Here is a 112313-nt window from a genome sequence, read left to right on the forward strand (position 1 = left end):
GCCCGGACGATCGCCGCGACCGGCCCTATGGCCAGCGCGATGAGCGTCCGCGTGATGGTCAACGCGATGCCCAACGTGACGGCCAGCGCGACGGTCCCCGTGACGGCCCGCGTGAAGGTGGTTTCCGCGACCGTCCCCGTGACGACGCCCGCGGCCCCCGCCGTGACGATGCGCGCGGACCGCGCCGCGACGACGCCCGTGGTCCCCGCCGTGATGACGCCCGTGGCCCGCGGCGCGACGAGGCGCCCCAGGCCGAGCCCGCCTACCGTCCGCTCAGCGGCATCCGCACCTACCGTCCCGCCGACGGTGGCGCCAGCCGCGAAATCCCCGTCAAGCGTGCTCCCGAGCCGCTGCAGGAGCAGGTTCCCGGTGGCGTGCGCATCAACAAGCGCCTGGCCGACATGGGCCTGTGCTCGCGCCGCGAGGCCGACGAGTGGGTGGACAAGGGTTGGGTCCGCGTCAATGGCGAACTCGCCGTGATGGGTCAGAACGTGGTGGCGGCCGACCGCATCACCGTCGAGCGCGAGGCGCGCGAGCGCCAGGACCAGCAGGTCACCATCCTGATCCACAAGCCCATGGGCTATGTCAGCGGACAGGCCGAGGACGGCCACGAGCCCGCCGTGGTCCTGGTCACGCCCCAGAACCACTGGAACCAGGACACCAGCCGCACGCGCTTCAACTTCGCGCAGCTCAAGGGCCTGGCGCCCTGCGGCCGGCTGGACATCGACTCCGTGGGCCTGCTGGTCATGACCCAGGACGGCCGTGTGGCGCGCCAGATCATTGGCGAAGACTCGGAGATGGACAAGGAGTACCTGGTGCGCGTGACCTACGGCGACCGCGACATCGACGTGCAATCCGTGTTCCCGGCCGAGCAGCTGGCACGCCTGTGCCATGGCCTGTCGCTGGACGGCGAGGCACTCAAGCCCGCCAAGGTGGACTGGCAGAACCCCGAGCAGCTGCGCTTTGTGCTGACCGAAGGCAAGAAGCGCCAGATCCGCCGCATGTGCGAACTGGTGGGCCTGCGCGTGGTGGGTCTCAAGCGCATCCGCATCGGCCGAGTGACGCTGGGCAACCTGCCTGTGGGCCAGTGGCGCTACCTGGGTGCACATGAAGGCTTTTAGCACCCCCTGAGCGGCTTGCGCCGCTTCCCCCTCTCTACCCGCTTCGCGGGGGAGGGGGACGACACCCTCGCGGCGGGGCGGCCCTTGCTTGGTGTCCCTGGTCTTGGGCCGCGCCGGTTTCAGTGAGCGCACAGCTCGTGTTTAGAATGCGAACCATTCTCAAACGAGCTTCAGCGCTGCGGCACGCCAGTCCGGGGCGCGTCCGTCTTTTCATGCGCGCACCGGCCGATCCCGTACACACCCTCTATGTCGAACACCATGGCTGGCTGCAAGGCTGGCTGCGCCGCAAGCTGGGCAATGTGTTCGAGGCTTCCGATATCGCGCACGACACTTTCGTCAACGTGATCACCTCGGGCATGGCCGGCCGCATCGAGCAGCCGCGCCCCTTTCTGGCCACCGTGGCCCGCCATCTTGTGATCCGCCAGCACCGGCGCCGGCTGCTGGAGCGCGCCTATCTCGACACCCTGGCCCTGTTGCCCGTTGAACTTGCCCCTTCGCCCGAAGAGCGGCTGATCGCCCTCGAATCGCTGCAGGCCGTGGACCAGGCGCTGGACGCGCTGGCGCCCAAGGTGCGCGAGGCTTTCCTGCTGGCCCACCTCGAAGGCCTGAGCTATGCGGACATCGCCACGCGCCTGGGCGTGTCCATGACCAGCGTCAAGCGCTACCTGGCCCAGGGCTATGAGCGCTGCTTCGTGCTGGCGCTGTCCTGATGGCGCCGGTGCCTCCTTCCGATCCTCGGCGCCTGTCCAGCGCCGCGCCGCTACCCGGCAGCAGTATCCAGGCGCCCCAGGCGCTGGGCCGGCCCTTGCCGGCCGGCGTGGCGCGGGCGGCTGCCGGCTGGTTTGCGCTGCTGCAATCGGGCCAGGCCTCGGCCGCCGACCGCGCGCGCTGGCAGCGCTGGCTCGATGAAGACGCCGACCATGGCCGCGCCTGGGCCCATCTGCAGGCCGTGACGGGCGCGCTGACGGGGCTCAACGCCGGTGGCGCGGGCTATCGCGGCCTGTCCGCCGCTCCCCGGGCTGCGCGGCGGCGCCTGCTGGGCCTGTTTGCGGGCCTGGGCACGGCGGCCGGCGCGGGCTGGCTGGCCAGCCGCACGCCGCAGTGGCAGCAGATGGCGGCCGACTACGCCACGGGCACCCAGCGCCGCCGCTGGACCCTGCCCGACGACACGGACATGCTGCTGGGCCCCGGCAGCGCCGTGGCCTTGCAGTTCGACGGCAGCGAACGCCGGCTGCGCCTGCTGGCCGGCGAGGCGCTGTTCACCACCGGCCATCCCGCAGGTGCGCTGGGCGATCTGCCCTTTGTGGTGGAGACCGCCCACGGCCGCGTGCGCGCCCTGGGCACGCGCTTCGTGGTGCGCAGCGCCGATGCAGGTGCGCGCGTGGCGGTGTTCGAGGGCGCCGTGGAGCTGCGCCCGGCCGGCACAGGCGCATCCGCACGGCGTCTGCAGGCGGGCGAGGCCATGGACTTCACGCGCACGGGCTGGAGCACGGTGCAGCCGGCCGGCCCTGCGGACGACGCCTGGAGCCGGGGCCAATTGTGGGTGGACAACCAGCGCCTCGACGACTTCCTGGCCGAGCTCAACCGCTACCGCCCCGGCTGGCTGCACGCCGATCCGGCCGTGGCCGGGCTGCGGTTCTCAGGCGTGTTCCCGCTGGACGAAGGCGGCATCGATGGCACGGACGCCGTGCTGGCCATGCTGCCCGGTGCGCTGCCCGTGCAGCTGCGCTGGCGCACGCGCTGGTGGGTGGTGGTGGAGCCTGCGCAGGTGAGTGGCTGAGATTTTTTTTCTTCCTTTTCGTTTTTTTTGCGCCAGGGGTGACCCGATTTCCCGCGCCGCGCTTCCTTGTTTCCGAGAGCTTTGATTTTCGACATCGGAACATAGGGAGAACCCAGGACCATGCAACCCCTTTTCATGCCCCGCCCCGCGCTGGCGCTGGCCATCGCGCTCATGCCCGCCGCCGTGCTGGCCCAGGCCCAGCGCAGCTATGACGTCGCTGCCGGCCCGCTGGATGCCGCCTTGCGCAGCACGGCCGCCCAGGCCGGCGTGGCCCTGATCTTCACGGCCGAGCAGACGGCCGGACAGCGCAGCGCGGGCCTGCGCGGAAGCTACACGGTGGAGGGCGCCTTCGAGGCCCTGCTGGCCGGCACCGCCTGGCAGGCCGTGCGCCAGCCCGGCGGCGGCTATGCGCTGCGGCGCGTGGAGCAGGTGGCGCCCGCGGCGGCAGCCGGCGCCACGCTGGCCACGGTGAATGTCACGGCCGCGGCGCCGGGCGCGGCCTCCGACGGCTCGGGCAGCTACGCGGCAAACGGCCCCAGCGCCACGGCCACCCGGCTGGCCCTGTCGCTGCGTGAGACCCCGCAGTCGGTCAGCGTGATCACGCGCCAGCGCATGGATGACCAGGGCATGGACAGCATGTCCGAGGTGCTGGAGCAGACGCCCGGCCTGTCGGTGCAGAACATAGGCGCCAGCCGCTACACCGTCTACTCGCGCGGATATGCGATAGACAACTACCAGTTCGACGGCATCGCCACCTCCATCGACGTGGTGACGCAGAACATTCCCCAGGCAGAAACCGATCTGGTGATCTATGACCGCGTGGAGGTGCTGCGCGGCGCGGCGGGGCTGCTGGTGGGCGCGGGCGATCCTTCCGGCACCATCAACCTGGTGCGCAAGAAGCCCACGCGCGAGTTCCAGGGTCAGGCGGGCCTGGGTCTGGGGTCCTGGGGCCGGCGCCGTGCCGAGATCGATGTCTCCGGCCCGCTGGCGCAGGACGGCCGCGTGCGCGGCCGCTTCGTGGCCGCTGCGGAGCAGGGCGGCACGCATGTGGACTTCTACGAGGAAAAAAAGCGCACGCTCTACGGCGTGGCCGAGGTCGATCTGCCCGATGGCTCCCTGCTGACGGCGGGCCTGCACTACCAGAGCAGCAATCCGCGCGGCAGCTCGGGCAGCGGCCTGCCGCTGTTCCACAGCGACGGATCGCCCACGGATTTCGGGCCGCACACCAATGCCGGCGCCCGCTGGAACACCAACCGCATCGAGGCCTACAACCTGTTCGCCACGCTGGAAAAGCCCTTGCCTGAAGGCTGGATGCTCAAGCTGTCCGCCAACCATTTGCGCGGCAAGCGCAGCGGCTCGTCGGCCGATGCGAGCTGGGGCTTCCCCGACCGGGACACCGGCGAAGGCGTGATGCTCTACGGCGGCTACAGCCGCGCCTGGCAGCGCCAGACCGGCGTGGATGCCTCCGTGCAGGGACCGCTGCAGCTATGGGGCCGGCGCCATGAGATGGTGCTGGGCTTCAATTGGGCCGAGTACGACAACCAGCACGAACCGGCCGATGACGACATAGAAGGCCGCGCAATCAACATCTACCACTGGGACAACCAGACCGGGCTGCCCGTGATTGCCGCAGACAAGCTCATGGACTATGACACCTGGCAAAAGCAGTACGGCGCCTATGGCGTGCTGCGCCTGAAGCCGCGCGACGACCTGTCGGTGATCGTAGGTGCCCGCCTGAGCAATTACCGCTACGCGCTGTCCACGCTCTACACCTCGGCCGCGCTGGCGCCGCGCAGCAGCGTGGTCGGCATGCGGGAGAACGCGGCCTTCACACCCTACGGCGGCATCGTCTATGACCTGAACGACAACCACTCCCTCTACGCCAGCTACACCAGCATCTTCAAGCCGCAAAGCCAGCGCGACCGCAACGGCGCCGTGCTCGATCCCCGCGAAGGCGACAACTACGAGCTGGGCATCAAGAGCGAATTCCTGGGTGGGCGGCTGGCCAGCTCGGCCGCGCTGTACTGGGTGCGCCAGGACAACCTGGCCGAGGTCGATGCGGGCCAGACCGTGCCGGGCACCTTGCCGGCCGTGGCCGCCTACCGTGCCGTCAAGGGCGCCAGGACCCAGGGCGTGGACTTCGAGATCAATGGCGAGATCGCGCGGGGCTGGCAGGTCGGTGCCAGCTACAACTACAACACCACCGAGGATGCCGCAGGCCAGCGCATACGCACGGTGTTCCCGCGCCAGATGGCGAAGCTGTGGACCAGCTACCGCTTCGGCGGCGCATTGCGCGGCCTGACGCTGGGCGGCGGCGTGAACTGGCAGGACCGCATCCATTTCACGGCCACGCCCTGGCAACTGGGCAAGGCCGTCACGGCCGAGCAAAAGGCATTTGCCGTGGTGAATCTGATGGCGCGCTACGAGTTCGACAGGCAGTGGTCGGCCACGCTGAACCTCAACAACCTCTTCGACAAGCACTACCTGCAAGGCCTGGACACCACGTTCTATACGGGCTACTACGCGGCCACGCGCAATGTGACGCTCAACCTCAAGTACCGGTTCTGAGGCGGCTCTGGCGTCAGGCCTGCGACCACATCCGCAACAGGTTGTGGTACGTGCCGGACAGCGCGGAAAGAGCGGGCTCGCCCGGGTGGCGCACCGTCAGTTGCTGGATCTGCTGGTCCAGGTCGAACAGGATGCGTCGCTTCTCGTCCGAGGCCACGAGGCTGTGGGTCCAGAAGAAGCTGGCGTAGCGCGTGCCGCGCGTGACGGGGTTGACGCGGTGCAGGCTGGTGCCGGGGTAGACGATGGCGTCGCCCGCGGCCAGCTTCACGCTCTGGTGGCCGAAGGTGTCTTCCACGATCAGCTCGCCGCCTTCGTATTCATCGGGCTCGCTGAAGAACACGGTGGTGGAGACATCGCTGCGCACCTTGATGGCCGTGCCGGGGATGGTGAAGATGGCGTTGTCTATATGGTTGCCATAGGTGCCGCCGCCCTCGTAGCGGTTGAAGCGCGGCGGCAGCACCTTCAGCGGCAGGGTGGCCGACATGAACAGCGCGCTGGCTCCCAGCTTGTCGAGGATGAGGTTGCCGATCGCCTGGCCTGCCTGGCTGTCCAGCGGCAGCTGCAGGTTGGCCTTGACCTGGGCAGCCAGGTGGCCGGCCGTGGCGCGGCCGTCCTGCCACGGGGCCTGCTCCAGCGCCTGGCGGCACTGGCGCACTTCTTCGGGGCTGAGCAGGGCGGGTATGCGGAGCATCATGGCAGGCGGTCCTCGGGAGCGGAATCAGGGAGTGTCCCGCAAAAAAGCCCCGCAGCCGGCGATGGCCTGCGGGGCTTTGCGGTGAATCTGCGCAGCGTCAAGCCGCTGCGCGGTCGCCCGGGGCGATCAGCAGATCAGTACGTCCACTTGAGCGAGGCCACGGCCGAGCGGCCTGCGGCCATGGTCGCGTAGTGGGGCGAGCGGATGCCGCTGTAGTAGACCTTGTCGCCCAGGTTGTACAGGTTCAGCTGCACGGTCAGGTTGCGGTCGATCTGGTAGGCCACCATGGCGTCGTAGCGCGCATAGCCGCTGGCACCCTTGGTGACGATGCCGCCATCCACCGTGGACAGGATGTAGCTCTGGTTCACGCTGCTCTGGGCGTAGATGCCCAGGCCCACGGTCAGCTTTGCCATGGGCTTGTAGCTGGTCCACAGGCTGAAGCTGTGCTTGGGCGTGTTGGGGAAGGGCTGGCCGTTGGCCACGCTGCCCGCGCCTGCGTTCTTCTGCTCGCTGTCCATGTAGGTGTAGCCGCCGAAGACGCTCAGGCCCGGCAGCACGCTGCCCGTGAAGCCCAGCTCCACGCCGTTGACCACCTTGTTGCCGCCCATGTAGGTGACGCCGTTTTCGGTGATGCGCGCATTGGTCACGTCGTTGCGGAACAGCGCGGCCGTCAGCGCCAGGCGCTTTTCCATCAGGTCCCACTTGGTGCCCAGCTCGAGCGAGCGGGTCTTCTCGGGGGCGAGGTTGGCCAGCTGGTCGGTGGAGATGCCCAGGTCCTCGTTGCCGTTGCCCAGCATGGAGCCGCCGGGGCGCGAGGAGGTGCCGATGCTGGCGTAGATGCTGCCGTTGGTGGCCGGCTTGTAGACCAGGCCCAGCTGGTAGTTGAACAATGTGTCCGAACGGCTCAGGTCATAGGCCGGCGTGTTGCGGCCGGCAGGGCCGGAGGAGCTGATCTTGTAGTGGTCCATGCGCAGGCCGGCATTGAGCAACCACTGGTCGTTGAACTTCAGCGTGTCGAAGCCGTACAGCGCCACGGTGTCGATCTGGTTGTGGCTGGGGTCGCCCAGCGTCACGGGCAGGTTCCACAGCGGGCTGCTGTCGGGGTTGTTCAGCGAGGCGCACCACAGGCTGGCGGCCGTGCAGGTGGTGTTGGTGGTCTGTACGGCAGCCGTGCGGGATTCGGCCTTTTCCTTGGACAGTTCCAGGCCGAAGGCGTAGCTGTGGCCCACGCTGCCGGTCTGGGCCTTGCCCGTGAATTCCGAGAGGTTCTGCAGCGTCTTGATGTCGGCCACGCGTGCATTGCCACGGCGGAACACATAGCCATTGACGACATTGCCCTTGCTGTCGTCGGGCTGGGTCCACAGGTAGTCCTGTTCGGTCTTGCTGTAGCGCAGGCTGTTGCGGAACTTCTGGGTGTCGGTGAACTTGTGCTCCACGGTGGCCGTGAACAGGTCGCTCTTTTCCTTCTCGTAGTCTCGGCTGGTCAGGCCGTACCAGTTGTCGCGGCTGTTGCCGTAGGTGGGACGCACCACGCTGCCGCCGCGCAGGCCGGCCGCAGCCGTGCTGCTGTACAGGTAGGGCACGCCGCCATCGGGAATGTTGTCGGTCTGCAGGTGCTGCCAGGACAGCGAGACCTCGGTGGGCGTGCCCATGCCGAAGGTCACCGTGGGGGCAATGCCCCAGCGCTTGTTCTCGGGGCCGTTGCGGCCGGGAACGTCGGCGTCGTGCACCATGGCGTTCAGGCGCAGGCCCACGCCTTCGCCCAGCACGCGGTTGGCATCGATGGTGGCGCGCCGGTAGCTGTCCGTGCCCAGGCCCACGTCGCCGCTGATGAAGTTCTCGTTCCTGGCCTTCTTGGTCACCAGGTTGATGGAGCCGCCCGCGCCGCCACGGCCTGCGTAGGCCGAATCGGCGCCCTTGATGACTTCCACGGCTTCCAGGTTGAACACTTCGCGCGTGCCGGCCGCAATGTCGCGCATGCCGTCCACGAAGGTGCTGGCCTGGGCGTCCATGCCACGGATGAACGGCTGGTCACCCGAGGGGTTGCCGCCCTCGCCGTTGCCGAAGGTGATGCCGGGCGTGGACCGCAGGGCTTCCTGCAGGCTGGTCGCGCCAGTCTGCTTGATGATTTCCTCGTTGATGACCTGCACCGTCTTGGGCGTGTCCACCAGCGGGGCCGTGAATTTGGCCGAGGAGGCGTTGTCGGTCTTGACGGGCGCTTCGGTGGAAGACGTCACGTTCACGGTGCCCAGCGTGGTGCTGGCCTGCGCGAAAGCCGAGGTGCCCGCCAGGCTCAGGGCAGCGGCAAGCGCCAGCTGGGTGAGGTTCGCGGGGGGGAGGATTTGTTGGAATGTTTGCATGTTCGCTCCGATGAAAGCCCGCGAATTGTTATTGCGAATCACTAGCGTTCGGTTTCTGTTTCGTAAAGTTGGCCTGTTTGAGCCGGGTGAAAGTGCTTCTCGTTGCCGTCAAGCAACAAACGAAAACCGTGTTTCACCAAAGATCCGATGAAAACGCGGTTGCTGCCGGACGAAAAAAAAGCGGCTGTCACCAGCCGCCGGGTTTTGCTGCGGGCGCCTGCCGCGCCCGTCCCTGGCCTTACTCGTCGGACGGGCCGGCCAGCAGGGCCTTGTAGATCACCGCGCCGATCAGCGCGCCCACGATGGGCGCCACCCAGAACAGCCACAGCTGGGAGATCGCGATCTCGGGACCGAACAGGGCCGGGCCCGTGCTGCGCGCGGGGTTGACCGAGGTATTGGTCACGGGGATCGAGATCAGGTGGATCAGCGTCAGGCACAGGCCGATGGCCAGCCCGCCAAAGCCGGCTGCCGCGCGCTTGGCCGTGGCGCCCAGGATGACCAGGATGAAGAAGGCCGTCATCACCACCTCGGTGACCAGGGCGGCCGTCATGCCGTAGCCGCCCGGCGAATGCGTGCCGTAGCCGTTGGTGGCGAAGCCGCCGATGTCGGCACCGGCCTTGCCCGTGGCGATCACATAGAGGATGGCCGCGCCCGTGATGGCGCCCAGCACCTGCGAGACGATGTAGCCCGGCAGTTCGCTCCAGGCAAAGCGCCCGCCCATGGCCAGGCCCACGGAGACGGCCGGGTTGAAGTGCCCGCCCGAGATGGGCCCGAAGGCATAGGCGCCCGTGAGCACCGTCAGGCCGAAGGCAAGCGAGACGCCGACCAGGCCGATGCCTACCTGCGGGAAGGCGGCGGCCAGCACGGCCGCACCGCAGCCGCCCAGGGTCAGCCACAGGGTTCCGAGGAATTCGGCGGACCATTTTTGAACAGAGCTGTGCATGGAAAATCTCCTGAAGCAGGCCCGCCATTGCGCCCGGGCCCTGCGCGCACCGTCCGCCGCACAGCGGAAAGTGGCGCAGTTATAGCCCTGCACCAGCCCTGCCGTGAGGGCAAAAAAGTGAACAATCGTCCAGAGCCTGCGTCGCCATAAGGGCGGCGGGATCTTGATAATGCGCTCGCCGGCCCGAGATAAGGGCTGATTTTTTCCCTGTTGTGAACCCATAGGACACTGTCTGCATGAGCAAGCAAACCCATTCTTTTCAGGCCGAAGTCGCACAACTGCTGCACCTGGTCACGCATTCGCTGTATTCCAATCCCGAGATCTTCCTGCGCGAGCTGGTCTCCAACGCCTCCGACGCCTGCGACAAGCTGCGCTTCGAGGCGCTGAACGATGCCGCCCTCTATGAGGATCAGCCCAACCTGGAAGTGCGCGTGTCCTTCGACGCCGCCGCCAAGACGCTGACCATTGCCGACACCGGCATCGGCATGAGCGAGCAGGAGGCCATCGACAACCTGGGCACCATCGCCAAGAGCGGCACCAAGGCCTTCATGGACAAGCTTTCGGGCGACCAGAAGTCCGACTCGCAGCTGATCGGCCAGTTCGGCGTGGGCTTTTACTCGGGCTACATCGTGGCCGACAAGATCACCGTGGAAACACGCCGTGCGGGCCTGCCGGCCTCCGAAGGCGTGCGCTGGACCAGCGGTGGCACGGGCGAGTTCGAGGTCGAGCAGATCGAGCGTGCCCAGCGCGGCACCAGCATCACGCTGCACCTGCGCCCCGAGGCCGAGGAGTTCCTCAACGCCTGGAAGATCAAGCAGGTCATCGGCAAGTACTCCGACCACATCAGCCTGCCCATCCTCATGGAAAAAGAGGAATGGAAGGACGGCGAGAACGACCAGCCCGGCGCCATGGAGAAGACGGGAGAGTGGGAGACCATCAACAAGGCCAGCGCGCTGTGGACGCGTCCCAAGAAGGACATCACGGCCGAGCAGTACCAGGACTTCTACAAGGCCATCAGCCACGATTTCGAGAACCCGCTGACCTGGAGCCACAACCGTGTCGAGGGCAACACCGAGTACACGCAGCTGCTGTTCATCCCGGCCAAGGCGCCGTTCGACCTCTACAACCGCGACAAGAAGGCCGGCGTCAAGCTCTACGTCAAGCGCGTCTTCATCATGGATGACGCCGAGGCACTGATGCCCGGCTATCTGCGCTTCGTCAAGGGCGTGATCGACTCGGCCGACCTGCCGCTGAACGTCAGCCGCGAGCTGCTGCAGGAAAGCCGCGATGTGCGCCTGATCCGCGACGGCTCGACCAAGCGCGTGCTGTCCATGCTGGAAGACCTGGCCAAGCACGATCGCCACGACGCTGCCACTGACTCGGCCGCCGACGGCGTCACCGACGTGGTCAGCGAAGAGGACAAGGCCAAGGAAGGCAAGTACAGCCAGTTCTACGCCGAGTTCGGTGCCGTGCTCAAGGAAGGACTGGGCGAGGACTTTGCCAACAAGGAGCGCATCGCCCGGCTGCTGCGCTTCTCCTCGACCAGCCAGGACGAGGCCACCGTCTCGCTGGCAGACTACAAGGCCCGCATGAAGGAAGGTCAGGACGCGATCTACTACATCACGGCCGACTCCCTGACCGCCGCACGCAACAGCCCGCAGCTGGAGGTCTTCCGCAAGAAGGGCATCGAAGTGCTGCTGATGGCCGACCGCGTGGACGAATGGGCCATGGGCTACCTGACCGACTTCGACGGCACGCCGCTGCAGTCCGTGGCCAAGGGTGCCGTGGACCTGGGCAAGCTGCAGGACGAAGAGGAAAAGAAGGCCGCCGAGGAAGCGGCCGAAACCTTCAAGCCCCTGCTGGCCAAGCTCAAGGAAGCGCTCAAGGACAAGGCCGAGGACGTGCGCGTGACCACGCGCCTGGTGGACTCTCCCGCTTGCCTGGTGGTACAGGACGGCGGCATGAGCCTGCAGCTGGCGCGCCTGCTCAAGCAGGCCGGCCAGCAGGCGCCCGACGCGCGCCCCGTGCTCGAGGTCAATCCAGAGCATCCGCTGGTCAAGAAGCTGGACGGCTCGGTGCATTTCCATGACCTGGCCAACATCCTGTTCGACCAGGCCGTGCTGGCCGAGGGCGGCATGCCCGAGGACCCCGCCGCCTACGTCAAGCGCGTCAACGCGCTGCTGGCCTGAGTTCTCACGCCACGCTCAGGTCCCCATCGCATAGTCCCTGAGTTTCTGCCCACTGTCGCGCCACGGCGCGGCAGTGCGTTTTTCAAGCCGGTGCCAGCCTTGCTGCCGCCGGCTTTTTTCATGCCCGGGAACGCCTGGAAACGGCAGAAATCAGCAACTTCTCACGAAAACTCACATTTACTTCTAAATACTCACTTTTGTTAAATATTCCATTGCATATTTACTTTTAGATATATAGAGAGCCATCATGCCCTCCTTTGGTGCGTCCGGTTGTCGGATTTCCGACAGATTCGGGTCAGCCGGGCACCTTCCGCGTCCATGCCTGCGGCATTCGGCGCTGTCAATGAAGCAAAAAAGGAGAGGTTTCATGGCTTTCACAGGAAAGGGCTGGGTGGCGCGTGCGCTACCGCCCACGCGCAAACAGGCGCAGCGCCGGCCTGCAGGCTGGTGGGTGCTGATGGCCGGTGGTCTGCTGGCGACGGGGATGGCCGTGGCGGCACCCGCCGACACGGACATCCTGGTCAACCACGATGGTTTGTATGGGGGGGCTCCGGAAATCGGCGGCCTGGCGCGAGGCATCTTCACCTACCGGGCCAAGGTCAAACTCAATGCCGGGAGCGACGCCGTGGGTGTGCAGCTTCAGGAGGTGCTCCCTGTGGGGGCCGTGCTGCAGAACATCGTCTCCGCTCCCGCAGGCATCGCTTGCCTGCCTGCGTTGCCGGCAGGCACGGTGCTGACGGCTGCCAACAACACGTTCGTTTGCGATGTGGGCACGCTCGGTGCGGCAGACGGGTTCAAGTCCGTGGACTTCGACGTCATGCTGCCCACGGTGAACACGAACTGGAAGGCCGTTGCCAGCGCCAGCCTGGACACGGGTCCGATCGATGCGGATGGCGGCGTCAACAACATCGATCTGGCGCGCAACTTCACCACCTATGACGCGGCCGACCTGGGCATCTCGCTGACCCCCTCGGCCACCGCGGTGAACAATGGCGAGGCCTACAGCTATACCCTGCGGGTGACCAACCACGGGCCCACCGATATTCCGGCAGCCGGCCATACGCGCGTGACCTTCGAAGTGCCCTCTGGCGCGACGATCACGGGCGCCCCCGCCTTCCCGGGCGGCGCGGGCGCCTGGAGCTGCACGCCAGCGGCCGGTGCCTATCCGATCACCAGCGGCATCATCACCTGCGACCATCCGGGACAGCTCGCGGGAACGCCAGCAGCCGTCCTGCCGGATATCGTCATCCCGGCCGAAGCCTCGATGAGCGGCCCCATCGGCGCCGCAGCCAGCGTGCAGGGTTTTCAGAATGCCATGACGCCCATGCCGGACGGCCAGAAGGACAACAACACGGACAGTGCGGTCGTCACCTCCTCGGGCAGCGGCTATGTCGACATGTCGCTGAGCAAGATCGCCAGCAAAGCCTTTGTCGATGCCAAGGACGGCCAGGCCACCGTGGTCGAGTACACGCTCACGCCGCGGCGTGTGGCCGGCGCCATCGTGCCCCAGGACATCCTGGTGACCGACAACCTGCCTGCGGGCATGACGTTCGCAGCCTTCAGTGCCGGGCTCAATCCCGGTTGGAGTTGCAGCAGTACCGTGAGCACGGTGACGTGCCGATGGGCCGGCCCCTTCAGCGGCAACATCGCCACCAACATGCCGGCGATCAAGTTCACCGCGAATGTCGCAGGGCCGGGTGTCGCGAAGGCGGGCACCACCCTCGTCAATGACGCCACGCTGGTGCTGGAGAGCCAGGCCGAGCCCAACATCACCAACAACAAGTCACAGGCCATCGTGACGCTGAGCAACACCGCCCAGCTGACGCTGAACAAGAGCAAGGTGGGCATGGACCTGCCCGTACTCAGGGGCGATCCGTTCTCATACACGCTCGCCATCGGCAACACCGGCCCCATGGACGTGCTGCCCGGCCAGGCCATCACGGTCACGGAAACGCCGGGGCCCCGTCTTTTGCTGACCGGTGTCACTGCCGGATGGAGCTGTGCCCCCGGGTTCGCCGGCGGCGCGACCAATGCCCCCCAGACCTGTACCAATTCCGACGGACTGGCCAACGGGGCCGAGACCACGCTGGTATTCAATGCCCAGGTCGACGATCTGGGTGGCGCGGAATTTGCCCAGTTCACCAACAACGCCACGGCGGGCGCGGGGCCGGACCGGGGCGGCATGACCGTCAACTCCTCCGCCAAGGTCACGGTGTCCGAGAATGTCGCCGACGTGGGCGTGGTCAAGAGCCTGGTTCCCCCGCCCGCCTTGCCGGTCAGGAGTGGTGACGAGGTCACATACCGGATCACCGTGACCAACCATGGGACGGTGGTCTCCAAGGACATCGAGATCATCGATGAGCTGCGCGATCTGGTCACCAGAAATGATGGCATCCAGAGCGGCGGGACCTCGCTCTATCCGGCGGGCGGATTCATGTCTGCCACGGCCAGTGGCGCTGGCGCTGCGGTCGTTGACTGCCCGCAGCCCTCCGGCAATGCCGATTCCAGGGAGCGCACCCTGACTTGCACCGTTGACCAACTGGTGCCGGGCGAGTCCGTCACCGTGGAACTCAAGATCCGTCCCAAGGTCGATCTGGGCAATCTCGGCGCAGGCGGTGCTTCTTACAAGAATGCCGTGACTGCGTACTCCCAAGCCATCCACGACGCCAATGAGAACAATAACCAGTCGGAGGTCGATCTCAAAATGACGTCGCTGGTGGACCTGACCGTGGACAAGCAGGTCGCGCCACTGACCGAGGCCGCTGCCGGTGAACCGGTGAAGTACAGCATCACCACCACCAACCTGGGCCCCTCGCATGCCGAGGGCGTTGCCATGGTGGACCAACTGCCGGCCGATGCCTTCCTGATCGGCGTGCCTGACGCCCATGGCGGCAGCTGCACCTACAAGGATGGCAAGGGCGCCGCGGTGACCAATCCGGATGGCATGCGTGGCGGCACCATTTCCTGCACCTGGCCCGGTGCGCTGGCCGCCAAGGGACTGTATCTGGTGGAGTACATGGCCCGCTCCGCAGGCGACAACCCGGCGCCTGGCACCCGCCTGCGCAACGTGGTGGACGTGACCACCACCACCGAGGAAATCCGCCTGGACAACAACCACGCGCAGGCCGAGATCGGTCTCAAGCGTGCCGAGCTGGACGTGGCCATCGACATGAACCACACCAAGGATGGTCTGGTGCTGGGCGAGACGACCGAATACACGCTGATCATCAAGAACACGGGCGCCTCGTACGCGACCCAGGTCAAGGTGACGGATGCCTTCCCGGCGTCGATCGTGGACAAGGGCACGACGCTCAACTCCTCTGCCACGTTCAGCTATCAGGGTGGCCTGGCGCTGGCAGGCATCGGTGGGGCCACGCCCTCCTGGTGCACGCAGCCGGCCGTGGGCGCGACTTCGGGCCAGCTCGACTGCACCATCCCGCTGATGGCTCCTGGCGAGACGTTGACGATCAAGTTCACGATGAAGGCCGAGTCGCTGCCGGGCAAGGCCAAGACCGGCACCATCTTCCACAAGGCCAGCGTCAAGCCGCATGAGGAGGAGTACCTGAGCAGCGGTGCCGACGTGCTGGCCAACAATGCCACCACGGACCGCACTTCCACCAGCCAGGCTGCCCACAACGTCGACCTCGGGGTGGACAAGAAGGGTCCGTCCACCGTACTGGACGATGGCGATACCGCCACCTACACCCTCGCCGTCACCAACTACGGCCGCGATCCCCAGTCGCCCGCAGGCGCCACGGTGACCGATGTGCTGCCCGTCGGGCTGGAGTTCATCTCGGCATCGGCCGGCTGCAGCTATGCCAGCGGCACGCGCACCGTGACCTGCAGCGTGCCGCAACTGGCCAAGGGCGGCACGGCGGTCTTCACGCTGGAGACAAAGCTGGACAAGCCCTACAAGGGCGCCCGTCCGCTGGTCAACTCGGCCACGGTCACGGTGCCTGGCGACGGCAACCCGGACAACGACAAGAGCACGACCACCACGCCGCTCAAGCCGGGCCCGGGCAGCACGGCCAGCATTCCCACACTGTCGCAGTGGGGCCTGATGCTGATGTCGTGCCTGCTGGCACTCATGGCGCTGGGCGCGATGCGCAGACGCGAACGTCTGTGATGCCTCGGTCCTGAAGACAAAGGTCGGTGGTGCGATGTGCCACCGGCCTTTGTCGTCTGCAGGGCATACGAAGATAATGCGAGCCTGTAGAAGGACACTGTTTCGCAACCGCCAGGTCGCAAGCCCGGCAACCAACACCTACGACCTGCCATGCTGCGCTTCTTTCTGATCTTTCTGGCCATCCAGCTGACGATGTTCGGGCTGAACCTGCTCAGTTGGGTGCAGCAGCACATCGTGCTGCCCTGGACGTCTTTTCTGGCGCATATCTGCGCCTCGCTGGTGACCTGGTTCGACAGCACCGCCTCGGCCACGGGCAAGGTGCTGTGGAACACGGCCACGGGCTTTGGTGTTTCCATCGAGGCCGGCTGCAATGGCCTGGAGGCCTACATCGTGCTGTTTGCCGCCGTGATGGCCTTCCCCTCGTCATGGCGCCAGAAGCTGGCGGGCCTGCTGGCCGGCTTCGTGGCCGTGCAGGCCATCAATGTGCTGCGCGTCATCAGCCTGTTCTACCTGGGCCAGTGGAGCACCACGGCCTTCAACTTCGCGCATGAATACCTCTGGCAGGCGCTGATCATGCTGGACGTGCTGGTCTTCTGGCTGCTGTGGGTGCGCTGGAGCGGCCGCAAGGCGCCGTCGCAGGATGATGGCGGCCAGCCGCCGCTGCCGCCCGCCGCTGCAGCTTCCTCCGCCGTGGCCGCCTGAGGAGCACGCCATGATCGGACGCAATCCCATCTCGCGCTTCGCGGCCCTGGCCATGGGCGGCATCGTGGTGCTGACCCTGGCCTGGACGCTGGCGGCCGGCTGGCTGGCCGTGCCGGTGTCCGGCATGAGCAAGTGGGTGCTGGAGAACGCCGCCAGTGGCTGGGTGCAGCGCGTGGACCTGGAGACGCCCCGCAGCCTGGTCGTCAATTCCTCGGTCCAGGTCTCCAACGAGCAGACCGGCTGGCGCCGCGCCGAGGCCATCGTCGAGGTCGATCCCACCCGCTACGGCTACGGCCTGCCCGTGCTGGTGGCCATGCTGCTGGCGGCCTGGGGTCCGGGCCGGTGGTGGCGCATCCTGGCGGGCTATGTGGCGCTGCTGCCGCTGCAGACTTTCAGCGTGGTCTCGCAGGTGCTGATGCAGCTGTGCCTGGCGGCGCGGCTGGACCTCAATGTGCTGGGCATACAGACATGGCAGCTGGAGGCCATCGTCTACGCCTACCAGATGGGCGGGCTGATGGTGCCCACGCTGTGCCCGGTGCTGCTGTGGCTGGCGCTGGACATGGGTTTTGTGCGCCGCGTGCTGCTGCCGGCCTGGAACCGCAGCCGGGCGCCCGCCGCCGCGCCCCAGCCCATGGTGGCGCCCAAGCCCTCGGCATGGCGCCAGACCGATGGTGCCGTCACCTCCACCGGCCATCCGCTGGTGTCCTCCAGCAGCGCGGCCACCCTGCCCAAGGCCAAGGCCACCAGCGGCACGCCGCAGCGCTGAAGGCCGTGCACGGCCGTCTTCAGGCCTGCGCGGGCATGGGCGGCAGCAGGCCGCGCTCGGTGATGAAGTCGATCACCTCGCGCAGGCCCTTGCCGCTTTTCACGCTGCCCATCACATAGGGCTTGCGGGCGCGCATGCGCTGCGTGTCGGCTTCCATGATGGACAGGTTGGCGCCCACGTAGGGCGCCAGGTCGGTCTTGTTGACCACCAGCAGATCGCTCTTGGTGATGCCGGGGCCGCCCTTGCGCGGAATCTTCTCGCCGCCTGCCACGTCGATCACGTAGATGGTCAGGTCCGACAGCTCGGGGCTGAAGGTGGCGGCCAGGTTGTCGCCTCCGCTTTCGATGAAGACGATGTCCGCCTCGGGGAACTGGCGCAGCATGCGGTCCACGGCTTCGAGGTTGATGGAGGCGTCCTCGCGGATGGCCGTGTGCGGGCAGCCCCCGGTCTCCACGCCCATGATGCGCTCGGGCGGCAGGGCCTCGGCCACCGTCAGCAGGCGCTGGTCCTCCTTGGTGTAGATGTCGTTGGTGATGACCACCAGGTCGTAGTGGGCGCGCATGGCCTTGCACAGCATCTCCAGCAGCGTGGTCTTGCCGGAGCCGACCGGGCCGCCGATGCCGACGCGCAGCGGGGGGAGTTTCTTGGTGCGGGTGTTCATGGTGGATGACAGGTGAGTGATCAGGACCGGAAAAGCCGGGAGTACTGGTGTTCGTGCCGCGCCTGCAGCACGCTCCATTGGGGCAGCATGGTGTCCAGCCGCGGCGGCTGCGCGTCGGCGCGGCGGCGGGCCTCGCCCACGGCCTGCTCCAGCAGCGGATGCAGGGCCAGCAGCAGGCTCTGGCCCGCCACCTGGCCCAGCGGCACGGCCTTGATGGCGGCGGCCACCTGGTTCTCCAGCCAGGCAAAGCCATAGGCCAGCAGGGCATGGGCCTCGTCGGCTTGCACGGCGGCGCAGGCGCAGGCAAAGGCCGTGGGATAGGCCAGGCCAGGGTTGTCCACCAGCGCGCCCAGCCGGGCCAGGCGGGGCGCAAAGGCCTCGCCGCCCCAGGGCACGGAGCGCAGCAGGCTGTGCAGCGACCAGCCCATCTGCAGCGTCTCGGCACGCGCCTCGCGGCTGTCGCGGCTGGCAATGAACCACTGGTTCCATTCGTGGACCGCCACCTCGTCGCTTGCGCTCCAGGCCCGGCGCAGCAGCAGCCACAGCGGCGCCTCGCAGCGCGCAAAGCCGTGGGCCAGCGCATCGGCAATCCAGGTGCGCGCCGTGCCGGCATCCGTGACCAGGCCGTGCTCGATGGCGGCCTCCAGCCCCTGCGAATAGCTGAAGCCGCCCACGGGCAGCTGGGGCGACGCCAGGTGCAGCAGGGCGCACAGGCCCTGTATCGACAGGTCAGCCATGCGGATGGTCGTGGCTGTGCCCGTGTCCGCAGCAGCCTTTGTGATCATGGTCATGGCTGTGGTCGTGGCCATGTTCATGCCCGTGGGAATGATCGTGGGAATGGCCGTGTGAATGGCCGTGTGCGTGCCCATGGTCATGCAGCGCATACACGCTCTGCGCCAGCGCCTGGTCCTCGGCAAAGCTGGCGTCATGGCCGTGGCGGTGGCCGCCGCCATAGGCACCGGCCTCGGGCTCGAAGGGCGCGTCCACCAGGGCCACCTGAGCGCCCAGGCGCAGCAGCATGTCGTGCAGCACGGGGTCGTTTTCCAGGTGCAGGTGCGTGGGCGTGACCTCCACCGGGATATGCCGGTTGCCCAGGTGATAGGCCGCACGCAGCAGGCCCAGCGGCGTGGCTGCCGTCACGCGCAACACCGCCTGGGGCGCCGCGCGCACGGCGACCAGGCTGCCATCCTCGGCCACCAGCACATCGCCGCCGCGCAGCACGCTGCCGCGCGCCAGCACCACGGCCAGCTCGCGCCCCGTGGAGTCGATGGCCGCAAAGCGGCTCTTCTGGCGCATGTCCCAGTCCAGTTCCAGCGTGGCGGCGCGCCTGACCAGCACGGCGGCAAGGCCCCCGCCCTGGGGCATGTGTTTGTTGACGGTGAGCATGGGGTGATCAGAACAGAAAATACCGCTGCGCCATCGGCAGCTCGGTGGCGGGCTCGCAGGTCAGCAGCTGGCCGTCGGCGACGACCTGGTAGGTCTCGGGATCGACGCTGATGTTGGGCTGCCAGTCGTTGTGCACCATGTCGCGCTTGCTGACGCTGCGGCAGTTTTCCACGGCCACGGTGCGCTTGCGCAGGCTGTAGCGGTCTGCCACGCCGGCCTGCTGGGCGGCCTGTGAGACGAAGGTCAGGCTGGCTGCCGCCACGCCGCTGCCCTGGCCCGCGAACATGGGCCGGTAGTGCACGGGCTGGGGCGTGGGGATGCTGGCGTTGGGGTCGCCCATGGCGGCGCTGGCGATGCTGCCGCCCTTGAGGATGAGGCTGGGCTTGACGCCGAAGAACGCCGGCCGCCACAGCACCAGGTCGGCCAGCTTGCCCACCTCCACCGAGCCCACGACATGGGCGATGCCATGCGTGCGCGCCGGGTTGATGGTGTACTTGGCCACGTAGCGCTTGACGCGGAAGTTGTCGTGGCGTGCGTTGTCGCCCGGCAGGCTGCCGCGCTGGACCTTCATCTTGTGCGCGGTCTGCCAGGTGCGCAGCACGACCTCGCCCACGCGGCCCATGGCCTGGCTGTCGCTGGAGATCATGGAGAAGGCGCCCAGGTCGTGCAGCACGTCCTCGGCCGCGATGGTCTCGCGGCGGATGCGGCTTTCGGCGAAGGCGATGTCCTCGGCAATGGAGGCATCCAGGTGGTGGCAGACCATGAGCATGTCCAGGTGCTCGTCCAGCGTGTTCACCGTGTAGGGCCGCGTGGGGTTGGTGGACGAGGGCAGCACGTTGGCCTCGCCGCAGACCTTGATGATGTCGGGCGCGTGGCCGCCGCCGGCACCTTCGGTGTGGTAGGTGTGGATGGTGCGGCCCTTGAAGGCGGCCACCGTGGCTTCCACGAAGCCGCCCTCGTTGAGCGTGTCGGTGTGGATGGCGACCTGGGTGTCGGTCTCGTCGGCCACGCCCAGGCAGCAGTCGATGGCGGCGGGCGTCGATCCCCAGTCCTCGTGCAGCTTCAGGCCGATGGCGCCTGCCGCGATCTGCTCGCGCAGCGGCGCGGCCTGGCTGGCGTTGCCCTTGCCCAGCAGGCCGATGTTCATGGGGTAGCCATCCACGGCCTGCAGCATGCGCTCCATGTGCCAGGGGCCGGGCGTGACCGTGGTGGCGAAGGTGCCCGTGGCCGGGCCCGTGCCGCCGCCGATCATGGTGGTCACGCCGCTGGTCAGCGCTTCGTCGATCTGCTGCGGGCAGATGAAGTGGATGTGCGTGTCGATGCCGCCGGCCGTGACGATCATGCCCTCGCCCGCAATGATCTCGGTGCCGGGGCCGATGACGATGGTCACGCCCGGCTGCATGTCCGGGTTGCCGGCCTTGCCTATGCCTGCGATCAGCCCGTTCTTGATGGCGATGTCGGCCTTGACGATGCCCCAGTGGTCGATGATCACGGCATTGGTGATGACGGTGTCGGCGCAGTCGGCGGCCATGCGCTGGCTTTGGCCCATGCCGTCGCGGATGACCTTGCCGCCGCCGAACTTGACCTCTTCGCCGTAGATCGTGTGGTCCTTCTCGATCTCGATGACCAGGGCCGTGTCGGCCAGCCGCAGGCGGTCGCCCACGGTGGGGCCGAACATCTCGGCATAGGCCTGGCGCGTGATGCTTGCCATGAATGTTCCCTTTCAGAGAGGCCCCATCACCTTGGCGTTGAAGCCGAAGATGATGCGGTCGCCGGAGATTTCCACCAGTTCCACGGTGCGCTCCTGCCCGGGCTCGAAGCGCACGGCCGTGCCGGCCGCGATGTTCAGCCGCCAGCCGCGTGCGGCGGTGCGCTCGAAATGCAGGGCCTCGTTGACCTCGAAGAAATGAAAGTGCGAGCCCACCTGCACGGGCCGGTCGCCGGTGTTGGTGACCGTGAGGGTCTGCACCGGCCGGCCTGCGTTCAGCAGGATCTCGCCGGGCTCGGCCAGCAGCTCGCCAGGGATGATGCGCTCGGTCATGTGCGGCTCCCGCGTTCAGCCTGCCAGCGCCACGGCGCCGTAGCCCATGGCGGCCACGCCGGCCAGGCGTGCGGCCCAGGCCGATGCCGTGCCGCCGCGCATGGCCCGGCCAAAGGCCACGCCCAGCGCATGCAGCACCAGCGTGGTGGCGACCATGCCCGCCATGTAGGCCCAGAACACGGCTGCGGGCAGCGCGTGGGGGAAGACCTCGCCATGCGCGTATCCGTGGAACAGCGCGAAGGTGCCAGCCAGCACCATGGCCAGGGCCACGGGCAGGCGGCGCTGGGCCACCAGCAGCAGGCCGAAGGCCAGCAGCGAGGCGGCCACCATGGGCTCGACGGCCGGCAGCTCCAGCGGGGTCTGGGTCAGCGCCAGGCCCAGCGCCATGCAGGTGGCAAAGGCCACGGGCGGCAGCCACTGGCGCTTGAGCATCAGCCCGCACCACAGGCCCAGCGCCACCATGGCCAGCAGATGGTCCAGGCCCGCGATGGGGTGGGACAGCCCGGCCATCAGGGCCTGCATGGCGCCATCGCCGGCATGCAGGTGGGCGCCGGCCCCCGTATGGGCGCTGGCGGCCGTGGCGGCGGCCAGCAGGGCCGGGGCGAGCAGAAGGCGGGGATGGAACATGGCGGATCTCCTCAAACGATCGGGTGATGAACGGTGACCAGCTTGGTGCCGTCCGGGAAAGTGGCTTCGACCTGGATGTCCGGAATCATTTCGGGGATGCCCTCCATCACATCGGCGCGCGTCAGCACCGTGGTGCCCAGGTGCATGAGCTCGGCCACGGTCCTGCCGTCGCGCGCCCACTCCAGCACGGCGGCGCTGATCAGCGCCACGGCCTCGGGGTAGTTGAGCTTCAGGCCGCGCGCCTTGCGCCGCTCGGCCACCAGGGCTGCGGTGAACAGCAGCAGCTTGTCTTTTTCACGCGGGGTGAGTTCCATGGATGAGTCTCCGTTGATCAGGTGGCCCAGAGGCGGGGAGGGCGGGCAGGCATGTCCAGCAGTGCCGGGCGCAGCAGGCGCCAGCCTTGATGCAGCACGGCCCGTGCCGCCTCCATGCGCCGTGCCAGCACGCGCAGCAGCAGCACCGAGGGCGCGCCGCCCTGGCCGGCCAGCAGGCTGGTGCCGGCGCGCACCTCATCGCTCCAGGGCAGGCTGGCGGCAAGTTGCTCGCTCAATGTCTCCATGGCCGCCAGGGGTTCCGGGGCCACGGCCCAGAGGCTGGCCTGTATGGGGAAGCCGGCCCAGGCAACCGGGCTGGACAGCAGGGCATGGCCGCAGTGCAGTTCGCCTTGCTCCAGCCACAGCGGCCGTCCGCCGCATGCGAGCCGGTTGTGAAGCTGCAGGCGCGCGGCAGCGGTGTGGGCGGCGCCGGTGTGGTTCCAGTGCTCGCCGGCGCCATAGCGGCCCAGCACCACGGCATCCCAGCCGATGGCGCGCGCGCCCGGGGCAAGCTCCAGGTCCAGCGCCATGGTGGCGTCGGCACCGGCGAACAGCATGTTTTCCTGCGGCAGCCATTCCAGGAAGGCGCCTTCTTCCACGCGCAGCCGCACGCGCTGCGCGGCCGGGCGGCCCTGGGACTTGTACCAGCGCGTGGCGCCGGGCGTAGTCAGCAGGGCGTGGGCGCCGGCCTCCACGGCCACATCGATCTGCAACTGGTCGCCGCCGGCCACGCCGCCGGGCGGATGCAGCAGCACGGCATGGCAGATGCCGGGACCTTCGGGGTGCAGCGGTTTTTGCACGCGCAGCGGGCCGCTGTGGCGTGCGTGGGAAAGCACGCTGCCCTGGCCGGCGCGGTGCCCGAAGCGCAGCTCCAGCATGGCCTGCCAGCCCGAGGCGCAAGCGGGTGCGGCGGTGATCGGTAGCGCTGCGGACATGGGCGTGACGGGCGGTACGGGGCGTGGTGGTTGTAACGGCCTTCGTCATGCATTTAGCGTGCCAATCCGGTGCAGTGGCGGATGCGCACTATTGGTGCGCAATTGCATCGGATTGGTGCGTGCGCTGCCTTGCGCGGGGCGGAGAGCGGCACGTTTGCAGTGCATTCCTGCGCCGCCGTGCCGCTGGCTGGTGCGATTTCCTATGCCCGCGCCCTGGCCTGGCGTGCCAGGCTTCTGTCCCAGGCCACCACGGCCAGCGTCGCCAGGCTCAGGGCCAGGCCCGCAACGCTGGCACCCGTCCACCCCCAGTGCAGCCAGACCGTCGAGCCCACGGCCGAGCCCAGCGAGGCACCGATGAAGTACCCGGTCATGTAGACCGCATTGATGCGCGAGCGCGCCGAGGGCGCCAGCGCGTAGATCACGTTCTGGTTGCTGATGTGCAGGGCCTGCAGTGCGGCGTCGACGATGAGCAGCCCCGCCAGAAACCACCACAGGCTGGTGCCGCCCAGCCATAGCGCTGCCCAGCCCGCCAGCATCAGCAGGCCGCCAGCCAGCGTGGTGCGCTGCTCCAGCCCCCGGTCGGCCAGGCGCCCTGCCATGTTGGCCATGAGGGCGCCGGCCACGCCGACCAGGCCGATGAGGCCTATCTGGGCATCGCCGAACCCGTAGCCCGGCCCTGCCAGCAGCAGCGCCATGGTCGAGAACAGCACGCTCACCGTGGCAAAGCCCATGCCGCCGATCAGCGCCCGGCTGCGCAGGCGCGGCTGCTCGCGCGCCAGCGTGAGCAGGGAGCGCATCACGGCGCCATAGCCGATGCGCTGGGCCGGCCGTGCCAGGGGCAGCGCGCGCCGCAGCAGCAGGGCCACGCCCGCCGTGGCCACCGCGCCCACCCAGTAGACGGCATTCCAGCCGCCCAGCTGCGACAGCACGCCCGCCACGCTGCGCGCCGCCAGGATGCCGATCAGCAGCCCGCTCATGACCAGGCCCACGGCGCGCCCGCTGGCGCCGGGCGCCGCAAAGCTGGCCGCCATGGGCACCAGCACCTGGGCCGCGACCGAGAACAGCCCCGTCATCAGCGTGCCCGCCGCCAGCAGCGCAAAGCTGTGCGCCATGCCGCTGGCCAGCATGCCCAGCGCGGCCAGCAGCATCAGGCCCAGCACCAGGCGGCGGCGTTCCAGCATGTCGCCCAGCGGCACGAGCAGCAGCAGCCCCAGCGCATAGGACACCTGGGCCATGGTCACCGTCAGCGAGGCACGCGCCTCGCTGATGCCCAGGTCGATGGCGATGGAGTGCAGCAGCGGCTGGTTGAAGTAATTGGCGCCCGCGCACAGGCCGCAGGCCGTGGCCATGAGCAGCAAGGTGCTGTGCGGCAGCACGGGCGTGGCGGTGGCTTGCATGGACGGTGAGGACAGGGAGGAGGCCGGGGAGGATCTGTTCATCGGACGAATGCCTGTGGTATCTGCTGATCGCTGGCAAACGGACGGGTCAGACCCACAGCGGCGGCCGCGCCGGCTGGGCGGTGGCGGGCAGCGCGGCCACGGCATCGACCTCGATCAGCATGCCGGGCAGGGCCAGCCGGGGCACGGGGATCAGGGTGCAGGCCGGAAAGCGCGGCCGGGCATCGCCGGGGGCGCCATCCCCCCAATGCAGGCGTACGGCGGCCTGCCAGTCGTTGAAGCGGGCCTCCGAGTGGTCCACGATGAGCAGGGTCAGCTTGACCACCTGGCCCATGTCCGCGCCCGCCGCCTGCAGCGCCAGCTTGAGGTTGGACAGGGCCTGCTGCGCCTGCACCGCGAAGCTCTCGGGCAGGTCTCCCGCCTGGTTCTCGCCGCCCTGGCCCGAGACGAAGGCCCATTGCGCCGGCCCGTGCACGGTGACCACATGTGTGTAGCCGTTGGGCGTGGCGTCGTAGAGGCCGGCGGGCTGCAGATGGTGCAGTTGCGGGGCCGTGGAAGCTGCGGGCTGTGCCGAGGAGGTGGCAAGTGCGTCGTGTGGCATGTATGGCTTGGAGTCTGAGGTTGCGCCGGACCTGCCGGCGAGGCTTGCCAGTGTGGAACCTCAACCAAAGTTGAGGTCAAATGCAGGCCTGCTTGGACCTATTTTCCCTGCGTCTATTTTCCTGCTGCCATGAATCTGTCTTCTGCCGGTGTCACCGCGTCCGACCATGACGGGCCGGCCATCCTTTCCGTGGGCGAAGTCGCCCGGCGCAGCGGCATCACCGTCTCGGCCCTGCATTTCTACGAGCGCCAGGGACTGATCGAGAGCCTGCGCACGCCCGGCAACCAGCGCCGCTATGCGCGCGCCGTGCTGCGGCGCGTGGCGGTCATCAAGGTGGCCCAGCGCATGGGCGTGCCGCTGGCCGAGATTGCCGAGGCGCTGCAGGACCTGCCCAGCGGCCGCACGCCCACGCAGGCCGACTGGGCCGCGCTGTCCGCACGCTGGCGCCATGCGCTGGATGCGCGCATCCAGGGCCTGACCCAACTGCGCGACCAGATCGACGGCTGCATAGGCTGCGGCTGCCTGTCCCTCAAGGTCTGCCCGCTGCGCAATGACGGCGACTGCCTGGCCGAAGACGGGCCGGGGCCGCACTTTCGCTGAACAGGCCTGCGCGTGGGCGCGAACAGGCCCTAGTGCTTGGGCATGGGCAGCGTGGGCGTGCGCGTGCACATCCAGCACAGCCAGCCGGCCAGCGCACCCATGACGATGCAGTAGGCGACCAGGGCCTCGGTGATGCCGATATGGTCCGAGAGCCAGCCCAGGCCCAGGATGGGCACGATGGTGCCCAGGTAGCCGACCACCAGGTACGTGGACAGCAGGCCCGTGCGCGTGGCCGGCGTGGAGACCTTGTTGACGATGGACATGCCCGCCAGGTTGCACAGGCCGTGACCTGCCGCCGTGGTGATCACGCTGAGCGCGAACAGCAGGGCCGAGCCCGCGAAGCTGTTGACCAGCAGCAGAAGGTTGCAGGCCACCAGGCAGGCAAAGCCCAGAATGGCCGAGCCCTTGGTCGGGCGTGGGCGCGCCAGGTACTGGAAACCTGCCGACAGGAACAGGATCACGCCGATGGACAGGCCCGAGACAGCCGGCCCGTGCCAGGGCACCATGCGCTGCATGAAGCTGGGCGCCAGCGAGGCGAACAGGCTGAACATGCCGAAGGCGCAGAACGCGCACATGCCGCCCAGCGCGTAGTGGCGCGCAAAGCGGCGCTCCGGCAGCGTGATGGTGGGCATGAAATCGCGCCAGTGCAGCGCGCGTGCCTGGGTGGATGCCAGCTCGGCCGGCTCGGCGATGCGCACCTGGTACAGCGCATAGACGGCCAGCAGCCCCAGCCCCAGCGAGGGGATGTAGGCCGTGACCAGCGGCCAGGGCAGCCACTGCGCGATCAGCCCGCCCACCACGGGGCCCAGCCCGAAGCCGAAGGCGATGGTCAGGCTGGTGGTGGCAGCAGCGCGCTGCAGGTCGCCCCGGTTGTTGAGCCGGGTCATGCCCACCGAGGCCGAGGTGGTGATCAGCCCCGAAGCCACGCCGATCACCACGCGCCCCAGCGCAAAGCTGGGCACGTTCCAGGCCACGGTGGAGGCCAGCACGCCCAGCGTCATCAGGATCAGCCCGGCGCGCAGCACGGTGACAAAGCCGAAACGGTCGGTCAGCCGGCCCAGGAACAGCAGGCTGGCCAGCGCGCCGAACATATAGGCCACGAAGATCTGCGTGATGTGGCTGGGCTGCAGCCCCCAGGCCTGCTGGTACAGCGGGTACAGCGGGCTGGCCAGGGCGGTGCCCATGACGCCCACGCACATGGAAAAACACACCCACGCATAGGGTGGCCAACGGGTTTGCATAGAAGAAGGAGCGCGAAGAAAGCGAAAGCGAGGGGACAGCGGGGTGGAGGCGGCGCCGCGCGGGCCTGGCGCCGCCGTGGCGCCACGGCACTGCCCGGGAGCGCATGGAATCTGGAATGACCCGCAGGCCAATGGGTGAATTCTAAGAAACCCGCGTGTCCCGGGTGTTTCGCTGCCTCCGAGCCCCTGGCATGGACCCGGGCATACCGCCGGCATCGTGCGCCGGGCGGGCGGGTGTACCCTGTGGCCGTCCCTGTGTTTTCCCTTGTCCAGAGAGTCCGGCATGCCAGTTCCACCCTCCGCTTTCATGACCTCCCTGCCATCCCGCAAGGCAGCGTGGACCGCGCTTGGTGCCTGCGCGCTGCTGCTGGCCGGCTGCGGCTCGGTGGGCGGCGGCGTGGGCATCGGCATTCCGGTCGGCCCCGTGTCGGTGGGCGTGGGGCTGGGCAGCGGCGGGCTGAGTGCCGGGGTCGGCACGGGCGTGGGCCCGGTCGGCGTTGGCGTCGGCGTCAACCAGAGCGGCCAGGTGCTGGGCAGCGCAGGCGTGGGCGCCTCCACGGGCGTGGGCGGCGCGCGGGTCGGCGTGGGCGTGGGTTCATCCACCGTGCTGCACGATCCGCAGCGTTCCAACGTTCAACCGGCCCAGGAGCCAGCGCCTGCAGCCCCGCATCAGACCCCGGCCGGCCAGTTGCAATGGCGCGACGCCAGCGGTCAGGTCGTGCCGACCTGCCGCGTCGATGGACGTTGCTGAGCCGGCTCTATCGCGCTGTGTGAAACTGCCACGGCCCAACTCAGGGACGCCAAGCAAGAGCCGCCTCGCGGCGGGGGCGCCCAGCCGAGGGCGTCGTCCCCCTCCCTCGCGAAGCGAGTAGAGAGGCGCCGTGCAACGGGGGGAAGGCGCGTAGCGCCTCAGGGGGTGTTTCCGGTCACCCAGCCCAGACGATGCGGTCGCGACCAGCGTTTTTTGCAAGGTACAGGCGCCGATCGGCATCGGCCAGCAGTTGCTGGGCACTGTTGGTGGGCGAAGGCGCGATGCAGGCCACGCCCAGGCTCACGGTCAGCGCCTGGCCCAGGGGCGAGGCGGCATGGGGCAGGTCCAGCACCCTGAGCGCATCGACGATGCCCTGCGCCACCAGCACCGCGCCATCCAGCGCCGTATGGGGCAGCAGGCAGACGAATTCCTCGCCCCCATAGCGCGCCAGCAGATCGCCCGGCCGGTGCAGCGCGCCCTGGATGGCCTGGGACAGCTGGCTCAGGCATTCATCCCCGACCAGATGGCCGTAGTGGTCGTTGTAGGCCTTGAAATGGTCCACGTCGATCATCACCAGCGACAGCGGCTCGCCCAGGCGCTGCAGGCGCATGAACTCGCGCGCCAGCTGGGCTCCGAAGAAGCGCCGGTTGGCCGCGCCCGTCAGCCCGTCGCTGTGCGACAGCAGCTGCAGCATCTGGCGCTGCTGTGCAATCTCCAGATGCGTGCGCACGCGTGCCTTGAGCACGGCCGGGCGAAAGGGTTTGGTCACGAAATCCACGGCGCCCAGGTTCAGGCCCAGTTCCTCGCAATGGGGCTCGGTCAGCGCGGTGAGGAAGATGATGGGGATATGCGCGGTCTCCAGGTCGGCCTTGAGGCGGCGGCAGACCTCGAAGCCGTCCATCTCCGGCATGCGGATGTCCAGCAGGATGAGGTCGGGCTGGTGTTGGTGGGCCAGGGCCAGTGCCTCCTCGCCGGTGTAGGCCACAAGCGGGCCGCACAGATCCTTGATCACCTGGCAGATGACGGTGGCGTTGTCCGGAACGTCGTCCACCACCAGCACCTTTTGCGCGGCAGGCAAGGGCTGTAGCGGGTTGGGCAGCGATGGTGGGAAGGCGGAGTAGGGCATGGCCGATGGGATTTCGGGCCGAGAATACCCCGGAACCCGCAGCCCTGGATAGGGCGCCGCGGGCTTGGACAATTTGTAAAGATATCTGTCTTCGGGAGGCAGGCGGCCCGGTGGCCTCAGGCGTATAGAGGCTCTTCCTGCATGGCTTCGATCTGCTCGTTGAGCATGTCCACCTGTCCGCGCCAGTAGTCGGGCGTGCCGAACCAGGGGAAGTTGATGGCAAAGATCGGATCGTCCTGGCGCCGCGCCAGCCAGGCGCTGTAGTGAATGAGGCGCAGCGTGCGCAGCGGCTCGATCAGGGCCAGCTCGCGGCGGTCGAAGGGACGGAACTGCTCGTAGCCATCCAGCAGGGCGCCCAGCTGGCGTGTGCGCTGGCCCCGGTCGCCCGACAGCAGCATCCACAGGTCCTGCACGGCCGGGCCGGTGCGCGCATCGTCCAGGTCCACGAAATGCGGGCCGCCGCGGCCTTCGTCGTCCAGCGGCGTCCACAGCACGTTGCCGGGATGGCAGTCGCCATGCAGGCGCAGCGTGCGCGCGCTGTGCAGGCCGAAGTGGCCGGCCGCGCTCATGCCGTCGGCGGCGGGTGCCATCAGGTCCAGCGCGCGCTGGCAGGCGGCCTTCCAGGTGGATTCCACTTCCAGCGGAATCAGCTGCTGGCCCAGCAGCCACTGCATGGAATCCTGGCCAAAGCTGGCCAGGTCCAGCGCCGGCCGGTGCGCAAAGGGCCGGGCCGCGCCCACGGTGTGGATGCGCGCCAGGAAGCGGCCGGTCCATTCCAGCACCTCGAAGTCGTCCAGCTCGGGCGGACGGCCTCCGCGCCAGGGGCTGACCGAGAAATCAAAGCCCGCGTGGCTGTGCAGCGTGGCGCCTTCCAGCACCAGCGGGGGCACGGCGGGCACTTCGGCGGCCGTCAGCTCGGCGCTGAAGGCATGCTCCTCCAGGATTTGCTCGCGGCTCCAGCGGCCCGGGCGGTAGAACTTCAGCACAACGCGTTCGCCGTCCTCCAGCACGGCCTGGTAGACGCGGTTCTCGTAGGAGGCCAGGGCCGTGAGCCGGCCGTCGCCCCACAGGCCGACCGAGGCCAGGGCATCGAGCACCACGTCGGGCGTGAGGCGGGCATAGGCGTGCGAGCCGTCGTCGGGGACGGCATTCAGATCAGGATCGTGCGGTGTGACGTACATGGGGCGATTGTCGCCGGGGCTGGCTTAAGCTGTGCGGCTGCCTAGCCTTTGCCGATTCGCCCGCCGTGCCGCTGCTGCCCCATTTCCTGCAATCCCATGCCATTGCCAGCGCGGCCGGGCCATCCGACGACTGGAGTGATTGGCACCTCGGCCGTGGCCGCTATGCGGTCTGGGTGGTGGCGATGCAGGCGCTGGCCCCGCCCGTGCGCGACGCCGTGCAAGCCGCCTGTGCGCAGGCACGTCGTTTGCTGGGCACGGCGCTGGTTCCGCACTGCCAGCGGCAACTGCATGTGACCCTGGCCACGGCGGGCTTTCTGGATGGCGATGCGGCCCTGCCGGACGCCTACGGCGCGGCGGAACTATCGCGCGACTTGCACGCGCTGCAGGACCTGCCGGCCGCGCCGCTGCAACTGGAATTCGGCGGCTGGGGCAGTTTCGAGATGGCGCCCTATCTGCAGGTGCGCGACAGCAGCCAGGGCGGGCCCACGCTGGGCATGCTGCATGGTGCACTCAGGCCGGCAAGGCCCGGGCTGGCGCTGACCGAGGCGCTGCGCCCCTACGTGCCCCATGTGACGCTGGGCGCCTGGAACGCCGCCTGGCCACGCGCCCAGGTGCTGCAATGGATAAGCGGCCTGCCGGTGCTGGAGCACTGGCAGGCCGCCGTGGGCGAGATCGCGCTGGTCAGCTATGCGGCCGACGCCTTGCACGGCCCGTTGACCTGCCATGCACGCTACGACCTCCGGGGTCGCAGGCTGCAATGGCTGCAGAGGCCGGACTGGGCCTGATCAGGCCAGGGTGATCTGCACGTCGATGTTGCCGCGCGTGGCGTTGGAGTAGGGGCAGACCTGGTGGGCCGCGTCCACCAGGGCCTGGGCGGCGGCCTTGTCCATGCCGGGCAGGCTGACCTTCAGGCGGGCAGCGATGCCGTAGGCGTTGGGGATGGTGCCCAGGTCCACTTCGGCGTCGATGGACAGGTCCTGCGGCAGGCTGATCTTCTGCTTGCCGGCCACGGCCTTGATGGCGCCGATGAAGCAGGCCGAGTAGCCTGCGGCGAACAGCTGCTCGGGATTGGTGCCCGTGCCGCTGGTGCCTGGCGAGGAAAGGGTCACGTCCAGGCGTCCGTCATCGGTGCGCGAGGCGCCGTCGCGGCCGCCGGTGGTGTGGGCACGTGCGGTGTACAGGACTTTTTCGAGCTGGGCCATGGTGTCTTCCTTTTGCAAAGTTGTCCGGCTGTGCGGACGGGTGGAGGAAATCGGCAATCCGTTGTCAGTCGCTGCGGCGCGGCGCCAGCCGCTGGCGCAGTGCGCCGAGTTGCTGCGTCAGCGCCTGCAACTCGGGCAGCGTGCACTGCGTGCTTTGCAGCACGCAGGCGGGAATCTTTTCAGCCGCATCGCGCAGTGCCCGGCCTTGCGGGGTGAGCGTGATGCGCACGCGGCGCTCGTCCTGTGCATCGCGCACCCGCTCCAGCAGGTTCGCGCCTTCGAGCCGCTTGAGCAGCGGCGTCAGCGTGCCCGAATCCAGGGTCAGCTGCTCGCCGATCTCCGACACGGTCAGGCCGTCGCGCTCCCACAGCACCAGCATCACCAGGTACTGCGGATAGGTCAGGCCGATGCCCTCGAGCAGGGGCTTGTAGAGCTTGGTCATGGCCAGCGACGCCGAGTACAGCGCAAAGCAGACCTGGTTGTCCAGGCGCAGAAGCTCGGGGGTGTCGGTGGGCAGGGCGTTGCGTGGCATGGGTTGAATTATTGCTGTCAATTAAATTGTGCACAATTTAACTGGGGAAATCCCTCCAGATCGGAGGGGGAAGATCGGGAGGGCGAGAAAGGCCTATCGGCCCGTGAAGCGCGCGGGGCGTTTCTCGATGAAGGAGCGCACGCCTTCGGCGGCATCCTCGCTGCTGGCCAGGCGCTGCTGCACGGGAATGAAGTCGGCCACGGCGGCGGCCTGGCCCAGCTCGATGGCCTTGAGCACATTGAGTCGCGTGGCCACCACGGCCTGCGGCGCCTGGGCGGCAATCCGCTCGGCAATGCGCAGGGCCTCGGCCAGTTCCTGGCCCGCCGGCACCACCTTCTGCACGAAGTTCAGGCGATAGGCCTCGGCGCTGTCGAACTCATCGGCCGTGAGCAGGTGCAGCATGGCATTGCCCACGCCCGCACGCTCGGCCATGCGCAGCGTGGCGCCGCCCGTGGGCATGATGCAGCGCTGCACCTCCAGCTGGGAAAAGCGGCAGTCATCGGCCGCCACCACGATGTCGGCTCCCAGCATCAGTTCGATGCCCACCGTGAAGCAGATGCCCTTGACGGCCACCACCATGGGCTTGGCGCGGCGCCGGTAGCCGACCAGGCCGTAGTCGTGCGGCTCCACCAGGCCTTGCGGGATGGCCTTCCTGCCCGAGCGCAGGTACTCCGCCATCACCGGCAGGTCCAGCCCCGCCGTGAAATGGCTGCCAAACGCATGCAGCACGCCCACGCGCAACTCTGGATCGTCGTCCAGGCGCGTATAGGCCTCGGCCAGCTGCTGGAACATGGGCGGCGTCCAGCCGTTGCGCTTGGCGGGGCGGTTGATGCCGATCAGCAGCACATGGCCGCGCACTTCGCAGCTGATGCAGCCTTCGGGCGGCGGGGTGGGGGTGTTGATGTCCATGGTTGTCTCCTGCGCATGGACCTTAGAGCAGGCCGCTGGAGGGCGCAGTCGCGCAGAAGACGGCCGGCCCGTGCGGGCCGGCAGGCAGGCAAAGGCCGTGTATCAGTAGCTGTACACGCCGCGGCCCGTCTTGCGGCCCAGGCGGCCGGCGGCCACCATTTCCTTGAGCAGGGGGCAGGCGCGGTACTTGCTGTCGCCGAATTCCTTGAGGTAGACCTCCATCACGGCCAGGCACACGTCCAGGCCGATCATGTCGGCCAGGGCCAGCGGGCCGATGGGCTGGTTGCAGCCCAGCTTCATGCCGGCGTCGATGTCCTCGGCCGATGCCAGGCCTTCGGCCAGCACGAAGAAGGCCTCGTTGATCATGGGCACCAGGATGCGGTTGACCACGAAGCCGGGCGCGTTCTTCACGGTGATGGGGCTCTTGCCCAGGCGCTCGGACAGTTCCTTGACCGTGGCGTGCGTTGCGTCGCTGGTCTGCAGGCCGACGATGATCTCCACCAGCGCCATCATGGGCACGGGGTTGAAGAAGTGCATGCCGATGAACTTGTCGGCACGGCCCGTCACGGCAGCCAACTGGGTGATGGAGATGGACGAGGTGTTGGTGGCGACGATGACGTCGGCATCCAGCAGCGCGTCCAGCTGCTTGAGGATCTTGACCTTGAGCTCGTAGTTCTCGGTGGCGGCCTCGATGACCAGCTGCGCGCCCTGGAGCGCCGCGTAGTCGGTCGATGTCTTGATGCGGGCCAGGGCTGCAGCCTTGTCGGCTTCGGTCAGCTTTTCCTTCTTGATCAGGCGGTCCAGGCTGCCCGAGACGGTTGCCACGCCCTTCTGGACGGCGGCCTCCGAGATGTCCACCATGACCACGTCGATGCCCGATACCGCGCAGGCCTGCGCGATGCCGTTGCCCATGGTGCCTGCGCCGATGATGCCTACGGTTTGAATTGCCATGACTGTCAATCTCCTCAAACGAACAAAGTGAATGCGAACGTGAATGCGATCCAGCGATCGTAGCGGGATTCGGAGCATCCACCGGGTTTGCCCCGGCTTGCGGCGCCGCGCAGGCGACTGCAACAGTGGATGGCTACACCGCAGGGGAGGAGAGACATGCTGGACTACATCGTGATCGGAGGGGGATCGGCGGGCTCGGTGCTGGCGGGCCGGCTCAGCGAGGAGGCCGAGACGCAGGTGGCGCTGCTGGAGGCCGGGGCCCCCGATTCCAGCGTGCTCATCCACTGTCCGGCGGGCATGGCCGCCATGGCCAAGGGCGGTCGCCACAGCTGGGGCCTGTCCACCGTGCCCCAGCCGGGCCTGGGCGGGCGGCGCGGCCACCAACCGCGCGGCAAGGTGCTGGGCGGCTCCAGCGCGGTCAATGCCATGGTCTATGTGCGCGGCCAGCCGGCCGACTACGACCACTGGGCGGCCCAGGGCAACCCGGGCTGGAGCTGGAACGAGGTGCTGCCCTATTTCCTGCGTGCCGAACACAACGAGCGCGGCGCCGATGCCTGGCATGGCGCGGGCGGGCCGCTGAACGTGGCCGACCTGCGCGATCCCAACCCGCTGTCCCGGGCCTTCGTGCAGGCGGGCGTGCAGGCCGGCCATGCGCACAACGCGGATTTCAACGGCCAGGCGCAGGAGGGCGTGGGCCTGTACCAGGTCACCCAGCGCCACGGCGAGCGCCACCACGTCGCCAAGGCCTATCTGGCACCGCACCGTGCCAGGCCCAATCTGCGCGTGGAAACGGGTGCCCAGGTGCTGCGCATTCTGTTCGAGGGCCGGCGCGCCGTGGGCGTGGAGTACCTGCAGGGCGGTACGGTGCAGCAACTGCACTGCCGTCGCGAGGTGCTGCTCAGCGGTGGAGCGCTGCTGTCGCCCCAGTTGCTGATGCTGTCTGGCGTGGGGCCGGGCGAGCACCTGCGTTCGCTGGGCATCGATGTGGTCCACCATCTGCCCGGCGTGGGCGCGCATCTGCATGACCACCCGGATGTGGTGCTGGTGGTCGATGGCGCGCAGCTGACCGACAGCTTCGGCCTGTCACTGGGCGGTGCGCGCAGATTGCTGGCCGCCGTGGGCCAATGGCGCAGCCAGCGGCGCGGCATGCTGACCACCAACTTTGCCGAGGCGGGAGGCTTCATCCGCAGCAGCCCTGGCGAGGCTGCGCCCGATCTGCAGCTGCACTTCGTCGTCGCCAAGCTGGTGGACCACGGGCGCAAGACGGTCTGGGGCCATGGCTATTCGCTGCATGTCTGCGTGCTGCAGCCGGCCAGCCGCGGCAGCCTGCGCCTGGCCAGTGCCGACCCGCTGGCCCTGCCGCTGGTGGACCCGGCCTTTTTCTCCGACGCGCAGGACATGCGGCGCATGGTGAACGGCGTGCGCCGTGCCCACGAGATCCTGGCCCAGCCGGCACTGGCGGCCCTGGGCGGGCGCGAGATGCCGGTCTCTGCCGGCGCGCAGGACGAGGCCGGCATCGAGGCCTTCATCCGCAGTCATGCCGACACCATTTATCACCCTGTGGGCAGCTGCCGCATGGGGCCGGGGCCCATGGACGTGGTCGATGCGCAGCTGCGTGTCTACGGCATCAAGGGCCTGCGCGTGGTCGATGCCTCGGTCATGCCGCGCATCGTCAGCGGCAACACCAATGCGCCCACGGTGATGATTGCGGAGAAGGCGGTGGACATGATCCGCAACTGCGCCCACTAGAGCGTGTGCCCGTGCGCCATGGCCTGCTCAGGGGCGGAGGCCGACTGCTGCGTCCCCTGGGCCTCGGACGCGGCCGCCGGACTCAGCCGCACCTGCGTCCAGCAATCGCGCCCGCGGCGCTTGGCGGCGTAGAGGGCGGCGTCTGCGGGGGCCAGCATCAGTTCCAGGCACAGGCCGTTCCAGACCTGGGGTGCGTGGGCGCAGCCGGCGCTGAAGCGGACTTCGAAGCCCAGCACCTTGCGCGAGGCCTGCAGTAGCGCGGACTGCAGGCGGGTGCACAGGGTGTCCACGCCGTCCTCCGTGGTGTAGAGCAGCAGGCAGAACTCCTCACCGCCCCAGCGCGCGGCGATCTCGTCACTGCGCAGCTGCTGCTGCAGCAGGCGGGCGAACAGGCACAGCGTCTGGTCGCCCACGGCATGGCCGTATTCGTCGTTGACATGCTTGAAGTGGTCCAGGTCCAGCATCACCAGGGCCAGGGGCTGCCGGTGGCGCTGGGCATGGGCCAGCATGGCGGGTGCACGCTCCAGCAGGGCGCGGCGGTTGGGCAGCCCGGTGAGCATGTCCTGCAAGGCCAGGTCGCGCAGTTGCTGGCTGGTCTCGTCGCGCCAGGCCACGAGCACGGCCACCATCAGAAGCGTGCTGCTCAGCGTGGTCAGCAGGGCGAAGATCTGGTTGGCGCCGCTGTCCGCGGTGAAGCTGGGCAGGAAGGGCGTGGCCAGGGCCAGGTAGCTGCGCAGCAAGAGCATCAATCCCATGAAGGCGGCCACGCCGCACATCAGGTAGCGCCAGCTGCGCGCCACGGGCCGGCGCGGGCCCAGGCACAGGCCGGCCAGGGCTACCAGGCTCAGTCCGTGGGTGGCGCTGAACCAGCCGGTGCGCAGGGCCGTTTGCGGCAGCAGCAGGGCAAAGCCCAGCGGTCCCAGCACGCACAGTGCGATCAGCCCCCACTCCAGCCAGCGCGGGCGCGGCCCCAGCCATTCGCGCAGGGCGCGCACCATTTGCCATTGGGCGCAGGCCGCGCAGACGGCGGCGCCCAGCGACAGAAGATCGCGCCAGAGCAGGCCATGCGGCAGGCGGCTGGCGATCAGGATGCAGATCCAGGCCCCGGCCTGGATCAGGAAGAAATGCTGGGCATGGCGCGCGGCGCCGCTGACGCGCCGGCCCATGGCCAGGGGCAGGGCGGCCGACATGGCCATCATGTTCATGGCCACGACCGCGGTCATGGAGAAAAAGTCCAGGGGCGGCAGCGTGGAGGGCATGGACGTCCCTGGATGGCGGTGCGAGGCGAGAGGCGAAACGCAGGAGCGGGCAACGCTCGCTTACTGGAACGCCACCTCCGCAAAGCTGCGCAGCTTGCGGCTGTGCAGGCGCTGGGTGCCGCCCTCGCGCAGGATGTCGATGGCGCGCATGCCGATGCGCAGATGCTGGTCCACGCGCTCGCGGTAGAAGTGGTTGGCCATGCCGGGCAGCTTGATCTCGCCGTGCAGCGGCTTGTCGGACACGCACAGCAGCGTTCCATAGGGCACGCGGAAGCGGAAGCCGTTGGCCGCGATGGTGGCGCTTTCCATGTCCAGCGCCACGGCGCGGCTCTGGCTGAAGCGCAGCTGGGGCAGGTTGTTGGGCAGCAGTTCCCAGTTGCGGTTGTCGGTGCTGGCCACGGTGCCGGTGCGCATGATGCGCTTGAGGTCGGGTCCGTCCATCTGCGTGACGTCGGCCACGGCCTGCTGCAGGGCCAGCTGGATCTCGGCCAGCGCGGGAATGGGCACCCACAGCGGCAGCTCCTCGTCCAGCACATGGTCCTCGCGCACATAGGCATGGGCCAGCACGTAGTCGCCCAGCTGCTGGCTGTTGCGCAGGCCCGCGCAGTGGCCCAGCATCATCCAGGCATGCGGGCGCAGCACGGCGATGTGGTCGGTGATGGTCTTGGCGTTGGCCGGGCCCACGCCGATGTTGACCATGGTGATGCCGCTGTGGTCGGCGCGCACCAGGTGGTAGGCCGGCATCTGCGGCAGGCGCGGCGGCGGCGTGCCCAGCTCGTCATTGGGCTGGGCCGGCAGGCCGGTGCGGCGCGTGACCACGTTGCCGGGCTCGATGAAGGCCACGTACTCGCTGTCTTCCCTGGCCATTTCGGCGTGGCCCAGGCGGATGAATTCGTCGATGTAGAACTGGTAGTTGGTGAACAGCACGAAGTTCTGGAACCACTCGGGCTGGGTGCCCGTGTAGTGGCGCAGGCGGTGCAGCGAATAGTCCACGCGCGGGGCCGTGAACAGCGACAGCGGCAGGGCCTCGCCCGGCTGGGGGCGCCAGGTGCCGTTGGCGATGCCGTCGTCCATGGCCTCGAGGTCGGGCAGGTCGAACACATCGCGCATCAGCTGGCGCCGCTCGCGCGTCAGCGTTCCCTCGATGTGGTCGTTCTCGGCGAACGAGAAGTGGATGGGGATGGGCTTGTCGCTCAGGCCCACCTCCAGCGGCACGCCGTGGCTCTTGATCAGCAGGCGGAACTGCTCGGCGTAGTAGCGCGAGAACAGGTCGGGCCGCGTGAGCGTGGCCTCGTGCGTGCCCGGGCCCTCGACGAAGCCGTAGGCCAGTTGCGTGTCGGCGCGCGACACGGTGCTCGTGTGCATGCGAACGAAGGGGTAGTAGGCGTGGACGGGCGCGGCCGGGGTTTCGCCGGAGACGAAGCGCTGCATGTTCGAGCGAAGGTGCTCTATCTGCTCCCGGTAGATCTGCTGTACGTGCTCCAGGGCCCGCTGTGGGTCGGTGTGCAAGGTGGCTGCGGCCCTGGAGGCCTGCGAGGGGTTGTGAAGCAAAACCATGGGCTATTGTCGTTGGACTGGATGACTGTTGTGCAATTGCCAGGCGCGCGCCCTCTCGGCCGGCAGGGGCGGCGCCACAAGGTATCCCTGCATCATGCCGCAGCCCAGCTCCCGCAAAAGCGCCAATTGGGCCGGTGTTTCCACGCCTTCCGCCACGATGTCCAGGTGCAGGCTGTGGCCCATCTGCACGATGGCGGTGACGATGGCCGTGTCGTCCTCGCTATCGGGGACGTCGGCGATGAAGGAGCGGTCTATCTTGAGCTGGTTGATCGGGTGGCGGCGCAGGTAGGCCAGCGAGGAGTAGCCGGTGCCGAAGTCGTCGATGGCCAGGCCCACGCCCAGGGCCTGCAGCGCCTGCAAGGTGTCCTGCACCTGCCCGCTGGTGTGCATCAGCGTGGATTCGGTCAGTTCGATGTGCAGCCAGCGCGCCTCCAGCCCCGTTTCTTCCAGCACCTGTGCCACCTCGCGCGCCATGTCGCGCTGGCGGAATTCCAACGCCGAGAGGTTCACGGACAGCGGCACCGGCGCCAGGCCCTCGTCCTGCCACTGGCGCGCCTGGCGGCAGGCCTCGCGCAGCACCCAGTGGTCTATGGCCGAGATCAGGCCGCGCGCCTCGGCAAAGCCGATGAACTCGCCGGGCAGGACCAGGCCGCGCTGCGGGTGGCGCCAGCGCACCAGGGCCTCGAAGCCCGCCAGCCGGCCATCGGCCGTGAAGGTCTGGGGCTGGTAGTACAGCTCGAACTCGCCGCGCTCCAGCGCGCCGCGCAGCTGCTGCTCCTGCATCAGCATCTGGGCCTGGGTGGCCTGGCCGTCCTGGGCGGGTGCATAGAACTGCAGGTTGCGGCGGCCGCTGTCCTTGGCCATGTGCATGGCGCTTTCGGCGCGGTTGAGCAGTTCTTCGGCGGTTTTCCCGTCGCCGGGGGACATGGCGATGCCCATGCACGGCGAGATCACCAGCGGCGTGCCATCGATGGTGCAGGGCACCTCGATGATGCGCTGCAGGTGGCTGGCCTGGGTTTCGGCCTCCTGCGGATCGGGGTCGTCGGTGAGCACGACCACGAACTCGTCGCCGCCCACGCGCGCCACCAGGTCATGGGCGCGCACGCTGCCGCGCAGGCGCTGGGCGACCTCGCACAGCAGCAGGTCGCCGGCCTGGTGGCCCAGCGAGTCGTTGATGGTCTTGAAGTGGTCCAGGTCGATGATGAGCACGGCCAGGGCGCGCCGCTTGACCGAGGCCAGCGACAGCGCCTGGCGCAGCATCTGGATCAGGCGCACGCGGTTGGGCAGTTGGGTGAGCTGGTCGTGCTGGGCCAGGAAGTCCATGCGCTCCTGCGCCAGCTGGCGCAGCGTGATGTCGCGCACCAGCACGATGCGGTAGGGCCCGCCCTCGGCCGGCATGGTCTTGGCCTCGATCTCCACGGGGATGCGGTGGCCCTCCTTGTGCTGGATGGCGCCGTCGAAGCGGTCCTCGCGGCCGCTGCGCATGTATTGCAGCGCATAGAGGCGGAACTCGGGGCAGATGTAGTCGAGGATGGGGCGGCCGGTCAGCTCGTCCAGCGTGTAGCCGGCCAGGCGTGACAGGGCCTCGTTGCCGTCGATGATCAGGCCGTCGCGGTGCATGACGATGGCCTCGGTCGTGACCTCGGTGAACTTGCGCATGCGCTCTTCGCTGTCGCGCACCTTCTGCGCCACATGGTGGTGGTGGCTCACGTCGGTGATCTGCACCACGGCGCCCTGCAGCTGCCCGTGCTCGAAGTGCGGCATCAGCAGCGATTCGATATGGCGAGGCGGTCCATCCGGCCGGGGCACCTCGCGCTCGTAGCGCACATGTTCGCCGCGCAGGCCGCGCTCCACATGCTCTGCGATGAGCTGCCACGCGGCTTCGCCCACGATCTCGCGCACGGTCTTGCCGACGGCCTCGGCGGGCGTCAATCCGAAATTGCGTGCGTAGTTGATGTTGGCGAAGCGGCAGCGCAGCGTGTGCGCATCGAAATAGGCCAGCATGGCCGGAGCCGTATCTGCTATCAGCCGCAGCAGCGTATCGTTGGGCCCCGTGGTTTGCGCATCGACGTTCTCTGGCATTCGTCCCCCTCGCTGGGGATTTATAGCGGAATCGCCGAGATTTTGATAGCACTCTTGTACGAGGGTGAGCGGCCGCTGACGCGAGGGAGCGCGTGCGGCTGTCGAGCATCAGGGCCGGCCGTGGCGGCCTGTCTTTTTTTTGCAGCGCCGCATCACGGATGGCGCGGCTTCTTTACTTGAGCAGGTCCTGCACCTGGCCCAGTGCCGTCTGGGCGCACTTGTCATCCAGGTGGCCGCCGGGCGCGCCGCCGATGCCCACGGCGCCGATCACCTCGTTGCCCACCTTCACCGGCAGGCCGCCGCCCAGCAGCAGGTAGCCGGGAATGTTCACCAGGTTGGCGGCGCCGGGGTTCTTCTGCGCGCCTTCCATGATGGCCAGCGTGCTGTTCTTGGCCGATGCGGCCGTATAGGCTTTCAGCCGGCTGGCCTCCAGCGTGTGGGGGCCGGCATTGTCGGCGCGCTGCACGGCGCGCACGGTACCGGCGCGGTCCACCACGGTGGCGGTGACGGCATAGCCATCGGCGGCGCAGGCGGCCACGCTGCGTGCGGCGATCTGGTTGGCCAGCTCCAGCGACATGTTCTTTTCCGTGCGCACGGCCTCGGCCTGGGCGGCGGTGGTGATCAGGCCCAGGGTCAGGGCAGCGAGGGTGGCGAGCTTGGTGGCGTGGCGTTGCATGGTCTTCTCCTTGGGGGGCAGTACGGCCCGGGCCACAAGCCCGGACGGCATGCATGCACTGTAGAAAATGCCGCCGCCGCGCACCATTCGGACGGCTACGCGCGGCGCTGCGTAGAAATACGGAGAAGCCAGGCGCGCTGGGCGAGGCGGTGGCGCTTCAGGCGCCTGCCGCCGTGTCCGCCAGGCTGGCGTAGCGGCGTATGAGCTGGGCCAGGCTGGGCGCCTCCAGCTTGGCGAAGAGGTTGGCCCGGTGCGTTTCCACCGTGCGCGGCGACAGCTCCAGGCTGCGGCCTATCTCCTTGTTGGTCAGGCCCTGCACGATCAGCGCCAGCACCTCGCGCTCGCGTGCCGAGAGCTGGGCGAAGCGCTGCTGCGCATCGCGGTCGGCCTGCTGGCGTTCGCGCGACTGCACATGCTGGCGCACGGCGCCTTGCAGCGCGTCGATCAGCACTTCGTCGTCCACGGGCTTTTCCAGGAACTCGGCCGCGCCGGCCTTGAAGGCGCGCCGGCACATGTCCACCGTGCCATGGCCGGTGAGCATGATCACGGGCTGGTCCACGCCCTGCTCCACCAGACGGCCCAGCAGGGCCAGTCCGCCAATGCCGGGCATGCGCACGTCCATCACGATGGCGCCTATGCCCTGGCGGTCCAGCCCTTCGAGAAAGGCCAGCGGATCGGCCCAGCACTGCACGCGCAGGCCCACGGTGCCGATCAGCAGGGCCAGGCTGTCGCGCACGGCCTCGTCGTCATCGACCAGATGGATCAGCGGGGACAGGTCTTGGGCAGGCGCGGCAGTCATGGGTTCGGTGGTGGTGGTGTGGATGCGGTGGGGGCGGCGCGTGCCGTGGATGCATTGGCGCATGCACTGGCGCACGCCGCAGGCAGCAGCAACTCGAAGCGGGCTCCGCTGCCCGGTCCCGAGGCGGCCAGCTCCAGGCTGCCGCCCATGGATTCGGCCAGGCTCTGGCTCAGCGTCAGGCCCAGTCCCAGCCCCTGGGCGCGGCCCGTGGCAAACGGGGTGAACAGGCGCTGGCGCATCTCGGGCGCCACGCCGGGTCCGCTGTCCTGCACCGCCACCAGCAGGCGGGTGTCGCGTCGTTCCAGTTCCACCCGCAGATGGCGTGTTGCGGGCGGCTGCTCGTGCATGGCCTGCAGCGCGTTGACCAGCAGGTTGTGCAGTATCTGCTGCACGGCCACGGGGTCGGCCTGGGCGGCGGGAAGATCGGCGGCCTGCACTTTCATCTGCACCTTGACCTGGACCTGGCGGCGCCGCAGCTCGGGCTCCAGAAGATAAAGCGCTTCGGCAACGGCCTGGTTCAGATCCAGCGGCTCGGCCTGGGGCGCAAGGCCCGGTTGCTCCACCAGGCGGCGCAGCCGGCCTACCACGGCCGATGCGCGCTTGGCCTGCTCTGCCGCCTGCGTCATGGCCTGGCGGGCGGCGTCCATCTCGGGCGGGTCCTCGGCCAGCAGGCGGCGCGCGGCCTGGCTGTTGGAGAGCACCGCCGTCAGCGGCTGGTTCAGTTCATGTGCCATGCCGGCGGCCAGTTCGCCCAGCGTATTGAGCCGCGCCACCTGGCCCAGCTGCAGCAATTGCTCGGCGCGGCGGCGGGCCACGCGCTGGCGCAGCAGGGCGCGCAGCGCGGCCACGGCCAGCGCGCAGCCCAGGGCCCAGCCCAGCATGGCCGCCCAGGGCAGCACCGAGGCGTCCAGCGGCTGGCGCAGGTACAGCACCAGCGGCTGGCTGGGCGAGGCCAGGGTCTTGCTGACCTCCCAGGACCATGTGCTCCAGCCTTGCGCGCCGGTGCGGCCTGGCTGGATCAGGAACTCCTGGCCGCCCAGGGCCAGCCAGGCGCGCACCGGGCTGGTGGCCGGTGGCATGGGCCATTCGTCGGCGGGAATGGTGGCGCGCAGGTCCAGCAGCAATGCATAGCTGGCCGGCAGCCCGGCCTGCACCAGGTACAGGCGGTCCCGGGCCAGATCGGCCAGGGCCAGTTCGGCATGGCCGCTGGCCTGGGAGCGGCGCTCGGCCTCGGACATGCCGTGCGGCCAGGGCGCGCGCCAGGACTCGCCTGCGGCGGCCGAGCGGCGCGCCACATCCAGCACCTGCGGATACAGGCGCGGCAACTGCTTCCATGAGGCCTGGTCGGGCGCGGGCTGGCGCGGCTGCAGCAGCGCCAGCGTGCCCAGGATGGCATCGTGCTGCACCATGCGCTGGCTCAGCAGCCGGTGGGCGATGCGGGCATCGGTGTCGAAGACCTCGCGCAGCGACTGCAGGCGCCCATGCGCCAGCCAGGCCGCGCCGCAGCCTGCGGCCACGGCCCAGGCCAGCATCCACCATGCCGCATGTCGCCACCAGTTCATGGCGCGGATTCTGGCATGCGGCCCGCGCAGGCAGTGGTCTAATCCGCAGCACCCCCACCTATCGCAGCGCAGCATGGCCGAATCCACTCCATCTACCGCCAACGCACCCGACTGGATGGCGCCGCACAGCCTGCTGCGCATCTCGGTGGTCGTGGCGCTGCTGACCATCGTGCTCAAGACCTTGGCCTGGTGGCTCACGGGCTCGGTGGGCCTGCTGTCGGATGCGCTCGAATCCTTCGTCAACCTGGCCGGTGCCGTGTTCGCGCTGACCATGGTCACCATCGCCAAGCGGCCGGCCGACACCGACCATCCCTATGGGCACCACAAGGCCGAGTACTTCTCTGCGGGCTTCGAGGGCATTCTGGTCATCGGCGCCAGCCTGGCCATCGCCTGGGCGGCGCTGGCGCGGCTGTGGAACCCGCAGCCGCTGGAGCAACTGGGCTGGGGCCTGGCGCTGTCCGTGGTCAGCTCCGCGCTCAACGGGCTGCTGGCCGTGGCCATGCTGCGTTCGGCGCGCCAGCACCGCTCCATGGCGCTGGAGGGAGATGCCCGCCACCTGCTCACCGATGTCTGGACCTCGGCCGGTGTCGTCATCGGCCTGATCGGTGCATCGCTGACGGGATGGCTGTGGCTGGACGCGGCCGTGGCCATCGGGGTTGCGATCAACATCTGCGTGCAGGGCGCGCAACTGGTCTGGCAGTCTTCCCAGGGCCTGATGGACCAGGCGCTGGACGCGCCCGAGCGCCTGCGCATCGACACCGTGCTGGACCGCCACGCGCACCGCGAGCAGGGCGTGGTCTTCGACAACATCTCCAGCCGGCGTGCCGGCGAGCGCAGCTTTGCCGACCTGCACATGCATGTGCCCGGCGACTGGAGCGTGGCCCGCGCTGCCCGGCTGCGCACCGAGATCGAGGCCGAACTGCTGCAGGCCGTGCCCGGCCTGTATGCGCGCATCGAGCTGCTGCCCCTGGGCATGCAGACCGCCATGGAAATCGCCATCGAGGCGGCAGGCCAGGCGGACACTCCTTCCCCCTCCACCGACAAGAACCCCAAACAATGATCAGCATCCTGCAGCGCGTGAAACATGCGCGCGTGGAAATCGACGGCCAGGTCGCCGGCAGCATAGGCCCCGGCCTGCTGGCCCTGGTCTGCGCCGAGCGCGGCGACACCGAGGCCGAGGCCGACAAGCTGCTGGCCAAGATGCTCAAGCTGCGCATCTTTGCCGACGATGCGGGCAAGATGAACCGCAGCGTGCAGGACCTGGACGGGCAGGGCGCCTGCGGGGGCCTGCTCATCGTCAGCCAGTTCACGCTGGCGGCCGATACCGGCGGCGGCAATCGCCCCAGCTTCACGCGCGCCGCACCACCGGCCGAGGGCGAGCGCCTGTACGACTACATCGTCCAGCGGGCGCGTGCCCTGCACCCCGAAGTCGCCACGGGGCGTTTCGGGGCCGACATGCAGGTGCACCTGCTCAACGACGGGCCTGTGACCATTCCGTTGTCGATCGCCCCGGCCGCGGCCACATAGCTGCCACAGACCTGCTGCAGACCTGCGGTTCTGGGGCGGATTCTGGCGCGATCTGCGAGCACGGCCTGGCCGGGAAAGGCTTGCAAAGCCCGTATTCTTGCGGCCTCAGCATTCATCGACAGACCGACCATGAAGAACCATCCGTTCAAAGCCTCCACCCTGGCCCTTGCCATGAGCATGGCCCTGGCGTGGAGCGGCGCGGCCGGCGCCGACACCCTCAGCAAGCCCGCGCTGGACGCGCTGGCCCAGGCCCAGCCCGCACCTGCCGACTTCGCCAGCTTTCTGAAACAGGCTGCAGCCGCCCAGCCCGTCATCGCCAAGGCCGTGCAGCGCCATGCGGCAGGCCAGGCGCTTGCGGGGGAGGACCTCGACCACATCGCCCGCCTGCTGGGCCTGTACACGCGGCTCACGCAGGAGCGGGCCGTGCTGGCCAGCATCGAGCGCATGGTCGCCCTGCCCACGGTGCGCGACCCCAAGGTGCCGCCGCACGAAAGCCCGGCCATCCTGGCCTTTGGCGAACTGGTGCAGCAGATGGCCAGGGACTTCGGCCTGCAGTACCGCAACGTGGACAACCGCATCTTCGAGGTCACCCTGCCTGCGAACGCCGGGGGAGCGGCAGGCGCTTCGGGCACCGATGAATTCGGCATCCTCACCCATGCGGACGTCGTGCCTGTCGTCCCCGCCGAATGGGTGCTGGATGGCCAGGCCATCGACCCCTTCAAGGTCACGCGCGTGGGCGACAAGCTCTACGGGCGCGGCACCATCGACGACAAGGGCTCCATCGCCACCGTGCTGTTCGCCATGAAGGCCGTCAAGGACAGCGGCCTGCCCCTGTCGCGCGGCATACGCCTCATGATCGAGACCACCGAGGAAACCGGCGGCGACGCCATGAAGTACTACCAGGGCAAGACCACGCTGCCCGCCTACAACATCGTGCTGGACAGCAAGTACCCCGCCGTCGTTGCGGAAAAAGGCTCGGGCGCGCTCAAGGCCGTGTTCGACGACGTGAAGACCGACTCCGCCCAGCCCGCCATCACCGCCATGGCCGGCGCCGCATCGGCCAACGCCATTGCCCAGACCGCCACGGCCACCATCACGGCCGGCGACGAGGCCGCCATCGAGGCCATCGCCGCGCGCCTGCAGGCGGCCAAGGGGGACTTCACCACCAGCTATGCAGGGCAGGGCGGGCCGTTCACCATCGACATCCAGCGCAGCGGCACGGCCGCCACCGTCAAGGTCACGGGCACATCGGCCCACGGCTCGCGTCCTGAGGAGGGCGTCAACCCCGTGCCGCGCCTGACGCTGTTCCTGCAGCAGGTGCTCATGCCCACCGATGGCGTGGCCCTGGTCCAGCCCAATGCCTACAGCAACGCCCTGCGCTACATCAACGGCGCCTTCGGCCTCGACTACTTCGGCAAGCAGCTGGGCGTTGCCTATGCCGACGACTTCATGGGCCCGCTGACCCTGTCGCCCAACCTCATCAAGGCGGCAGACGGCAAGCTGGAAATCACCACCAACGTGCGCATGCCGCGCGGCAAGACGCCCGAGCAACTGCGCACCGAAGTCGAGCAACGCATCACCCGCTGGAGCGCGGCCGCCAAGGTCCCCCTGACCCTGCAATACACCCAGGGCAACTGGATGGCGCGCGACCCCAAGGGCGCCTGGCTGTCCACCCTGCTCAACATCTTCGGCGACACCACGGGCCTGGACGCCAGGCCCGTGGCCACGGCCGGCAGCACCACGGCCAAGCTCATGCCCAACGCCATCAACTTCGGCCCTGCCATGCCCGGCAAGAAGTACACGGCGCACAACGCGCTCGAATACAAGGAGCTGCCCGACCTGCGCGCCGACATGCAGATGTTCACGGAAATGCTGGTGCGCATCGGGAATCTGAAACAGATGCAGTGACCCGCGCTGGCCATTGGAATGCAAAAGCGCCTTGTGAAAGCAAGGCGCTTTTTTTCATTCCTGGGAAAATGCAGCGAAGGGGATTGGGAAGTTGATGAAAATCCCTGCGGGAGGCATTCATGCAGGACATCAAGGGCCAGGATCTCAAGACCATTCTCCATTCCAGGCGCGCCAACATCTATTACCTCGAGCACTGCCGTGTCCTGGTCAATGGAGGGCGGGTGGAATACGTGACCGATGCCGGCAAGCGAAGCCTGTATTGGAATATCCCGATTGCCAATACCACCAGCATTTTGCTCGGTACGGGCACGTCCATCACCCAGGCGGCCATGCGGGAACTGGCCAAGGCTGGGGTGCTTGTGGGCTTTTGCGGCGGTGGCGGCACGCCTTTGTTCAGCGCCAATGAAGTCGATGTGGAAGTGGCATGGCTCACTCCGCAAAGCGAGTATCGCTCCACTGAATACCTTCAGGCCTGGGTCCAATTCTGGTTTGACGATGAACTGCGCCTGCATGCCGCCAGACAATTGCAGGCTTTGCGATTGCAGAGGCTGCAGCAGGAATGGGGTGCACGAGCCTTGCGCGAAGCAGGTTTTTCCGTGGACATGGAGCGCCTGAAGGCACTGGTGCAGCAATTTGCGGCGCTGATGGCCAATGCGCCCGATGTCATGACACTGCTGACCGATGAGGCACGGCTGACCAAGGCCTTGTTCAAGCTCGCCGTGGACGCCGTGGGATATGGCGAATTCACGCGCGCCAAGCGCGGCACGGGCACCGATGCGGCCAACCGCTATCTGGACCATGGCAACTACCTGGCCTACGGATTGGGCGCCACGGCCAGCTGGGTGCTGGGCCTGCCCCACGGCCTGGCCGTGCTGCATGGCAAGACGCGGCGCGGCGGCCTGGTGTTCGATGCGGCCGACCTGGTCAAGGATGCCGCCATCCTGCCGCAGGCCTTCCTGTCGGCCATGCGCGGCGACGACGAGCAGCAGTTCCGTCGCCAATGCATTGAGGCCCTTACGCGCAGCGAATCGTTGGACTTCATCATCGACACGCTCAAGCGCATTGCCGTCGACACGGCGCGCATGGCCGGCGCGCCCACGACGCCCACAACGCCCGGCGCTGCGCAGGAGGCCGACACATGAACGTGCTCTTCGTCTCCCGGTGCAGCAAGCGTGCCCTCACCGAAACGCGCCGCATCCTCGACCAGTTTGCCGAGAGGCGCGGCGAGCGCACCTGGCAGACGCCCATCACCGCGGCCGGGCTCGACACCGTGCGCAAGCTGCTGCGCCAGAGCGCGCGCAAGAACACCGCCGTGGCCTGCCACTGGATACGCGGGCGCGACCACAGCGAACTGCTGTGGATCGTGGGTGATGGGCGCCAGTTCAACGCCGAAGGCGCCGTGCCCACCAACACCACGGCCAGCAACGTGCTGCGCGCCGAAGATGAAAGCCACTGGCATCACCTGCCGCTGATCACGGCGCTGGCCGCTTTGGCTGCCCTGGTGCATGACCTGGGCAAGGCCACCCAGGCATTCCAGGACCGGCTGAACAATCCTGGCCTGCGCGAGCGCAACCACTACCGCCATGAATGGGTGTCGGTGCGGCTGTTCCAGGCTTTCGTGGGCGGCGACAGCGACGTGGCATGGCTGCAAAGGCTGGCAGCCTGTATGGATGAGGCCGCCGATGCCCAGGCCTTTGAGGCGCAATGGCTTGATCACCGCAGCGGCCGCCTTCTGCGCGATGGCCTGGACGAACCGCAGGCCAGCCAGCATCTGCCGTTCAAGGCGCTGCCGCCGCTGGCCACCGCCGTGGCCTGGCTGGTTCTGACACACCATCGGCTGCCCTGCATGCCGGTCGCTGCAGGCCGGCAGGAGTCCGACGACGAGCTGGAGCCCGACCGCCGCCAATGGTGCCGCTTCGGCGCGCGCCCGCGCTTCGTCAACAGCAATGAGATCGAGCAGCTGCTGCAGTGCATCAGCGCCGACTGGAACGAGCCGCGCGAGAAAGCCGATCCGGCGAAAGTGCGCTCCCATTGGGACTTCCCGCAGGGCCTTCCGGTGGCCACGGCCGCCTGGCGCAAGCAGGCGGCGCGCTATGCGCTCAAGCTGCAGGAACTGGCGGGCCGGTCGCTTGACGCTGCAAGCCTGGGCGATCCGTTCACGCTGCACCTCTCGCGCCTGTGCCTGATGCTGGCCGACCACCACTACTCCGGCATCGAGGACGAAGCGCGCCGCCGGCCTTTTCGCAATGCGACCTACCCGCTGTATGCCAACACCTTGCGAAAAAGTGCTGCGCCAGGCCTCTCGGCCGCGTTCAACCAGACACTGGACGAACATCTGCTCGGCGTGCAGGCCCATGCCACGCTGGTGGCGCGTTCGCTGCCCACGCTGGCGCGCAGCCTGCCGGCCCTGCGCAGCCATCGCGGCCTCAAGAAGCGCAGCAGCAACGCACGCTTCCAGTGGCAGGACAAGGCTGCCGACCTGGCCGCCAGCGTGCGCCACCGGGCCGCCGGCCAGGGCGGCTTCATCGTCAACATGGCCTCCACCGGCTGCGGCAAGACCCTGGGCAATGCGCGCATCATGAACGCCCTGGCCGAGCCGGGCTTGGGCATGCGCTGCGCCTTCGCCATCGGCCTGCGCACGCTCACGCTGCAGACGGGGCGGGTGTTCCAGAACGACCTGGGCCTGGGCGACGACCAGCTCGCCATCAAGGTCGGCGGCGCGGCCAGCCGCTCATTGTTCGAGTATTGGGAGGCCCGGGCCGAAGCCACGGGATCGGCCTCGCGCCAGGCTCTGCTCGACGAAGGCGGACAGGTGCTGTTCGACGGCAATGACCAGCACCCGCTGCTGCAGCGCCTGACCGACGATGCGCAGGTGCGCTCGCTGATCGCAGCGCCCGTGCTGGCCTGCACCGTGGACCACCTCACGCCCGCCACCGAAAGCCTGCGTGGCGGCCGCCAGATCGCGCCCATGCTGCGCCTCATGACGGGCGACCTGGTACTGGACGAGCCCGATGATTTCGACATGGCCGACCTGCCCGCGCTCACGCGGCTCGTGCACTGGGCGGGCCTGCTGGGCTCGCGCGTGCTGCTGTCCTCGGCCACCTTGCCGCCAGCGCTGGTGGAAGGGCTGTACCTGGCCTACCGCGCCGGGCGCGAGGTCTTCCAGCGCCATCGCGGCGAGCGGCCCGGCGAGCCCCTTGCCATCTGCTGCCTGTGGGTGGACGAATTCCACCAGCAGGCGCTGGACTGCGCCGATGGCGCAGGGTTTCGTGCAGGCCATGAAGGCTTTGTGCAAAGGCGCGTGGCCCAGCTCGCCAAGGCCGAGGTGCGGCGCCTGGCCGCCATTGCCGCATTGCCCCAGGGATGGCATGGGCTGGACCCGGCCGCGCGGCGGCGGGCTTTCGCCCGCATCGCGCTGGAGCACGCATGGCAGCTGCACCAGCAGCCGCGCAACCATGGCATCGATCCCGCCAGCGGCAAGCGCGTGAGCTTCGGCCTCATCCGCATGGCCAACATCGAGCCGCTGTTCGACGTGGCCGTGGCCATGTACGGCCAGGGCGCTCCCGCGCCGGGTGTGCGGGTGCACCTGTGCGTCTACCACTCGCAGTTTCCGCTGCTGGCGCGCTCCAGCATCGAGCGGCACTTGGACACCGTGCTGGACCGCCGCTCCCCCGACGGCGCAGACCCCATCTTCCAGAGGCCGGCCATCCGCGCATTGCTTGATGCCAACAATGAGGCCGATCACCTCTTCATCGTGCTCGGCTCCCCCGTCACCGAAGTGGGCCGCGACCATGACTATGACTGGGCCGTGGTCGAGCCCTCGTCCATGCGCTCGCTGATCCAGCTGGCCGGACGCGTGCGGCGCCACCGGCCGGGTGCGGTGCAGGAGGCCAACATGCGGGTGCTGGACAGCAACCTGCGCGCTTTCGAGCATCCAGGCAGGGCGGCATTCTGCAAGCCGGGTTTCGAGATGGAGCCGGTGGATGACAAGGCGGATACGGCGCGGTACTTCCACCTGCGCTCGCATGACCTGCAATCGCTGCTGGCCAAGCACACCAAGGGCGAGCCCCTCTGGCCCGTGGATGCCCGCGCACGCATCGAAGTGGCCAGGGAGCAGTTCCACCCGGCCAGGAACCTCGTGGACCTGGAACACGCCCGCATGCACGACACCATGCTGCCGCGCCCCGCAGACAGCCCGGATGCCACGCCGGTGCTGCGCGCCGCCAGCCTGCACTGGGCCAGCCCTGCCTGTTTCTGGTTCACGGGGCTGCTGCCGCAGTTCCAGCGATTCCGCTACGACCCGCTGCCGCGCGTGGATGTGGTGTTTCTGCCGGACGAGGAGGAAGAGGGCCTGCACCTGCACCGCGTGGTCGATGGCCAGCGGCGGGGCGACAAGCTCCATGTGCTGGTGCAGGACAGCCTGCTGCACGGGGAACCATTGGACCCACGGAAGGGCTCTGTCACTGCATGGGGGCAGGCCGACCTGATGCAGGAACTGTTAGCCCTGGCGGAGGGCAAGGGGCTGGCGCTGGATGCCTGTGCAAGCAAGTACGCCACGGCCAGCCTGCCCGACAAGGCACAGGGCTGGCGCTGGCATGACGTGCTGGGCTTTGTGGGCCGGGCCTGAGGATCAGGCGGTATGCAGCTGCATCGGATGAACCTGCCTCACGGACGCCTGCAACTCCTCGTTCAGCTCTGCCGTGCGCAGGTCGTAGGCGGTCTGAAGGTTCAGCCAGGACTGAGCGTCGCCCCCAAAAAAGCGGCTCAGCCGCAGCGCCGTGTCGGCCGTGATGCCGCGCCGCTCCAGCACGATGTCGTTCACGCGCGAGGCGGGAACGTGCAGGTGCCTGGCCAGCGCGTTGGCGCTCATGTCCATGGGCTTCAGGTAGTCCTCGCGCAGGACTTCACCTGGGTGTATGGGGCGCATGCCGTTTTTAAGCATGTCTTTCTCCTGTGCTCCTCATTGGGAGGCGCCGGTTCCCAATCTGCCTATGCGGCAGAGTTGGTGTGTCATTGCTCGTCAGTGGTAATCCACTATCTCTACGTCAACCACTCCCTTTTCCGTCCAGACAAAGCAGACGCGCCACTGGTCGTTGATGCGGATGCTGTGCTGGCCCTGCCGATCTCCCACGAGCATTTCCAGGCGATTGCCAGGAGGGCTGCGCAGAAATTCAAGTGTCACAGCCGCATCCAGCTGAGCCAGCTTGCGCTCCGCCACGCTCTGGATGTTGGCGAAGCGGCGGGTCTTGCCGCTGGTGAACAGGCGCTGGGTTTCCGGGCACTTGAAGGAAGTGATCGCCATAGGTCAGGAATTTTATACCGTTTACCGTTATTCGGTATATCTCTTTGCAGCAGAAAGGAAACGAAGCGCAGAGGAGCAAGACCACCCGTACCGTTCGTTGAAGGACATCGTTGCAGACCACGCAGATCGTGGGTTTGTTCTGAATTTCTTGCAAGGAGGAGAAGCAATGCCACCCACCCCAAGCGCCATGCGATGGCATGACGCCATCGCAACCTTCATCCAGGAGCGCCTCAAGGCCAAGCTGGACAAGTTGGCCGAAGACGACCTCAAACGACAGGAGCTGCTGGCTCAGCACCAGCGCGATACCTGGATGGAAGACGCCGCCCGCCGGGTGACGCAAATCCAGGCCGTGACCCACTCCCTCAAGCCCATGCACCCTGATGCGCGCGGCACCAATCTCTATGTGGAGCCGGCCAGCCTGCCCGTGCTGCAGGAACTGGGCAGCCATGCGCTGGGGCAGTCCTTCTCTGGCGATGTGGTGGGCAATGCGGCGGCGCTCGACGTCTACAAGTTCCTCAAGGTCGAGGTGGACGGCACCAGTCTGCTGGCCGCGTTGCTGGCGCAAGAGCCGGGCGCGCTCCAGGCCCTGCATGAGGACCCGCAGCAGGCCATGGGCTTGCGCGATGCCTTCGTCGGCCTGACCCAGCCGCGCGCGGGTGCACCCAGTTCGCACACGCGGGCCAAGCAGCTGTACTGGCTGACGGGCAGCGATGCCTGTGCCGATGCAGGCTATGAATTGCTGGCGCCGTTGTTTGCCACCTCGCTGGCGCATGCCGTGCATGCGCAGGTGCAGGAAGACCGCTTTGGCGAAAGCAACAAGGCGGCCCGGCAGGCGCGGCGCGAGCGCAAGGCGCATGACGGCGTCTTCCATGACTACCCTGGGCTGGCCGTCCAGAAGATGGGAGGGACAAAGCCGCAGAATATTTCCCAGCTCAACAGCGAGCGTGGCGGGGTCAACTACCTGCTGGCTTCGCTGCCACCGGTCTGGCGCAGCAGCGATGTACGGCTGCCGGTGCATGCCAGCTCCGTGTTCGACAAGCTGTTCATCGGCCGTCCCGAGGTGCGCAGCACGGTGCGCAAGCTGCGTGCCTTCCTTGCGACCGACCCGGAGCCCAACCTGCAAACGCGCGAGCGCCGCGAAGCCTTCATCGATGCGCTGATCGATGAAATGGTCTCGCTCGCAGGCGAAGTGCAGCAGGCCCTGCCCGCTGGCTGGAGCTGCGACTCGGAACGCTTCGGCAAGCTGGTGCGTGAAGAGCAATTGTGGCTGGACCCATTACGGGCCGAACTGCGCGATGAGGCGGATTTCGCCCGCGAATGGCTTTGGATGGACTGGCCTGCCGAGGTAGGCAAGCGCTTTGCCAACTGGCTCAACAGCCAGCTGTTCGGCCAGTTGCCCGTGGGCGACGCCGAGGCGCGCGTGTGGAAGAAAGAGCTGCTGACCGATGAGGATGGTTTTGTGCAGCAGTTGCGTGAACTGCGTAAACGGATTGAAGGCAGGGAGGACGCGCCATGAGCCAGTCTCCACAAGCGCTTCTCGTCTTCCCCCATCTGCGCGTCCAGAACGCCAACGCCATCTCCAGCCCGCTCACGCACGGCTTCCCCTCCATCACCGCCTTCACCGGCCTGATGTGGGCGCTGGAGCGCAAGCTGGCGCAGGCCGGCATCCCCTTGCGCCTGCACGCGGTGGGCGTAGTCTGCCACCACCATCAGGAGCAGGTCACGCAGGGCTATGTGCGTAGCTTCAACCTTACGCGCAACCCCGTGGACAAGGACGGCAGCACCGCCGCCATCGTGGAGGAAGGGCGCATCCACCTCGACATCTCCCTGGTCTTCGCCGTTTCGGAAAAACGCGCCGCAGGCGCTGCGGCCACGTTGGTGCAGAGTGCCGAGCCGCAGATGCAGCAATGGGCCGATGAAGCCGGGCAAATCCTGTCGCAAATGCGGGTGGCCGGCGGCAGCCTGCTGCCATCGCGCGCCGCGCCCGGCAGGCGCGTGCGCCCCAGGCTGTCCGTGCTGGCAGAGGACGCCACCGAGCGCAGCCGCCAGTTCCGAGAATGGCGGCGCCAGTGGCTGCCGGGCTTCGCCCTGGTGGGACGCGACGACCTGCTGGCCGACCGGCTGCACAGGCTGCGCGACAAAGCGGCGCACACCACGCTGCTCGACGCCTGGCTGCATACATCGCGCTTCAACCATGAGCCCGTGGCCGCCGCCGAAGGCCAGCCCCCGCCTGCCGATGGCAAACAGCCATGGGCAGACCCCTGGCGCGGCCCCGGCAGCGGCTGGATCGTGCCCGTGCCCGTGGGCTATGCGGCGCTCTCGCCATCACATGCCGCAGGCGAAGTGCTCAACGCCCGCGATGCCACCACGCCGCTGCGCTTCGTGGAGTCGGTCTACTCGCTGGGCGAATGGATCAGCCCGCACCGCCTCACCCATCTGGAGCAACTGCTGTGGCATGCGCACACCGATGAAAAGCGGGGCCTTTACCGCTGCCGCAGCGGCTACGTGCCAGACCCCGCAGCCGGGGCCGACCCTGACGACGCCGCAGCCCAGGAGCAGGAAGACGACGACAGCTATGCATACACCTGACCAGCGTCCTTGCACCGCCGCCTTTCACACCGTATTGCCAAAGGATTGAACACCATGTCCAGCACCCTCAAGACCGCATCCGTCCTCGCCTTCGAACGCAAGCTCGACCCCTCCGACGCCGTCTTCCACGCAGGCAACTGGGATGACCGGGCGGCCTCCGCCTCCTGGCCCTCCGTCAAGCTGCGCGAGAAATCCGTGCGCGGTACCATCTCCAACCGCCTCAAGACCAAGGATCAGGACCCGGCCAAGCTCGACGCTGCCATCGAGAACCCCAACCTGCAGACCGTGGACGTGGCAGCCCTCCCTGCCGATGCCGACGCGCTCAAGGTGCAGTTCACGCTGCGCGTGCTGTCTGGCGCGGGCACGCCGTCTGCCTGCAACAGCGCCGAATACCAGGCCAGGCTCGCGCAGGCCGTCCAGGCCTATGCCTCGGCCCAGGGCTTTGCCGAACTGGCCAACCGCTATGCGGCCAACCTGGCGAACGGCCGCTTTCTGTGGCGCAACCGCGTGGGCGCGGAAAGCGTGCAGGTACAGGTGGTGCAGCTCAAGGATGGCAAGGCCGGGCAGGCATGGTCGTTCGATGCCCTGGAGCAAAGCCTGCGCACCTTGGACAAGCCTGATGAGAAAGTGGCGGCGCTGGGCAGCGTGATCGCGCAGGGGCTTGAGGGCAAGGCCCATGTGCTGCTGCAGATCACGGCCTTTGTGCGCCTGGGCGCGGGCCAGGAAGTCTTTCCCTCGCAGGAACTGATCCTTGACAAGGGCAGCACCAAAAAGAGCAAGACGCTCTACCAGATCGGTGAAAAAGGCCAGGAGGTCGCCGCCATCCACTCCCAGAAAATCGGCAACGCCCTGCGCACCATCGACACCTGGTACGACGGCGCGCAGGACCTGGGCCCCATCGCGGTCGAGCCCTACGGCTCCGTCACCACCCAGGGCAAGGCCTGGCGCCAGCCCAAGCAAAAGCAGGACTTCTACACCCTGCTGGACGACTGGCTGCTCAAGGACAAGGTGCCGCCCGTCGAGCAGCAGCACTTCGTGATGGCCGTGCTGATCCGCGGCGGTGTCTTCGGCGATGCGAGCTGATGGCCATGACCTCGCACTACATCGACATCACGCTGCTGCCTGACCCGGAATTCAGCCACGCCCACCTGCTGGGCGCGCTGGTCGCCAAGCTGCACCGCGCGCTCGTGCAACTGGGCAGCTCCGACATAGGCATCAGCTTCCCCCGCTACAGCCTGCGCCCGCGCACCCTGGGCACCATCCTGCGCCTGCACGGCAGCGAGGCCGCGCTGCATTACCTGATGGGCCAGCCCTGGCTGCAAGGCATGCGCGACCATGTGCAATGCACGCAGCCAGCCCCGGTGCCGGACGACGCCGTGCCCTGCCTTGTGCAACGACGCCAATTCAAGACCAGCCCCGACCGCCTGCGCCGCCGCCGCATGCGCCGCAAGGGCGAAAGCGCCGAGCAGGCCGCTGCCGCCATCCCCGACAGCGTGGAGCGCACCCCGGACCTGCCTTATGTGCAACTGCGCAGCGCCAGCACCGGGCAGCCGTTTTGTCTGTTCATCGAACACAAAGAAGGGCAGGCCTCCGCAGGGCAGGGGGGCTTCAACACCTATGGGCTGAGCCTGGGGGCCTCTGTCCCCTGGTTCTGACCCTTTTTCAGGCGGCCGGTGGGGTCGCCTTTCAAATCAACGACTTGGCGACGCCTCGGGATTTTGGGGTATTTGCGGGTTGGGGGTGAAAGTTCTTTGAAAATCAATGGATTGGGAGGATTTTTGTCTTGTTCGCTGCCGCATAGGCAGCTCAGAAAAGCCAGGGCACCAGGTCGCGGTAACAGAGGTCGTTCGCTGCCGCATAGGCAGCTCAGAAATGACCGAAGCGATCCAAGGCACTGCCAAAGCAGTTCGCTGCCGCATAGGCAGCTCAGAAAGTTGTCCTGCCACGCGCCCGCACCATCGCTCAGTTCGCTGCCGCATAGGCAGCTCAGAAAGTGGGCGCCATGCAGGCCTACACCGCGATCCGGTTCGCTGCCGCATAGGCAGCTCAGAAAACCGACTACATCGTGCCTGGCAGCGTGCGCTTGTTCGCTGCCGCATAGGCAGCTCAGAAAATGAGCGCTTATGTCTGCTACGGCTGCGGATCGTTCGCTGCCGCATAGGCAGCTCAGAAATCTGGTGCAGTCGGGGCATCCAACGTGCCTGCGTTCGCTGCCGCATAGGCAGCTCAGAAAACCGAAGGCCGCGTAATGCCGCGCTACGTGATGTTCGCTGCCGCATAGGCAGCTCAGAAAAGAACAGGAAAAGTCTCATCGGTGAGACTAAAGTTCGCTGCCGCATAGGCAGCTCAGAAATGATCTATCGAGGGCGCACCGCCATCGATCCGGTTCGCTGCCGCATAGGCAGCTCAGAAATCGGTGATGTCCGGGAACATCGCATTGGACTTGTTCGCTGCCGCATAGGCAGCTCAGAAAAGCGCGATGCCGACGATGACCAGAGCAAGGGCGTTCGCTGCCGCATAGGCAGCTCAGAAAAGCCAGCGCCCCAGCCTTCGGAACGCACACGCGTTCGCTGCCGCATAGGCAGCTCAGAAAAGCGCGCCCGAGGTTGGGTTGTAGCTCTGGACGTTCGCTGCCGCATAGGCAGCTCAGAAAATCAAGCCGCTGGTCGTGCACGCCAGCGAGATGTTCGCTGCCGCATAGGCAGCTCAGAAATGTTGGCATTCGTGGGCTACGGCCTGCCGCCGGTTCGCTGCCGCATAGGCAGCTCAGAAAATCGACGTTCAGCTCGAGCCGGTCGATCTCGTGTTCGCTGCCGCATAGGCAGCTCAGAAATGCCACATGCGCTCGGGCGCGCCGGGGAAGTCGTTCGCTGCCGCATAGGCAGCTCAGAAAGGGATGGCTTCGGGGGAGGTGATGTTGCCCCCCGTATTCCCGACCCCGCCCTATTCGCAACAAAGCGCCTGGTCAGCCCCTGCAGCGTGTTGCCGCCTGAACTCCCGAGGCGACCGCATTTTCAGCGAAGAATGCGGATGCGCCTCGTTGAAGTGCTCGAAGGCCGCTGGCAGTTGCGGCAGTACCGTCCGCGCGTCACGCAGGTCCATGCGCGCCACATGGTCGCGCTTGAAGGTGTTGACGATGCTCTCGGCCATGCCGTTGCTCTGGGGGCAGCAGACGGGCGTGTTGTTGGCCTTCAGGCCTGGCGCGCGTGCCAGTGCCCTCGTTTCGGCGGCGGTGTAGGCACCGCCGCTATCGCTCAAGAATTGCAGCGCATGGGCAGCCGGGACTGCTTCGACCGAACCGAAGCGGTGTTCGACGGCCTCGATGAGCATCTCGCCGCGATAGACGCGTTTGGCATTGGCCCTCTGGGCGCCCGTGCCGTGCGCTGGCGGTTCACCAAGGCACAGGCACGTCGGCAGCCATAGCTGGGCAAGTCCGCAATCTCCTGGCATAGAGGGCGAATCACAATAATAAATTGAGCTTTTTAGAAATTTATATTGCTTTTTTTGCTGAGTTGTCGGGCCTAGGATGAATCTCTCCAAAGACGGGAAGAGACATGACACTCCTAGGAAATCTGCTGCAAGCAGTAAAGCCTTCCCCCACGCTGGCCATCACCAGACTGGCTGGTGAGATGCGTCGCGGTGGCATCGACGTGATTGGGCTTTCGCAAGGAGAGCCGGATTTTTCCACCCCGGACCACATCAGCGCTGCCGCCAAGGATGCCATCGATGCGGGTGCCACGAAGTACACCGACGTCGACGGCACGCTTGAGCTGAAACAGGCCGTCGCGCGCAAGTTCGAGCGGGACAATCAGCTGAGCTACAAGCCCGCTCAAATCAGCGTGGGCACGGGCGGCAAGCAGGTGCTGTTCAATGCCTTGATTGCGACACTAAATCCTGGCGATGAAGTCATCGTGCCGGCGCCGTACTGGGTTTCCTACCCTGACATGGTTCGCCTGGCCGGCGGCACCCCGGTGGAGGTGATCTGTGGAACCGAGCAGAACTTCAAGTTGACCGCCGCCCAACTGCGCAAGGCAGTCACTCCTCGGACCAAGTGGCTCATTCTCAACTCGCCAAGCAACCCCACGGGGGCCGGCTACTGTGCGGATGAACTGCGGGAACTGGGTGAAGAGCTGCTTCGCCATCCTCACGTCTACGTGCTTACCGACGACATGTATGAGCACCTGCGCTATGACGGCTGGGAGTTCTCCACCATTGCCAGCGTGGTCCCTGAACTCTATGACCGGGTTCTGACGGTCAACGGCGTATCCAAGGCATACGCCATGACTGGCTGGCGCATCGGCTATGCAGGCGGCCCGCAACACCTCATTGCGGCCATGGCGACCATCCAATCCCAAAGCACAAGCAATCCATGCTCGATTGCCCAGGCCGCAGCCGTCGCTGCCTTAGACGGTCCGATGGAGTTCCTGGCCGAGCGGAACCAAGTGTTCGCGCAGCGCCGTGACCTTTGCCTCGATGCATTCCATGCCACCCCGGGGCTCCACTGTCGCCGGCCTGAAGGCGCCTTCTACCTGTTCCCGAACTGCAGCGGCCTTGTGGGCAAGACCACCGAGAAGGGCGAGCACCTGAACAACGACGCAGACATCAGCCGCTTCTTGCTCGAGCAGGGCCGTGTCGCAGTCGTTCCTGGCAGCGCGTTCGGTGCAGGGGGCTACTTCCGCATTTCATTCGCAACCGCTACGGAGCGACTGGAAGAAGCGTGCCGCCGCATCCGCACCGCCTGTGAATCACTGAAGTAAGGAGACTGGCCATGGATTTGGGAGTCAACGGAAAGCGCGCGCTTGTGATGAGCGCAGGCGGGGGATTCGGCAGTGCCATTGCTCTGTCACCCGCTCGCGACGGGCGTGATTGCACCCATTCCGAATTTGGCCCTCTCAAACGCGACACGCATCTCTTTGGTGGGCTGGTCCAAGAGCCTCGCGAAGGACGCGAAGCGGCTGTGATTGAAGCCGAAAGCAAGGCAGCGATCCCTGCCGGCCGCCATGGAGCGCCGCAGGAGTACGCAGACGTCGTCACGTTCCTCGCCAGCGCACGCGCCTCCTATGTCACCGGCTCCACCACCCGGGTGGACGGCGGCTTGATTGCCAACATCTGACCTGTCCGACTTCCAACCAACGTAGACGGAGACCTTATGACCACTCTCTGCGACGCAGAAGCCTTCAAAGCCCTGGAAGGTGTTACGACCGCGACCCTGACCACTGTTCTTCTGAAGAAGGGGCTGCGCAATGTCTTCATCCGTGGCGCCGCTCCTCTGGCACCTGGCTTGCCGCGTATCGTGGGTCGTGCCTTCACGGTGCGCTTCGTGCCTGCTCGTGAAGACCTCGCCACGCCGGAATCTTGGAGCAACCCAAAATCGACCCGTGCAGCCATCGAGCGGATGCCCGCAGGCTGCATCGCAGTGGTCGATGCAAATGGCGTGAAGGATGCAGGCTTCTGGGGCGACATCCTGTGCGCGCGAATGGCGCAACGTGGCGTGGCCGCGTTGGTGAGCGACGGCGCCGTGCGTGACCTCGCAGGCGTGTTGTCGACGAAGCTGCCTGTCTGGGCCAGCGGCGCGGCTGCTCCTCCGTCTGTTGCAGCCCTCACGTTCGTTGATTGGCAGCAGCCCGTTGGCTGCGGTGGCGTCGCGGTGTTCCCGGACGACATCATCGTCCTCGACCAAGATGGCGGCGTTCTGGTTCCCGCTAGTCTCTTGCAGGAAGTGGTCGCCCAAGCTGTTGAGCAGGAGCGCCTGGAGGGCTGGATTATGGAAGAGGTCCAAGGAGGGGCCGTTCTTCCAGGCCTGTATCCGCCGAACGCCGAAAACAAGGCCCGCTACGAGGCGTTCAAGAACAAGGCCTAAGGCGCGAATCCACGCAGCTCTACGGGGCTGTTGGGCGCCTGCTTTTTTACTGGACTGTCCGCCGAAGGGTAGTATCGTCTGGGCCATTCGGGCCTCCCAGCACGATGCCCGAGTCACGGTCCGGTTCGCGTCGAGATAGTTCCCCTGTGGCCAGGGCATCGAAATGTCGTGCGTCATGGCCGAGGAAGTCGAGGGCGCGCGCAAATATCCCCTCGTCCTGCCAAGAGATGCTGCGCACGATGCATGCGGTACGTCGCGCTTGGAAGCGAAGGTTGCCATTCACTTTTCGTCAGGCTGCGCTGCACCGTAAGCGTCCGTGATGAGGTGGGCGAGCGAGCGCGACGCGTCGCTCATGTTCCGCTTGCTGCGATGGACCAGTCCAATGTCACGGTGGAACGTGTCCTCTCCCAAGTCGATAACCCGCACTGCTGCTGGCCAGCGGCGATTGCGCATCGCCTGGGGAACCAAGGAAACTCCAAGCCCCAGGGCCACCAGTCGAATCAGGGCGTCCAGCTCATCGGCCTCGCACACATCTCTGACCGGAATGTGCTCCTTGCGGAGGAACCGCTCGACCTGGCGGCCGGCGAGCGACTTCCTGTCGTACCGGACAAACGGCATGGTCATGAGCAGCTCACGCCAGCTCAGGTCTGGGGCGTTCCGTGGAACGATGAGTCGAAATGGTTCCTTGGCCAGCGTCGTCCACCGGAGGTCACTGTGAAGAGAGAACGGAGGTCGGATGACGACGGCCATCTCCAACTCGCCAGCATCCACCAAGTTGGTCAGATCCATCGATAGTCCCGGCACGAGCCGGGTCCGACTGTCAGGGAACTGGCGATGAAACTTGGCCAGGGCTTCAGGCAACAGGTAGGACTGAGCCGAGGCGATGGCGCCGATGTTGAACTTGATGGAGGTCTGGGGGCCGACTGTCCCAGTGCAGAGTTCTGTGTAGAGCTGAATCAGCTGTTCAGCCTGAACGACCATCTGATGTCCGCGGTCATTGAGCCGTGCGGTGCGTCCGGAGCGGTCGAAGAGGTCGTACCCGACCTCAGCCTCCAGGCGCTGCATCTGGGCACTGATGGCTGATTGCGTCAGGCCAATCTTGTCTCCAGCCGCTGAGAAGGTGCCCTCCCGAGCGACAGCCAGAAGTGTTTTTAGTTCTCGAATCATGGGGTGTCCTCGCTAGCGGGGCCAGGTTGGCAAAGCCTTTGGCTACCGGTATTGCACAAATAAAATTTGTGAAAAGCCAGAATATAAATTGCTTTTTTTCTTGTGTCGGGGTGGATATCGTATGACCCGTATCAACACAATTCCGCGAATAGTATGCTGACCCCCACGACCAATCCTGCGATGTTGTCACCCTTCCACGTCGCATTTCCTGTGCACGACCTGGAGCTCGCCCGCAAGTTCTACGGCGAGACCCTCGGCTGTCCGGAGGGCCGCAGCTCTCCCGACTGGATTGACTTCAACTTCTACGGTCACCAAATCGTTGCCCACCTGGCGCCAGGCGAAGCAGGTACTGCCCAGCTCAACGCCGTCGACGGTCACGGCGTGCCCGTTCGCCACATGGGCATCGTTCTGCCCCGCGAAGAGTGGGACGCAATGGCCGAGCGCCTGAAGGCCAAGGGCATCAAATTCATCATTGAGCCCTACATCCGCTTCAAGGGCGAAGTGGGCGAGCAAGCCACGATGTTCTTCCTGGACCCGTCTGGCAACGCCATGGAGGTCAAGGCTTTCTCAAACATCGAAATGCTCTTCGCCAAGTAAGCGGCGAATCTTTCTGGTTGAGGTCTTCCGTCGCAGCGAGGGCCTGGACAGCCGGTACAGCCCGGCCACAAGCGTCACCGGCTTTCGGCTTCCGAGCAAGGAGCTGAAGCACTGCTGCGCTCATCTCTCGTCATTAAAGAGCTATCAAGCCACCTGAGAGGAGACAAAAAAATGTCCACCCATGTTCAAGCCGGGGCAGCTTCTGCTGCATCCGCAAATCCTGAGGCGCGCTCTGCTGCGCGCAAAGCAGCCCTCGCTGCCCTTGTCGGTACTGCAATCGAGTACTACGAGTTCGGCATCTATGGCTACATGGCCGCAACTATCGGGCCCCTGTTCTTCCCATCCACTGACCCGACAGCCTCGCTGCTTGCAATCCTTGCAGTGTTTGGCAGCGCCTTCGTGATGCGGCCCGTCGGCGGCATTGTTCTGGGGCGACTGGGTGACCGAATCGGCCGAAAGGGCATCCTGCTGGTCACCGTCATCGGCATGGGTGTCGCGACGGCTGCCATCGGCATGCTTCCCGTGACTGCCTCGATTGGCCTGGCAGCACCTGTCCTGTTGGTGCTCATCCGGCTCATACAAGGTTTTTTTGCAGGTGGTGAAGTCACTGGCGCAGCTGCATATGCCGTTGAATCTGCGCCCGCTGGAAAGCGCGGCTACTACGGTGCGTTCACGCCTGTCGGTGTCGCCATCGGCGGCGCCGTCGCGGCCATCACCTGCGGCTCGGTCTCGGCACTGCTGAGCCCGCAGGAGATGCAGGATTACGGCTGGCGCATTCCATTCCTCCTGGCCATTCCGATGGTCATCATCTCGGCGCTGGTTCGCCGGAGCATTGAGGAGTCCGCCGCCTTCAAAAACTTCCAGGCACATAACGAGCCGCCCAAGGCGCCGCTGCGCGAGGTCCTCACGAAGTACCGTGGCGAAGTGGCAAAGGTCACCATCCTGGCTTTCGGTCAGAACGTTGGTTACTGGGTTGGATTGGTGTTCATGAACATCTACCTGACCACCTACCAGAAGTTCGACAAAACGTCGGTGTATTGGCTGATGGCTGCAGTAAGCCTCACCATGGCCGCGCTGATGCCGATGTTTGGTGCGTTGTCCGACCGACTGGGCCGCCGCAAGGTCCTGGGCATTGGCTTCGTCGGCTACATGCTTTTAGTGCTGCCGATGATGATGATGATGTCCAAAGGTAGCTTCCTGCTCGCGGCCATCGGCATGTTCCTCATCGCGCTGCCGCTGCCTGTCGTTCAGTCCGTGGGATACCCCACCTACGCTGAGCAATTCCCGACCCGCGTGCGCTACACCGGCATGGCCTTCAGCTTCAATATCGGCGCCATTCTGGGCGGAGGGCTTACCCCGTATCTCGCCACGTCACTCATCGCCCATACGGGCGACCTGCAATCGCCCGCCTATCTGCTCATCGGGGCGGCGGTCATCAGTCTGCTTGCAGTTCTCGCACTTCGTGAAACCTCGCGTTCGAAGCTCGATTGAGCTGCAGTGAAATGCCGACGCCAGGGCCCGCGCAGTCCTGGCCTTGCCGTCGGCTTTGAAAATGGAGCAATCACCATGATTAAGAACGTTCTCATCGCCAACCGCGGTGAAATCGCCTGCCGCATCATCCGCGCGTGCAAGGCATTGGGCATAGGCACGGTCGCCGTTTTCTCGGATGCCGACGCCAACGCCCTGCACACCAAACTCGCCGACAAGGCTATCCACATCGGAGCAGCTCCCGCGACGCAGAGCTACCTGGACATGGACAAGGTGCTGCAGGCGGGCATCCAGGCAAAGGCCGATGCAGTTCATCCGGGCTACGGCTTTCTGTCTGAGAACACAGATTTCGCCCGCGCGGCCGAGCAGGCCGGACTGACCTGGATCGGCCCTGAGCCTGACACTATTGTTGCCATGGGCGACAAGCAGCGTGCTCGCGAGATTGCCAGGCAATATGGCGTGCCGGTGCTGCCGGGGAGCGAGCGGCTGGCGCCTGGCCAGACCGAACTATGGCATGAGCAGGCCCGTTCCCTGGGCTTTCCCCTTCTTGTGAAGGCGGTAGGCGGCGGCGGTGGCATCGGCATGAAGCGTGTTGACACGCCCGAGGCTCTCGAGGCGACCGTCGCCAACGCACAAGGCGTTGCCGCAAAGGCATTCGGCCAGGCCGAGGTTTACTTGGAGCGATACGTCGCCCGTGCTCGACACATCGAAATCCAGGTGTTCGGCTATGGCGACGGCCATGCTGTCCACCTCTTCGAGCGAGAGTGCTCCGTCCAACGCCGTTTCCAGAAAATCATCGAGGAAAGCCCGGCCCCTGGCGTACCTGCCGAAGTGCTGCAACGGATGGCCGATGCCGCCGTGGCACTTGCGGCGGGCCAGCGCTACCGTGGGGCGGGTACCGTCGAGTTCATCATGGACGCAGCCACACAGGAGTTCTTCTTCCTGGAGATGAACACGCGCATCCAGGTGGAACACGCGGTCACCGAAATGATTACCGGCTGGGACCTGGTCCAGCAGCAGATTCTGCTGGCCGGCGGCGCTACGCAGCGCCGCGAGCAGTCCGACATCAGACGCGGCGGCGCAGCCATCGAGGTCCGCATCTACGCTGAGAACCCGGCGAAACAGTTCCTGCCGTCGCCTGGCGAGCTCAAGCGTTTCGAGCTTCCCGCTGCTGCCGCCCATCTTCGGGTGGACTGCGGCGTTCAAGAGGGTGACCGCATCACGCCCTACTACGACCCCATGATTGCGAAGCTCATCAGCTTTGCGGATGACCGGTCGGCCGCCATTGTGGGGCTCGACGAAGCACTCCAAGGTGTGCACATTGAAGGCATCCAGAACAACGTGGCATTCCTTCGGGCCGTACTTGCGCACGAGGAATTCACGGCGGGCCGTGTCGATACCGGCTTTGTCGAGCGTGACCGAGCGGCACTTTTGGCCGCCATGCAGGCCGTGGCTGCTGAAGAGGTGGCGTGATGAGCGCACCGGCAAGCGTCGACTCTCGACTGCGTCCCATCGGGGAGACCTGCCTTTTCGTGAAGTTCGGCGATGTACTCAGTGTGGACGCCAACCGCAAAGCTTGCAGCTTCGTGACGGACGTCCAGGCGGCTGGCTGGAACTTCATCACCGACGTGGTTCCCTGCTTCCTGGGTGTGGGACTGCACTACAACCCGGTGCAGGTACCCGTTCAATCGGGCGAAAGCCCTCTTGGGGCACTCCGCCGTATGGTGGCGGCCCTGGTCGCTGCTGCAACTGAAACCGGAACCCAGAACACCCGCGTGGTCGAGATTCCAGTTTGCTACGGCGGAGAGTTTGGCCCCGACCTGGACGAAGTAGCCCTGGCTGCAGGGCTTCGTGCCATCGATCTGGTTTCCAGGCACTGCGAGACCACCGGCCATGTGTTCCTCGTGGGATTTGCTCCTGGCCACCCCTACATGGGCCTCTGGGGCAGCGAGTTCATGCTGCCCCGCCGCAGCACGCCCCGCACCCGCGTCGCGTCGGGCTCGGTAGCCGTAGCCAACCGCCAGTGCGTCATCTATCCGTTCGACCTGCCTGGAGGCTGGAATGTCATCGGCCGGACCCCGCTCACGCTGTTTGATGCCAGCGCAAAGGAGCCTTGCCTGCTCGCCCCCGGCGACCAGGTCCGCTTCATCCCCATTTCTCCAGAAGAGTTCGCTGCCCGGCAGCCGTCCAATCATGTCTGAGTCCAGCTCCAGTATCGAGGTCTTGAAGCCAGGCGCCTACACGACGGTGCAAGACCTCGGTCGCACCGGCTACCAGCACCTCGGTGTCCCCGTGTCGGGAGCCATGGACGAAGTGGCGCTTCGCTTGGCCAACTCATTGGCAGGCAATTCGGCTCATGCAGCGGCGCTGGAGGCCACCCTCATGGGCCCGGCTCTCCGATTCAGTGCGGATACCGTCATCGCGTGCTGTGGTGCCGACCTGTCCGCTTCTGTTGATGGCATGGCCGTGCCGCTGGCAACAGCTTTCCCCATCAAGGCAGGAGCCATTCTTCAGTTCGGGCGCAAGGTGTCGGGCGTGCGCAGCTACCTGGCGGTCCAGGGAGGTTTTTCGGTGCCCGACGTGATGGGCAGCTCAAGCACCTATGCACGCGCTGGCTTTGGCGGGTTCGGCGGTAGAGCACTGCGCAAAGGCGATGTCCTGCACTTCAAGTCCGCTGTACCAAGCATTCCTGAACGGAGCCAAGCTGCTTTGTCTGCCGAGACTGCTTTGCTGGCGGCAATGGTCAGCCAGGGGCCAATTCGGGTGGTCGCAGGTCCGGAGTGGGATGAGTTCACTCCCGCAGCGCGCGAGCAATGGCTGGGCCAGGCGTGGCGAATAAGCGCTCAGTCCGACCGCATGGGCTATCGCTTCGAGGGTGCCGTGCTCGCACGGAACACGCAGTCCAGCATCCTGTCCGAGCCCGTGACCTTCGGTACCGTTCAAGTGCCTCCCGATGGTCAACCCATCGTCCTGATGGCTGAACGGCAGACGACGGGCGGCTATCCCCGCATTGCGAATGTCATCGCGGCCGACCTGTTCCGCCTCGCCCAGTGCGCTCCTGGTGACCACGTGAGGTTCGTCCTGGTCGACATGGACACTGCTCAGCAGTTGCTCATCGAGCGTGCAAATCTCTTCAAGGCCCTGGAGGCCAGCTTCCCCTGAAAGAGCACGATGAAAAGTCTGGATTTGAATTGCGACCTGGGCGAAGGCTTCGGTGTCTACCAGGTCGGCGATGACGAGCAATTGCTCCAATACGTCACCTCGGCGAACGTCGCCTGTGGCTTCCACGCTGGCGACCCCAGCACCATGGCGAAGACCGTGCGTCTGGCGGTCGCTTCGGGGGTCTCCGTGGGGGCCCACCCAAGCCTTGCCGACCTGCAAGGCTTTGGCCGGCGCGAGATGGTCGTGTCTCCCGCGGAGGTCTACGACGCCGTGGCCTATCAGCTGGGTGCCTTGAAAGCCATCGCGAAAGCTGCTGGCACAAGCGTCCGGCACGTCAAGGCACACGGCGCGCTCTACAACATGGCTGCCAAGAACGAGCAGTTGGCTGAGGCCATCTCTCGGGCCGTGAAGGACGTGGACAGTTCGCTGGTCTTCTATGCACCCGCTGGGACACTGTCGGTCACCGTGGCCCGCGACGTGGGCCTGCGCGTGTTGTGCGAGGTGTTTGGCGACCGCACGTACCAGGACGACGGAACCATCACGCCGCGAAAGCTCCCGCGGGCAATGATTGCCAGCCTTGATGAATCGGTGGCGCAGGTGAAGAACATGCTGCAGGACGGCTTCGTGCGTTCACTCTCGGGGCGCGAAATTCCCATCGAGGCAGACACGCTCTGCATACACGGCGACCAGCCTGGGGCAGTTTCTTTCGTCAAGGGCTTGCGGGAGGCTCTGATTGCCGCTGGCGTGACGCTCTCTGCACCCTCCAGTACGTCCCACTGATTTGCCAGGAGACACCATGTTTCAAAACACCCTCTTCGCCGAAGTCGGCGGCACCGTTGCAAAAATCGTTGCGCCGGTCGGCTCTCACGTCAACGCGTTCGATGAAGTTCTTGTTTTGGAGTCCATGAAAATGGAGTTCTCCGTCGGAGCCCCCAGCAGCGGCACTGTGCTGGAGGTTTTGGTCACCGAAGGAGATGTCATTGCAGAGGGCCAAGCACTTGCCGTGATGGAATGCCCGGAGTAACCGATGCTCGCGGCGCACCGCTGGACAGTCGTGGTGGGCTGGCGCGCTCGGCTGACGTAGCGGCCTTGCGGCAACGAGCGCCAGACCACCGGGCCTGCAGTGGATGCCCTGGTTCGCTACCGCACAGGCAGCTCAGGGCCAATCCGGTTCGGCGCAGCGTGTTTCGATCAGGGCAACCAGCCCCGTTTCTGCGCTGGCAAGCCCTGGCCCCGCCACACAGCGGCTCTCAGCCAGGCACGGACGCGGCGACGCCGGAGAAATCCACTGGCAAGCGCGTATCAAAGACAGCGCGGAGTGCCGTGCCGAAGATGTAGCTTTCTGGCCTCACTGCCTCCAGAAAAACACCCCCGCCATCACCAGCCCCGTCAGCACGATGCCCGCGCGCAGCCATTCGGGCGGGATGCGGCGCGCCAGGCGGGCGCCGCCGTAGCCGCCTGCGGTGGCGGCGATCATCATGACCAGTGCCTGCTCCCATTGCACGACGCCGCCGGCCGCATAGATGGCGACGGCAATGGCCGTGAGCAGGGCGGAGACCAGGTTCTTCATGCCGTTCATGGCATGCAGCCTGGTCTGGCCCAGCAGGCCGAACAGGGCCAGCAGCAGGATGCCCAGGCCGCCGTTGAAGTAGCCGCCGTAGATGGCCACGGCCAGCATGCCGGCGCCGGCCTTCAGGGGAGATGCATGGGCGGCATGCTCGGCGCTGCCGCGCGACGCCATGCGCCTGAGCTGGGGCGCGAAGGCGAACATGGCGGTGGCGGCCAGCAGCAGCCAGGGGACGACCTTGCGGAACAGGTGGTCGGGCGTGACCAGCAGCAGGGCCGCGCCCAGAGAGCCGCCGATGAGCGACAGCACGATCACGCCGCGCATGCCCAGGCCGGGCGGCGGCTCCATGTCCTGCCGGAAGCCCCAGGCACCGGCCATGTAGCCGGGCAGCAGGGCGACGGTGCCGGTGGCGTTGGCGGCCACGGGCGGCACGCCGGTGAAGACCAGGGCGGGCAGGGTGAGGAAGCTGCCGCCTCCGGCGACGGCATTGAGCGCGCCGGCCACGAAGGCGGCGCTCATGAGCAGGGCGATGTCCCACATGGGTGTTGTCTCCTCCTGGGGCGCCGCATGGATGGGCTGCGGGCCCTTGTTCTGATGGCTTGGGGCAGGGCCGATCTTAGGGGCAGGAGAGGGCACCGGATGTCGCCCCGGTGCGTCAGAAAGTCAGGGCTGTTTTGCGCAAAAGTGCCTTCCGGGAAATGCGGCCGGCGACCGGCACGATTGTGGCACGGGCCGCCTACCTGGCGTAGGGGTCGGCAAAGCCCAGCTCGACCATGATGTCGGTCTCGTAGGCTTCCATTTCCTCGGCGTCCTGTTCGCTGGTTTCGTGGTCCCAGCCCTGGGCGTGCAGCGTGCCATGCACCAGCAGGTGGGCGTAGTGCTCCTCCAGCGTCTTGTTCTGCTCGCGCGCCTCGCGCTCGACCACGGGGGCGCACAGCACCAGGTCGGCCATGGCCGTGGGCTCCTGCTGGTAGTCGAAGGTCAGGACGTTGGTGGCGTAGTCCTTTTGCCGGTACTCGCGGTTGAGTTGCTGGCCTTCCTCGGCATCGACGATGCGCACGGTGATCTCGGCATCGACGGCCAGCGCGTGGCGTATCCAGCGCGTGACCTTGCTGCGGGACAGCACGGCGCGGTGGGCCGGCGCCTCGGCAAAGCGCGCGAATTGCAGGGACAGTTGCAGTTGGTTCAGGGACATGGGAGGTGGGCAGTGGGGCGCCCGTGGACGGGCGTCTGGGTCTTGTGCGGCGGACGGATCAGATGGCGGCAAGGCGGGTGGAGCTGCGCCGCGCAGGGGCCTGGCCGCGTGCGTCGTAGGCGTCCACGATGCGGGCCACCAGCGGGTGGCGCACCACGTCGGCGCTGGTGAAGTGGTTGATGGCGATGCCCTTGACGCGCTTCAAGACGCGCTCGGCATCGATCAGGCCGCTCAGGGCGCCCTTGGGCAGGTCGATCTGGCTGACGTCGCCCGTGACCACGGCGCGGGCGCCGAAGCCGATGCGCGTGAGGAACATCTTCATCTGCTCGGGCGTGGTGTTCTGCGCCTCGTCCAGGATGACGAAGGCGTTGTTCAGCGTGCGCCCGCGCATGAAGGCCAGCGGCGCGATCTCCAGCACATTGCGCTCGAAGGCCTTTTGCACCTTCTCGTAGCCCATGAGGTCGTAGAGCGCGTCGTACAGCGGGCGCAGGTAGGGATCGACCTTCTGCGTGAGGTCGCCGGGCAGGAAGCCCAGGCGCTCGCCTGCCTCCACTGCCGGGCGCGTGAGCACGATGCGCTGCACGGCGCTGCGCTCCAGCGCGTCCACGGCGCAGGCCACGGCCAGGTAGGTCTTGCCGGTGCCGGCCGGGCCGATGCCGAAGGTGATGTCGTGGCGGGCGATGTTCTCCAGGTAGGCCGACTGGTTGGCCGTGCGCGCGCGCAGGTCGGGGCGGCGCGTGGACAGCTGGATGGCGTCCTGGGGCTGCTCGATGAGTTCGGTGTCACCGGCCAGCATCAGTTGCAGGGAGTCGTCCAGGATGGGGTCGTCGGCCATCTCGTAGAGGGCCTGCAGCAGTTCCAGGGCGTCGTTGGCCTTGGCCTTGGGGCCGTCGATCTTGAATTGTTCGTGGCGGTGGGCGATCTTGACGCCCATTGCGATCTCGATGGTGCGCAGGTGCGCGTCGGCCGGGCCGCAGACGTGGCTCAACCGGTTGTTGTCGTGGGGTGTGAAGGTGTGGCGCAGGATCACGCGGATAATTCCAGAGATTCCGGGCGGCGGCCAGCGCGAGGGCGTGGTGCCATACCCTGTGAATGGGCCGGCGTTCGGTTGCGGACGGGCATGAAAAGCCGCCTCCTGGGCGGCAAAGGACACCAATGATAGGCAAATTGACAGGAACGCTGCTGGAAAAAAACCCGCCCGAGGTGCTGGTGGACTGCGGCGGCGTGGGCTACGAGGTGCAGGTGCCCATGAGCACCTTCTACAACCTGCCCGCCAGTGGGGCCAAGGTGAGCCTGCTGACGCACTTCGTGGTGCGCGAGGATGCGCAGCTTCTGTACGGCTTTGGCATGCACAGCGAGCGCCAGGCGTTCCGCGAGCTGATCAAGATCACCGGCATCGGCCCGCGCATGGCGCTGTCGGTGCTCAGCGGCATGAGCGTGGAGGACCTGGCCCAGGCCGTGACGCTGCAGGAGGTGGGCCGCCTGGTCAAGGTGCCGGGCATCGGCAAGAAGACGGCCGAGCGCCTGCTGCTGGAGCTCAAGGGCAAGATCGGCGCCGATACGGGCGCGCAGTCGCTGTTCGTGAACAACGACCAGAACGACATCGTGCAGGCGCTGATGGCGCTGGGCTATTCCGACAAGGATGCGGCCGCCGCGCTCAAGAAGCTGCCGCCCGACGTGGGCGTGACCGAGGGCATCAAGCTGGCGCTGAAGGCGCTGGCCAAGTGAGCGGCACATGAGCATCCATACCGACGATTTCGGGCAGGGCGGCTTCCCGCCCGACAAGGCACCTGACAAGCCGCGCATGATCTCGGCCGCGCCGGTCTCGCGCGGGGAAGAGGCCATGGAGCGCGCCCTGCGCCCCAAGCTGCTGCAGGAGTACGTGGGCCAGGCCAAGGCGCGCGAGCAGCTGGAGATCTTCATCGGCGCGGCCCGAAAGCGCAACGAGGCGCTGGACCATGTGCTGCTGTTCGGCCCGCCGGGCCTGGGCAAGACCACGCTGTCGCACATCATCGCGGCCGAGCTGGGCGTGAACCTGCGCCAGACCAGCGGCCCCGTGCTGGAAAAGCCCAAGGACCTGGCGGCGCTGCTGACCAACCTCGAAGCCAACGATGTGCTGTTCATCGACGAGATCCACCGCCTGTCGCCCGTGGTCGAGGAAATCCTCTACCCGGCGCTGGAGGACTACCAGATCGACATCATGATCGGCGAGGGGCCGGCGGCGCGCTCCATCAAGCTGGACCTGCAGCCGTTCACGCTGGTGGGCGCGACCACGCGCGCGGGCATGCTGACCAACCCGCTGCGCGACCGCTTCGGCATCGTGGCGCGGCTGGAGTTCTATACGGCCGAGGAGCTGGCGCGCATCGTGCGGCGCAGTGCCGGCCTGCTGAACGCGCCCATCGATGACGAGGGCGCCTTCGAGATCGCGCGCCGCTCGCGCGGCACGCCGCGCATTGCCAACCGCCTGCTGCGCCGTGTGCGCGATTACGCCGATGTGCGCGGCGACGGCAGCATCACGCGCGAGCTGGCCGACCGTGCGCTGGCCATGCTCGACGTCGATCCCCAGGGCTTCGACATCATGGACCGCAAGCTGCTGGAGGCCGTGGTGCACCGCTTCGACGGCGGCCCCGTGGGCCTGGACAACATCGCCGCCAGCATCGGCGAGGAAGCGGGCACCATCGAGGACGTGATCGAGCCCTACCTGATCCAGCAGGGCTTTTTGCAGCGCACGCCGCGCGGGCGCATGGCGACCCAGGCGGCGTACCGCCATCTCGGGTTGCCGGTGCCGGGCGACGACGCTTCCTGAGCGTCGCCGGGCTGTGCCGGCTCATTCCTCCGTGCCGGCGTTCCAGAAGGCCTGCAGCACGCCGGGCAGGGCCTCGATGGCGGCGATCGCGCGGTCCAGCTCGTCGGAGTCCACCGAGGTGGCGTAGAGCATGGCCTCGATCTCGGTGTCCTGCGGGCCGAAGGCATGGGTTTCCACGCCGCGCACGGGATAGCTGGCGTTCTCCAGCAGCTCCAGCATCTGCTCGCGCACATCGCCCTGGGCGCCGCGGTGGCAGATGGCGTAGACGTAGTAGGTCGATTCCGTGGATTCGTCATCCACCGGGCGGCGGTTGATGCGGTTGACCACGGGGCGCAGCAAGGTGTTGCTGGCCAGCACGAACAGCGTGGCCAGGCCCGCCTCGGCCACCAGGCTGGCGCCCGCGCAGGCGCCCACGGCGGCCGAGCCCCACAGCGTGGCCGCCGTGTTCAGCCCGGTGATGTTGGCCCCTTCCTTCATGATGGCGCCCGCACCCAGGAAGCCCACGCCCGAGACCACGTAGGCCACCACGCGCGTGGCGCCCTCGGCCCCGCCCAGGCGCACGGCCAGGTCCACGAAGACGGCCGCGCCCACGGCGACCAGGGTGTTGGTGCGCAGCCCCGCCGTGCGCTGGCGCACCTGGCGCTCCAGGCCGATGAGGGCGCCGAACACGAAGGCCGTGGTCAGGCTGACGAAGGTGTCCAGCATGGCGCCGGGGTTGAGGTTCTGCAGGGCCTGCATGGGGTTCCGGGCTTTCCTGGTGATTGGGTTGAAGGAGCGTTGAAGGGTGCGTCACTGCCAGCCGTAGCGGCGGATGTAGACGCGCTTGAGCAGCGTGGCCAGGCAAGCGTAGCCCAGCAATATGGCAATCATCCACGGGAAGTAGGCCGCAGGCAGCGCCTGCAGCTTGAAGTAGCCGGCCAGCGGCCCCATCGGCAGGAAGATGCCGGCCGCCATCACGGCCGCCGTGGCCAGCAGCAGCGGCCAGGACGGGCGGCTTTGCAGGAAGGGGATCCTGGGCGTGCGGATCATGTGCACGATCAGCGTCTGCGTGAGCAGCCCGATGACGAACCAGCCCGACTGGAACAGCGTCTGCTGCTCGGGCGTGTTGGCGGCGAAGACGAACCACATCAGCGCGAAGGTCAGGATGTCGAACAGCGAGCTGATGGGCCCGAAGAACACCATGAAGCGGCCCAGGTCGGCCGGGTTCCAGCGCAGCGGCTGGCGCACCAGTTCGTCGTCCACGTTGTCGAAGGGGATGGCGATCTGCGAGAGGTCGTACAGCAGGTTCTGCACCAGCAGGTGCAGCGGCAGCATGGGCAGGAAGGGGATGAAGGCCGAGGCCACCATCACCGAGAACACGTTGCCGAAGTTGGAGCTGGCCGTCATGCGGATGTACTTCAGCATGTTGCTGAAGGTGCGCCGGCCCTCGATCACGCCCTGCTCCAGCACCATCAGGCTTTTTTCCAGCAGGATGATGTCGGCCGCTTCCTTGGCGATGTCCACGGCGCTGTCCACGCTGATGCCGATGTCGGCCGCGCGCAGGGCCGGGGCGTCGTTGATTCCGTCGCCCATGAAGCCGGTGATGTGGCCGTTGGCGCGCAGTGCATGCACGATGCGCTCCTTGTGCAGCGGCGTGAGCCGGGCGAACAGCTGGTGCCGTTCCACCGTCTGGCGCAGCATCTCGTCGTTCATGTGCTCGATCTGCGTGCCCAGGATGATGTGGTCTGCGGGCAGCCCCACATCGCGGCAGACCTTGGCGGCCACCAGTTCGTTGTCGCCGGTCAGCAGCTTGACGGCCACGCCGTGCGCGGCCAGGGCGGCCAGCGCCTCGGCCGTGGTTTCCTTCGGTGGGTCCAGGAAGGCGATGTAGCCGATCAGGGTCAGCTCCGACTCGTCGGCCACGCCGTAGTCGCTCTTGTGCGGCGGCACTTCCTTCATGGCCACGGCGACCACGCGCAGGCCCTCGCGGTTGAGTTCGCGCGTCACGCGGCGCACGCGGGCCAGCTGCTCCTCGTCCAGCGGGCGCGTGCCGTCGCCTTCGCGCAGCCGGGTGCAGGCGCCCAGTATCTCTTCGACCGCGCCCTTGCAGATCAGCTCGTGGTGGTGGTTGCGCTCGGCCACCACCACGGACATGCGGCGGCGCTCGAAGTCGAAGGGGATCTCATCGACCTTGCGGTAGTCCTCGGCCAGGCGCATCTGGGTGTGCAGCTCCACGTGTTCCAGCACGGCATGGTCCAGCAGGTTCTTCAGGCCGGTCTGGTAGTGGCTGTTGAGGTAGGCGAAGCGCAGCGTCTCGTCGCAGGGCTGGCCGAAGGCGTCGGTGTGGCGCTCCAGCACGATGCGGTCCTGGGTCAGCGTGCCGGTCTTGTCGGTGCACAGCACGTCCATGGCGCCGAAGTTCTGGATGGCGTCCAGCCGCTTGACCACGACCTTGCGGCGCGACAGCACCACGGCGCCCTTGGCCAGGGTGGAGGTCACGATCATGGGCAGCATCTCGGGCGTCAGGCCCACGGCCACGGACAGCGCGAACAGGAAGGCCTCGGCCCAGTCGCCCTTGGTGTAGCCGTTGATGAACAGCACCACGGGCACCATCACCGCCGCAAAGCGGATCAGCAGCCAGCTGACGCTGTTGACCCCGGTCTCGAAGGCCGTGGGCGCGCGGTCGTTGGAGGTCACCCGCGTGGCAATGGTGCCGAAGTAGCTGCGGTTGCCCGTGGCCAGCACCACGGCCAGCGCCGTGCCCGAGACCACGTTGGTGCCCATGAACAGCAGGTTGCTGGCATCCAGCACGCCGGTGCCATTCGATGCACTGGCGTCGGCGCGCTTTTCCACGGGCAGGGATTCGCCGGTCATGGCGGACTGGCTCACGAACAGGTCCTTGGCGCTGAGCACGCGGCAGTCGGCAGGAATCATGTCCCCGGCCGACAGCACCACGAAATCGCCGGGCACGACCTCGCGCAGCGCCACCTCGTAGCGGCGCGCCTGCTGGCCGAAGCCGCTGTGCGGGGCGTCTGCGGAGTCGGCATCTGCGGGAGCCGTGGGGCCGCCATTGCGGCGCAGCACCGTGGCCGTGCTGCTGACCATGGCCTTGAGCCGTGCGGCGGCGCGGTTGGAGCGGCCTTCCTGCACAAAGCGCAGCAGCGTGGACAGCAGCACCATGGAGGCGATGACGACCGTGGCCTTCATGTCCTCGGTGGCGTAGGAGACCACGGCCAGCAGCGTCAGCAGCAGGTTGAAGGGGTTGCGGTAGCAGTACCACAGGTGCAGCCAGCCGGGCAGCGGCTTTTCGTGCTCGACCTCGTTGGGGCCGAAGCGCGTGAGCGCGGCGCGGGCCTGCTCGCGGGTCAGGCCGTCTTCGCTGGAGCCGGTGCGCGCCAGCACGGCGGCGATGTCATCGCGCGAGGCGCGCAGCAGCTCGCGCGTGAGGGTCGGCGATACCGAGCGCGAGTGGTGCACGGCCGTGCCCGAGGGCAGGGCATTGCGCCGGAACAGCCCCAGGGCGTGGCGGCTGCGCAGAAACGCCTGGAACAGGTGCTTGAGGCTTTTCATGTTGACCTCCCTGGCGGCTCAGGCCTGGCTCGAACGAAGGGTGGCGCGCAGCCAGTGCCAGTTGCGCTGGCAGGCGCACAGCAGGCGGCGGCGCAGCGGCGGGCGGGTCACGGTGGCCGACTGCAGCCATTGGCGCCGCGCATGGGCAGGCAGGTGGCGGTAGACCTCGGCGCGCTCCTGCGCCGCCAGCAGGGACAGAACGTCGGCCTGCTGGCGCTGCGTGAGCGCCACGAGGGCGTGGGCGAAGAGATCGGGGCCGTGTTGCTGCAGCAGGGCGTGCAGTTGTCCGGTATGGCGTGCCGCAATGGCAGCTTGCAGGGCCAGCTGCAGGGTGCCGGCGCGGGAGGTGTGGCTGGCGCGTGTGGCGGCCGGCGTGGCTGCGGACGTGGTGCGCAGCGCGGTGATGGCGTGTTGCATGGCGGGCTTCTTTCGTTGCGGCGGAAGAAGCCCGGCATCTGTCCATCAATGGACGTGCGTGGGTCTCCCGGCCGGGGCCTTGGGATGGGGCGGAAGGGCCGCAGTCATGTGCGGCCGGACCGTATCGGAGGGGTCAGGGCAAGATCGACTCGGATCGGGGTCCATGGAGGCGCTCCTTTCTGACGAGGGGACGGACAAGGCGGGCGGCGCGTTCAGCGCGGCTGCAGGCTCAGAAAGCTGCGGATGCGGTGCGTGGGCCAGTGGGTCTGCAGGTCCAGGTGCATGGCGTGCTCCATGGCCGAAGGGGCCTGGGCTTGCATCTGTGCCTGTGCCTTGGCCTGCATTGCTGCCTGGGAGGCTGCCACGCGCGTGCCGGTGGCGCCGGGGCAGGGCGCGGCAGTGGCTGGCTGCAGGCGTTGCATTGCGGGGCGGACGAACGGTGTGGACATGGCTTTCTCCTTGGCGAACCAGGAAGACCGCCGCGGGCAGGGCCGTCAAGCAGCGTGGGCCGGGCGCTGCTCGATGGCAGCCACACGGGCACGCGGTCAGTGACCAACAGCCATTGGAATCTTCGGTGCAGGAGCGGCACGCCTGATGCAGGCCAAGCGCCACTGCAGCGCCGGGCGGCGCGAAGATCCAAGGGGAAACGCAGCAATGGATGGAAGCTGACCGACATGGCCGCTCCCATCACAGGAGTCGGTCAGTCAGCCAGCAGCGAAGCCATTGCGGCGCGCTGTTTGTCACTGGTTGAACTGGCACTGTCCACGGACGGACTCCTGAAAATGCGATCCCTCGATTGTGCCTTGCGAGCTGCCTCGGGTCAACCCTGATGTCGATGCGCCACGGGCCAGCCAGCCCTGCACGATCAGCAGTTGCGCCGCGTAGTAGGTGGACAGCACGCCGGCTTGCGCACCATCGAAGGGCTGCACGAATCGGTTGATGGCCAGCAGCGAGTCGCTGGCCATGAAGAAGCAGGCACCCATGGCCACCTGCCAGGCCGCCTTGCCGCCCAGATGCCGCGCGCGGCCCAGGGCCTGCGCCGCCATCAGCGCAATGACCAGCACATAGGCGGCCACGGGCAGGCGCAGCGCGGCGGGCAGCCCGCCCTGCCAGAGCACGGCATACATGCCCGCGCCCAGGGCCAGCGTGGCGGCCAGCGAGGGCCGGTGTGCAAACCAGGGTGCATCCTGGCGCAGCAGCACGATATAGGCCAGGTGGGCCAGCAGAAAGCTGGCAAGGCCAGGGATGAACAGATCGGGCAGCATCAGGAACACGTCGCCCGCCAGGGATGCCGCCAATGCCGCAGCCAGCCAGCAGGCGCCGCGCGCGGGTTTCGCCAGTGCCGAGAAGGCCGCGCTGCCGCGCCACAGCTGCATGACGGCGATCAGCGCAAAGACCATGGCCAGCGGCTTGAACAGCCAGTGCCAGGACAGCATGTCCAGTGCACAGGTGGCGGTGGCCAGGGCGCCGGCCTCGATGGCCAGTGCCAGCCACAGGCTGATGCGCCCCTGCATGGCCGCGCCCAGCGCCCATTGGCAGGCCAGCAGCACGGCAAACCACAGTGCATTGCGGGCCGTCGAGGACTGGTCGGCATGCCAGAGAAACAGCGACACCCCGGCGATCAGCGCCACGAACTGCAGGCCTGCAAACCAGCGCAGGCCGCGCTCCATCCCGGGGGCGTAGAGCACGCGGTGCGCATCCAGGTCGAAGGCCGGCCTGGGAAAGCGCTGTGCCACGTCGGCAGGGCGCCATCCGGGCGGCTTGAGCCAGACGCGCAGCTTGTCGCCCCAGCGCCGCGCATGCCAGCTGTCGTGCATGAGTTGCCGGTACACCACGGCGTTGGCCCACAGCGGGTCCCAGCTTTGCAGCAGGCCGCGCGTGCCGTAGACGCAGGGCTCCTTGTCGTCCTCGGGCTTGAAGGTGCCGAACATGCGGTCCCAGACGATGAGGATACCGCCGTAGTTCCTGTCCAGGTAGGCGTCGTTGACGGCGTGGTGCACGCGGTGGTTGCTGGGCGCGCAGAACCAGCGGTCGAACCAGCCCAGGCGCCGCACCTGCTCGGTGTGCACCCAGAACTGGTAGAGCAGATCGATCAGGCCCACGATGGCAAACACCAGCGGCGGCACGCCGGCCAGCGCCATGGGCAGGTAGAACAGCCAGCCCAGCAGCGCGCCCGAGCTGGTCTGGCGCAGCGCCGTCGACAGGTTGTAGTCCTGGCTCTGGTGGTGCACTGCGTGGGCTGCCCAGAGCACGGCCACCTCGTGGCCCATGCGATGCAGCCAGTAGTAGCAAAAGTCGTAGAACAGCAGGGCCAGCAGCCAGCCGGGAATGCTGGTCCAGAAACCATCGTTGCGCCATAGCGCCAGGTGCTCGAAGGCCAGCGTGTACAGCCCCACGCGCAGCAGCGTGGTGAAGACGGCGCTGGTCTGGCTGAGCATGCCCAGGCTGATGGAGCTGACGGCATCGGCCAGCCGGTAGGCATTGCGCCCGCGCCACAGGCTCACGCCCCATTCCAGCGCGATCAGCAGCAAAAAGGCCGGCGTGGCGAAGACGATGATTTGGCTGGGTGAGGGCATCATGGCCCGCCAATTCTGGACAGGGCCGTTGCGCGGCGCCTTAGGCGTGAACCCTAGGACACGGAATCACAAGGGTTGAAACGGATTGCAATAAATAGGGCTTCATGGCATATGCATGGCAGGAAAATTGCGCCCTATGGCAGAATCGCCCGCTTTCCACGCGCTGGCCGTGCCTGCCTTGCAGGCTATTGCCAGCCCGCACCGCCTTCGCCGGCATGCGCCTCGCATGCCCAAGCCCCATGCCCTTGTCCCGCCGCTCCCTGCTATCGGCTGCCGCCTCACTGGCTGCGGCCCTTGCTGCTGCACACGCCGCCCATGCCGCGCCGGGCGCGGGCAAGCCCTGGCCGGCAGCCGGGCCCATCACCCTGATCGTGCCCTTTGGCGCGGGCAGCGACCTGGACGCCACGGCGCGGCTGATCGCCGAGAAGCTGGGTGCGCGGTTGCACCAGTCGGTGGTGGTGGACAACGTGCCGGCCTCGGGCGGCGTGCTGGGCGTGAGCAAGGTGGCTCGCTCACACGCCGATGGCTACACGCTGCTGCTGGGCTTTGACGGGCCGGTGAGCATTGCGCAACTGGTCAACTCCTCCGTGCGCTATGACGCCGAGCGTGATCTGGCTCCCGTGGGCCTGATCACGGTGTCGCCCATGGTGATCGTGGCCCGCCCTGGCCTGCCGGTGCACAACCTCAACGAACTGATCAGCATGGCCCGCGCCAGGCCCGGCGCGTTGACCTACGCCACGCCGGGCGTGGGCACGGTGCTGCACCTGGCCATGGAGCGGCTGCAGGAGCGCGCCCGCATCCGCCTGGTGCATGTGCCCTACCGCGGCGTGGCCCAGGTCACCAGCGAGGTCATGGGCGGCCAGGTCGATCTGGGCATTCTGATGACCACCGGCGCCACGCCGCTGGTGCAGCAGAAAAAACTGGAAGGCGTGGGCGTGACCTCGGCGCAGCGCATCGACGTGATTCCCGAGGTCATGAGCTTTGCGGAGGCGCCCGATCTGAAGGGCTTCGACCTGGAGGCCTGGACCGGCCTGTTCGCACCCGCCCGCACGCCCGAACCCGTGATCGGCCGCCTGGCCGCCGAACTGGCCGAGGTGCTGAAAATGCCCGAGGTGCGCAAGCGCCTGCAGGACAGTGGCGCCACGCCCGGCTCGGGCACGCCGGCCACGTTCGCCCAGTTCCTGAAAAAGGAAAAGGCGAGCTACACGCAGATCGTCAAGTCCGCCAATATCCAGGTGGAATGAGGGGCTGCGCTGCAGCGCGGGCGTTCAGCTGAAGACCTCGTCGCGCGCACCGCCTTCCAGGTGCTGCACATCGCCCCAGCCGACCAGGCCCAGGCCCTGGGGCGTCCACAGCAGGCGGTTGATGGCCGCATTGCCCAGCGCCCAGGTGCGCGGCGCCTGGACTTCCTGGTGCGTGGCCAGGCGGTAGAGCACATCCATCACGCCGCCATGCGCCACGATCACGATCTGCTCGCCGGGATGGCCACTGGCCAGCCGGTCCACCGTGGCCGAGATGCGGTCGCGCAGCATCAGCAGCGACTCGCCGCCGCCTGCAGGCACGAACCCGGGATCGCGCTTGCGCCAGCGCAGCGCGTCTTCCGGGTGGGACGCCTCGATATCGTTGAAGGTCTGGCCCTCGAAGCTGCCGAAGCAGCGCTCGCGCAGGCCCTTGTCGGCCGTCAGCGCCGCCCCCGTGCTTGCGGCCACGGCCTCGGCCGTGACATAGGCACGCAGCAGGTCGCTGCTGTAGATGGCGGCCACCGGCTCGCCCGCCAGGGCCTTGCCGGCCTGGGCGGCCTGCCAAAGTCCCATGTCGTTCAGAGGAATGTCCAGATGGCCCTGGATGCGGGCGTCCACATTCCAGGCGGTTTCTCCGTGGCGGATGGCAATGATGCGCGTGGCTTGCATGAGGGGCTGGCGTGGGGTGCTGCAAAAAGGAGCAGGCATTGTCCCGCAAGCCAGGCAAGCCTGCATCGCGCGCCATCGTTGACACTGGCGCGGCCCGACTCAGGGACGCCGAGCAAGAGCTGCCTCGCGGCGGGGGCGCCCAGCCGAAGGCGTCGTCCCCCTCCGCGAAGCGAGAAGGGGGAAGCGGCGCAGCCGCGCAGCCGCTCAGGGGGTCAGATCAGCGATTTAGCGTTGTCCAGCACGAAGTCGCAGGCCTTTTCCTTGAGGTCGCCCTTGAGCTTGTCGATGCTGAAGCTCTTGCCGTTGGAGCCGGTGACCAGGCCGCCCAGGCCGTTCTGGAATCCCGTGTCCTTGGGCTCTTCCTGCTTTTGCATGCCCAGCTTGCCCAGCAACTGGTCCTTGACCTGGGCCGCCTTGTCGGCATTGAGGTAGTTGTTCTTCATGCAGTAGGAGATGACGCCTGCCGCATTGCCGGCCGTGGCCGAGGGGCTCAGGCCCAGGGCGGACAGCGCACCCGCACCGCCTGCCCCCGCGCCCAGCATGCCGCCGAGGCCGGAGCCGGCGCCTTCGCTGCTGGCCGCCTTGTCACCGCCCAGCCCGGAGGCCTGGCGCAGCGAATCGCCCAGGCCCGACGCCTGGGCAGGCAGGGCGCCCAGGCCCAGCAGTGCGCACAGCAGTGCGCTGGCAATGGATGTCTTCATGATGCTTCCTTTACGCGGGGAAACCCGCAGGCTCGATACAGGGCCTGAAATTAGCACGCCGTGCGGCGCAGGCCTGTGCCCGATTGCAAACCTTTGCCAGCCGGCCTGGGCGCGGTCTGCCGTGGATGGGCCGGGGCGGCCTTTCGCGTTTTCACTAGCTGCCAAAGCCGGCAGCCTCTCCATGATGGCCGCACGCCAGGGGCGGCGGCGCCCATGGCGCACTTTGTTATTTGGAAATGGCTTTTAAGTATAAAAATCAATCAAACAAGCTGTAAAAGTTATTTACAGTGGGGCACACCCATATGGCCCGCTTCTTGCGGTGTCCGGCTGCTGCGTCGCATGACCGCCGCCTTTCCAATCATCCACAGGGGAGCAGACAAATGATCATGAAGATTCTGGGCAGTTCTTTGCTGGCCGCAGGCCTGTTGACCTCGGCCACGCTGGCCCAGGCGGAAACCGTGCGCTGGGCGCGCGGCTCCGATCCGACTTCGCTGGACCCGCATGCCTTCAACGTGGGTACCAATTTCGTGCTGCTGCACCAGATCTACGAAACCCTGGTCATCCGCTCGGCCGACGGCAAGCTGGTGCCCACGCTGGCCACTTCGTGGAAGATGACCTCCGACCCGTCGGTCTGGGAGTTCAAGCTGCGCCCCAACGTCAAGTTCCATGACGGCACGCCGTTCACGGCGCGCGACGTGGTCTTCTCGCTGAACCGCGCCAAGGGCGAGAACGCCCAGGTCAAGTCCCTGCTGTCCTCGATGGAGGAGGCCAGGGCCGTGGACGATCTCACGGTGCATGTGAAGACCAAGGGGCCGAACCTGATCTTCCCGGACAACCTGACCAATCTCTTCATCATGAGCGAGAAGTGGTCCAAGGCCAACGGCGCCGAGACCACGCAGGACACGGCCAGCAAGACCGAGAACGGCGCCACGCGCGCGGCCAACGGCACGGGCGCCTATGTGCTGGCCAGCCGCGAGGTCGATTCGCGGACGGTGATGAAGCTCAATCCCGACTACTGGGGCAAGGGCCAGTTCCCGCTGCAGGTGACCGAGCTGGTCTACCTGCCCATCAAGTCGCCGGCCACGCGCGTGGCGGCCCTGCTGTCGGGCGAGGTGGACTTCGCCCAGGACATTCCCGCGCAGGACGTGGCGCGCCTCAAGCAGGACAAGCGCCTGCGCATCAATGAAGGCCCCGAGAACCGCTCCATCTTCCTGGGCCTGAACGTGGGCGCGGCCGAGCTCAAGAGCAGCAACGTCAAGGGCAAGAATCCGCTGGCCGATCCCAAGGTGCGCCAGGCCATCGAGCTGGCCATCGACCGCGATGCGATCAAGCGCTCGGTGATGCGCGGCCTGTCGATTCCCACGGGCGTGATCGCGCCGTCGTTCGTCAATGGCTACGACAAGGCCTTTGCGGCCTATCCCAAGGCGGATGCCGCCAAGGCCAAGCAGCTGCTGGCCGAGGCGGGCTACCCCAACGGCTTCACCATCACGCTGAACACGCCCAATGACCGCTATGTGAACGACGAGGCCATTGCCACGGCGGTGGCCGGCTTCCTGGGCCGCATCGGCATCAAGACCGAAGTCTCGGCCCGGCCGATCGCCATGCACAGCGTCTCGCTCACCAAGGCGGACAGCGACTTCTACCTGTACGGCTGGGGCGTGCCCACCTATGACTCGGCCTACATCTTCGACTTCCTGGTGCACACGCGCGGCAAGGACAGCCGTGGCGCGCAGAACGCGACGCACTACAGCAATGCCGATGTGGATGCCAAGATCCTGTCCCTGTCCTCGGAGAGCGACAAGGCCAGGCGTGATGCCACCATCAAGAGCATCTGGGAGACGGTGCAAAAGGAGCGCTTCTACATCGCGCTGCATGACCAGGTGATCCACTTCGCGTCCGTGCCCCGGATCAATGTGCCCGTGCACCCGGACAACGCGCTGCACTTCAAGTTCGTCAAGTTCGAGAAGAAGTAAGCACCGATGCTGGTCCATCTGCTGCGCCGGCTGGGCCAGTCCGCCCTGGTCCTGCTGGCCGTTTCCTTTGTCTCGTTCATGGTGTTCCGCCATATCGGCGATCCCACGATCAGCCTGCTGGGCGAGGACGCGACGGTTGCCGAGCGCGAGGCGCTGACGGAAAGCCTGGGCTTCAACAAGCCCGTGCCCCTGCAGTACCTGGGCTACGTGGGCAAGGTGCTGCAGGGCGACCTGGGCATCTCCTACCGGCTCAAGCGCCCCGTGACCGAGATCATTGCCGAGCGCCTGCCCGCCACGCTGGAGCTGGCGATGACGGCGGCGCTGTTCGCCCTGGTCATCGGCGTGGCGCTGGGCGTGTACACGGCCATACGGCGAGAGGGCTGGCTGAGCCGCTCGATCATGACGGTGTCGCTGGTGGGCGTGTCCCTGCCCACCTTCCTGATCGGCATCGCCCTGATCTACCTGTTTGCCGTGGAGCTGCGCTGGCTGCCGTCCTTCGGGCGCGGCGAGACGGTGAAGCTGGGCGGCTGGGAGACCGGGCTGCTGACGGCTTCGGGCTGGTCGGCGCTGATCCTGCCGGCCATCACGCTGGGCTTCTACAACATGACGCTGATCATGCGCCTGGTGCGCGCCGAGATGCTGGAGGTGCTGCGCGCCGACTACATGCGCTTCGGCCGCGCGCGCGGGCTGCGCGAGCGCGACCTGTACTTCGGCCATGCGCTGCGCAATACCCTGATTCCCGTGATCACCATCGCGGGCCTGCAGATCGGCTCGCTGATCGCCTTTGCCATCGTCACCGAGACCGTGTTCCAGTGGCCCGGCGTGGGCCTGCTGTTCATCTCCTCCATCCAGGGCGTGGACGTGCCGCTGATCGCCGCCTACCTGATGTTCATCGCGCTGCTGTACGTGGGCATCAACCTGCTCGTCGATTTCCTGTACGTGATCGTGGACCCCCGCTTGAGAAACCGATGACCGATTCCGCCAAACAAGCAATCCCTCCCACGGGCTGGCGCGCCAGCGACTCGCCGGTCAAGCGCGCCTTTGCGCGCTCGCGCCTGGTGCAGGCGGCGGCGCTGGTGCTGGCGCTGATCGTGGCGGCCACGCTGCTGTCGCCCTGGCTGGCCTGGCAGAACCCCTTCGATCCGGCCAATCTGGACCTGATGGATGCCTTCACGCCGCCGGGCCAGGCGGGCACCAGCGGCACGCTGTACGCGCTGGGCTCGGACGACCAGGGCCGCGATGTGTGGAGCGCCATCCTCTACGGGCTGCGCATGTCGGTGCTGGTGGGCGTGTCGGCCGTGGGGCTGTCCCTGCTGATCGGCGTGCCCCTGGGCCTGGTCTGCGGCTATGCGGGCGGCTGGTTCGACACGCTGATGATGCGCATCGCCGATGTGCAGCTGACCTTTCCCGTGATCCTGGTGGCGCTGCTGGTCTTCGGCATCGCCCGCGGCCTGCTGCCCGAGGGCTACCGCGACGACATGGCGGTCTTCGTGATCATCGTGGCCATCGGCCTGTCCGACTGGGTGCAGTACGCGCGCACCGTGCGTGGCGCGGTGATGGTGGAAAAGCACAAGGACTACGTGCTGGCCGCCCAGCTCATAGGCCGCAGCCGCGTGGCCATCCTGGTGCGCCACATCCTGCCCAACCTGCTGGCGCCCATCCTGGTCATCGCCACCATCAGCTTCGCGCATGCCATCGTGGCCGAGTCCACGCTGTCCTACCTGGGCGTGGGCCTGCCGCCCACCCAGCCTTCGCTGGGCACGCTGATCCGCATCGGCCAGGGCTTCCTGTTCTCGGGCGAGTGGTGGATATTGCTGTTCCCCTCGCTGGTGCTGCTGGCGCTGGCGCTGTCCGTCAACCTCGTCGGCGACTGGCTGCGCGACGCACTGAACCCCAAGCTGCAATGAGCACGACACAAGAATCCGGGCAGCCCCCTGCACAGCCCCCGGTGCTGAGCGTTCGCGGCCTGTCCGTCACCTTCGACACCTACAAGGGCCCCGTGCAGGTGCTGGACGATGTGAGCTTCGACATCGCGCCCGGCGAGATCCTGGGCGTGGTGGGAGAGTCGGGCGCGGGCAAGTCCATGACTGGCGCCGCCGTGATCGGCCTGATCGAGCCGCCGGGCCGCATCTCGGCCGGCACGGTGCAGCTGCGCGGCGAGCGCATCGACACGCTGCGCGGCGAGGACCTGCGGCGCATACGCGGCCGGCGCATAGGCTCCATCTTCCAGGACCCGCTGACCAGCCTGAACCCGGTCTACACCGTGGGCCGGCACCTGGTGGAGACCATCCGCACCCATCTGCCTGTCTCCGAGAAGGAGGCAGAGGCGCGCGCGCTGGCCCTGCTCGAAGAGGTGGAGATCCCGCAGGCGCGCGAGCGCATGGCCCAGTATCCGCACCAGTTCTCGGGCGGCATGCGCCAGCGCGTGGCCATCGCCCTGGCGCTGTGCGCCGAGCCCGAGCTCATCATTGCCGACGAGCCCACCACGGCGCTGGACGTGTCCGTGCAGGCGCAGATCATTGCCCTGCTGCGCCGCGTGTGCAAGGAGCGCGGCGCGGCCGCCATGCTGATCACCCACGACATGGGCGTCATCGCCGAGACGGCCGACCGCGTCATGGTCATGTACCAGGGCCGCGTGCTGGAAACCGGCCCCGTGCGCCAGGTGCTGGACGCGCCGCAGCAGCCCTACACCCAGGTGCTGATGGGCGCCATTCCCAGCGTGCACCACCGCGTGCAGCGCCTGCCCGTGCCCGAGGTGGGCGGCGGCCCGGCCGCGCCCGCCGTGCCCTGGCAGCCCAGGGCCGGTGCGCAGGAGCCCGCGGCTGCCCTGCTGGAAGTCAGGGATCTGTGCAAGGAGTTCAACCTGTCCAGCGGCTGGCTGGCCCGGCTGCTGGCGCGCGAGGAAAAAAAGATCCTCAAGGCCGTGGACGGCGTCGGCTTCTCCATTCGCAGGGGCTCCACCTTCGGCCTGGTCGGTGAGTCCGGTTCGGGAAAATCCACGGTGGCGCGCATGGTGGCGGGGCTGACGCCGCCCACCAGCGGCACCGTGCTGTTCGATGGCGTGGACAAGTGGAGCCCGGCCGCGCAGACCGTGGCCATGCGCCGGCGCTTCCAGATGATCTTCCAGGACCCGTATGCCAGCCTGAACCCGCGCTGGACCGTGCAGGAGCTGATTGCCGAGCCCCTGCAGGTGCTGGCCCTGACGGCCGGCAAGGACGAGACGGCCGAGCGCGTGCAGGAGGCGCTGCGCCGCGTGCGCATGAAGCCCGACGATGCGCGCAAGTACCCGCACCAGTTCTCGGGCGGGCAGCGCCAGCGCATCGCCATCGCGCGCGCCCTGGCCAGCCGGCCCGAATTCATCATCTGCGACGAGCCCACCTCGGCGCTGGACGTCTCGGTCCAGGCCCAGGTGCTCAACCTCATGCGCGACCTGCAGGAGGAGTTCGGCCTGACCTATCTGCTGATCAGCCACAACCTGGCCGTGATCCGCCACATGTGCGACGACATCGGCGTCATGCAGCGCGGCCGCCTGGTCGAGGCCGGCGAGGCCGGCGCCGTGCTCGATGCGCCGCAGCATGCGTACACGCGCGCGCTGATGGCGGCCGTGCCGGATATGGAGCATGTGCACTGAGGCACTGCTTCAAGCGCCATCACCATGCAAAAAAGGCCTGCGGATGCAGGCCTTTGCTTTTGGGACGCGCGATGGCTTACCGGGCGGGTGCTGGCGTTGCCGGTGCGGCCTGGACTGCAGCGGGTGCCGACGGAGCCGGCGGCTGCGCCGGCGCGCCACCCTGCTGCACCGGTCCGATGGTGGTGCGCACCACGCGCGAGCCCTTGGGCGGGTTGGGGAAGCCGGTGAGCGCGGCGTCGAACAGGATGCCGAAGATGGCCGGGTCGTCGGTCCACACATCCTGGCGCTGGGCCGAGGTCTCGTAGACGATCTGCTGCGTGGTGGCGTTGCGCATCACGATGCTGACGGCGCGGTAGTACTCCAGCGGCGGGCCGTCGAACATGAAGCTGCCGCCAAAGCCCATGCCCCAGCCGCGCCCGTAGCCCAGGCCCCAGCCCCAGCGCGGGCCGCCCCAGCGGTCGTAGTAGGGCCAGGCGGCGTAGTCGCGCGCGTAGCGGGCGTCGGCGCCGATCTGCACGATCAGGCTGGCCCGGGAGTCGTCGCGCTGCAGGCCCACGCGGCCCAAGGCCTGCTGGGCCTGGGATTCGATGGCCGCGAAGTGCGTCTGCGCCTCGCGTTGCGAGGGCAGCACTTCCAGCCGATAGGTGGGCGGCGCGGGCAGGGCGCCCAGCGTGGAATAGCTCTGGACGGTGCTCTGGACTTCGCGCACGCTGGCGCAGCCCGTGAGCAAGGCCGTGGCCACGATGGCCAGGACATGGATGCAGCGCAGCTTCATGGTGTACTCCTTGGTCGAAAAAAGGCCCGTTTGCACGGGCCTTGGTTGGAGTGGGGCGATTGTTATAGGTTCAGCCGTCAGGACGACAGTTGTACCACCTGCAGGCCGGGCAGCGATGCGGAGACAGGCATCTCTTCATGGTCGAAGGCCATGTCGCCGTTGGGGTCGGCAATGCCGGTGGCCTTGGCGTTCTTGAAGTCGTGCAGCTCGGGGTCCATCATGTGCGTGGTCACGATGTGGCCCATGGCGCGGAACATGCTTTCCACGCGGCCCGGGAATTTCTTGTCCCACTCGCGCAGCAGCTCGCCCACGGCCACGCGCTGCAGGCCGTCCTGGCTGCCGCAGAGATTGCAGGGGATGATGGGGAAGTTCTGGTACTGGGCCCAGCGGACGGTGTCCTTCTCGGGCACGTAGCACAGCGGGCGGATCACCACATGCTTGCCGTCGTCCGAGACCAGCTTCGGGGGCATGCCCTTCATGCGGCCGCCGTAGAACATGTTGAGCATCAGCGTCTGCACGATGTCGTCGCGGTGGTGGCCCAGGGCCACCTTGGTGCAGCCCAGCTCGTCGGCCACCTTGTACAGGATGGCGCGGCGCAGGCGCGAGCACAGGCCGCAGGTGGTCTTGCCCTCGGGCACCACGCGCTTGACCACGCTGTAGGTGTCCTGCGTTTCGATGTGGTAGTCCACGCCGATGCTCTTGAAGTACTCGGGCAGCACATGGTCGGGAAAGCCGGGCTGCTTCTGGTCGAGGTTCACGGCCACCAGCTCGAACTTGACGGGCGCGCGCTTTTGCAGCTTGCGCAGCACGTCCAGCATCGTGTAGCTGTCCTTGCCGCCCGACATGCAGACCATGATCTTGTCGCCTTCCTCGATCATGTTGAAGTCGGTGATGGCGCGGCCCACCTCGCGGCACAGGCGCTTTTCCAGCTTGACCTGCTCGCGCTCGATCTTGATGCGGTTGCTGCCTGCGGTGTCGGCGGGGGCTTCGGCGGCGGCCTCTTCGGCCAGCCAGGGGTTGTCGGTCACTGCATTCATGGGGTTCACCATTGTCCGGTTTCTATGCGAATGGCCACTTCGCAGTCTTCAAAGATTTCCAGCTTGGCGATCTTCACGCGCACGCCCAGCACGCCGGGCAGCTGCATCAGGCGCTGGGCCAGCTTGCCGATCAGGCTCTCCAGCAGGTTCACATGCTCGGCCGTGCACTCGTCGATGATGATCTGGCGCACCTTGCGGTAGTCCAGCACATGCAGGATGTCGTCGTCGCGCGGCGCCAGCGGTTGGGAGCCCAGGCTCAGCTCGGCATCGACCTGGATGGGCTGGGGCATCTGTTTTTCGTGGGCGAGGATGCCCAGGTTGGCGTCGAAGCGCAAACCCGTGAGCGTCAGGATCTGTTGTCCGGTGGCGGAGTGCATGGGGAAAAGCCGTGGAGTGTTTGGGGTGGCGCGCGCAGGCGCCTACATCATGGAAAAGTCGCGCTCGAAGCGCTGCAGGTGCTGGCCGCCATCGACCAGCAAGGTGGTGCCGGTGATGGACTGGTTGTCCAGCGCAAAGCACACGGTGGCGGCCACGTCGGCCGCGCTGGACGAGCGGCCCAGCGGGCTGAGGCGGTGCAGCGACTCGAAGCGTTCCTGGCTCAGCATGTGGCTGGTCAGCGTCAGGCCGGGGGCCACGCCGACGACGCGCACGCGCGGGGCCAGCGCCAGCGCCAGCATGGTGCCGGCGGCCTCGAGAGCCGCCTTGGACAGCGTGTAGCTGAGGAAATCGGGGTTCTGGTTCCAGAGCTTCTGGTCCAGCATGTTGATCACGGCGCCGCTGGCATGCTCCTCGCCGGCCGCCACGCGGTCCTCGATATGGGCATGCAGCGCCTGGGCCAGCAGGATGGGCGCGCCGGTGTTGCTGCGCAGGTGGGCTTCCAGGGCCACGTAGCTGAAGCTGCCGGCATCGTCATGCTCGAACAGCGAGGCGTTGTTGACCACCGCATCCAGGTGGCCGAAGTGCGCCACGGCGCGCGGCACCAGGGAGCGCACCGAGTCCTCGTTGAAGAAATCGGCATCCAGGGCGGCGCTGTCGCCGGCCAGTTCAGCGCAGGCGGAGGCCGTCTCCAGCGCCTCGTCGTGCGAGTCGCGGTAGTGCACGGCCACTTGCCAGCCGGCGCTGGCAAGCGCGAGCGCGATGTCGCGCCCCAGGCGGCGGGCCGCGCCGGTCACCAAAACGGTGCGTGTTCGGGCAGGTGTGGACATTCGAGGACAATGTACGGATCGTGACGACAGAACCCTCAATTTTAACGGCCGCCCTGCAATCCCGTGTTGCGCAAGAGATTGCGTCCTCTGGAGGCTGGCTGGCTTTCGACCGTTTCATGGCCCTGGCGCTGTACGAGCCGGGCCTGGGCTACTACGCCAACGACACCGCCAAGTTCGGGCTGATGCCATCGTCGGGCAGCGATTTCGTGACCGCGCCCGAGATGTCCCCGGTCTTCGGCCAACTGCTGGCCGCCCAGGTGGCCGAGGCGCTGCAGCGCACGCATACCCGCGAAGTCTGGGAATTCGGTGCCGGCACGGGCGCGCTGGCGCTGCAGGTGCTGGACGAGCTGGCCGCGCTGGGCGTGCGGCCGGACCGCTACACCATCGTCGATCTGTCGGGCACGCTGCGCGCGCGCCAGCAGCTCAGGCTGGTGAAGTACGAAGGACTGGTGCACTGGGCCGATGCCCTGCCCGATCGGCTCGAAGGCGTGGTCATCGGCAACGAGGTGCTGGACGCCATGCCCGTGCAGCTGCTGGTGCGCAAGGCAGGTGTCTGGCACGAGCGCGGCGTGGTGCTGCAGCCGGACGGCAGCCTGGGCTGGGAAGACCGGCCCACGCCGCTGCGCCCGCCCATGGAGATCGAGGGCGAGCACGACTACCTGACCGAGATCCATCTGCAGGGCGAGGCCTTCATCCGCACGCTGGGCGAGCGCATGGCGCGCGGCGCTGCCTTCTTCATCGACTACGGCTTCGGCGAGTCCGAGTACTTCCACCCGCAGCGCCACATGGGCACCCTGGTCTGCCACCGCCTGCACAAGGTGGACGACGACCCGCTGGCCGAGGTCGGCCTCAAGGACATCACCGCCCACGTGAACTTCACGGGCACGGCCGTGGCCGCGCAGGAGGCGGGTTTCGAGGTACTGGGCTATACCTCGCAGGCCCACTTCCTCATCAACTGCGGCCTGGGGCCCAAGCTTGACGCGCTGGCCCAGGGGCCGCGCGCCATGGCCACCAAGCTGATGATGGAGCACGAGATGGGCGAGCTGTTCAAGGTCATCGGCCTGGCCAAGGGCGTGGAGCCCTGGGACGCCATGGGCTTTGTGCGCGGCGACCGCACGCACCGGCTGTAGCCGTCGGCCAGAGCCCCTCCCCGGCCTCAGCGCTGGACGCTGCGGCCGTTGCTCACCTCGTAGGCCGTCTGGTCCTTGAGGTTGATGCGGTAGATCTCGCGCGTGACGTTGCCCGAGAAACCCAGCTCCACGATGGACAGGTTCTCGAACGTGGTCGTGAAGCCGCCGGGCAGGATGCGGTTCAGGCGCGCGGCCGTCTCGCCCATGGCGCGCTCGATCTCGGGCGTGAAGGCGGCTTCGCTGTAGACCAGGGTGTTGTGCGGATTGTGGCTGCGCACCTGCTTGCCGGCCTGCACCTGGTTGATGCCGCTGACGCCCACGCTTTGCACCATGGCCTTGGCCGAATCGTTCATGCGGGCATAGACGGGCCCCGTCACGCGCGGCAGCGGGCCGTCGCGCAGCGGCGCCATGGCGGCGGTGGCGCGGGTGTTGAAGTCCATCATGGCCTCGTAGGCCGGGCCGGACTTGACGATGCCCAGGTCCAGCCACCACGGCTTGCCGGCGCCCTTGGCGGCCTCGGTGGTGTAGAAATTCTTCAGGTGCACGTCCTGCAGCACGGGCGGCAATGCCGGCAGGGCGGCCAGCATCTTGCGCGGTGTGGACGGGTCGGCGCTGTGGATATGCACCACGGTGACATGGGGCAGGTTGAAGGTGTTGGCCTCGGCCACCAGCTTCAGGCGCAGCAACTGCTCGTGCACCACGGGCGTGACCTGGCTGTCCATGATGGCCGTGGCATCGGCCGGCAGGCGGTAGACCAGGCCATAGGTGGCCTGGTGGGCGCGGAAATCGCCGCGCTGCAGGGCGCTGTTGTCGATGGCGCCCGACGCTGCGGCTGCCGTGGTGGGGGCCGGAGCGCTGGCGCAGCCAGCCAGCAGGGCGGCAGGCAGGATGGCGAGAAGAAGGCGCCTGGATGTGTATTGCATGGTGGGGTCGTCTTGTTGCGGCATGGAGCCATGGAAGAAGGGGGCTTGTCGCGAATGGTCCCGAAGCCTCCCGCCACGGGACTTTCCCAATGTAGGACGTTCATATGTCCTGCCCATGACGCGCCGCCGCCGTACACTCGGCGCCATGATCCGCTGGCTCCTCGTCATCTTCCTGGCCCTGCTGCTGTTCAATGGGCTGCACGCCTGGCTGGAGCGCATAGGTCTGGGCCGCCTGCCGGGCGATTTCCGCTTTCGCCTGTTCGGCCGCGTGATCTTCCTGCCCATTGCCAGCACCGTGTTGCTCAGCGTAATTGCCGCCCTGATCGCCAAGCTGGTCTGAGCATGGCTTGAAGCACGGGCGCGTCGCCCGTATATGCAGGCATTGCCCCATGACTTCCGAACAAGAGGCCGCCCATGTCCGACAAGCTGCATTTCGTCTGCCCCCATTGCCACACCACCAACCGCATTGCGGCCGACCAGCTCGGCAGCGCGCCTGACTGCGGCAGCTGCCACCAGCCGCTGGTCACCGGCCAGCCCGTGGCGCTGGATGCACAAGGCTTTGCCAGGCATGTGGGGCGCAGCCAGGTGCCGGTGGTGGTCGATTTCTGGGCGCCCTGGTGCGGCCCCTGCCGCATGATGGCGCCGGCCTTCGAGCAGGCGGCGCAGGCGCTGGCGCCCGGCGTGCAACTGGCCAAGCTCGATACCGAAGCCCATCCCCAGGCTGCCGCGCCCTACAACATCCGCAGCATCCCGACCATGGTGGTGTTCAAGGAAGGACGCGAGATCGCCCGTGTCTCCGGCGCCCTGCCAGCCGGCGAGATCGTGCGGTGGGTGCGTTCGGTCGTCTGATTTGTCTGCGGGCCCGCAAGGCCGCGCGCCTTCAGGCCTGCCCTCAGGCCTGCACTTCGCCCGGCTGGTAGAAGCAATAGCCGCTGTTGCGCAGCGTCTTGACGGGTAGCTGCTGGCCGCAGGCCTCCTCCACCTTGCGGCGCAGCCGGCGCATCTGCGTGTCCAGGCGGCGCTGGTCGTAGACCAGGTAGTCGCCGCCCAGGGCCTGCACGATCCTTCGGCGGCTCACCTCGGTGCCTGCCTGGCCCATGAGGCAGTGCAGCACCAGCAGATCCTGCTGGGAGAGCGCGATCGGCGGGGCCGATGGGGGCAGCAGGCGGCTCGGACCCAGCTGCAACAGCCAGCGCGCCTGGCGCTGCTGCAGGCCCAGGCGGCGCACCAGCGCGGCCAGCGTGGCCTCCAGTTCGTCAAGATCACAGCCTTTGCCCAGGTAGTGGTCGGCTCCGTTTTCCAGGCCGTCGATACGGTTGGAGCTGGTGTTGTGCGCGCTGAACACGATGATGCCCAGTTGCTGGCCCTGCTGGCGCAGGCGCTGGATCAGGGCCAGGCCGCTGCCATCGGGCAGGCCGATGTCGATGATGGCCAGGCGGTGGCGACGGGCGTCGAAGTGGCGGTCGAACTCCTGCAGGCTGGCGACGCATTGCGGCGCGTAGCCCAGGCCCTCCAGGAATTCACCCAGTTCATGGCGCAGCACGGGCTCGTCTTCGAGCAGGATCACATCAAGCATGGGGGAAGGGGGCTGAGCGGCGGGGCCGGGAGGCTGGTGTACGCTGGCGGCCCTGTGGTGGACCTCCGATGCGATATTACCGTGCAACCCTCCTGCTGCTGGCCTGGCTGCTGTGTCCGCTGCTGACCCAGGCCCAGGCGCTCCTGCTGAACCCCGATGTGCCCATGCTGGAGACAGCCGGTCGGTGGCAGCGGCTCGATGACGCCGCTGGCCTGCTCGACGCCGGGCAGGCCGACGCCGCCCCCGGATGGCAGCCGCTGCCCGGGCACCTGAACGCCAGTTTCACGCAGGCGGCGGTCTGGCTGCGCATGCCGCTGCAGGTGGAGCAGCCCGGCAGCTGGATGCTGCTGCTGGGCAATGCCCTGCTGGACGAGGTGGAGGTCCACGTGCGCAGATCCGGTGGCCCCTGGCAGCTGCTGGGGCGCAGCGGCGAGGAAGTGCCGCGCCACGCCTGGCCGGTGGACTACCGCAGTCCGGCATTCCAGTTCGAGCCCCCTGCCGCAGGGGCGTACGAGTTGCTGGTGCGCCTGCGCGCGCGCAACGCGCTCGTCACCCGCATCGATCTGTGGCAGCGACTGGCGTTCGACAACCACACGCGGCGCGAGGCCCTGTCGTTCGGCCTGTATTTCGGGCTGTACCTGCTGTTGATCGGCGTGCAGCTGGTGTTCTGGCTGGGCACGCGGGCTCCCTTGAGCGGCCTGTTCCTGGCCTATCTCAGCGTCTGCGTGCTCAATGAGGTGGTATCGCTGGGGCTGGTGCAGCAGTTGACGGGCCTGCCGGGGTTCTGGAGCGACCGCCTGCTGGGATGCGGCATTGCCGCCGCTTTGGCGATCTCCATGCAACTGGCCTGCAGGCAGCTGGATCTGGCGTCGCTGTATCCGCGGCTGGTGCGCCAGATGGCGCCGCTGCTGTGGCTGTTCAGCCTGTGCTGCATGCTGTTGGTGGTGTCGGGGCACTACTCGGCGGGCATGGTCCCGGTGCAGGCCATGACCCTGCCGCTGGCCCTGGGCTTTCTCGCGCTCGCCCTTTGGCTGTGGCGGCGCGGCCATGCTCCGGCACGGTTTTTCATGCTGGCGTTCGGCATCTTCTATGCCGGTGTGCTGATCTCTTTCCTGCGCAACCTGGGCTGGCTGCCCATGAACGCGCTGACCGCGCTGGTGTCCACGCATGCGTCCGCGCTGGGCACCATGGCGCACATGCTGCTGCTCAGCGGCTGGATCATCGGCGGATACGAGCACCGGCGCCGCGTCCGAGAGCGGGAGCAGGTGCTGCTGGAGGCCGAGCTTGTGCAGCGCCAGTTGCGCGAGAGTGAACTCAGCGAGGCGCTGGTGCTGGAACGCAGGGTCCGCCAGGAGCAGCGCGACTTTGTCGCCATGGTCTCGCACGAACTGCGCACACCGCTGGCCATCATCCTGACCAGTGCGCAGCAACTGGCGCGCAATCTGGCGGCACCGCCCGACAAGACGCTGGCACGCAGCCGCAACATCCGCGAAGCCGCCCAGCGCCTGCTGGCGCTGGTGGACGACTGCCTGGCCGACGACCGCATGGCCGAACCCCAGCCCCATGCCGAGCCACGCCTGCAGCCCTGCGACCTGCATGCGCTGGTGGATGGCTTGTGCCTGGACTTTGCGCCCGGCCGCATCGTCTGCCAACTGGGCGGGGGCACGCAGCAACTGATCACCGATGCCGGCCTGCTGCGCATCGCGCTGCGCAATCTGCTGGCCAATGCAGACCGCCACACGCCCGAGGGCGAATCGGTGCGCCTGGACGTGACCAGGCATGGCGAGGGTCTGGAGATCCAGGTCTCGAATCCCTCCGAGCCCATTGCCAAGGCAGACCAGGACCAGTTGTTCGAAAGGTATTACCGTGGCCGCAACGCCCAACACCGGCCCGGCGCCGGGCTGGGGCTTTACCTGGTGCGGCGCATCGCCGAGCGGCTGGGCGGCAACGTGGCCTTGTTGACGGCAGGAGGCGAGCAGCCCGTGTGCCTGCGACTGGTCCTGCCCGTGGCGCGAGCCTGATCCCCGTGTGTGGCGGTCTTTGCGTCAGGCCGCCTGCGCCAGCCAATCGGCCACGGCCTGGGCGCGCGCTGCCTGCACGGCCTCGCCTATGGCCTTGCCCTGTTTGCCGCGCGCGGCGGCCTGGGCCGCGATGTCCGAGGTGGAGATGGACAGCGCGGCAGACAGCGCATCGCGCAGGCGGGCGCGCTGGGGGTAGGGCCGGTCCTCGAAACCCAGGCGCCCCCGCGCGTCGCATTCACAGGCCGCCAGGGCTTGTTCGAAACGCGCGGGCTTGCGGATGGCGTCGCAGCGCTCCAGCAGGCGCACGATGGCGGCGCCGTTGAGCTCGCCGCTGCGGTGGATGTTGCCGTGCTCGCGCGCCACCACGTCGCCCAGTTCGCGGCAGTCGGTGGGCACGCGCAGCCGCTCGCCCACCTTTTCGGCCAGGCGGGCGCTGCGGTGCTCATGGCCTATGTGGCGCGGCAGCACATCGGCCGGTGTCGTGCCCTTGCCCAGGTCGTGCACCAGGCAGGCGTAGCGCACGGGCAGCGGGGTGTCCAGCTGCGCGGCCATGTCCAGCACCATCATGGCGTGCACGCCGGTATCGACCTCGGGGTGGTATTCGGCACGCTGGGGCACGCCCCACAGGCGCTCCAGCTCGGGCAGCAGCACGGCCAGCGCACCGCATTCGCGCAGCAGCTCGAACATGCGCGAGGGCTGGCGCTCCATCAGGCCCCGGCTGATCTCCTGCCAGACGCGTTCGGGCACCAGGGCATCCACCTCGCCGGCGGCCACCATCTCTTGCATCAGGGCCATGGTTTCCGGTGCCACAGTGAATTCGTGGAACCGTGCCGCAAAGCGCGCCACGCGCAGGATGCGCACCGGGTCTTCGCGAAAGGCGTCGGTCACATGGCGCAGCACCCGGGCCTGCAGGTCGGCCTGGCCGCCGTAGGGGTCGTCGATGGCGCCGTTGCCATCCCAGTCCGGCGGGGCGGCCATGGCGTTGATGGTCAGGTCGCGCCGGGCCAGGTCCTGCTCCAGCGTGACGTCGGGCGCCGCCTGGACGACGAAGCCGCGATAGCCCGGCCCGCTCTTGCGCTCGGTGCGCGCCAGGGCGTACTCCTCATGGGTTTCGGGATGCAGGAAGACGGGGAAGTCCCGTCCCACGGGCATGAAGCCGCGCTCGGCCATCTGCTCGGGCGTGGCGCCTACCACGACCCAGTCGCGGTCATGCACGGCCCGCCCAAGAAGGCGGTCGCGCACCGCGCCGCCCACCATGTACACCTGAAATTCGCTCATCCCGCAATGGTACGGCCTGGGCAACTGCTTCGACGGCGTGCACAGCCTGGTGCATCTGCTGGCCGAGCCGTTCTGACAGGCGGCAGACAGGCGGCACTCAGCTCGCCGCAGCCGTGCGGTACGGCTCCTCGAACGGCCGGAAATCATGCTCCGCCAGTGCGCCCTGCACCCAGTCCTGCACGCCCGGCAGGGCGCGCACGCGGCGCACATAGGCGTCGATGGCCGGTGCCACGGGCAGCTCATAGGTCGCCAGGCGCATGCACACGGGGGCGAAGAAGGCATCGACGATGCTGAACTGGTCGTACAGCATGGGGCCGCTGGCCGTGGACAGCAGCGGTTGCCACAGCTCGGACAGGTGCTGCACATCGTCGCGCAGTGCGGTGTTCTCTGCCCATAGCCGCGCGCCGACCTCGGGCAGCTGGGCCTCGATGTTCATCGGGCACAGCGAGCGCAGGGCGCCGAAGCCGCTGTGCATCTCGGCGCAGAGGCTGCGCGCGCGGGCGCGGTTCAGCGCCAGCGTGGGCCACAGGTGCTTTTCAGGAAATTTCTCGGCCAGGTACTCGCAGATGGCCAGGCTGTCCCAGATGGCCATGCCTTCATCCATGAGCACGGGCACGCGGCCCGAGGGCGAGAGCGCGCGGGCGCGCTGCTTGAAGGCGGACTGCTCTTCGAAGCTGTCAAAGCGCAGCATGACCTCTTCGAAAGCAATGCCGGCCTGGCGCATCAGCACCCAGGGGCGCATGGACCAGGATGAATAATTCTTGTTGCCGATATAGAGCGTGAGCATGGCCGCAACCTCCGCGATAGGCCCTCCAGCTTAGCAAGCATGGCAGGAAAACCCATGTAGGAGCCGGGCGCTGCCTGGGCGCGCTCTAATGCGTGCCATGCAAAACGATAGCTCTTCTCCCCAGGCGCCAGCGGCGCGCCACAAGGCTGCGCTGGTCCTTTTTTCCGGCGGCCAGGATTCGACCACCTGCCTGGCGCAGGCGCTGTCGCTGTACGAGCGGGTCGAGACCCTGGGTTTTGACTACGGCCAGCGCCACAGCGTGGAAATGCAGGTGCGCCAGCAGGTGCGCGAGCGGCTGGCCAGGGACTTTCCCCAATGGGCTCCGCGCCTGGGCGATGACCATGTCCTCTCGCTGGACGTGCTGCAACAGATCGGCGGTTCTTCCCTGACCGAGGACGTGGCCTTCGCCATGCAGGCCGACGGCCTGCCCAACACCTTCGTGCCCGGCCGCAACCTGCTGTTCCTGACCCTGGCCGGCGCGCTGGCCTACCGGCGCGGCCTGTCGGTGATCGTCACCGGCGTCTGCGAGACCGACTACTCCGGCTACCCCGACTGCCGCGACGACACCATGAAGGCCATGCAGCTCGCCCTGAACCTGGGCCTGGAGCGGCGCCTGCGCATCGAAACGCCGCTGATGTGGATAGACAAGGCCCAAACCTGGCAAATGGCCCACGACCTGGGTGGCGACACCCTGGTGGACCTCATCCGGCGCGACACCCACACCTGCTACCAGGGCACGCGCGAGACGCTGCACGACTGGGGCTACGGCTGCGGCACCTGCCCCGCCTGCGACCTGCGAGCCCGCGGCTGGCATCAGTGGCAGGCGCAGCGCGAGACAGCAAACTAAAGAAGCACAGCGCTAAAAACCGGCGCGGCCAAAAGCGAGGGACACCGAGCAAGGGCCGCCCCGCAGTGAGGGTGTCGTCCCCCTCCCCCGCGAAGCGGGCAGAGAGGGGGAAGGCGCGCAGCGCCTCAGGGGGTGCCTGTTCTACACCGGCCAGACGACCCCATGGTCATTCAGGATGGCATCCAGCGGCAGGTCATGCGGCTCGGGCTCGAACTCGTCCACATAGCCGCAGCCGTAGCCCAGGCCCACGGTGAAGGGCTTGGGCTGCAGTTCGGCCAGGGTGCGGTCGTAGAAACCCCCGCCATAGCCCAGGCGGTAGCCGCCGGCCGCGTAGCCCACGCAGGGCACGAACAGCAGGGTGGGGGTAAGGGTTTCGGTGTCCTTGGGCTTGGGGATGCCGTAGGCATCCTCTTCCATGGGACAACCTGGGTACCAGGCGTGAAAGCTGAGTGTCTTGCGCTGCTTGTCAATCACCGGCAGTCCGATTCGACGCCTTTGTGGGGTACCCTGTAGCTCGCCATCTTCCTTCCAGCGGTGAAGCGCGGGCAGCGGATCGAACTCTCCCTTGATCGGCCAATAGGCACCGATCACGGTGTCGGGCCGCTGGATCAGCCAAAAGCGCATGACCTGTTGCAGCGCGTCGGCGCGCTGCAGTCGGTCGGGAAGATTGAGGCGCTGGTCTATCAAGCTGCGGCGCAGGGCTGCTTTGTCCATCAGATAATTTCCTCCATGCACTGGCTGAAGATTTTGACACCGCTTTTGGCGGCTTCCCTCTGGACCACCGCAGCCACGCCTGCGCTGGCGCAAAACCGTGGCGACGATGTCTTGCTGGAAATGCAGCAGGCCTTCCGCAAAGGCGACAAGGCCAAGCTCACGCAGCTGCTGCCTTCTGCGCGTGGCCATGTGCTCGAACCTTGGGCCGCGTACTGGGAACTCAAGGCCCGGCTGGATGAAGCCAGTGCCGATGAGATCCTGGGGTTTTTCAAGCGCTGGCCCGGCACCTACCAGGAAGACCGGCTGCGCAATGACTGGCTGCTGCTGCTGGGGCAGCGCCGCGACTGGGGCATGTTCGACCAGGTGCATGGTGCGTTTCGCATGCGCGATGACCGCTCCGTCAGCTGCTACGCCCTGCTGATCGACAGCATCAAGGGCCAGCCTGCTGCCAACCTGGGCCAGCAGGTGCGCGACCTGTGGTGGGCCCAGCGCGACGCCGACGACGGCTGCACCTACGCCGCCGGCGAGCTGTACGCGGCCAAGCAGATCAGCGAACCCGAAGTCTGGCGCAAGGCGCGCCAGGCGGCCGAGGCCAATCGCCAGAAGGCCACGCGCGATGCCGTGGCCATCGTCGCTCCCGAGGCCTTGCCCCAGGTGGCGCAGGTCTTTGCCTCGCCCGCCAAGTACCTGGCCGGGCAGACGCGTGTGCGCGGCGCCGTGCCCAAGGAGCTGGCGCTGCTGGCGTTGATCCGCATGGCCTCTAGCGACCCGGCGGCGGCGGCCACCCAGCTCGAAGGCGGCTGGGGTGCCCGGCTGACGGCCGAGGAGAACAACTGGGCCTGGGGCGTGATCGGCAAGCAGGCCGCGCTCAAGCTGCAGCCCGAAGCGGCCACTTATTTCGGCAAGGTGCGCAAGGACGGCGACCTCAGCGATGAACTGCTGGGCTGGAAGGTGCGCGCCGCGCTGCGCGCCGGCGACTGGCGCACGGTGCGCCGTGCCATCGACGCCATGGGGCCCGAGCGCACCGAGCACACATGGACCTACTGGAAGGCGCGCGCCCTGCTGTCCGGCCGTCCGAGCGAGCAGGAACGCTCCGAGGCGCGCCAGCTGCTGGAGGACATGGCCGGCCCCGGCAGCTTCTACGAGCAATTGGCGCTGGAGGACATCGGCCAGCGCGTGACGGCGCCCCCCCAGCCGGCGCCGCCCACGGCACCCGAGAAGGCCGCCGCCCGCGCCAACCCCAGCCTGGTGCGCGGTCTGTACGCCATCCAGAACGGCCTGCGCAGCGAAGGCGTGCGCGAATGGAACTACGCCACCAACCTGCATCAGGCCGGCGGCATGAACGACCGCGAACTGCTGGCCGCCGCGGACCTGGCCTGCCAGCAGCAGGTCTGGGACCGCTGCATCAACACCAGCGAGCGCACCCGCAGCTTTGCCGACTGGAGCCAGCGCTTTCCCATGCCCTTCCACGACACGGTGCTGGCGCGCTCGCGCTCCATCGGCCTGGACCCGGCCTACGTCTATGGCCTGATCCGCCAGGAAAGCCGCTTCATCATGGATGCCCGCTCGGGCGTGGGCGCCTCGGGCCTGATGCAGGTCATGCCGGCCACGGCCCGCTGGACGGCGCGCAAGATCGGCATGACGGACTTTTCCCCGTCCATGATCAATGACCGCGATGTGAACATCACCATCGGCACCGCCTATCTGAAGCTGGCGCTGGACGATTTCGACGGTTCCATGGCGCTGGCTGCGGCCGGCTACAACGCAGGTCCCGGCCGCCCGCGCAATTGGCGCAACGGCCCGGTGCTCGACGCCGCCATCTGGGCCGAGAACGTGCCCTTCACCGAGACGCGCGACTACGTGAAGAAGGTGCTGTCCAACACCACCAACTACGCGGCGCTGATCACGGGCCAACCCCAGTCGCTCAAGAGCCGCCTGGGCACCATCGGCCCGCGCGACGCCGCCACGCCCGACCCCAGCAAGGACCTGCCCTGAGCCGCGCTTGACATTCCTGCGGGGTGCGGCGGCGCCTGGCGCCGCTACACTTGGTTACTGACAAGCGGGGCCACATGCTGCGGCCCCGCATACCGCAGGGGTTTCGAGAATGACAACAACATGGAGCCGCGCGGCCTGGACCGCGCTGGGCTTGGCATGGGCGTGCACGGTGGCAGCGCAGCCGGTCTACAAATGGGTGGACGCGCAAGGGCGCACGCATTACGGATCGCAGTTGCCCACCGACCAGGCCGATGCGGACCAGATCAAGGTGTCGCCCAATGGCAGCTCGGGCGCGGGTTCGGGCCGTTTCGGCGAAGAACGCAATCCCGACGGTACGAAGAAACTGCCCAGGCAGGTGCGCGAGATGGTGGACGGCGTGGCCAAGGGCCTGAGCAAGGTCGATTCCAAGGAGGTGCCGCTGAACTGCGCCGCCGCCGTGGACAACATCCGCAGCCAGGTGGACACCATGGTCGAGAACGGGCAGAAGAACGTCAAGGGCGGCTACATCACCCAGGCGCAGTTCGATGCAACCGCCGGCAAGTTCCGAGAGGCGCGCACCCATGCCACGGTGGCCGACTGCCAGGCCTCCACGGGCCGCTCCAAGGCCATGTACCAGTGCATGTCCAGCAGCTACAACCACCTGATCGGCTGCGCCGAAAAGCACAAGCCCTGAGCCTGTCCCTCAGGTTTCCGCCCACATGCGCAGAAGGTTGTGGTATTGGCCCGCAAGCGTCAGCGTCTCGTCGGTCTCACCCAGTTTCTCGCGCAGGCGCTGGATGGTCTGGTCCATCTCGAACAGCATGGCGCGCTGCGCGTCGTCTCGCACCATGCTCTGCGCCCAGAAAAAGGAACTCACCCGCTCGCCCCGGGTGACGGGCTCCACGCGGTGCAGGCTGGTGGAGGGGTAGAGGATGAGGTCGCCGGCCGGCAGCTTGACCTCGTGCGTGCCGTAGGTGTCCACCACGACCAGCTCGCCGCCGTCGTAGTCCCCGGGGTCGGTGAGAAACAGGGTGCTGGAGACATCGGTGCGCATCCACTGCTGTGCTCCGGCCAGGCGCCGCGCCGCGCCGTCCACGTGCAGGCCATAGGTTTCGCTGTCCGCATAGCGGTTGAACAGCGGCGCCATGGTGCGCGCGGGCAGGGCGGCACTGAAGTACAGCGCATTGGCCGCCAATGCCTGCTCGATGATGCGTCCCTGCTCCAGCGCCACGGGTGAGTTCTCGGGCAGCTGGCGGTTGCGCTTGACCTGCGCGCCCTGGCTGCCCGCCGTGGCACGGCCATCCACCCAGTCGGCCGCATCGATGGCCGCGCGGATGGCGATGACCTGCTCGCGCGTGAGCACGTGGGGGATGTGCAGCATCATGGCGCGGATCAGAACTTCAGCGTGGCGACGAGCCGGGCCGAGCGAGCCACCCCCGGCATGTACCGTCCGCCGTTGTTGTTGAGACTGGCCACGTATTTCTTGTCGGCCAGGTTGTAGACGTTCAGCTGAAGGCGCAGGTTCTTGCTGACCTCGTAGGCCATGAATGCGTCATACACCCAGTAGTCACGTGCATTGGGCATATTGGTGGTGGCGGGCACGGCCGAGTTGCTGACCAGGCGCGCCACCGTGTCCATGTAGCGGGCACCGCCGCCCAGGGTCAGTCCATTGCCGAAACGATAGGTGGTCCAACTCGTGAAGCTGAGTCTGGGCGACCAGTTCAGGTGGGCCCCTGTCTGGGAGGCGGTGCCCTGCTGGACTTCGGTATTCATGCGTGCCAGGCCGGCCGTGATGTTCCAGGCCGGCGTGATCTGGCCGACGGCACCCAGCTCTATCCCCTTGACCTGCTTCTTGCCGTACTGGGTGACGACGCCGGTGACGTTGTCCACGGTGCCCAGGTCGTTGCGCACCGTGGTCTGGAACAGCGCGCCCGTCAGCAGAAGGCGTCGGTCCAGGATGTCCCACTTGGTGCCCACCTCCAGGTTGGTGGCCTTGGAGGGGTCCATGCTGGAGTGGTTGATGTTGCCCTCTGTGGCACTGAGTGCGAAATTGCTGCCGCCCGGCGGCTGCTGCGATGTCGAAATGCCGGCATAGATGCTGCCGTACTCCACGGGTTTGAAGACCAGGCCCAGCTTGGCACTGAGCAGGCTGCCGCTGCTGCGCAATTGGGTGCGGGTCTGCGCGCCCGTGGTGGCGTTGGGCGCCGTGGTGTTGTCGTTGGCGCTGCGGTAGCGGTCCCAGCGCAGGCCGCCGTTGAGCTGCCACTGCGGGCTGAACTCGATGCTGTCGAAGGCATACAGGGCCATGGTTTTGGTGTTGCCTTCGTTGATCTGACCTGTGTAGCGGATGTTCTGGCCCGTGATCGGATCGTTGACCTTGGGATCGTAGAGATCGGCCGGTGCCATGGCGCCTGCGCCCGTGCGCCCCCTGGAGGTCTGCTTCTCGTAGATCAGCTCCAGGCCCGCGCTCAGCGCATGCTGCAGTCCGCCGGTCTTGAAGTTCGATGAAAGGCTAGTCTGGTTGGTGAGCAACTGGTTGGACTGCCAGCGCAACTGGCGTGAGCGCGAGGCGGTCCAGGTGGCAGGGTCGGGGCGGCCCACGGCGTTCGCGCCGCTTCCGTCGCTGACGATGCCCGAGGTGCCCGTGAGCAACTGGTCGATCTTGCTGCGCCCCACGCGCGTGATGTTGCGCACCGTGGTGCCGGCCGCCAGGTCATGTTCGAAGCGCAGTGTTGCCTGGTTCAGCTCGGTCTTGCTGAAGTCGCTGAGGCTGCCGTAGAAGTTCGATGGGTCCACACGACGGATGTCCCGCATGCCCAGCGCGGACAGTGCGCCGTTGTAGAAACCCGGCAATCCCACGGTGGGCACGCCGCCGTCGGGGCGGTTGTCGAATTGCAGCAATTGCATGTCGGCCATGAAGCGCGTAGGCGTGCCCAGCCCCAGGGCCAGAGAGGGCGCCATGCCCACGCCCTGGTTGCGCACGAAGTCGCGGCCCGCCACTCCGCTGCCCTGGACCATGGCGTTCAGGCGCAGCGCGGCAGTGTCGCCGAGCTGGCGGTTCAGGTCTGCCGTGGCACGGTGGTCGTCGGCCGTGCCGGTGGACAGGCGTATCTGCGACAGGTCGCCCGCGAAGGGCAGCTTGGTGCGCATGTTGATGCTGCCCGAAGGCGCGCCGCGCCCGTACTCGGAACCCGAGGCGCCCTTGACGATCTCGATGTCCTCGACATTGAAGGTGTCGCGCACCGCGCTGCCCAGGTTGCGCACGCCGTCGATGAAGATGCTGCCCGTGGTGTCGAAGCCGCGCATGAAGATGTTGTCCTTGGTGTTGGAGTTGCCGCCTTCTCCCAGCAGCAGGGTCACGCCGGGCGTGTTGCGCAGGGCCTCCTGCAAGGTGGTGGCCTGCTGCTCCTCCATCACCTCGCTGCGGATCACCGACAGGGTCTGGGGCGTGTCCAGCAAAGGGCGCGTGAACTTGGGGGAGGAGGAGGCCTCGGCCTTGTAGCCGCCCTCCTTGCGGTCCCGGACCTGGACTTCCTTGAGCGCCACGTCCGGGGGCCTGGCGGGGCCTTGTGCCAGCACGGGCAGGCCCAGGGCCATGAGCGTGGCCGCAATGCCCACGGCATGCGGCCGTGTCGCTGCCGCGCGATGCTTGCGGCCGGTGATGTGATTGGTGTGGCGAGCCATGCTCTTCTCCCTCGCTGTGCAGTCGGATGCTGGCTGGCGGGGGGCGCAAGACGCCTATCGATGGCGTCCGTCGGCAGGCCTGGTGCTCGCTCTGGACAGGCGGCTCCCCGTCCCGGGCGGACGGAGCGCTTTGGCCTGATCAACGAATGATAATCATTTGCATTGAAAAAATCATCCAGGAATTGTCTTAATATTGATTTTGTCTATCGCCAAGCATTTGCCACCCCGCCTCAGGTGTTGAGCAGCCAGTCGCCCTCGCGCCGCGCCGGACTGCACCAGGGCGTCCACCAGGGCGAGGGCCCAGTCCTCGGCGGGTTCGGCGCTGAAATGGCCCGCATGCAGCATGCAGAAGTAGGGCGTGGCGGCCAGCCAGGCCAGCAGAGCGGAAAGTGTTCATCCAAAACCGATTGCACCCATGCTGGAGCCAAATGTTTGAATAAACTTCCTTCTGTTGCGAAACCACGATTTTTGATTTTCAGAATCATTTGCGCTGTTAATGCTGACTCTCATATTTATTCCCGATCTGTATTTGTTGAATTCATGCAGTAGCTTTGGATAAATATCAAGGCAAAAGTGATTAATGTGGTTATTGTTTTCCAGTCGCCTGCAGTAAAGTATTTATAGGCGGCGAAGAAAATGAGAATAATTGCTATTGTTGGAAATATGTATGGAGGTACTTCAATGCTCTTCTTTTTTTGAGATGGAAATGGAGCCATGAAATTTATGAAAACTGCATAGGACCATATTAAAAAAGAAGAGGAGATGAGTGATATTGTTAATGAGGCTGCTATTTGATAATCAAATATCCACCCGATTGTGATTAAAGAGATTAGCACGGTATAGTAATAGTGTATTTTTGAAAATTTTTCCGTATTCATAAAATTTCTTTAGCATTCATCCTCAGGATATTCGTCATCCGAATATTTATAAGAATCTCCATCTTCTTGATTTGGTTCAGTTAGTTTTTTGCATCCTTTTGCAGTAAGCGCTGCTGCAGCGCTTGCTAATCTTGGATTGCCTGTGTAGGATTGAACCGCCAGTCCAGTTCCTGCACCCATTAACCAGCAAGCCATCGTTACCCCGGTATTTGCTGAGAATATTTCATTGCCAAATTGATCTCTGAGATAAAAGGTTGTAGAGCTGTTGAGTTCAAGAACTGTGGTGAAATAATATCCATTTGGTGCGGTGAAGAGGGTATCTTCTTGCGTTGTTGAAGGAGTGCATTAAATTTTTATGCTAAGAGAGATGATTGATATTTTTAATAGATTTTCAAGATTGACTTCGCGGTTTTTGTTTGAGATATTTGATGTTTCATTATTGAATTCTGAAAATACTTGAGGAGAGTTCAGAGCATTTTGGATTTTTTGTAAAGCAGTACCAATTGCTTCCATGTCGGGGTGTTTATATGTCGGAATGGATCTTCTAAGCTCTATATTTTTTGACATTTTCTTATCTAAAACCCATTTAATGTAGTTATATATTTTTGGAGTGTGAATTCCAATTGAAAGATGGACGAAATGTTTGTCTTTGATTGGAGTTGCTTCATGCCACCAGCCTCTTGGTATATATATTATGTCTCCTTCGTTGATTGTCTTTTCAAATATTGGTTCTTTACTAAAAAATTCCTTTTTGCGTGCGCTTGTCTGAAATGGGAGGGGGAGATCTAGAGTGGGTTCGTATATTTTCCACAGCTTTCTTCCTTTTATTTGTAATACGAAAACACAGTGGGTGTCCCAGTGTTTTCAAAATGTCCCTAAACCTCCTTTTGTCATATATATATTTGCAACTGCTGAGAAATTTGTCATGGCGGAAAATTTTCGGCAGAGTGTATTGACTGTAGTACTTGTTTTATCGAATCCGTTCACTACAATGGTTGCGCCCTCATTGAGTAGGGTGTGAAGCTTGCCTGCGTCAAAATCGTATCTGATTTGCTGATATAAATCTTCTGTGGTATTGGAGTAGGATCTGTAGTCTTGTATGCCATTTTTATAGATAACAATATTTCCTATTATTGGATTTACGCCGTAAAAATCTGAATTCAGCATTTCCCATGTATATTCTTTCTCATTTAATGCATGAGGGAAATATCTAAAATTCCTTTCGAAAATTTCTGTCATGAATTCATGATCTGTAATGCCGAAATCAAGATTCAATTCGATCATTTTTAATGCTTTTTCTCTAAATAATTCTTCTTTAAATAGGATTAATTTGCATCAAGATATTGATGCTGTATTGAGCGCTATTCCCATGGTTTTACGGTTTTTGCCGCGTTGCTGGCTGGTGAGGCCGTCTGCGCCTGCACCGGCAGGCCCAGCGCCATCAGCGTGGCTGCGACGCCCAGGGCATGGGGCCGGGTTGCGGCCGTGCCGTGCCGGGGTATGTGTTGGATGGTGTTGTGGTGAGCCATGCCCGCCTCCCTCGCTGTGCATGATTGGATGCTGGCTGGCGGGGGCGGCTGGACGCGGAGCGCGTCATGTGGCAGGCCTGGGGCTAGCTCTGTTCAGCGCAGCCGGCCGGTCCAGCGGTTTGCGTGGACGGGCGGGATACCTTTGCTGATCAGTGAATGCTAACTATTTGGATTGATAGAGGCTATCGGAACTGTCTTAATTTCTTTTTTGTCTATCGAAATCCTGGCGCGGCATCACGCATTGAGGATCCATTCCCCTTCGCCGGCCTCTTCATACCGTGCGGCTCCCGACTGCACCAGGGCCTGCACCAGCGTGCGGGCCCAGTCCTGGGCGGATTGGGCAGAGAAATAGCGTGCATGCAGCATGCCGAAGTAGGGCGTGGCGGCCAGCCAGGCCAGCAGGTCGGTGGTACGTATGCGCTGCCAGTCCAGCAGCCGGTACTTGAGCAGTACCTTGGCCGCGTAGAGCGCGTGGCGCTCGGGGGCGCGCACAAAGCCGTCCAGGCGCCTGCGCGCTGTGTCCAGCGCGGCGGCCACGCCCGTGAAAACGCCGCCGTGACCGGGGACGATGGTGAGCGGTGCCAGGCCTTCGATCACATCCAGCGTGGCGGCCACCTCGTCGAAGGCGCTCATGCCCTCGATCTCGGGAAACACCACGCCGAAGCCGTTTTCCCAGAGCGCGTCGGCCGAGATCAGGGTGCGGCTGGCGGGCTCGAACAGGATGATGGAGTGCGGATCGTGCCCGGGCGCGGCATGGATCTGCCAGTCGCGGCCCGACAGCCGCACGCTGGTGCCGGGCTGCAGCACGCCGGTCAGCGCAAAGCGGGGGCATTCCTGGCCGGTGGGCGTGTAGCTCAGCGCAGCGGGGTTCCAGTCGCGCACGAACTCCGCCTGGCCTGGCGCGGCATAGGTCCGGGCCTGCGGCCAATGCGCCTGCAGGGCCGCATTGCCGCCGCAGTGGTCGCTGTGCAGATGGGTGTTGAGGATGCGCGCCAGCGGCTGGCCGGCCAGCGTCTGCTCCACCAGCAGCACGGTCTGCCCGGCATGGCTGACGTAGCCGGTATCGACCACGGCGGCGCCGCCGTCCTGCGGGTCGTCGGCAGGGGCACCGGCATCGGCGGCAAAGACGATGTTGTTGGCCGACAGCCAGCCGCGCTCCAGCACGGTCATGCCGGGGGGCAGCGCGGCGGCGGCGCTTGTGGGGGCGGAGGGTGTCATGAGGAGGCGGCTTTTGCCCAAGGCTAACAGCCGCAGGCAGCCACGGCTGACGCGTGGGCTACAGCTGCGGCCGTGCGGGTTTCAGGCGGGATCGCGCAGGGCGCGCCTGAGGATCTTGCCCACGTTGGTCTTGGGCAGTTCGTCGCGGAACTCCACCTGCCGCGGGCGCTTGTAGCCAGTGAGCTGGTCATGGCAAAAGCGCATCACCTGGTCCTCGGTCAGCGCCGGGTCGCTGCGCACCACGTAGACCTTGATGGCCTCGCCCTGGCGCTCGTCGGCCACGCCCACGGCCGCGCATTCGAGCACGCCGGGGCACATGGAGATCACGTTCTCCAGCTCGTTCGGGTAGACGTTGAAGCCGCTGACCACCATCATGTCCTTCTTGCGGTCGATGATGCGCGTGTAGCCCTCCTGGTCCATCACGCCGATGTCGCCGGTACGCATGTAGCCGTCGGCCGTGAAGGCCTTGGCGGTTTCGTCGGGCTGGTTGTAGTAGCCGCGCATGACGTTGGGGCCCTTGATGCACAGCTCGCCGGCCTCGCCGGCCGGGAGGTCGCGGCCTTCGTCGTCCTTGATGGCGATGGAGATGCCCGGCAGCGGCAGGCCTATGGTGCCGCTGAAGGAGGTGGTGATGACGGGGTTGTTGGTGCCGATGGCGCAGGTCTCGCTCATGCCCCAGCCTTCGATCATCACGCTGCCCGTGACCTGCTGCCACTGGCGCGCCGTGCCCTCGCTGGCGGCCATGCCCCCGGCCTGCGAGACGCGCAGCTGCGAGAAGTCCAGTTCGCGGAACTGGGCGTTGTTGAGCAGGGCATTGAACAGGGTGTTGACGGCCGGCAGGATGTGGAAGGGCCGTTTTTGCAGCACCTTGACGAACTTGGGGATGTCGCGCGGATTGGGAATCAGGCTCAGGCTGGCCCCCATGCGCATGGCAAACAGGCTCACCGTGAGCGCGAAGATGTGGTACAGCGGCAGCGCCGCGATGATGTGCGTGTCCTGGGCCTTCACGCGGCCATGCAGCGCGGGCGTGAACCAGGCATGGGCCTGCAGTGTGGCGGCCACGATGCAGCGGTGGGTGAGCACGGCGCCCTTGGACAGGCCCGTGGTGCCCCCCGTGTACTGGAGAAAGGCCACCGAATCCAGCCCCGCCTGGCTGGGCCGCAGCTCTTTCTGGGCGCCGCGCGCCAGCGCCTGGGAAAAGGTCGTGACCTCGCGCACCGTGCCGCCCGCGCCGTCCAGCGGCAGGCTGTAGGCCGGCACCATCTTGGCCAGGTGGCGCACGGCGAAGGTGATCCAGCTGCCGTACATGCCGCCCAGCAGATCGCCCATGGCCGTGACGCAGACATGGCGTATGGCGCTGCGCTCGATCACGTCGGCCAGGGTGTGGGCGAAGTTCTCCAGGATGATGATGGCCGTGGCGCCCGAGTCCTTGAGCTGGTGCTCCAGCTCGCGCGGGGTGTACAGCGGATTGACGTTGACGCAGGTGTAGCCGGCGCGCAGCACGGCCGCCATGCTCACGGCGAACTGCGGCACATTGGGCAGCATGATGGCCACGCGCGCGTCGGGCTCCAGGCCCAGCCCCTGCAGCCAGGCGCCCAGGCGGGTGGACAGCTGGTCCAGCTCGCGGTAGCTCATCCAGCGGTCCATGCAGACCGAGAAGGGCAGGTCCGCATGCTGGGTGAAGGCCTCCTCCAGCAGGTGTGTGAGCGAGCGGTATTGCTCGGGATGCACCTCGTGAGGCACATCGGCGGGATAGTTCTTGAGCCAGGGCGCAGCGTCCATGCAGGGTACCTTGGGTTGCTGGGAAGACAGGGGGACAGCGAAGTCGCAGGCGCCGGACGGCCGGCCACCGCTGCGGCCGATTCTGGTCAGGCGTGTGCTTTGCGGTCTACACGGGGTTGTCCTAGGGCCTGTGCTAGGTTGGCTTCTTTTTTCATTGGGGACGGGCTGCCGTGAACGCACGCATTCTGCAAATGGTGGCACTGGGCACGCTGGCGGGCGCCGCGGCCTGGCTGGCATGGTGGTGGCCGCGTTCACCGGGGCTGGCGCTGGCGGGCGCGCTGCTGGGCCTGTGCTGGCCGGGCCTGCACCTTGGGCTGCAGATGCTGCTGATGCGCCGCGTGGTGCGCAAGGCGGGCGCGCCCGTGCCGACATGGCGCACGGTGGCGGCAGCCTGGCTGGCCGAGTGGCGGTTGGCCGTGCAGGTGTTTGGCTGGCGCCTGCCGTTTCGCGCCCGGGCCGAGGCCGATGGCTGGCCTGAGGGCGGCTCCACCGGCCAAGTGGGCGTGATGGGCCAGGTGGGCGTGGTGCTGGTCCACGGGTTTTTCTGCAACCGCGCGGTCTGGGCGCCCTGGCTGCGGCGGCTCAAGAAAGGCGGCATTGCCTGCGCGGCCATGACGCTGGAGCCGGCGCATGGCGCATCCATCGACGCCATGGTGGCCGATCTCGATGCCTGCGCGCGCCGCATGGCCCAGGCCACGGGGCGCGCTCCGCTGATCGTGGCGCACAGCATGGGCGGGCTGGTGGTGCGTGCCTGGCTGGGCCGGCTGTCAGCGCAGGAGCGCCGGCAACTGGCCGCCCATGTGGTGACCCTGGCCACGCCGCACCGTGGCACCTGGATGGCGCGCTTCGCCCATGGCCTGCCGGCGCTGCAGATGCGCATGGACAGTCCCTGGCTGCAGCGCCTGGGGCCGCCGCCCCCGGACGTGGTCTTCAGCTGCTGGTGGAGCTGCTGCGACAACATCGTCTTTCCATCGCCCGTGGCCACGCTGCCGGGGCAGGATGCGCACCGCCTTGACGATGTGGCCCACGTGCAGCTGGTGTTCGACGAGCGCGTCTGGTGCTTTTGCCTGGCGCTGCGCGAGCGGCTTCAGGCTGCAGATTCCTGCAGCGCGGTTTCCTAGAGAGCGACCTCGCCCGGCAGCAGCGCATCTGCCGCGACGGTGGGCTGATCGCGCAGCTGGCGGTACAGCGGCTCGAAATCGGCGGCCGTGAGGTCGAACAGCTGCTGCAGGTCGTCGATCACGAAGTAGGTGTGCTGGTAGCTGTCGATCTTGTAGAGCGTGCGCATGGCGCGCTCCAGCGACAGCGGCAGGCGCTGCGGCTCGAGGCTGCGCACCGAGTAGTTGAGTTCGCCCGATGAGCTGAGAATGCCCGCGCCGTAGGCGCGCAGGCCGCCCTGTTCGCGGATCAGGCCGAACTCGATGGTGTACCAGTACAGGCGCGACAGCATCTCGCAGGCGCCCAGCTCGGCAGCCTTGAGCCCGCCCTGGCCGTAGGCCTGGATGTAGTCGGCGATGACGGGGTTGAACAGCAGCGGCACATGGCCGAAGAGGTCGTGGAAGACATCGGGCTCGACGATGTACTCGAACTCCTCGGGCTTGCGGATCCAGTCCGTGACCGGGAATTTTCGGTTGGCCAGCAG

General features: G+C 66.8%; 101 protein-coding genes, 3 pseudogenes and 1 CRISPR repeat array (1 of these 105 running past the window's edge). Of the genes and pseudogenes, 47 read left to right on the forward strand and 57 right to left on the reverse strand.

The genetic code is table 11. The features are described from left to right. From A9976_RS17510 to A9976_RS17525, 4 genes are all read left to right on the forward strand, one after another. A partial coding sequence (locus A9976_RS17510) for a pseudouridine synthase (RefSeq protein ID WP_220808716.1) occupies nt 1-1121 on the forward strand: 1121 nt, incomplete at its 5' end. A gap of 212 nt (nt 1122-1333) precedes the next feature. Continuing rightward, nucleotides 1334-1831: a sigma-70 family RNA polymerase sigma factor gene (locus A9976_RS17515; RefSeq protein ID WP_183020054.1), complete on the forward strand. Its 498-nt coding sequence runs from the start codon at nt 1334-1336 to the stop codon at nt 1829-1831. Then, entirely contained in the window at nt 1831-2901 is a 1071-nt protein-coding gene (locus tag A9976_RS17520) for a FecR domain-containing protein (RefSeq protein ID WP_183020055.1), read from the forward strand. The genes A9976_RS17515 and A9976_RS17520 overlap by 1 nt, the downstream gene beginning before the upstream one ends. A gap of 120 nt (nt 2902-3021) precedes the next feature. After that, the gene (locus tag A9976_RS17525) at nt 3022-5469 is read left to right on the forward strand and encodes a TonB-dependent receptor (protein ID WP_183020056.1); all 2448 of its coding nucleotides are present in this window, start codon (nt 3022-3024) and stop codon (nt 5467-5469) included. 13 nt (nt 5470-5482) lie between these two features. Here A9976_RS17525 and A9976_RS17530 read toward each other — a convergent pair whose 3' ends face one another. The 3 genes from A9976_RS17530 to aqpZ all read right to left on the reverse strand — a co-directional run bounded on the left by A9976_RS17530 (nt 5483) and on the right by aqpZ (nt 9466). Beyond that, nucleotides 5483-6163: a Fe2+-dependent dioxygenase gene (locus A9976_RS17530; RefSeq protein WP_183020057.1), complete on the reverse strand. Its 681-nt coding sequence runs from the start codon at nt 6161-6163 to the stop codon at nt 5483-5485. Between the two features lie 134 nt (nt 6164-6297). Then, the gene (locus tag A9976_RS17535; RefSeq protein ID WP_183020058.1) at nt 6298-8523 is read right to left on the reverse strand and encodes a TonB-dependent siderophore receptor; all 2226 of its coding nucleotides are present in this window, start codon (nt 8521-8523) and stop codon (nt 6298-6300) included. Nucleotides 8524-8761: 238 nt separating this feature from the next. Then, entirely contained in the window at nt 8762-9466 is a 705-nt protein-coding gene (gene aqpZ, locus A9976_RS17540) for an aquaporin Z (RefSeq protein ID WP_183020059.1), read from the reverse strand. A 236-nt stretch (nt 9467-9702) separates the two neighbouring features. Here aqpZ and htpG point away from each other — a divergent pair, with 236 nt between their 5' ends. From htpG to A9976_RS17560, 4 genes are all read left to right on the forward strand, one after another. Continuing rightward, nucleotides 9703-11655 (forward strand): molecular chaperone HtpG, encoded by a 1953-nt coding sequence (htpG, locus tag A9976_RS17545; RefSeq protein ID WP_183020060.1) that lies wholly within the window; start codon nt 9703-9705, stop codon nt 11653-11655. 367 nt (nt 11656-12022) lie between these two features. Further along, the gene (locus tag A9976_RS17550) at nt 12023-15781 is read left to right on the forward strand and encodes an IPTL-CTERM sorting domain-containing protein (protein WP_183020061.1); all 3759 of its coding nucleotides are present in this window, start codon (nt 12023-12025) and stop codon (nt 15779-15781) included. 150 nt (nt 15782-15931) lie between these two features. Then, nucleotides 15932-16483: an exosortase H gene (gene xrtH, locus A9976_RS17555; RefSeq protein ID WP_183020062.1), complete on the forward strand. Its 552-nt coding sequence runs from the start codon at nt 15932-15934 to the stop codon at nt 16481-16483. A 10-nt stretch (nt 16484-16493) separates the two neighbouring features. Next, nucleotides 16494-17249 carry an exosortase H-associated membrane protein gene (locus A9976_RS17560; RefSeq protein ID WP_183020063.1) on the forward strand — a complete coding sequence of 252 codons (756 nt, stop codon included), beginning with the start codon at nt 16494-16496 and terminating at the stop codon, nt 17247-17249. Nucleotides 17250-17268: 19 nt separating this feature from the next. Here A9976_RS17560 and ureG read toward each other — a convergent pair whose 3' ends face one another. The 10 genes from ureG to A9976_RS17610 all read right to left on the reverse strand — a co-directional run bounded on the left by ureG (nt 17269) and on the right by A9976_RS17610 (nt 25211). Continuing rightward, complete coding sequence (gene ureG / locus A9976_RS17565) at nt 17269-17910, reverse strand: urease accessory protein UreG (protein WP_183020064.1); 642 nt, start codon at nt 17908-17910, stop codon at nt 17269-17271. A gap of 20 nt (nt 17911-17930) precedes the next feature. Next, nucleotides 17931-18647: an urease accessory protein UreF gene (locus tag A9976_RS17570; RefSeq protein ID WP_183020214.1), complete on the reverse strand. Its 717-nt coding sequence runs from the start codon at nt 18645-18647 to the stop codon at nt 17931-17933. Further along, nucleotides 18640-19296 carry an urease accessory protein UreE gene (gene ureE / locus A9976_RS17575; protein ID WP_183020065.1) on the reverse strand — a complete coding sequence of 219 codons (657 nt, stop codon included), beginning with the start codon at nt 19294-19296 and terminating at the stop codon, nt 18640-18642. Before ureE ends, A9976_RS17570 begins: the two co-directional genes overlap by 8 nt. 7 nt (nt 19297-19303) lie before the next feature. Next, nucleotides 19304-21007: an urease subunit alpha gene (gene ureC, locus A9976_RS17580; protein WP_183020066.1), complete on the reverse strand. Its 1704-nt coding sequence runs from the start codon at nt 21005-21007 to the stop codon at nt 19304-19306. A gap of 12 nt (nt 21008-21019) precedes the next feature. Continuing rightward, entirely contained in the window at nt 21020-21325 is a 306-nt protein-coding gene (locus tag A9976_RS17585) for an urease subunit beta (protein WP_183020215.1), read from the reverse strand. A 27-nt stretch (nt 21326-21352) separates the two neighbouring features. Then, entirely contained in the window at nt 21353-21964 is a 612-nt protein-coding gene (locus A9976_RS17590) for a HupE/UreJ family protein (protein ID WP_183020067.1), read from the reverse strand. An 11-nt stretch (nt 21965-21975) separates the two neighbouring features. Next, the gene (locus A9976_RS17595; RefSeq protein WP_012203116.1) at nt 21976-22278 is read right to left on the reverse strand and encodes an urease subunit gamma; all 303 of its coding nucleotides are present in this window, start codon (nt 22276-22278) and stop codon (nt 21976-21978) included. A 17-nt stretch (nt 22279-22295) separates the two neighbouring features. Beyond that, a complete protein-coding gene (locus A9976_RS17600) occupies nt 22296-23213 on the reverse strand; it encodes an urease accessory protein UreD (protein ID WP_183020068.1) in 918 nt (305 codons plus the stop codon). Nucleotides 23214-23413: 200 nt separating this feature from the next. Continuing rightward, nucleotides 23414-24652 carry an MFS transporter gene (locus A9976_RS17605; protein WP_183020069.1) on the reverse strand — a complete coding sequence of 413 codons (1239 nt, stop codon included), beginning with the start codon at nt 24650-24652 and terminating at the stop codon, nt 23414-23416. 46 nt (nt 24653-24698) lie between these two features. Further along, nucleotides 24699-25211 carry a RidA family protein gene (locus tag A9976_RS17610; RefSeq protein ID WP_183020070.1) on the reverse strand — a complete coding sequence of 171 codons (513 nt, stop codon included), beginning with the start codon at nt 25209-25211 and terminating at the stop codon, nt 24699-24701. A gap of 129 nt (nt 25212-25340) precedes the next feature. Between A9976_RS17610 and soxR the strand changes: the two genes are divergently transcribed. Continuing rightward, nucleotides 25341-25811, forward strand: a complete 471-nt coding sequence (soxR, locus tag A9976_RS17615; RefSeq protein ID WP_012203120.1) for a redox-sensitive transcriptional activator SoxR — start codon at nt 25341-25343, stop codon at nt 25809-25811. A 29-nt stretch (nt 25812-25840) separates the two neighbouring features. Here soxR and A9976_RS17620 read toward each other — a convergent pair whose 3' ends face one another. Next, on the reverse strand, nt 25841-27010 hold the full coding sequence (locus A9976_RS17620; protein ID WP_183020216.1) for an MFS transporter: 1170 nt from the start codon (nt 27008-27010) through the stop codon (nt 25841-25843). A 325-nt stretch (nt 27011-27335) separates the two neighbouring features. Between A9976_RS17620 and A9976_RS17625 the strand changes: the two genes are divergently transcribed. Beyond that, nucleotides 27336-27803, forward strand: a complete 468-nt coding sequence (locus tag A9976_RS17625; RefSeq protein ID WP_183020071.1) for a hypothetical protein — start codon at nt 27336-27338, stop codon at nt 27801-27803. A gap of 175 nt (nt 27804-27978) precedes the next feature. On the opposite strand, the gene A9976_RS17630 is transcribed toward A9976_RS17625, so the two are convergent. Together A9976_RS17630 and A9976_RS17635 are read right to left on the reverse strand one after the other, a co-directional pair. Beyond that, nucleotides 27979-28929 carry a diguanylate cyclase gene (locus A9976_RS17630; protein WP_183020072.1) on the reverse strand — a complete coding sequence of 317 codons (951 nt, stop codon included), beginning with the start codon at nt 28927-28929 and terminating at the stop codon, nt 27979-27981. 116 nt (nt 28930-29045) lie between these two features. After that, on the reverse strand, nt 29046-30110 hold the full coding sequence (locus tag A9976_RS17635) for a serine/threonine protein kinase (RefSeq protein ID WP_183020073.1): 1065 nt from the start codon (nt 30108-30110) through the stop codon (nt 29046-29048). A gap of 65 nt (nt 30111-30175) precedes the next feature. Between A9976_RS17635 and A9976_RS17640 the strand changes: the two genes are divergently transcribed. Further along, complete coding sequence (locus tag A9976_RS17640) at nt 30176-30895, forward strand: 2'-5' RNA ligase family protein (RefSeq protein ID WP_183020074.1); 720 nt, start codon at nt 30176-30178, stop codon at nt 30893-30895. Here A9976_RS17640 and A9976_RS17645 read toward each other — a convergent pair whose 3' ends face one another. The 4 genes from A9976_RS17645 to A9976_RS17660 all read right to left on the reverse strand — a co-directional run bounded on the left by A9976_RS17645 (nt 30896) and on the right by A9976_RS17660 (nt 33704). Beyond that, entirely contained in the window at nt 30896-31312 is a 417-nt protein-coding gene (locus A9976_RS17645; protein WP_183020075.1) for an organic hydroperoxide resistance protein, read from the reverse strand. A 64-nt stretch (nt 31313-31376) separates the two neighbouring features. Further along, complete coding sequence (locus A9976_RS17650; RefSeq protein WP_183020076.1) at nt 31377-31844, reverse strand: MarR family winged helix-turn-helix transcriptional regulator; 468 nt, start codon at nt 31842-31844, stop codon at nt 31377-31379. A 93-nt stretch (nt 31845-31937) separates the two neighbouring features. Then, nucleotides 31938-32753 carry a crotonase/enoyl-CoA hydratase family protein gene (locus A9976_RS17655; protein ID WP_012203128.1) on the reverse strand — a complete coding sequence of 272 codons (816 nt, stop codon included), beginning with the start codon at nt 32751-32753 and terminating at the stop codon, nt 31938-31940. Nucleotides 32754-32855: 102 nt separating this feature from the next. Continuing rightward, on the reverse strand, nt 32856-33704 hold the full coding sequence (locus A9976_RS17660; protein ID WP_183020077.1) for a 3-hydroxybutyryl-CoA dehydrogenase: 849 nt from the start codon (nt 33702-33704) through the stop codon (nt 32856-32858). A 156-nt stretch (nt 33705-33860) separates the two neighbouring features. Between A9976_RS17660 and A9976_RS17665 the strand changes: the two genes are divergently transcribed. Further along, nucleotides 33861-35453 carry a GMC family oxidoreductase gene (locus A9976_RS17665; protein ID WP_183020078.1) on the forward strand — a complete coding sequence of 531 codons (1593 nt, stop codon included), beginning with the start codon at nt 33861-33863 and terminating at the stop codon, nt 35451-35453. Here A9976_RS17665 and A9976_RS17670 read toward each other — a convergent pair. The 6 genes from A9976_RS17670 to A9976_RS17695 all read right to left on the reverse strand — a co-directional run bounded on the left by A9976_RS17670 (nt 35450) and on the right by A9976_RS17695 (nt 43388). Next, the gene (locus A9976_RS17670; protein ID WP_183020079.1) at nt 35450-36712 is read right to left on the reverse strand and encodes a GGDEF domain-containing protein; all 1263 of its coding nucleotides are present in this window, start codon (nt 36710-36712) and stop codon (nt 35450-35452) included. The two genes, A9976_RS17665 and A9976_RS17670, sit on opposite strands and share 4 nt — an antisense overlap. A gap of 60 nt (nt 36713-36772) precedes the next feature. Then, a complete protein-coding gene (locus A9976_RS17675; protein ID WP_183020080.1) occupies nt 36773-38269 on the reverse strand; it encodes an AMP nucleosidase in 1497 nt (498 codons plus the stop codon). A 3-nt stretch (nt 38270-38272) separates the two neighbouring features. Beyond that, a complete protein-coding gene (locus tag A9976_RS17680; protein WP_183020081.1) occupies nt 38273-40351 on the reverse strand; it encodes a bifunctional diguanylate cyclase/phosphodiesterase in 2079 nt (692 codons plus the stop codon). A gap of 172 nt (nt 40352-40523) precedes the next feature. Next, nucleotides 40524-41027 (reverse strand): heme-binding protein, encoded by a 504-nt coding sequence (locus A9976_RS17685; RefSeq protein WP_013804315.1) that lies wholly within the window; start codon nt 41025-41027, stop codon nt 40524-40526. A gap of 157 nt (nt 41028-41184) precedes the next feature. Continuing rightward, complete coding sequence (locus A9976_RS17690) at nt 41185-41826, reverse strand: response regulator transcription factor (protein ID WP_013804314.1); 642 nt, start codon at nt 41824-41826, stop codon at nt 41185-41187. Continuing rightward, nucleotides 41823-43388: a sensor histidine kinase gene (locus A9976_RS17695; RefSeq protein WP_183020082.1), complete on the reverse strand. Its 1566-nt coding sequence runs from the start codon at nt 43386-43388 to the stop codon at nt 41823-41825. Before A9976_RS17695 ends, A9976_RS17690 begins: the two co-directional genes overlap by 4 nt. A gap of 73 nt (nt 43389-43461) precedes the next feature. Here A9976_RS17695 and A9976_RS17700 point away from each other — a divergent pair, with 73 nt between their 5' ends. The 5 genes from A9976_RS17700 to cas3f all read left to right on the forward strand — a co-directional run bounded on the left by A9976_RS17700 (nt 43462) and on the right by cas3f (nt 51450). Next, nucleotides 43462-44448, forward strand: coding sequence for a cation diffusion facilitator family transporter (locus A9976_RS17700; RefSeq protein WP_183020083.1), 987 nt, complete (start codon nt 43462-43464; stop codon nt 44446-44448). Continuing rightward, nucleotides 44445-44915, forward strand: coding sequence for a D-aminoacyl-tRNA deacylase (dtd, locus tag A9976_RS17705; protein ID WP_183020084.1), 471 nt, complete (start codon nt 44445-44447; stop codon nt 44913-44915). Before A9976_RS17700 ends, dtd begins: the two co-directional genes overlap by 4 nt. Nucleotides 44916-45044: 129 nt before the next feature. Continuing rightward, on the forward strand, nt 45045-46823 hold the full coding sequence (locus tag A9976_RS17710) for a dipeptidase (protein WP_183020085.1): 1779 nt from the start codon (nt 45045-45047) through the stop codon (nt 46821-46823). A 119-nt stretch (nt 46824-46942) separates the two neighbouring features. Beyond that, entirely contained in the window at nt 46943-47965 is a 1023-nt protein-coding gene (cas1f, locus tag A9976_RS17715; protein WP_183020086.1) for a type I-F CRISPR-associated endonuclease Cas1f, read from the forward strand. Beyond that, the gene (gene cas3f / locus A9976_RS17720; RefSeq protein ID WP_183020087.1) at nt 47962-51450 is read left to right on the forward strand and encodes a type I-F CRISPR-associated helicase Cas3f; all 3489 of its coding nucleotides are present in this window, start codon (nt 47962-47964) and stop codon (nt 51448-51450) included. The genes cas1f and cas3f overlap by 4 nt, the downstream gene beginning before the upstream one ends. Before the next feature lie 3 nt (nt 51451-51453). Here the strand turns inward: cas3f and A9976_RS17725 are convergent, their stop codons facing one another. Next, nucleotides 51454-51765 (reverse strand): HigA family addiction module antitoxin, encoded by a 312-nt coding sequence (locus tag A9976_RS17725; protein WP_183020088.1) that lies wholly within the window; start codon nt 51763-51765, stop codon nt 51454-51456. A 78-nt stretch (nt 51766-51843) separates the two neighbouring features. Next, complete coding sequence (locus A9976_RS17730; RefSeq protein ID WP_183020089.1) at nt 51844-52125, reverse strand: type II toxin-antitoxin system RelE/ParE family toxin; 282 nt, start codon at nt 52123-52125, stop codon at nt 51844-51846. A 166-nt stretch (nt 52126-52291) separates the two neighbouring features. On the opposite strand from A9976_RS17730, the gene csy1 reads away from it, so the two are divergent. The 4 genes from csy1 to cas6f are packed head-to-tail and all read left to right on the forward strand — an operon-like array spanning nt 52292 to nt 56369. After that, entirely contained in the window at nt 52292-53641 is a 1350-nt protein-coding gene (gene csy1 / locus A9976_RS17735; protein ID WP_183020090.1) for a type I-F CRISPR-associated protein Csy1, read from the forward strand. Then, nucleotides 53638-54714 carry a type I-F CRISPR-associated protein Csy2 gene (gene csy2 / locus A9976_RS17740; RefSeq protein WP_183020091.1) on the forward strand — a complete coding sequence of 359 codons (1077 nt, stop codon included), beginning with the start codon at nt 53638-53640 and terminating at the stop codon, nt 54712-54714. Before csy1 ends, csy2 begins: the two co-directional genes overlap by 4 nt. Before the next feature lie 54 nt (nt 54715-54768). Beyond that, a complete protein-coding gene (csy3, locus tag A9976_RS17745; protein ID WP_183020092.1) occupies nt 54769-55797 on the forward strand; it encodes a type I-F CRISPR-associated protein Csy3 in 1029 nt (342 codons plus the stop codon). A 5-nt stretch (nt 55798-55802) separates the two neighbouring features. Then, on the forward strand, nt 55803-56369 hold the full coding sequence (gene cas6f / locus A9976_RS17750) for a type I-F CRISPR-associated endoribonuclease Cas6/Csy4 (RefSeq protein WP_183020093.1): 567 nt from the start codon (nt 55803-55805) through the stop codon (nt 56367-56369). A gap of 130 nt (nt 56370-56499) precedes the next feature. Continuing rightward, nucleotides 56500-57607: a CRISPR direct-repeat array (repeat unit 28 nt; unit sequence GTTCGCTGCCGCATAGGCAGCTCAGAAA). Nucleotides 57608-57657: 50 nt separating this feature from the next. On the opposite strand, the pseudogene A9976_RS17755 reads toward cas6f, so the two are convergent. After that, nucleotides 57658-58178, reverse strand: a pseudogene (locus A9976_RS17755) (integrase core domain-containing protein); the annotation flags it as partial. A gap of 90 nt (nt 58179-58268) precedes the next feature. On the opposite strand from A9976_RS17755, the gene A9976_RS17760 reads away from it, so the two are divergent. The 3 genes and pseudogenes from A9976_RS17760 to A9976_RS17770 all read left to right on the forward strand — a co-directional run bounded on the left by A9976_RS17760 (nt 58269) and on the right by A9976_RS17770 (nt 60574). Next, entirely contained in the window at nt 58269-59471 is a 1203-nt protein-coding gene (locus A9976_RS17760; protein WP_183020094.1) for a pyridoxal phosphate-dependent aminotransferase, read from the forward strand. A gap of 96 nt (nt 59472-59567) precedes the next feature. Next, nucleotides 59568-59827: pseudogene (locus tag A9976_RS17765) on the forward strand (SDR family oxidoreductase); the annotation flags it as partial. A 36-nt stretch (nt 59828-59863) separates the two neighbouring features. After that, nucleotides 59864-60574, forward strand: a complete 711-nt coding sequence (locus tag A9976_RS17770; RefSeq protein WP_183020095.1) for a ribonuclease activity regulator RraA — start codon at nt 59864-59866, stop codon at nt 60572-60574. 279 nt (nt 60575-60853) lie between these two features. On the opposite strand, the gene A9976_RS17775 is transcribed toward A9976_RS17770, so the two are convergent. Then, the gene (locus A9976_RS17775) at nt 60854-61741 is read right to left on the reverse strand and encodes a LysR family transcriptional regulator (RefSeq protein WP_183020096.1); all 888 of its coding nucleotides are present in this window, start codon (nt 61739-61741) and stop codon (nt 60854-60856) included. Between the two features lie 153 nt (nt 61742-61894). On the opposite strand from A9976_RS17775, the gene A9976_RS17780 reads away from it, so the two are divergent. The 7 genes from A9976_RS17780 (at nt 61895) to A9976_RS17810 (ending at nt 68012) form a co-directional block, all read left to right on the forward strand. Then, nucleotides 61895-62338: a VOC family protein gene (locus A9976_RS17780; protein ID WP_183020097.1), complete on the forward strand. Its 444-nt coding sequence runs from the start codon at nt 61895-61897 to the stop codon at nt 62336-62338. Between the two features lie 171 nt (nt 62339-62509). Next, a complete protein-coding gene (locus tag A9976_RS17785; RefSeq protein WP_183020098.1) occupies nt 62510-63829 on the forward strand; it encodes an MFS transporter in 1320 nt (439 codons plus the stop codon). 75 nt (nt 63830-63904) lie between these two features. Continuing rightward, nucleotides 63905-65299 (forward strand): acetyl/propionyl/methylcrotonyl-CoA carboxylase subunit alpha, encoded by a 1395-nt coding sequence (locus A9976_RS17790; RefSeq protein ID WP_183020099.1) that lies wholly within the window; start codon nt 63905-63907, stop codon nt 65297-65299. Further along, on the forward strand, nt 65299-66027 hold the full coding sequence (pxpB, locus tag A9976_RS17795; RefSeq protein ID WP_183020100.1) for a 5-oxoprolinase subunit PxpB: 729 nt from the start codon (nt 65299-65301) through the stop codon (nt 66025-66027). Before A9976_RS17790 ends, pxpB begins: the two co-directional genes overlap by 1 nt. Next, a complete protein-coding gene (locus A9976_RS17800) occupies nt 66020-66988 on the forward strand; it encodes a biotin-dependent carboxyltransferase family protein (protein WP_183020101.1) in 969 nt (322 codons plus the stop codon). The genes pxpB and A9976_RS17800 overlap by 8 nt, the downstream gene beginning before the upstream one ends. A gap of 9 nt (nt 66989-66997) precedes the next feature. Continuing rightward, entirely contained in the window at nt 66998-67768 is a 771-nt protein-coding gene (locus A9976_RS17805; RefSeq protein WP_183020102.1) for a LamB/YcsF family protein, read from the forward strand. Nucleotides 67769-67784: 16 nt separating this feature from the next. After that, entirely contained in the window at nt 67785-68012 is a 228-nt protein-coding gene (locus A9976_RS17810; protein ID WP_183020103.1) for an acetyl-CoA carboxylase biotin carboxyl carrier protein subunit, read from the forward strand. A 324-nt stretch (nt 68013-68336) separates the two neighbouring features. Here A9976_RS17810 and A9976_RS17815 read toward each other — a convergent pair whose 3' ends face one another. The 3 genes from A9976_RS17815 to A9976_RS17825 form a co-directional block, all read right to left on the reverse strand. Beyond that, a complete protein-coding gene (locus A9976_RS17815) occupies nt 68337-69095 on the reverse strand; it encodes a sulfite exporter TauE/SafE family protein (protein ID WP_012203149.1) in 759 nt (252 codons plus the stop codon). 196 nt (nt 69096-69291) lie between these two features. Then, nucleotides 69292-69750: an rRNA maturation RNase YbeY gene (gene ybeY, locus A9976_RS17820; protein WP_183020104.1), complete on the reverse strand. Its 459-nt coding sequence runs from the start codon at nt 69748-69750 to the stop codon at nt 69292-69294. 58 nt (nt 69751-69808) lie between these two features. Further along, on the reverse strand, nt 69809-70780 hold the full coding sequence (locus A9976_RS17825) for a PhoH family protein (RefSeq protein WP_183020105.1): 972 nt from the start codon (nt 70778-70780) through the stop codon (nt 69809-69811). 125 nt (nt 70781-70905) lie between these two features. On the opposite strand from A9976_RS17825, the gene ruvA reads away from it, so the two are divergent. Together ruvA and ruvB are read left to right on the forward strand one after the other, a co-directional pair. Then, nucleotides 70906-71478: a Holliday junction branch migration protein RuvA gene (gene ruvA, locus A9976_RS17830; RefSeq protein ID WP_183020106.1), complete on the forward strand. Its 573-nt coding sequence runs from the start codon at nt 70906-70908 to the stop codon at nt 71476-71478. 7 nt (nt 71479-71485) lie between these two features. Further along, nucleotides 71486-72556: a Holliday junction branch migration DNA helicase RuvB gene (gene ruvB / locus A9976_RS17835; RefSeq protein WP_043825727.1), complete on the forward strand. Its 1071-nt coding sequence runs from the start codon at nt 71486-71488 to the stop codon at nt 72554-72556. 21 nt (nt 72557-72577) lie between these two features. Here ruvB and A9976_RS17840 read toward each other — a convergent pair whose 3' ends face one another. The 5 genes from A9976_RS17840 to A9976_RS17860 all read right to left on the reverse strand — a co-directional run bounded on the left by A9976_RS17840 (nt 72578) and on the right by A9976_RS17860 (nt 79098). After that, nucleotides 72578-73294 carry an MgtC/SapB family protein gene (locus tag A9976_RS17840; protein ID WP_183020107.1) on the reverse strand — a complete coding sequence of 239 codons (717 nt, stop codon included), beginning with the start codon at nt 73292-73294 and terminating at the stop codon, nt 72578-72580. 51 nt (nt 73295-73345) lie between these two features. After that, nucleotides 73346-76105, reverse strand: coding sequence for a magnesium-translocating P-type ATPase (gene mgtA / locus A9976_RS17845; RefSeq protein ID WP_183020108.1), 2760 nt, complete (start codon nt 76103-76105; stop codon nt 73346-73348). An 18-nt stretch (nt 76106-76123) separates the two neighbouring features. Next, a complete protein-coding gene (locus A9976_RS17850; RefSeq protein ID WP_183020109.1) occupies nt 76124-76522 on the reverse strand; it encodes a hypothetical protein in 399 nt (132 codons plus the stop codon). Nucleotides 76523-76734: 212 nt separating this feature from the next. Continuing rightward, a complete protein-coding gene (locus A9976_RS17855) occupies nt 76735-76971 on the reverse strand; it encodes a hypothetical protein (protein WP_012203161.1) in 237 nt (78 codons plus the stop codon). A gap of 291 nt (nt 76972-77262) precedes the next feature. Beyond that, on the reverse strand, nt 77263-79098 hold the full coding sequence (locus tag A9976_RS17860; RefSeq protein WP_183020217.1) for a lysoplasmalogenase family protein: 1836 nt from the start codon (nt 79096-79098) through the stop codon (nt 77263-77265). Nucleotides 79099-79337: 239 nt separating this feature from the next. Here A9976_RS17860 and A9976_RS17865 point away from each other — a divergent pair, with 239 nt between their 5' ends. After that, nucleotides 79338-80342, forward strand: a complete 1005-nt coding sequence (locus A9976_RS17865) for a tripartite tricarboxylate transporter substrate binding protein (RefSeq protein ID WP_183020110.1) — start codon at nt 79338-79340, stop codon at nt 80340-80342. 24 nt (nt 80343-80366) lie between these two features. On the opposite strand, the gene A9976_RS17870 is transcribed toward A9976_RS17865, so the two are convergent. Together A9976_RS17870 and A9976_RS17875 are read right to left on the reverse strand one after the other, a co-directional pair. Continuing rightward, entirely contained in the window at nt 80367-81008 is a 642-nt protein-coding gene (locus A9976_RS17870) for a histidine phosphatase family protein (RefSeq protein WP_183020111.1), read from the reverse strand. Nucleotides 81009-81220: 212 nt separating this feature from the next. Beyond that, nucleotides 81221-81709 (reverse strand): DUF2501 domain-containing protein, encoded by a 489-nt coding sequence (locus A9976_RS17875; RefSeq protein ID WP_183020112.1) that lies wholly within the window; start codon nt 81707-81709, stop codon nt 81221-81223. Nucleotides 81710-82089: 380 nt separating this feature from the next. Between A9976_RS17875 and A9976_RS17880 the strand changes: the two genes are divergently transcribed. The 4 genes from A9976_RS17880 to A9976_RS17895 are packed head-to-tail and all read left to right on the forward strand — an operon-like array spanning nt 82090 to nt 87313. Further along, entirely contained in the window at nt 82090-83682 is a 1593-nt protein-coding gene (locus tag A9976_RS17880) for an ABC transporter substrate-binding protein (protein WP_183020113.1), read from the forward strand. A gap of 6 nt (nt 83683-83688) precedes the next feature. Beyond that, the gene (locus A9976_RS17885) at nt 83689-84654 is read left to right on the forward strand and encodes an ABC transporter permease (protein WP_012203171.1); all 966 of its coding nucleotides are present in this window, start codon (nt 83689-83691) and stop codon (nt 84652-84654) included. Next, nucleotides 84651-85589, forward strand: a complete 939-nt coding sequence (locus A9976_RS17890; protein WP_012203172.1) for an ABC transporter permease — start codon at nt 84651-84653, stop codon at nt 85587-85589. Before A9976_RS17885 ends, A9976_RS17890 begins: the two co-directional genes overlap by 4 nt. Next, on the forward strand, nt 85586-87313 hold the full coding sequence (locus A9976_RS17895) for an ABC transporter ATP-binding protein (protein WP_183020114.1): 1728 nt from the start codon (nt 85586-85588) through the stop codon (nt 87311-87313). The genes A9976_RS17890 and A9976_RS17895 overlap by 4 nt, the downstream gene beginning before the upstream one ends. Nucleotides 87314-87389: 76 nt before the next feature. Here A9976_RS17895 and A9976_RS17900 read toward each other — a convergent pair whose 3' ends face one another. From A9976_RS17900 to A9976_RS17915, 4 genes are all read right to left on the reverse strand, one after another. Then, nucleotides 87390-88088 carry a DUF4136 domain-containing protein gene (locus tag A9976_RS17900; RefSeq protein ID WP_183020115.1) on the reverse strand — a complete coding sequence of 233 codons (699 nt, stop codon included), beginning with the start codon at nt 88086-88088 and terminating at the stop codon, nt 87390-87392. A gap of 77 nt (nt 88089-88165) precedes the next feature. Further along, nucleotides 88166-89137: a tRNA 2-thiocytidine(32) synthetase TtcA gene (gene ttcA / locus A9976_RS17905; protein WP_183020116.1), complete on the reverse strand. Its 972-nt coding sequence runs from the start codon at nt 89135-89137 to the stop codon at nt 88166-88168. After that, entirely contained in the window at nt 89131-89502 is a 372-nt protein-coding gene (locus tag A9976_RS17910) for a dihydroneopterin aldolase (protein ID WP_183020117.1), read from the reverse strand. Before A9976_RS17910 ends, ttcA begins: the two co-directional genes overlap by 7 nt. A gap of 42 nt (nt 89503-89544) precedes the next feature. After that, on the reverse strand, nt 89545-90330 hold the full coding sequence (locus tag A9976_RS17915; protein ID WP_183020118.1) for an SDR family oxidoreductase: 786 nt from the start codon (nt 90328-90330) through the stop codon (nt 89545-89547). A gap of 116 nt (nt 90331-90446) precedes the next feature. Between A9976_RS17915 and A9976_RS17920 the strand changes: the two genes are divergently transcribed. Continuing rightward, the gene (locus A9976_RS17920; RefSeq protein ID WP_183020119.1) at nt 90447-91460 is read left to right on the forward strand and encodes a class I SAM-dependent methyltransferase; all 1014 of its coding nucleotides are present in this window, start codon (nt 90447-90449) and stop codon (nt 91458-91460) included. Nucleotides 91461-91486: 26 nt separating this feature from the next. Here the strand turns inward: A9976_RS17920 and A9976_RS17925 are convergent, their stop codons facing one another. Next, the gene (locus tag A9976_RS17925) at nt 91487-92383 is read right to left on the reverse strand and encodes a hypothetical protein (protein WP_183020120.1); all 897 of its coding nucleotides are present in this window, start codon (nt 92381-92383) and stop codon (nt 91487-91489) included. Nucleotides 92384-92528: 145 nt separating this feature from the next. On the opposite strand from A9976_RS17925, the gene A9976_RS17930 reads away from it, so the two are divergent. Both A9976_RS17930 and trxC read left to right on the forward strand, forming a co-directional pair. Beyond that, entirely contained in the window at nt 92529-92723 is a 195-nt protein-coding gene (locus A9976_RS17930) for a DUF2905 domain-containing protein (protein WP_012203183.1), read from the forward strand. Nucleotides 92724-92797: 74 nt separating this feature from the next. Next, entirely contained in the window at nt 92798-93232 is a 435-nt protein-coding gene (gene trxC, locus A9976_RS17935; protein WP_183020121.1) for a thioredoxin TrxC, read from the forward strand. A gap of 43 nt (nt 93233-93275) precedes the next feature. Here trxC and A9976_RS17940 read toward each other — a convergent pair whose 3' ends face one another. Further along, nucleotides 93276-93959: a response regulator transcription factor gene (locus A9976_RS17940; protein ID WP_183020122.1), complete on the reverse strand. Its 684-nt coding sequence runs from the start codon at nt 93957-93959 to the stop codon at nt 93276-93278. A 68-nt stretch (nt 93960-94027) separates the two neighbouring features. On the opposite strand from A9976_RS17940, the gene A9976_RS17945 reads away from it, so the two are divergent. After that, nucleotides 94028-95980: a sensor histidine kinase gene (locus A9976_RS17945; RefSeq protein ID WP_183020123.1), complete on the forward strand. Its 1953-nt coding sequence runs from the start codon at nt 94028-94030 to the stop codon at nt 95978-95980. Between the two features lie 24 nt (nt 95981-96004). Here the strand turns inward: A9976_RS17945 and A9976_RS17950 are convergent, their stop codons facing one another. Both A9976_RS17950 and A9976_RS17955 read right to left on the reverse strand, forming a co-directional pair. Beyond that, nucleotides 96005-97258 (reverse strand): multifunctional CCA addition/repair protein, encoded by a 1254-nt coding sequence (locus A9976_RS17950; RefSeq protein ID WP_183020124.1) that lies wholly within the window; start codon nt 97256-97258, stop codon nt 96005-96007. 97 nt (nt 97259-97355) lie between these two features. Next, a complete protein-coding gene (locus A9976_RS17955) occupies nt 97356-98045 on the reverse strand; it encodes a glutathione S-transferase family protein (RefSeq protein WP_183020125.1) in 690 nt (229 codons plus the stop codon). A gap of 97 nt (nt 98046-98142) precedes the next feature. Between A9976_RS17955 and queC the strand changes: the two genes are divergently transcribed. After that, nucleotides 98143-98892 carry a 7-cyano-7-deazaguanine synthase QueC gene (queC, locus tag A9976_RS17960; RefSeq protein WP_183020126.1) on the forward strand — a complete coding sequence of 250 codons (750 nt, stop codon included), beginning with the start codon at nt 98143-98145 and terminating at the stop codon, nt 98890-98892. A gap of 141 nt (nt 98893-99033) precedes the next feature. Here the strand turns inward: queC and A9976_RS17965 are convergent, their stop codons facing one another. After that, a complete protein-coding gene (locus tag A9976_RS17965; RefSeq protein WP_012203191.1) occupies nt 99034-99606 on the reverse strand; it encodes a 5-formyltetrahydrofolate cyclo-ligase in 573 nt (190 codons plus the stop codon). 15 nt (nt 99607-99621) lie between these two features. Between A9976_RS17965 and A9976_RS17970 the strand changes: the two genes are divergently transcribed. Together A9976_RS17970 and A9976_RS17975 are read left to right on the forward strand one after the other, a co-directional pair. Beyond that, nucleotides 99622-101601, forward strand: coding sequence for a lytic transglycosylase domain-containing protein (locus A9976_RS17970; RefSeq protein ID WP_183020127.1), 1980 nt, complete (start codon nt 99622-99624; stop codon nt 101599-101601). A 109-nt stretch (nt 101602-101710) separates the two neighbouring features. Beyond that, a complete protein-coding gene (locus A9976_RS17975) occupies nt 101711-102274 on the forward strand; it encodes a DUF4124 domain-containing protein (RefSeq protein ID WP_183020128.1) in 564 nt (187 codons plus the stop codon). Between the two features lie 9 nt (nt 102275-102283). On the opposite strand, the gene A9976_RS17980 is transcribed toward A9976_RS17975, so the two are convergent. Then, the gene (locus tag A9976_RS17980) at nt 102284-102964 is read right to left on the reverse strand and encodes a Fe2+-dependent dioxygenase (protein WP_183020129.1); all 681 of its coding nucleotides are present in this window, start codon (nt 102962-102964) and stop codon (nt 102284-102286) included. A gap of 8 nt (nt 102965-102972) precedes the next feature. Then, nucleotides 102973-105264, reverse strand: a complete 2292-nt coding sequence (locus tag A9976_RS17985) for a catecholate siderophore receptor Fiu (protein WP_183020130.1) — start codon at nt 105262-105264, stop codon at nt 102973-102975. A 162-nt stretch (nt 105265-105426) separates the two neighbouring features. Here A9976_RS17985 and A9976_RS17990 point away from each other — a divergent pair, with 162 nt between their 5' ends. Beyond that, the gene (locus A9976_RS17990) at nt 105427-105813 is read left to right on the forward strand and encodes a hypothetical protein (RefSeq protein ID WP_183020131.1); all 387 of its coding nucleotides are present in this window, start codon (nt 105427-105429) and stop codon (nt 105811-105813) included. 674 nt (nt 105814-106487) lie between these two features. On the opposite strand, the pseudogene A9976_RS31900 reads toward A9976_RS17990, so the two are convergent. From A9976_RS31900 to A9976_RS18015, 5 genes and pseudogenes are all read right to left on the reverse strand, one after another. Then, nucleotides 106488-106994 (reverse strand): annotated as a pseudogene (locus A9976_RS31900) (JmjC domain-containing protein); the annotation flags it as partial. Nucleotides 106995-107006: 12 nt separating this feature from the next. Beyond that, nucleotides 107007-107426, reverse strand: coding sequence for a hypothetical protein (locus A9976_RS18000; RefSeq protein ID WP_183020132.1), 420 nt, complete (start codon nt 107424-107426; stop codon nt 107007-107009). Nucleotides 107427-107503: 77 nt separating this feature from the next. After that, complete coding sequence (locus tag A9976_RS18005; RefSeq protein ID WP_183020133.1) at nt 107504-107671, reverse strand: hypothetical protein; 168 nt, start codon at nt 107669-107671, stop codon at nt 107504-107506. 234 nt (nt 107672-107905) lie between these two features. Beyond that, nucleotides 107906-108889, reverse strand: coding sequence for an MBL fold metallo-hydrolase (locus A9976_RS18010; RefSeq protein ID WP_183020134.1), 984 nt, complete (start codon nt 108887-108889; stop codon nt 107906-107908). An 81-nt stretch (nt 108890-108970) separates the two neighbouring features. Then, a complete protein-coding gene (locus A9976_RS18015; RefSeq protein WP_183020135.1) occupies nt 108971-110671 on the reverse strand; it encodes an AMP-binding protein in 1701 nt (566 codons plus the stop codon). A gap of 170 nt (nt 110672-110841) precedes the next feature. Between A9976_RS18015 and A9976_RS18020 the strand changes: the two genes are divergently transcribed. Then, nucleotides 110842-111792: a triacylglycerol lipase gene (locus A9976_RS18020; RefSeq protein WP_183020136.1), complete on the forward strand. Its 951-nt coding sequence runs from the start codon at nt 110842-110844 to the stop codon at nt 111790-111792. Here A9976_RS18020 and phhA read toward each other — a convergent pair. Then, nucleotides 111789-112313 carry the 3' portion of a phenylalanine 4-monooxygenase gene (phhA, locus tag A9976_RS18025; protein ID WP_183020137.1) on the reverse strand. 366 nt of this gene lie beyond the right edge of the window, so 525 of the gene's 891 nt are visible here — the last part of the coding sequence; the start codon falls outside the window, past its right edge; it ends in the stop codon at nt 111789-111791. The two genes, A9976_RS18020 and phhA, sit on opposite strands and share 4 nt — an antisense overlap.

Source organism: Delftia sp. UME58 (assembly GCF_014170385.1).
Lineage (GTDB): Bacteria > Pseudomonadota > Gammaproteobacteria > Burkholderiales > Burkholderiaceae_C > Comamonas > Comamonas acidovorans.

Excerpts from the sequence above, each read along its gene's own strand:
- A9976_RS17660 (WP_183020077.1), bottom strand. The coding sequence starts at position 33,704 with ATGGCAATTCAAACCGTAGGCATCATCGGCGCAGGCACCATGGGCAAC.
- A9976_RS17965 (WP_012203191.1), bottom strand. The coding sequence starts at position 99,606 with ATGGACAAAGCAGCCCTGCGCCGCAGCTTGATAGACCAGCGCCTCAAT.
- A9976_RS17810 (WP_183020103.1), top strand. The coding sequence starts at position 67,785 with ATGTTTCAAAACACCCTCTTCGCCGAAGTCGGCGGCACCGTTGCAAAA.
- A9976_RS17730 (WP_183020089.1), bottom strand. The coding sequence starts at position 52,125 with ATGGCGATCACTTCCTTCAAGTGCCCGGAAACCCAGCGCCTGTTCACC.
- ybeY (WP_183020104.1), bottom strand. The coding sequence starts at position 69,750 with ATGTCCCTGAACCAACTGCAACTGTCCCTGCAATTCGCGCGCTTTGCC.
- pxpB (WP_183020100.1), top strand. The coding sequence starts at position 65,299 with ATGAGCGCACCGGCAAGCGTCGACTCTCGACTGCGTCCCATCGGGGAG.
- A9976_RS17950 (WP_183020124.1), bottom strand. The coding sequence starts at position 97,258 with ATGAGCGAATTTCAGGTGTACATGGTGGGCGGCGCGGTGCGCGACCGC.
- A9976_RS17875 (WP_183020112.1), bottom strand. The coding sequence starts at position 81,709 with ATGAAGACATCCATTGCCAGCGCACTGCTGTGCGCACTGCTGGGCCTG.
- A9976_RS17890 (WP_012203172.1), top strand. The coding sequence starts at position 84,651 with ATGACCGATTCCGCCAAACAAGCAATCCCTCCCACGGGCTGGCGCGCC.
- A9976_RS17535 (WP_183020058.1), bottom strand. The coding sequence starts at position 8,523 with ATGCAAACATTCCAACAAATCCTCCCCCCCGCGAACCTCACCCAGCTG.
- A9976_RS17645 (WP_183020075.1), bottom strand. The coding sequence starts at position 31,312 with ATGGCCCAGCTCGAAAAAGTCCTGTACACCGCACGTGCCCACACCACC.
- csy2 (WP_183020091.1), top strand. The coding sequence starts at position 53,638 with ATGAGCCAGTCTCCACAAGCGCTTCTCGTCTTCCCCCATCTGCGCGTC.
- A9976_RS17800 (WP_183020101.1), top strand. The coding sequence starts at position 66,020 with ATGTCTGAGTCCAGCTCCAGTATCGAGGTCTTGAAGCCAGGCGCCTAC.
- ureE (WP_183020065.1), bottom strand. The coding sequence starts at position 19,296 with ATGCTCACCGTCAACAAACACATGCCCCAGGGCGGGGGCCTTGCCGCC.
- A9976_RS17910 (WP_183020117.1), bottom strand. The coding sequence starts at position 89,502 with ATGCACTCCGCCACCGGACAACAGATCCTGACGCTCACGGGTTTGCGC.
- A9976_RS17680 (WP_183020081.1), bottom strand. The coding sequence starts at position 40,351 with ATGCCAGAGAACGTCGATGCGCAAACCACGGGGCCCAACGATACGCTG.
- A9976_RS17595 (WP_012203116.1), bottom strand. The coding sequence starts at position 22,278 with ATGGAACTCACCCCGCGTGAAAAAGACAAGCTGCTGCTGTTCACCGCA.
- A9976_RS17885 (WP_012203171.1), top strand. The coding sequence starts at position 83,689 with ATGCTGGTCCATCTGCTGCGCCGGCTGGGCCAGTCCGCCCTGGTCCTG.
- ttcA (WP_183020116.1), bottom strand. The coding sequence starts at position 89,137 with ATGGTGAACCCCATGAATGCAGTGACCGACAACCCCTGGCTGGCCGAA.
- csy3 (WP_183020092.1), top strand. The coding sequence starts at position 54,769 with ATGTCCAGCACCCTCAAGACCGCATCCGTCCTCGCCTTCGAACGCAAG.
- queC (WP_183020126.1), top strand. The coding sequence starts at position 98,143 with ATGCAAAACGATAGCTCTTCTCCCCAGGCGCCAGCGGCGCGCCACAAG.
- A9976_RS17550 (WP_183020061.1), top strand. The coding sequence starts at position 12,023 with ATGGCTTTCACAGGAAAGGGCTGGGTGGCGCGTGCGCTACCGCCCACG.
- A9976_RS17625 (WP_183020071.1), top strand. The coding sequence starts at position 27,336 with ATGCCAGTTCCACCCTCCGCTTTCATGACCTCCCTGCCATCCCGCAAG.
- A9976_RS17685 (WP_013804315.1), bottom strand. The coding sequence starts at position 41,027 with ATGCAACGCCACGCCACCAAGCTCGCCACCCTCGCTGCCCTGACCCTG.
- A9976_RS17605 (WP_183020069.1), bottom strand. The coding sequence starts at position 24,652 with ATGAACAGATCCTCCCCGGCCTCCTCCCTGTCCTCACCGTCCATGCAA.
- A9976_RS17775 (WP_183020096.1), bottom strand. The coding sequence starts at position 61,741 with ATGATTCGAGAACTAAAAACACTTCTGGCTGTCGCTCGGGAGGGCACC.
- A9976_RS17925 (WP_183020120.1), bottom strand. The coding sequence starts at position 92,383 with ATGCAATACACATCCAGGCGCCTTCTTCTCGCCATCCTGCCTGCCGCC.
- A9976_RS17665 (WP_183020078.1), top strand. The coding sequence starts at position 33,861 with ATGCTGGACTACATCGTGATCGGAGGGGGATCGGCGGGCTCGGTGCTG.
- A9976_RS17865 (WP_183020110.1), top strand. The coding sequence starts at position 79,338 with ATGCCCTTGTCCCGCCGCTCCCTGCTATCGGCTGCCGCCTCACTGGCT.
- A9976_RS17930 (WP_012203183.1), top strand. The coding sequence starts at position 92,529 with ATGATCCGCTGGCTCCTCGTCATCTTCCTGGCCCTGCTGCTGTTCAAT.
- A9976_RS17980 (WP_183020129.1), bottom strand. The coding sequence starts at position 102,964 with ATGATGCTGCACATCCCCCACGTGCTCACGCGCGAGCAGGTCATCGCC.
- aqpZ (WP_183020059.1), bottom strand. The coding sequence starts at position 9,466 with ATGCACAGCTCTGTTCAAAAATGGTCCGCCGAATTCCTCGGAACCCTG.
- A9976_RS17805 (WP_183020102.1), top strand. The coding sequence starts at position 66,998 with ATGAAAAGTCTGGATTTGAATTGCGACCTGGGCGAAGGCTTCGGTGTC.
- A9976_RS17870 (WP_183020111.1), bottom strand. The coding sequence starts at position 81,008 with ATGCAAGCCACGCGCATCATTGCCATCCGCCACGGAGAAACCGCCTGG.
- A9976_RS17600 (WP_183020068.1), bottom strand. The coding sequence starts at position 23,213 with ATGTCCGCAGCGCTACCGATCACCGCCGCACCCGCTTGCGCCTCGGGC.
- A9976_RS17675 (WP_183020080.1), bottom strand. The coding sequence starts at position 38,269 with ATGGTTTTGCTTCACAACCCCTCGCAGGCCTCCAGGGCCGCAGCCACC.
- A9976_RS18015 (WP_183020135.1), bottom strand. The coding sequence starts at position 110,671 with ATGGACGCTGCGCCCTGGCTCAAGAACTATCCCGCCGATGTGCCTCAC.
- ureC (WP_183020066.1), bottom strand. The coding sequence starts at position 21,007 with ATGGCAAGCATCACGCGCCAGGCCTATGCCGAGATGTTCGGCCCCACC.
- A9976_RS17695 (WP_183020082.1), bottom strand. The coding sequence starts at position 43,388 with ATGAACTGGTGGCGACATGCGGCATGGTGGATGCTGGCCTGGGCCGTG.
- A9976_RS17530 (WP_183020057.1), bottom strand. The coding sequence starts at position 6,163 with ATGATGCTCCGCATACCCGCCCTGCTCAGCCCCGAAGAAGTGCGCCAG.
- A9976_RS17710 (WP_183020085.1), top strand. The coding sequence starts at position 45,045 with ATGAAGAACCATCCGTTCAAAGCCTCCACCCTGGCCCTTGCCATGAGC.
- A9976_RS18005 (WP_183020133.1), bottom strand. The coding sequence starts at position 107,671 with ATGGCTCACCACAACACCATCCAACACATACCCCGGCACGGCACGGCC.
- A9976_RS17635 (WP_183020073.1), bottom strand. The coding sequence starts at position 30,110 with ATGTACGTCACACCGCACGATCCTGATCTGAATGCCGTCCCCGACGAC.
- A9976_RS17690 (WP_013804314.1), bottom strand. The coding sequence starts at position 41,826 with ATGACTGCCGCGCCTGCCCAAGACCTGTCCCCGCTGATCCATCTGGTC.
- ureG (WP_183020064.1), bottom strand. The coding sequence starts at position 17,910 with ATGAACACCCGCACCAAGAAACTCCCCCCGCTGCGCGTCGGCATCGGC.
- A9976_RS17855 (WP_012203161.1), bottom strand. The coding sequence starts at position 76,971 with ATGTCCACACCGTTCGTCCGCCCCGCAATGCAACGCCTGCAGCCAGCC.
- A9976_RS17970 (WP_183020127.1), top strand. The coding sequence starts at position 99,622 with ATGCACTGGCTGAAGATTTTGACACCGCTTTTGGCGGCTTCCCTCTGG.
- A9976_RS17620 (WP_183020216.1), bottom strand. The coding sequence starts at position 27,010 with ATGTGCGTGGGCGTCATGGGCACCGCCCTGGCCAGCCCGCTGTACCCG.
- A9976_RS17780 (WP_183020097.1), top strand. The coding sequence starts at position 61,895 with ATGCTGACCCCCACGACCAATCCTGCGATGTTGTCACCCTTCCACGTC.
- A9976_RS18000 (WP_183020132.1), bottom strand. The coding sequence starts at position 107,426 with ATGATCGAATTGAATCTTGATTTCGGCATTACAGATCATGAATTCATG.
- A9976_RS17590 (WP_183020067.1), bottom strand. The coding sequence starts at position 21,964 with ATGTTCCATCCCCGCCTTCTGCTCGCCCCGGCCCTGCTGGCCGCCGCC.
- A9976_RS17915 (WP_183020118.1), bottom strand. The coding sequence starts at position 90,330 with ATGTCCACACCTGCCCGAACACGCACCGTTTTGGTGACCGGCGCGGCC.
- A9976_RS17880 (WP_183020113.1), top strand. The coding sequence starts at position 82,090 with ATGATCATGAAGATTCTGGGCAGTTCTTTGCTGGCCGCAGGCCTGTTG.
- A9976_RS17760 (WP_183020094.1), top strand. The coding sequence starts at position 58,269 with ATGACACTCCTAGGAAATCTGCTGCAAGCAGTAAAGCCTTCCCCCACG.
- A9976_RS17900 (WP_183020115.1), bottom strand. The coding sequence starts at position 88,088 with ATGAAGCTGCGCTGCATCCATGTCCTGGCCATCGTGGCCACGGCCTTG.
- ruvA (WP_183020106.1), top strand. The coding sequence starts at position 70,906 with ATGATAGGCAAATTGACAGGAACGCTGCTGGAAAAAAACCCGCCCGAG.
- A9976_RS17955 (WP_183020125.1), bottom strand. The coding sequence starts at position 98,045 with ATGCTCACGCTCTATATCGGCAACAAGAATTATTCATCCTGGTCCATG.
- A9976_RS17610 (WP_183020070.1), bottom strand. The coding sequence starts at position 25,211 with ATGCCACACGACGCACTTGCCACCTCCTCGGCACAGCCCGCAGCTTCC.
- A9976_RS17785 (WP_183020098.1), top strand. The coding sequence starts at position 62,510 with ATGTCCACCCATGTTCAAGCCGGGGCAGCTTCTGCTGCATCCGCAAAT.
- A9976_RS17840 (WP_183020107.1), bottom strand. The coding sequence starts at position 73,294 with ATGCAGGCCCTGCAGAACCTCAACCCCGGCGCCATGCTGGACACCTTC.
- A9976_RS17850 (WP_183020109.1), bottom strand. The coding sequence starts at position 76,522 with ATGCAACACGCCATCACCGCGCTGCGCACCACGTCCGCAGCCACGCCG.
- A9976_RS17520 (WP_183020055.1), top strand. The coding sequence starts at position 1,831 with ATGGCGCCGGTGCCTCCTTCCGATCCTCGGCGCCTGTCCAGCGCCGCG.
- A9976_RS17560 (WP_183020063.1), top strand. The coding sequence starts at position 16,494 with ATGATCGGACGCAATCCCATCTCGCGCTTCGCGGCCCTGGCCATGGGC.
- A9976_RS17985 (WP_183020130.1), bottom strand. The coding sequence starts at position 105,264 with ATGGCTCGCCACACCAATCACATCACCGGCCGCAAGCATCGCGCGGCA.
- A9976_RS17655 (WP_012203128.1), bottom strand. The coding sequence starts at position 32,753 with ATGGACATCAACACCCCCACCCCGCCGCCCGAAGGCTGCATCAGCTGC.
- A9976_RS17945 (WP_183020123.1), top strand. The coding sequence starts at position 94,028 with ATGCGATATTACCGTGCAACCCTCCTGCTGCTGGCCTGGCTGCTGTGT.
- A9976_RS17525 (WP_183020056.1), top strand. The coding sequence starts at position 3,022 with ATGCAACCCCTTTTCATGCCCCGCCCCGCGCTGGCGCTGGCCATCGCG.
- mgtA (WP_183020108.1), bottom strand. The coding sequence starts at position 76,105 with ATGAAAAGCCTCAAGCACCTGTTCCAGGCGTTTCTGCGCAGCCGCCAC.
- A9976_RS17790 (WP_183020099.1), top strand. The coding sequence starts at position 63,905 with ATGATTAAGAACGTTCTCATCGCCAACCGCGGTGAAATCGCCTGCCGC.
- A9976_RS17895 (WP_183020114.1), top strand. The coding sequence starts at position 85,586 with ATGAGCACGACACAAGAATCCGGGCAGCCCCCTGCACAGCCCCCGGTG.
- csy1 (WP_183020090.1), top strand. The coding sequence starts at position 52,292 with ATGCCACCCACCCCAAGCGCCATGCGATGGCATGACGCCATCGCAACC.
- A9976_RS17670 (WP_183020079.1), bottom strand. The coding sequence starts at position 36,712 with ATGCCCTCCACGCTGCCGCCCCTGGACTTTTTCTCCATGACCGCGGTC.
- A9976_RS17940 (WP_183020122.1), bottom strand. The coding sequence starts at position 93,959 with ATGCTTGATGTGATCCTGCTCGAAGACGAGCCCGTGCTGCGCCATGAA.
- A9976_RS18010 (WP_183020134.1), bottom strand. The coding sequence starts at position 108,889 with ATGACACCCTCCGCCCCCACAAGCGCCGCCGCCGCGCTGCCCCCCGGC.
- A9976_RS17815 (WP_012203149.1), bottom strand. The coding sequence starts at position 69,095 with ATGTGGGACATCGCCCTGCTCATGAGCGCCGCCTTCGTGGCCGGCGCG.
- xrtH (WP_183020062.1), top strand. The coding sequence starts at position 15,932 with ATGCTGCGCTTCTTTCTGATCTTTCTGGCCATCCAGCTGACGATGTTC.
- A9976_RS17920 (WP_183020119.1), top strand. The coding sequence starts at position 90,447 with ATGGCCCTGGCGCTGTACGAGCCGGGCCTGGGCTACTACGCCAACGAC.
- A9976_RS17860 (WP_183020217.1), bottom strand. The coding sequence starts at position 79,098 with ATGCCCTCACCCAGCCAAATCATCGTCTTCGCCACGCCGGCCTTTTTG.
- cas1f (WP_183020086.1), top strand. The coding sequence starts at position 46,943 with ATGCAGGACATCAAGGGCCAGGATCTCAAGACCATTCTCCATTCCAGG.
- A9976_RS17700 (WP_183020083.1), top strand. The coding sequence starts at position 43,462 with ATGGCCGAATCCACTCCATCTACCGCCAACGCACCCGACTGGATGGCG.
- A9976_RS17650 (WP_183020076.1), bottom strand. The coding sequence starts at position 31,844 with ATGCCACGCAACGCCCTGCCCACCGACACCCCCGAGCTTCTGCGCCTG.
- ruvB (WP_043825727.1), top strand. The coding sequence starts at position 71,486 with ATGAGCATCCATACCGACGATTTCGGGCAGGGCGGCTTCCCGCCCGAC.
- A9976_RS17770 (WP_183020095.1), top strand. The coding sequence starts at position 59,864 with ATGACCACTCTCTGCGACGCAGAAGCCTTCAAAGCCCTGGAAGGTGTT.
- A9976_RS17630 (WP_183020072.1), bottom strand. The coding sequence starts at position 28,929 with ATGCCCTACTCCGCCTTCCCACCATCGCTGCCCAACCCGCTACAGCCC.
- A9976_RS17570 (WP_183020214.1), bottom strand. The coding sequence starts at position 18,647 with ATGGCTGACCTGTCGATACAGGGCCTGTGCGCCCTGCTGCACCTGGCG.
- A9976_RS17975 (WP_183020128.1), top strand. The coding sequence starts at position 101,711 with ATGACAACAACATGGAGCCGCGCGGCCTGGACCGCGCTGGGCTTGGCA.
- A9976_RS17725 (WP_183020088.1), bottom strand. The coding sequence starts at position 51,765 with ATGCTTAAAAACGGCATGCGCCCCATACACCCAGGTGAAGTCCTGCGC.
- cas3f (WP_183020087.1), top strand. The coding sequence starts at position 47,962 with ATGAACGTGCTCTTCGTCTCCCGGTGCAGCAAGCGTGCCCTCACCGAA.
- htpG (WP_183020060.1), top strand. The coding sequence starts at position 9,703 with ATGAGCAAGCAAACCCATTCTTTTCAGGCCGAAGTCGCACAACTGCTG.
- dtd (WP_183020084.1), top strand. The coding sequence starts at position 44,445 with ATGATCAGCATCCTGCAGCGCGTGAAACATGCGCGCGTGGAAATCGAC.
- soxR (WP_012203120.1), top strand. The coding sequence starts at position 25,341 with ATGAATCTGTCTTCTGCCGGTGTCACCGCGTCCGACCATGACGGGCCG.
- A9976_RS17515 (WP_183020054.1), top strand. The coding sequence starts at position 1,334 with ATGCGCGCACCGGCCGATCCCGTACACACCCTCTATGTCGAACACCAT.
- trxC (WP_183020121.1), top strand. The coding sequence starts at position 92,798 with ATGTCCGACAAGCTGCATTTCGTCTGCCCCCATTGCCACACCACCAAC.
- cas6f (WP_183020093.1), top strand. The coding sequence starts at position 55,803 with ATGACCTCGCACTACATCGACATCACGCTGCTGCCTGACCCGGAATTC.